At 60.1% G+C, this 112,488-nt stretch carries 105 protein-coding genes and 3 pseudogenes (1 of these 108 only partly in view); 48 read left to right on the top strand and 60 right to left on the bottom strand.

Annotated features, from left to right (window positions below):
- On the top strand, positions 1-161 hold the final stretch of the coding sequence (locus CWI66_RS02775; protein ID WP_016914692.1) for a glutamine amidotransferase. Its footprint begins 550 nt before the window's first position; only the last 161 of its 711 coding nucleotides appear in the window; the start codon falls outside the window, past its left edge; its stop codon occupies positions 159-161.
- Here CWI66_RS02775 and nfi read toward each other — a convergent pair.
- The 11 genes from nfi to CWI66_RS02720 form a co-directional block, all read right to left on the bottom strand.
- The gene (gene nfi, locus CWI66_RS02770) at positions 145-867 is read right to left on the bottom strand and encodes a deoxyribonuclease V (protein ID WP_100730873.1); all 723 of its coding nucleotides are present in this window, start codon (positions 865-867) and stop codon (positions 145-147) included. The genes CWI66_RS02775 and nfi overlap by 17 nt on opposite strands.
- A gap of 444 nt (positions 868-1,311) precedes the next feature.
- A complete protein-coding gene (locus tag CWI66_RS02765; RefSeq protein ID WP_100730872.1) occupies positions 1,312-2,169 on the bottom strand; it encodes a helix-turn-helix transcriptional regulator in 858 nt (285 codons plus the stop codon).
- Positions 2,170-2,274: 105 nt separating this feature from the next.
- On the bottom strand, positions 2,275-2,871 hold the full coding sequence (locus CWI66_RS02760; protein WP_100730871.1) for a nucleotidyltransferase family protein: 597 nt from the start codon (positions 2,869-2,871) through the stop codon (positions 2,275-2,277).
- Positions 2,861-3,835, bottom strand: coding sequence for an XdhC family protein (locus CWI66_RS02755; RefSeq protein WP_100730870.1), 975 nt, complete (start codon positions 3,833-3,835; stop codon positions 2,861-2,863). The genes CWI66_RS02760 and CWI66_RS02755 overlap by 11 nt, the downstream gene beginning before the upstream one ends.
- A gap of 39 nt (positions 3,836-3,874) precedes the next feature.
- On the bottom strand, positions 3,875-5,152 hold the full coding sequence (locus tag CWI66_RS02750) for a benzoate/H(+) symporter BenE family transporter (RefSeq protein WP_100730869.1): 1,278 nt from the start codon (positions 5,150-5,152) through the stop codon (positions 3,875-3,877).
- Between the two features lie 42 nt (positions 5,153-5,194).
- On the bottom strand, positions 5,195-5,998 hold the full coding sequence (locus tag CWI66_RS02745; RefSeq protein WP_100730868.1) for an enoyl-CoA hydratase/isomerase family protein: 804 nt from the start codon (positions 5,996-5,998) through the stop codon (positions 5,195-5,197).
- Between the two features lie 35 nt (positions 5,999-6,033).
- Positions 6,034-7,563 carry an AMP-binding protein gene (locus CWI66_RS02740; RefSeq protein WP_100730867.1) on the bottom strand — a complete coding sequence of 510 codons (1,530 nt, stop codon included), beginning with the start codon at positions 7,561-7,563 and terminating at the stop codon, positions 6,034-6,036.
- Positions 7,556-8,086: a (2Fe-2S)-binding protein gene (locus tag CWI66_RS02735; RefSeq protein ID WP_100730866.1), complete on the bottom strand. Its 531-nt coding sequence runs from the start codon at positions 8,084-8,086 to the stop codon at positions 7,556-7,558. Before CWI66_RS02735 ends, CWI66_RS02740 begins: the two co-directional genes overlap by 8 nt.
- Complete coding sequence (locus CWI66_RS02730) at positions 8,076-8,915, bottom strand: FAD binding domain-containing protein (RefSeq protein ID WP_100730865.1); 840 nt, start codon at positions 8,913-8,915, stop codon at positions 8,076-8,078. The genes CWI66_RS02735 and CWI66_RS02730 overlap by 11 nt, the downstream gene beginning before the upstream one ends.
- Complete coding sequence (locus CWI66_RS02725) at positions 8,912-11,902, bottom strand: xanthine dehydrogenase family protein molybdopterin-binding subunit (protein ID WP_100730897.1); 2,991 nt, start codon at positions 11,900-11,902, stop codon at positions 8,912-8,914. Before CWI66_RS02725 ends, CWI66_RS02730 begins: the two co-directional genes overlap by 4 nt.
- Positions 11,903-12,358: 456 nt before the next feature.
- A complete protein-coding gene (locus CWI66_RS02720) occupies positions 12,359-14,071 on the bottom strand; it encodes a DEAD/DEAH box helicase (protein WP_016914693.1) in 1,713 nt (570 codons plus the stop codon).
- Between the two features lie 507 nt (positions 14,072-14,578).
- Between CWI66_RS02720 and CWI66_RS02710 the strand changes: the two genes are divergently transcribed.
- Positions 14,579-14,776, top strand: a complete 198-nt coding sequence (locus tag CWI66_RS02710; RefSeq protein ID WP_016914694.1) for a CsbD family protein — start codon at positions 14,579-14,581, stop codon at positions 14,774-14,776.
- A 96-nt stretch (positions 14,777-14,872) separates the two neighbouring features.
- A complete protein-coding gene (locus tag CWI66_RS02705; protein WP_016914695.1) occupies positions 14,873-15,352 on the top strand; it encodes a PRC-barrel domain-containing protein in 480 nt (159 codons plus the stop codon).
- A 79-nt stretch (positions 15,353-15,431) separates the two neighbouring features.
- Here CWI66_RS02705 and CWI66_RS02700 read toward each other — a convergent pair whose 3' ends face one another.
- Positions 15,432-16,442: a glutathione S-transferase family protein gene (locus tag CWI66_RS02700; RefSeq protein WP_100730864.1), complete on the bottom strand. Its 1,011-nt coding sequence runs from the start codon at positions 16,440-16,442 to the stop codon at positions 15,432-15,434.
- Positions 16,443-16,520: 78 nt separating this feature from the next.
- Positions 16,521-17,441 (bottom strand): LysR family transcriptional regulator, encoded by a 921-nt coding sequence (locus CWI66_RS02695; protein ID WP_100730863.1) that lies wholly within the window; start codon positions 17,439-17,441, stop codon positions 16,521-16,523.
- Positions 17,442-18,052: 611 nt separating this feature from the next.
- On the opposite strand from CWI66_RS02695, the gene CWI66_RS02690 reads away from it, so the two are divergent.
- Positions 18,053-19,714 (top strand): peptidoglycan DD-metalloendopeptidase family protein, encoded by a 1,662-nt coding sequence (locus tag CWI66_RS02690; RefSeq protein ID WP_100730862.1) that lies wholly within the window; start codon positions 18,053-18,055, stop codon positions 19,712-19,714.
- Positions 19,715-19,790: 76 nt separating this feature from the next.
- Here CWI66_RS02690 and CWI66_RS02685 read toward each other — a convergent pair whose 3' ends face one another.
- Complete coding sequence (locus CWI66_RS02685) at positions 19,791-21,428, bottom strand: L,D-transpeptidase family protein (protein WP_100730861.1); 1,638 nt, start codon at positions 21,426-21,428, stop codon at positions 19,791-19,793.
- A 170-nt stretch (positions 21,429-21,598) separates the two neighbouring features.
- Here CWI66_RS02685 and CWI66_RS02680 point away from each other — a divergent pair, with 170 nt between their 5' ends.
- The 5 genes from CWI66_RS02680 (at position 21,599) to CWI66_RS02660 (ending at position 27,625) form a co-directional block, all read left to right on the top strand.
- The gene (locus CWI66_RS02680; protein WP_100730860.1) at positions 21,599-22,354 is read left to right on the top strand and encodes a murein L,D-transpeptidase catalytic domain family protein; all 756 of its coding nucleotides are present in this window, start codon (positions 21,599-21,601) and stop codon (positions 22,352-22,354) included.
- A 108-nt stretch (positions 22,355-22,462) separates the two neighbouring features.
- Positions 22,463-23,482 (top strand): patatin-like phospholipase family protein, encoded by a 1,020-nt coding sequence (locus tag CWI66_RS02675; RefSeq protein WP_100730859.1) that lies wholly within the window; start codon positions 22,463-22,465, stop codon positions 23,480-23,482.
- 333 nt (positions 23,483-23,815) lie between these two features.
- Positions 23,816-25,168, top strand: coding sequence for a NarK family nitrate/nitrite MFS transporter (locus tag CWI66_RS02670; protein ID WP_016914702.1), 1,353 nt, complete (start codon positions 23,816-23,818; stop codon positions 25,166-25,168).
- Between the two features lie 73 nt (positions 25,169-25,241).
- A complete protein-coding gene (locus CWI66_RS02665; protein ID WP_100730858.1) occupies positions 25,242-26,516 on the top strand; it encodes a nitrate regulatory protein in 1,275 nt (424 codons plus the stop codon).
- A gap of 110 nt (positions 26,517-26,626) precedes the next feature.
- A complete protein-coding gene (locus CWI66_RS02660) occupies positions 26,627-27,625 on the top strand; it encodes an LLM class flavin-dependent oxidoreductase (RefSeq protein ID WP_100730857.1) in 999 nt (332 codons plus the stop codon).
- Positions 27,626-27,644: 19 nt separating this feature from the next.
- Here CWI66_RS02660 and CWI66_RS02655 read toward each other — a convergent pair whose 3' ends face one another.
- A complete protein-coding gene (locus CWI66_RS02655) occupies positions 27,645-28,277 on the bottom strand; it encodes a LysE family translocator (protein ID WP_081195457.1) in 633 nt (210 codons plus the stop codon).
- An 83-nt stretch (positions 28,278-28,360) separates the two neighbouring features.
- On the opposite strand from CWI66_RS02655, the gene CWI66_RS02650 reads away from it, so the two are divergent.
- Together CWI66_RS02650 and CWI66_RS02645 are read left to right on the top strand one after the other, a co-directional pair.
- Positions 28,361-28,861: a GNAT family N-acetyltransferase gene (locus CWI66_RS02650; protein WP_081137752.1), complete on the top strand. Its 501-nt coding sequence runs from the start codon at positions 28,361-28,363 to the stop codon at positions 28,859-28,861.
- Positions 28,862-28,895: 34 nt separating this feature from the next.
- Complete coding sequence (locus CWI66_RS02645; RefSeq protein ID WP_232710711.1) at positions 28,896-29,291, top strand: GGDEF domain-containing protein; 396 nt, start codon at positions 28,896-28,898, stop codon at positions 29,289-29,291.
- Here CWI66_RS02645 and CWI66_RS02640 read toward each other — a convergent pair.
- Both CWI66_RS02640 and CWI66_RS02635 read right to left on the bottom strand, forming a co-directional pair.
- Entirely contained in the window at positions 29,221-29,808 is a 588-nt protein-coding gene (locus tag CWI66_RS02640) for a DUF1415 domain-containing protein (RefSeq protein ID WP_100730856.1), read from the bottom strand. The genes CWI66_RS02645 and CWI66_RS02640 overlap by 71 nt on opposite strands.
- 61 nt (positions 29,809-29,869) lie before the next feature.
- On the bottom strand, positions 29,870-30,538 hold the full coding sequence (locus CWI66_RS02635; protein WP_081195451.1) for a GntR family transcriptional regulator: 669 nt from the start codon (positions 30,536-30,538) through the stop codon (positions 29,870-29,872).
- Between the two features lie 215 nt (positions 30,539-30,753).
- Here CWI66_RS02635 and CWI66_RS02630 point away from each other — a divergent pair, with 215 nt between their 5' ends.
- The 6 genes from CWI66_RS02630 to CWI66_RS02605 all read left to right on the top strand — a co-directional run bounded on the left by CWI66_RS02630 (position 30,754) and on the right by CWI66_RS02605 (position 36,682).
- The gene (locus CWI66_RS02630) at positions 30,754-31,311 is read left to right on the top strand and encodes a chromate transporter (protein ID WP_081137758.1); all 558 of its coding nucleotides are present in this window, start codon (positions 30,754-30,756) and stop codon (positions 31,309-31,311) included.
- Positions 31,308-31,838 (top strand): chromate transporter, encoded by a 531-nt coding sequence (locus CWI66_RS02625; protein ID WP_039176834.1) that lies wholly within the window; start codon positions 31,308-31,310, stop codon positions 31,836-31,838. Before CWI66_RS02630 ends, CWI66_RS02625 begins: the two co-directional genes overlap by 4 nt.
- A 113-nt stretch (positions 31,839-31,951) precedes the next feature.
- Positions 31,952-32,932 carry a Bug family tripartite tricarboxylate transporter substrate binding protein gene (locus tag CWI66_RS02620; RefSeq protein ID WP_232710709.1) on the top strand — a complete coding sequence of 327 codons (981 nt, stop codon included), beginning with the start codon at positions 31,952-31,954 and terminating at the stop codon, positions 32,930-32,932.
- A 104-nt stretch (positions 32,933-33,036) separates the two neighbouring features.
- A complete protein-coding gene (locus CWI66_RS02615; RefSeq protein ID WP_039176840.1) occupies positions 33,037-33,507 on the top strand; it encodes a tripartite tricarboxylate transporter TctB family protein in 471 nt (156 codons plus the stop codon).
- Between the two features lie 15 nt (positions 33,508-33,522).
- Entirely contained in the window at positions 33,523-35,031 is a 1,509-nt protein-coding gene (locus CWI66_RS02610) for a tripartite tricarboxylate transporter permease (RefSeq protein ID WP_100730855.1), read from the top strand.
- Positions 35,032-35,074: 43 nt separating this feature from the next.
- Complete coding sequence (locus CWI66_RS02605; RefSeq protein WP_100730854.1) at positions 35,075-36,682, top strand: gamma-glutamyltransferase family protein; 1,608 nt, start codon at positions 35,075-35,077, stop codon at positions 36,680-36,682.
- A gap of 210 nt (positions 36,683-36,892) precedes the next feature.
- On the opposite strand, the pseudogene CWI66_RS18280 reads toward CWI66_RS02605, so the two are convergent.
- The 4 genes and pseudogenes from CWI66_RS18280 to CWI66_RS02585 form a co-directional block, all read right to left on the bottom strand.
- Positions 36,893-37,021: pseudogene (locus tag CWI66_RS18280) on the bottom strand (RNA-guided endonuclease TnpB family protein); the annotation flags it as partial.
- Between the two features lie 165 nt (positions 37,022-37,186).
- Positions 37,187-37,354 (bottom strand): alternative ribosome rescue factor ArfA, encoded by a 168-nt coding sequence (gene arfA, locus CWI66_RS02595; protein WP_081195449.1) that lies wholly within the window; start codon positions 37,352-37,354, stop codon positions 37,187-37,189.
- 124 nt (positions 37,355-37,478) lie between these two features.
- A complete protein-coding gene (gene cobA, locus CWI66_RS02590; RefSeq protein WP_100730853.1) occupies positions 37,479-38,339 on the bottom strand; it encodes a uroporphyrinogen-III C-methyltransferase in 861 nt (286 codons plus the stop codon).
- The gene (locus CWI66_RS02585; RefSeq protein ID WP_100730852.1) at positions 38,299-41,013 is read right to left on the bottom strand and encodes a nitrate reductase; all 2,715 of its coding nucleotides are present in this window, start codon (positions 41,011-41,013) and stop codon (positions 38,299-38,301) included. Before CWI66_RS02585 ends, cobA begins: the two co-directional genes overlap by 41 nt.
- Between CWI66_RS02585 and CWI66_RS17940 the strand changes: the two genes are divergently transcribed.
- The 4 genes from CWI66_RS17940 (at position 41,012) to nirD (ending at position 45,886) form a co-directional block, all read left to right on the top strand.
- Positions 41,012-41,491, top strand: a complete 480-nt coding sequence (locus tag CWI66_RS17940; protein ID WP_139788524.1) for a hypothetical protein — start codon at positions 41,012-41,014, stop codon at positions 41,489-41,491. The genes CWI66_RS02585 and CWI66_RS17940 overlap by 2 nt on opposite strands.
- A gap of 124 nt (positions 41,492-41,615) precedes the next feature.
- Positions 41,616-42,911 (top strand): NAD(P)/FAD-dependent oxidoreductase, encoded by a 1,296-nt coding sequence (locus tag CWI66_RS02575; RefSeq protein ID WP_100730851.1) that lies wholly within the window; start codon positions 41,616-41,618, stop codon positions 42,909-42,911.
- Positions 42,912-42,913: 2 nt separating this feature from the next.
- Entirely contained in the window at positions 42,914-45,430 is a 2,517-nt protein-coding gene (gene nirB / locus CWI66_RS02570) for a nitrite reductase large subunit NirB (protein ID WP_100730850.1), read from the top strand.
- 69 nt (positions 45,431-45,499) lie between these two features.
- Positions 45,500-45,886 (top strand): nitrite reductase small subunit NirD, encoded by a 387-nt coding sequence (nirD, locus tag CWI66_RS02565; protein ID WP_100730895.1) that lies wholly within the window; start codon positions 45,500-45,502, stop codon positions 45,884-45,886.
- A 15-nt stretch (positions 45,887-45,901) separates the two neighbouring features.
- Here nirD and CWI66_RS02560 read toward each other — a convergent pair whose 3' ends face one another.
- Positions 45,902-46,417 (bottom strand): GNAT family N-acetyltransferase, encoded by a 516-nt coding sequence (locus tag CWI66_RS02560; RefSeq protein ID WP_100730849.1) that lies wholly within the window; start codon positions 46,415-46,417, stop codon positions 45,902-45,904.
- A gap of 120 nt (positions 46,418-46,537) precedes the next feature.
- Here CWI66_RS02560 and CWI66_RS02555 point away from each other — a divergent pair, with 120 nt between their 5' ends.
- A complete protein-coding gene (locus CWI66_RS02555) occupies positions 46,538-47,473 on the top strand; it encodes a cation diffusion facilitator family transporter (protein ID WP_100730848.1) in 936 nt (311 codons plus the stop codon).
- A 75-nt stretch (positions 47,474-47,548) separates the two neighbouring features.
- Here CWI66_RS02555 and CWI66_RS02550 read toward each other — a convergent pair whose 3' ends face one another.
- The 4 genes from CWI66_RS02550 to CWI66_RS02535 form a co-directional block, all read right to left on the bottom strand.
- Entirely contained in the window at positions 47,549-48,799 is a 1,251-nt protein-coding gene (locus tag CWI66_RS02550) for a PQQ-dependent sugar dehydrogenase (RefSeq protein ID WP_100730847.1), read from the bottom strand.
- A gap of 103 nt (positions 48,800-48,902) precedes the next feature.
- A complete protein-coding gene (locus CWI66_RS02545) occupies positions 48,903-49,679 on the bottom strand; it encodes a metallophosphoesterase family protein (RefSeq protein WP_100730846.1) in 777 nt (258 codons plus the stop codon).
- A 27-nt stretch (positions 49,680-49,706) separates the two neighbouring features.
- Positions 49,707-50,534 carry an alpha/beta fold hydrolase gene (locus CWI66_RS02540; RefSeq protein WP_100730845.1) on the bottom strand — a complete coding sequence of 276 codons (828 nt, stop codon included), beginning with the start codon at positions 50,532-50,534 and terminating at the stop codon, positions 49,707-49,709.
- Between the two features lie 64 nt (positions 50,535-50,598).
- The gene (locus CWI66_RS02535) at positions 50,599-52,311 is read right to left on the bottom strand and encodes a thiamine pyrophosphate-dependent enzyme (RefSeq protein WP_081137788.1); all 1,713 of its coding nucleotides are present in this window, start codon (positions 52,309-52,311) and stop codon (positions 50,599-50,601) included.
- Positions 52,312-52,463: 152 nt separating this feature from the next.
- Between CWI66_RS02535 and CWI66_RS18545 the strand changes: the two genes are divergently transcribed.
- Positions 52,464-52,595 (top strand): hypothetical protein, encoded by a 132-nt coding sequence (locus CWI66_RS18545; RefSeq protein ID WP_016914735.1) that lies wholly within the window; start codon positions 52,464-52,466, stop codon positions 52,593-52,595.
- Between the two features lie 726 nt (positions 52,596-53,321).
- Positions 53,322-53,942 (top strand): M48 family metalloprotease, encoded by a 621-nt coding sequence (locus CWI66_RS02530; protein ID WP_081137790.1) that lies wholly within the window; start codon positions 53,322-53,324, stop codon positions 53,940-53,942.
- Positions 53,943-54,041: 99 nt separating this feature from the next.
- Here the strand turns inward: CWI66_RS02530 and speG are convergent, their stop codons facing one another.
- Both speG and CWI66_RS02520 read right to left on the bottom strand, forming a co-directional pair.
- Positions 54,042-54,581, bottom strand: coding sequence for a spermidine N1-acetyltransferase (gene speG, locus CWI66_RS02525; RefSeq protein ID WP_100730844.1), 540 nt, complete (start codon positions 54,579-54,581; stop codon positions 54,042-54,044).
- Positions 54,582-54,844: 263 nt separating this feature from the next.
- Entirely contained in the window at positions 54,845-55,873 is a 1,029-nt protein-coding gene (locus CWI66_RS02520) for an NAD(P)/FAD-dependent oxidoreductase (RefSeq protein WP_232710707.1), read from the bottom strand.
- 93 nt (positions 55,874-55,966) lie between these two features.
- Here CWI66_RS02520 and ltaE point away from each other — a divergent pair, with 93 nt between their 5' ends.
- Positions 55,967-56,983: a low-specificity L-threonine aldolase gene (gene ltaE, locus CWI66_RS02515; RefSeq protein ID WP_100730843.1), complete on the top strand. Its 1,017-nt coding sequence runs from the start codon at positions 55,967-55,969 to the stop codon at positions 56,981-56,983.
- Here ltaE and CWI66_RS02510 read toward each other — a convergent pair.
- The 3 genes from CWI66_RS02510 to fhuB form a co-directional block, all read right to left on the bottom strand.
- Positions 56,975-57,589, bottom strand: a complete 615-nt coding sequence (locus CWI66_RS02510; protein WP_039176900.1) for a LysE/ArgO family amino acid transporter — start codon at positions 57,587-57,589, stop codon at positions 56,975-56,977. The two genes, ltaE and CWI66_RS02510, sit on opposite strands and share 9 nt — an antisense overlap.
- Before the next feature lie 232 nt (positions 57,590-57,821).
- Positions 57,822-59,480: a multidrug ABC transporter permease/ATP-binding protein gene (locus tag CWI66_RS02505; RefSeq protein WP_100730842.1), complete on the bottom strand. Its 1,659-nt coding sequence runs from the start codon at positions 59,478-59,480 to the stop codon at positions 57,822-57,824.
- Between the two features lie 49 nt (positions 59,481-59,529).
- Positions 59,530-61,521 carry a Fe(3+)-hydroxamate ABC transporter permease FhuB gene (gene fhuB / locus CWI66_RS02500; RefSeq protein WP_100730841.1) on the bottom strand — a complete coding sequence of 664 codons (1,992 nt, stop codon included), beginning with the start codon at positions 61,519-61,521 and terminating at the stop codon, positions 59,530-59,532.
- Between the two features lie 186 nt (positions 61,522-61,707).
- On the opposite strand from fhuB, the gene CWI66_RS02495 reads away from it, so the two are divergent.
- The 5 genes from CWI66_RS02495 (at position 61,708) to CWI66_RS02475 (ending at position 67,187) form a co-directional block, all read left to right on the top strand.
- Entirely contained in the window at positions 61,708-62,640 is a 933-nt protein-coding gene (locus tag CWI66_RS02495) for a siderophore-interacting protein (protein WP_100730840.1), read from the top strand.
- Positions 62,641-62,644: 4 nt separating this feature from the next.
- Positions 62,645-63,256 carry a cytochrome b gene (locus tag CWI66_RS02490; RefSeq protein ID WP_232710706.1) on the top strand — a complete coding sequence of 204 codons (612 nt, stop codon included), beginning with the start codon at positions 62,645-62,647 and terminating at the stop codon, positions 63,254-63,256.
- 157 nt (positions 63,257-63,413) lie between these two features.
- Entirely contained in the window at positions 63,414-64,181 is a 768-nt protein-coding gene (locus CWI66_RS02485; RefSeq protein ID WP_081195429.1) for an ATP-binding cassette domain-containing protein, read from the top strand.
- Positions 64,182-64,276: 95 nt separating this feature from the next.
- Complete coding sequence (locus CWI66_RS02480) at positions 64,277-65,143, top strand: LysR family transcriptional regulator ArgP (protein WP_100730838.1); 867 nt, start codon at positions 64,277-64,279, stop codon at positions 65,141-65,143.
- 229 nt (positions 65,144-65,372) lie between these two features.
- The gene (locus CWI66_RS02475; protein ID WP_081137808.1) at positions 65,373-67,187 is read left to right on the top strand and encodes a diguanylate cyclase; all 1,815 of its coding nucleotides are present in this window, start codon (positions 65,373-65,375) and stop codon (positions 67,185-67,187) included.
- A 6-nt stretch (positions 67,188-67,193) separates the two neighbouring features.
- On the opposite strand, the gene CWI66_RS02470 is transcribed toward CWI66_RS02475, so the two are convergent.
- A complete protein-coding gene (locus CWI66_RS02470; RefSeq protein ID WP_016914749.1) occupies positions 67,194-67,916 on the bottom strand; it encodes a membrane protein in 723 nt (240 codons plus the stop codon).
- A gap of 36 nt (positions 67,917-67,952) precedes the next feature.
- Complete coding sequence (locus CWI66_RS02465) at positions 67,953-68,510, bottom strand: cytochrome b (RefSeq protein ID WP_081137810.1); 558 nt, start codon at positions 68,508-68,510, stop codon at positions 67,953-67,955.
- 247 nt (positions 68,511-68,757) lie between these two features.
- Between CWI66_RS02465 and CWI66_RS02460 the strand changes: the two are divergent.
- A pseudogene (locus CWI66_RS02460) lies at positions 68,758-69,465 on the top strand (DMT family transporter); the annotation flags it as partial.
- A 6-nt stretch (positions 69,466-69,471) separates the two neighbouring features.
- Here the strand turns inward: CWI66_RS02460 and CWI66_RS02455 are convergent.
- Complete coding sequence (locus tag CWI66_RS02455) at positions 69,472-70,260, bottom strand: RsiV family protein (RefSeq protein ID WP_232710705.1); 789 nt, start codon at positions 70,258-70,260, stop codon at positions 69,472-69,474.
- Positions 70,261-70,355: 95 nt separating this feature from the next.
- A complete protein-coding gene (locus tag CWI66_RS02450; protein ID WP_100730837.1) occupies positions 70,356-71,795 on the bottom strand; it encodes a hypothetical protein in 1,440 nt (479 codons plus the stop codon).
- A gap of 313 nt (positions 71,796-72,108) precedes the next feature.
- On the opposite strand from CWI66_RS02450, the gene CWI66_RS02445 reads away from it, so the two are divergent.
- Positions 72,109-72,501 carry a septal ring lytic transglycosylase RlpA family protein gene (locus CWI66_RS02445; protein ID WP_081137818.1) on the top strand — a complete coding sequence of 131 codons (393 nt, stop codon included), beginning with the start codon at positions 72,109-72,111 and terminating at the stop codon, positions 72,499-72,501.
- A gap of 161 nt (positions 72,502-72,662) precedes the next feature.
- Entirely contained in the window at positions 72,663-73,661 is a 999-nt protein-coding gene (locus CWI66_RS02440; protein WP_016914756.1) for an NADP-dependent oxidoreductase, read from the top strand.
- Between the two features lie 75 nt (positions 73,662-73,736).
- On the opposite strand, the gene CWI66_RS02435 is transcribed toward CWI66_RS02440, so the two are convergent.
- Positions 73,737-75,734, bottom strand: a complete 1,998-nt coding sequence (locus CWI66_RS02435) for a TonB-dependent receptor (protein WP_198517429.1) — start codon at positions 75,732-75,734, stop codon at positions 73,737-73,739.
- 157 nt (positions 75,735-75,891) lie between these two features.
- Between CWI66_RS02435 and CWI66_RS02430 the strand changes: the two genes are divergently transcribed.
- The 3 genes from CWI66_RS02430 (at position 75,892) to CWI66_RS02420 (ending at position 76,888) form a co-directional block, all read left to right on the top strand.
- A complete protein-coding gene (locus tag CWI66_RS02430; protein WP_016914759.1) occupies positions 75,892-76,065 on the top strand; it encodes a YqaE/Pmp3 family membrane protein in 174 nt (57 codons plus the stop codon).
- A gap of 178 nt (positions 76,066-76,243) precedes the next feature.
- Positions 76,244-76,459 carry a TIGR02450 family Trp-rich protein gene (locus CWI66_RS02425; protein WP_081195417.1) on the top strand — a complete coding sequence of 72 codons (216 nt, stop codon included), beginning with the start codon at positions 76,244-76,246 and terminating at the stop codon, positions 76,457-76,459.
- Between the two features lie 222 nt (positions 76,460-76,681).
- Positions 76,682-76,888 (top strand): cold-shock protein, encoded by a 207-nt coding sequence (locus CWI66_RS02420; protein WP_009095703.1) that lies wholly within the window; start codon positions 76,682-76,684, stop codon positions 76,886-76,888.
- Between the two features lie 104 nt (positions 76,889-76,992).
- Here the strand turns inward: CWI66_RS02420 and CWI66_RS02415 are convergent, their stop codons facing one another.
- Positions 76,993-77,838, bottom strand: coding sequence for a putative RNA methyltransferase (locus CWI66_RS02415; protein WP_100730835.1), 846 nt, complete (start codon positions 77,836-77,838; stop codon positions 76,993-76,995).
- 34 nt (positions 77,839-77,872) lie between these two features.
- Between CWI66_RS02415 and CWI66_RS02410 the strand changes: the two are divergent.
- Positions 77,873-81,220, top strand: a pseudogene (locus tag CWI66_RS02410) (acyl-[ACP]--phospholipid O-acyltransferase).
- A gap of 84 nt (positions 81,221-81,304) precedes the next feature.
- Here CWI66_RS02410 and CWI66_RS02405 read toward each other — a convergent pair.
- Both CWI66_RS02405 and CWI66_RS02400 read right to left on the bottom strand, forming a co-directional pair.
- Positions 81,305-83,125: a mechanosensitive ion channel family protein gene (locus CWI66_RS02405; protein ID WP_100730834.1), complete on the bottom strand. Its 1,821-nt coding sequence runs from the start codon at positions 83,123-83,125 to the stop codon at positions 81,305-81,307.
- 80 nt (positions 83,126-83,205) lie between these two features.
- Positions 83,206-83,892 carry a hypothetical protein gene (locus tag CWI66_RS02400; protein ID WP_157808942.1) on the bottom strand — a complete coding sequence of 229 codons (687 nt, stop codon included), beginning with the start codon at positions 83,890-83,892 and terminating at the stop codon, positions 83,206-83,208.
- Positions 83,893-84,069: 177 nt separating this feature from the next.
- Between CWI66_RS02400 and msrP the strand changes: the two genes are divergently transcribed.
- Together msrP and msrQ are read left to right on the top strand one after the other, a co-directional pair.
- Positions 84,070-85,086 (top strand): protein-methionine-sulfoxide reductase catalytic subunit MsrP, encoded by a 1,017-nt coding sequence (msrP, locus tag CWI66_RS02395; protein WP_100730832.1) that lies wholly within the window; start codon positions 84,070-84,072, stop codon positions 85,084-85,086.
- Positions 85,086-85,709, top strand: a complete 624-nt coding sequence (gene msrQ / locus CWI66_RS02390) for a protein-methionine-sulfoxide reductase heme-binding subunit MsrQ (RefSeq protein ID WP_100730831.1) — start codon at positions 85,086-85,088, stop codon at positions 85,707-85,709. Before msrP ends, msrQ begins: the two co-directional genes overlap by 1 nt.
- Before the next feature lie 2 nt (positions 85,710-85,711).
- Here the strand turns inward: msrQ and CWI66_RS02385 are convergent, their stop codons facing one another.
- Positions 85,712-86,290, bottom strand: a complete 579-nt coding sequence (locus CWI66_RS02385; RefSeq protein WP_016914767.1) for an NAD(P)H-dependent oxidoreductase — start codon at positions 86,288-86,290, stop codon at positions 85,712-85,714.
- A 165-nt stretch (positions 86,291-86,455) separates the two neighbouring features.
- On the opposite strand from CWI66_RS02385, the gene CWI66_RS02380 reads away from it, so the two are divergent.
- Positions 86,456-87,358, top strand: coding sequence for a LysR substrate-binding domain-containing protein (locus CWI66_RS02380; RefSeq protein WP_100730830.1), 903 nt, complete (start codon positions 86,456-86,458; stop codon positions 87,356-87,358).
- Positions 87,359-87,434: 76 nt separating this feature from the next.
- Here the strand turns inward: CWI66_RS02380 and CWI66_RS02375 are convergent, their stop codons facing one another.
- Positions 87,435-87,689 (bottom strand): hypothetical protein, encoded by a 255-nt coding sequence (locus CWI66_RS02375; protein WP_232710704.1) that lies wholly within the window; start codon positions 87,687-87,689, stop codon positions 87,435-87,437.
- Between the two features lie 216 nt (positions 87,690-87,905).
- Between CWI66_RS02375 and CWI66_RS02370 the strand changes: the two genes are divergently transcribed.
- Both CWI66_RS02370 and CWI66_RS02365 read left to right on the top strand, forming a co-directional pair.
- Positions 87,906-88,439, top strand: a complete 534-nt coding sequence (locus tag CWI66_RS02370) for a hypothetical protein (RefSeq protein ID WP_100730829.1) — start codon at positions 87,906-87,908, stop codon at positions 88,437-88,439.
- A gap of 22 nt (positions 88,440-88,461) precedes the next feature.
- Complete coding sequence (locus CWI66_RS02365; protein ID WP_100730828.1) at positions 88,462-88,758, top strand: DUF1330 domain-containing protein; 297 nt, start codon at positions 88,462-88,464, stop codon at positions 88,756-88,758.
- A gap of 275 nt (positions 88,759-89,033) precedes the next feature.
- Here the strand turns inward: CWI66_RS02365 and CWI66_RS02360 are convergent, their stop codons facing one another.
- The 3 genes from CWI66_RS02360 to CWI66_RS02350 all read right to left on the bottom strand — a co-directional run bounded on the left by CWI66_RS02360 (position 89,034) and on the right by CWI66_RS02350 (position 90,586).
- Positions 89,034-89,645 (bottom strand): Fic/DOC family protein, encoded by a 612-nt coding sequence (locus tag CWI66_RS02360; RefSeq protein ID WP_100730827.1) that lies wholly within the window; start codon positions 89,643-89,645, stop codon positions 89,034-89,036.
- 137 nt (positions 89,646-89,782) lie between these two features.
- A complete protein-coding gene (locus CWI66_RS02355) occupies positions 89,783-90,259 on the bottom strand; it encodes a LabA-like NYN domain-containing protein (RefSeq protein WP_100730826.1) in 477 nt (158 codons plus the stop codon).
- Positions 90,260-90,391: 132 nt separating this feature from the next.
- Positions 90,392-90,586 carry a TSUP family transporter gene (locus CWI66_RS02350; protein WP_232710702.1) on the bottom strand — a complete coding sequence of 65 codons (195 nt, stop codon included), beginning with the start codon at positions 90,584-90,586 and terminating at the stop codon, positions 90,392-90,394.
- A gap of 69 nt (positions 90,587-90,655) precedes the next feature.
- Between CWI66_RS02350 and CWI66_RS02345 the strand changes: the two genes are divergently transcribed.
- From CWI66_RS02345 to CWI66_RS18645, 3 genes are all read left to right on the top strand, one after another.
- Positions 90,656-90,904, top strand: coding sequence for a type II toxin-antitoxin system ParD family antitoxin (locus CWI66_RS02345; protein WP_100730825.1), 249 nt, complete (start codon positions 90,656-90,658; stop codon positions 90,902-90,904).
- Positions 90,904-91,203: a type II toxin-antitoxin system RelE/ParE family toxin gene (locus CWI66_RS02340; RefSeq protein ID WP_100730824.1), complete on the top strand. Its 300-nt coding sequence runs from the start codon at positions 90,904-90,906 to the stop codon at positions 91,201-91,203. The genes CWI66_RS02345 and CWI66_RS02340 overlap by 1 nt, the downstream gene beginning before the upstream one ends.
- A gap of 127 nt (positions 91,204-91,330) precedes the next feature.
- Positions 91,331-91,477, top strand: a complete 147-nt coding sequence (locus tag CWI66_RS18645; protein WP_446718675.1) for a hypothetical protein — start codon at positions 91,331-91,333, stop codon at positions 91,475-91,477.
- Between the two features lie 34 nt (positions 91,478-91,511).
- Here the strand turns inward: CWI66_RS18645 and CWI66_RS02330 are convergent, their stop codons facing one another.
- From CWI66_RS02330 to CWI66_RS02320, 3 genes are all read right to left on the bottom strand, one after another.
- Positions 91,512-92,093 (bottom strand): DedA family protein, encoded by a 582-nt coding sequence (locus tag CWI66_RS02330; RefSeq protein ID WP_157808941.1) that lies wholly within the window; start codon positions 92,091-92,093, stop codon positions 91,512-91,514.
- A 278-nt stretch (positions 92,094-92,371) separates the two neighbouring features.
- On the bottom strand, positions 92,372-93,514 hold the full coding sequence (locus CWI66_RS02325) for a Fic family protein (protein ID WP_100730823.1): 1,143 nt from the start codon (positions 93,512-93,514) through the stop codon (positions 92,372-92,374).
- Between the two features lie 186 nt (positions 93,515-93,700).
- Positions 93,701-94,612, bottom strand: a complete 912-nt coding sequence (locus CWI66_RS02320) for a LysR family transcriptional regulator (RefSeq protein ID WP_100730822.1) — start codon at positions 94,610-94,612, stop codon at positions 93,701-93,703.
- Positions 94,613-94,712: 100 nt separating this feature from the next.
- On the opposite strand from CWI66_RS02320, the gene CWI66_RS02315 reads away from it, so the two are divergent.
- Positions 94,713-95,552: a DMT family transporter gene (locus tag CWI66_RS02315; protein ID WP_100730821.1), complete on the top strand. Its 840-nt coding sequence runs from the start codon at positions 94,713-94,715 to the stop codon at positions 95,550-95,552.
- 117 nt (positions 95,553-95,669) lie between these two features.
- Entirely contained in the window at positions 95,670-96,023 is a 354-nt protein-coding gene (locus CWI66_RS02310) for a DUF952 domain-containing protein (protein ID WP_100730820.1), read from the top strand.
- 901 nt (positions 96,024-96,924) lie between these two features.
- Here the strand turns inward: CWI66_RS02310 and CWI66_RS02300 are convergent.
- From CWI66_RS02300 to CWI66_RS02260, 12 genes are all read right to left on the bottom strand, one after another.
- Entirely contained in the window at positions 96,925-97,737 is an 813-nt protein-coding gene (locus tag CWI66_RS02300; protein WP_232710699.1) for a GIY-YIG nuclease family protein, read from the bottom strand.
- Between the two features lie 128 nt (positions 97,738-97,865).
- Positions 97,866-98,096 (bottom strand): hypothetical protein, encoded by a 231-nt coding sequence (locus tag CWI66_RS18150; protein WP_198517427.1) that lies wholly within the window; start codon positions 98,094-98,096, stop codon positions 97,866-97,868.
- A 111-nt stretch (positions 98,097-98,207) separates the two neighbouring features.
- Complete coding sequence (locus tag CWI66_RS02295; protein WP_198517425.1) at positions 98,208-100,964, bottom strand: type I restriction endonuclease subunit R; 2,757 nt, start codon at positions 100,962-100,964, stop codon at positions 98,208-98,210.
- Between the two features lie 9 nt (positions 100,965-100,973).
- Positions 100,974-102,209: a restriction endonuclease subunit S gene (locus tag CWI66_RS02290; RefSeq protein ID WP_100730817.1), complete on the bottom strand. Its 1,236-nt coding sequence runs from the start codon at positions 102,207-102,209 to the stop codon at positions 100,974-100,976.
- Positions 102,206-103,693 carry an HsdM family class I SAM-dependent methyltransferase gene (locus tag CWI66_RS18540; RefSeq protein ID WP_269799667.1) on the bottom strand — a complete coding sequence of 496 codons (1,488 nt, stop codon included), beginning with the start codon at positions 103,691-103,693 and terminating at the stop codon, positions 102,206-102,208. The genes CWI66_RS02290 and CWI66_RS18540 overlap by 4 nt, the downstream gene beginning before the upstream one ends.
- Complete coding sequence (locus CWI66_RS18535) at positions 103,647-104,600, bottom strand: HsdM family class I SAM-dependent methyltransferase (RefSeq protein WP_269799666.1); 954 nt, start codon at positions 104,598-104,600, stop codon at positions 103,647-103,649. The genes CWI66_RS18540 and CWI66_RS18535 overlap by 47 nt, the downstream gene beginning before the upstream one ends.
- 144 nt (positions 104,601-104,744) lie before the next feature.
- Positions 104,745-104,897, bottom strand: coding sequence for a hypothetical protein (locus CWI66_RS18145; protein ID WP_016914799.1), 153 nt, complete (start codon positions 104,895-104,897; stop codon positions 104,745-104,747).
- Positions 104,894-105,154 (bottom strand): hypothetical protein, encoded by a 261-nt coding sequence (locus CWI66_RS02280; RefSeq protein WP_100730816.1) that lies wholly within the window; start codon positions 105,152-105,154, stop codon positions 104,894-104,896. The genes CWI66_RS18145 and CWI66_RS02280 overlap by 4 nt, the downstream gene beginning before the upstream one ends.
- A gap of 64 nt (positions 105,155-105,218) precedes the next feature.
- Complete coding sequence (gene guaA, locus CWI66_RS02275; RefSeq protein ID WP_081137365.1) at positions 105,219-106,796, bottom strand: glutamine-hydrolyzing GMP synthase; 1,578 nt, start codon at positions 106,794-106,796, stop codon at positions 105,219-105,221.
- 88 nt (positions 106,797-106,884) lie between these two features.
- Positions 106,885-108,354 carry an IMP dehydrogenase gene (gene guaB, locus CWI66_RS02270; protein WP_016914802.1) on the bottom strand — a complete coding sequence of 490 codons (1,470 nt, stop codon included), beginning with the start codon at positions 108,352-108,354 and terminating at the stop codon, positions 106,885-106,887.
- Between the two features lie 162 nt (positions 108,355-108,516).
- On the bottom strand, positions 108,517-109,203 hold the full coding sequence (locus tag CWI66_RS02265; protein WP_016914803.1) for a phosphate signaling complex PhoU family protein: 687 nt from the start codon (positions 109,201-109,203) through the stop codon (positions 108,517-108,519).
- A 25-nt stretch (positions 109,204-109,228) separates the two neighbouring features.
- Positions 109,229-110,428: a Na/Pi cotransporter family protein gene (locus tag CWI66_RS02260; protein WP_232710697.1), complete on the bottom strand. Its 1,200-nt coding sequence runs from the start codon at positions 110,426-110,428 to the stop codon at positions 109,229-109,231.
- Positions 110,429-110,656: 228 nt separating this feature from the next.
- Here CWI66_RS02260 and xseA point away from each other — a divergent pair, with 228 nt between their 5' ends.
- On the top strand, positions 110,657-112,000 hold the full coding sequence (xseA, locus tag CWI66_RS02255; protein WP_100730815.1) for an exodeoxyribonuclease VII large subunit: 1,344 nt from the start codon (positions 110,657-110,659) through the stop codon (positions 111,998-112,000).
- A 14-nt stretch (positions 112,001-112,014) separates the two neighbouring features.
- Here the strand turns inward: xseA and CWI66_RS18530 are convergent, their stop codons facing one another.
- The gene (locus CWI66_RS18530) at positions 112,015-112,149 is read right to left on the bottom strand and encodes a hypothetical protein (RefSeq protein ID WP_254893829.1); all 135 of its coding nucleotides are present in this window, start codon (positions 112,147-112,149) and stop codon (positions 112,015-112,017) included.
- Between the last annotated feature and the right edge of the window lie 339 nt (positions 112,150-112,488).

Genomic DNA, 112,488 nt, shown 5'->3' with positions numbered 1-112,488 from the left:
AATTCCATCCCGAGTTTTCACCGCCGGTGATGCGCGCTTATATCGAACGCCAGCGCGCTGCCTTGCGCGACCAGGGTGAAGACCCGGATCAACTGCTGCAAGACGTCGCGGAGACCCCCGACGCCACGCGCCTGCTGACCCGGTTCATCGCGATGCTGTAGTGCGCGTTTGCGATGCTGTAGCGCGCTTTTGGTCGCGCCGCGATGCCAGTCGGTCGGCCAGGCGGGTTGGCTCTGGCAGCTTGGTCTTGCCCAGGCAGCGCATGACCCAGTCCAGCGAAGTCGCCAGCGACAGTCGATGCCCCGGAGACACGAACACTGGCTTGACCTGAGCACGGGAGCGCAGCACGGCACCGATCACTTCCTGCCCGGCCATGAGCGGCACCCAATCGCCTCGGGCCTCTCCCACGTCGGCATGGCGCCCAGTGAGTCGCGACTTGGCAATCCCGATGGTCGGCAGGTCCAGCCACAGCCCCAAATGCGCTGCCACGCCCAGCCGCCGAGGGTGGGCGATGCCCTGCCCATCCACCATGACCAGCTGCGGGCGTGTTTTCAACTGGGCAAAGGCTCCCAGCGCCGCCGGAATTTCCCGGAACGACAGCAGGCCCGGGATGTAGGGCATGCGCGTGGGTTCCCGGTGAACCACCTGCTCCACCACAGTCAGCTGCGGCGCCTGCTCCGGCGACCACGCCAGCACGACCACCGCCGCCCGGGTAATGCTTCCTTCTTCTTCGAAACCGATGTCGACCCCCGCGATGTGCGTCACGGGGTCGATACGGTCGTCGGCTTCCAATTGCTTGGCAAGCTGGGACTGGAGTGCAATGGCCTGCTTGGGAGTCAGGTTCCAATCGTGTAATGCGGCGTCCATGCGGCCTCCTTGCGGGTGGCTCGAGGTTGGCGCCCAGCAGACGCTGAGCCACCAGGATGACTTTCAGGATAGCCAAAAAAGGTTCTTCGCAGATCAGCGTGAAACAGGCAGGGCTTGAGGCAAAGACAGGGTAGAGAAACGGCGGTAAATCCGAGTAAGCTGATATTCGCCAAAACGTCAGCCTACGGACACCGATGAGGCGCCGTGCAACCTCGATGCCGAGCTGGGTGTGCCCAGCATGAGTGAGATGAACGACGTCAGGTTGCTGACATGGCCAGCGCTAACACGAAAATTGAGAGAAGTGGGTGTCGTTACTGTGAGCGACACCCATAACCCGACAGACTGCTAGATGTACGCTTTCGGGCAGTGCAAACCGACGGGCCATCATGGATGCAAGTCATCGAACTGGTGCCACTCGGTTGACAAACTATAGGTGGATAGGACTCACGAGAGGAGCCTGTAGCTGTCGGTCACCTTCTGGTACTGGCTAGGCGAGGCGCCGATATGGCGACGGAAGAAGCGTGTGAAGTGCCCCTGCTCGGAGAAGCCTAGTGATTCGGACAGGTTCCCCAGGGTGCCAGTGCGACTGTCGGACAGACAGCGAAACGCCATCTGCATCTTGCCGATATTGGCGAGCATCTGAGGTGTCATACCGGTGTTCTTTTTAAACAAGGTAAAGAAGTGCGCCCGGGACAACCCACACAGACGGGCGATGCCCTCTATGTCCAATTCCCCTTGCGGATGGTCGAGGATAAACCGGCTTGCCTGGCGGATACGCGCATCGTAGAAGTCGCTGGCGACACCGACACGCAGCCTGGATAAGTGGTGCCAGTCGGAATACTTCTCGGTGATCCCGATCAGCAAATCAAAGAGCAGCTCTTCCAGTCTGTCCTGAGGCACCAGTCCGAAGGAGAACATGGCGGCGATCAGCAAGTCAGCATGATGCCGCATGCGGGGTGTGAGTTCGACGCAGGGGCTGGAGAAGAAGTCTGGCCGACCACTCAACACCAGACCACTCTGCTGGGCCGCAAGCCAGCTCGGCTCGATGTAGAGGGCCAGGATCAGTGTATCGGCGGCACCACTCTGGTGATCGTAGAAGTGCGGCTCCCAGGCATTGATAAGGACCGCCGTCCTGTCGGTCAGTGGCAGCCGGCGATCGCGCACAGAGAAGTAGGTATCCTCCCCGGAGACCTTTAACAGTACATGGCATTCGGAGTGGGCGTGGGGCACCAGCGACTCGTCCATGTCCAGCAGGGCCACGCGACCAAACCCGCCATGCAAGATGCGGTGGGCACTCGACATGACATCCTCGTCAATAGAAGTGTAAGGTATGTTGGTACAGGTCAGCGTACTATCTCTTACCCCGGGCACCGGCCACAGCCAGACCAAAGTCGCATGGTGAGTCTCTCAGCCGCCACTATGCCTTGCCCAGGCAAGATCCTCTGGCCGGTCCACATCCCGCACGACACCCGGATCCTGAACCTCGATCTCGATACAGGCATCCCGATGCCGCCGTACCACGCTGCGAGCTCCCTCGTCGTCGGTCAGCTGCTCGAGCGAGCCCCAGAAACACCGGCCGAACAGCACCGGGTGCCCCCCCTGCCCCCGATAGAAGGGCCGCACGATCGCCCGGTCACTAGCTCTTGAGCACAATAGTGCAAAGGTGGCCTCGCTCAACCAAGGCATATCTCCCAGCATCACCGCCACTGCCGCAGCCTGACTCTCGTCCCTAAGTATGCGGATACCGGCGGCGAGGCTAGCTCCCATGCCCTGTTCTGCCGTCTCGGCAACAATGGTGCCAATATCCTTGGCAATGCCCAGATCGGCGGGATCATCCTCGATGCCCACCACTACCCGAATCTCGCCGAAATGAGGCCGGAGGGTCGCCAGCGTGGCGGCCAGCAGCGGCCCACGCTGTGGTAGGTGCGCCAGGCGCTTATCGCAGCCGAAGCGGCGCGCCCGACCGGCCGCCAATACCAGGGCAGCGACGGTGTCAGAGGGCATCGCGGGCTTTCCCGTGGTAGACCCGTACGATATCGGCTACCACGGCCAAGGCGATCTCGGCTGGGGTCTTGCTGCCGAGATCGAGGCCGATCGGCATCTGGATGCGATCGACATCGGCCTGGGACAGTCCCCCGGAACGCAGAAGTCGTGTGGCGCGGGCATCCGAGGTCCGGCGCGAGCCCATCACGCCGATATAGAAGGCCTCGGTACGCACTGCCTCGATCATGGCCAGATCATCGATGCGCGGATCATGGGTCAAGGCCACCACCGCGGTTGCCGCATGGCAGCCCCCGGCGGCGATGAAGACTGACGGCAACTGCGGCACCACCGTCACCCCGTCGACACTGAACCCTTCGCACATCTCCGGACGAGGGTCACAGACGATCACTTCGTGGCCCAACGCCTGGGCGAAGCGAGCACAGGCTTCGGCCACCGGCGAGAGGCCGGCGAGCAGAAGGCGCAGCACGGGACCGATACGGATGTCGACGGACGCGGGACAGCGCACCACGCATGGCCCCTCGGCAACGTCATCCTCGCGAGCCTGAAAGGAGCCGGCTTCGACATCGACACACCGTACCAGGCGGCACTGCCCCTGCAAGGCCTGGTACAGCACCTCAAGGTGCACCAGCCAGGCGGCGTCGGGGGCACGGTGCTCGATCAATACTTCGAGCACGCCGCCACAGGGCAGGGCGAGACGCCGGCTCTCCTCACGACTTTCACCGTAGCGACGCAAGGTCACCATTCGGTCGAAGTCGCCAACGGTGAGTTCCTCGAGAAAGGCTTCTTCGACACAGCCACCGGATAGCGAGCCAACATACTGACCGTCGCGACGCGCCACCAGCATGGCGCCGGGACCACGGGGCGCCGAGCCATAGGTCGACAGCACGGTGCACAACCAGATGGGGTGGCCGTCGCGGCCCCAGGCCAGCGCCTGGGTGATTACCTGATGATCGAGGTCACGCATCGCTCCACCCTCTCATGGCCACCGATGGTGCAGCCGCGTTCAATCGGCCACTTTGGTCGTCTCGGTGTCGGGATCCAGCGTCTTCTCACCCAGCAGCAGGGAGGCCGCGATACCGCAGACCAGTGCCCAGAAAGGAGCGCTGATCCCCAGCAGGCTGATGTTGCTCATCGCCACCACTAGCGCCACGAAGGCACCGATCTGGTGGCCACGATGGCGGGAGAAGGCATGCTGGAAGGCTGCCAACAGCACGCCGATCATTGCCAGACCGGCCACGCTGCCGATCAGGGCGCTGGGCAACGCCAGGATGAAGGGCACCGCTGCACCGGCAAAGAGCCCGAAGGCACAGAACAGCACGCCATTCACCAGGGTGGCACCATAGCGGGTGCTCTTGTCGTCGCCTGCCTGCTCGGAGGAGCAGATGGCGGTCATCGGCCCGGCGATGTTGGCGTTGTGGCCGCCGAGGAGGCCAGCGAGCATGCCACCGATGCCGCTGATGATGGTCATGGCATTGACCGGGGGGCGGTACTCCTCGGCCAGCAGCACCCCGGTGGCCTGGGCATTCTCGGCCCCGATCACCAGTGCCGCCAGCGGCACGGAGATGGCCAGGAAGGCCCCCAGGGTGAAGCTCGGTACGGTGAACTGCGGTGCGACGAAGGCGATGTCCACCTCGGCGGGCTGAACGGCCCCCATGCCGAAGGCCACGATGAGCCCCACCAACGCGGCCACCAGTACCGGCGGCACCGTCTTGATGAAGCGTGAGCTGAGGAAGAAGGCCACCACTGCCGTGCCGGCGATCCAGGGTGCGGCCCCCACCGCGTTCACCGCACCGATGCCGAAGCGGATCAAGGCGCCGGCGATCATCGCCATAACGATCGGCATCGGTAGCCAACGCATGATACGCCCTACTACTCCGCTGACACCCAGCAGGAGAACGATAGCGCCGCTCATGATGAAGGCGCCGACCGCCTCGTTGAAGGGAATGGTCGACAGGGCGGCGATCATGATTGCCGCCCCCGGGATCGAGTAGGCCCCGGTGATCGGCATACGGTAGCGCAAGGCCATGATCAGACTGATCAGACCGCCCAGGAAATAGATGGCAAACAGCCAGGCCACGGTCTGGCCATTGGACAGATTGCCTGCCTCGGCGGCACTGATCACGATCAGCGCCGGCCCCGAGCAACCGAACAGTGCGGCGACGGTGCCTGCACTGATCGACTTGGCCGTGAAGACCCGGGGCAGGTCTTTGAGCAGCGGACGCTTGGCGTCCACTACCGCAGCTGGCGTGGGGCTGACCCCGTTATTGTCGTGCGCTTGCATGGTATCTCTCCGGGGGTTGTTGTTATGTCATTGGGGTACGGGTCATTCACCGGTGAAGACGGCTCGACGTTTGCCATGGAAGGCCTCGACACCCTCGCGGAAGTCGCTGGAGGTTCGCAGCCGGCTGTAGCAGTGGCCTTCCATTTCGATGGCCACCGACAGCGGAGCATCCTCGTTGTCGTTGATCAGGCGCTTGGCGGTGCGCTGAGCGAGCGGTGAAAAGCCGCGCAGTTCGTCTACCAAGGCCTGGGTAGCGCTCTCCAGCTGGTCATCGGGCACGCACTCGGTAGCGATACCCCACGCCAGCGCCTGGGCACCGCCGATGCGCTTGGCACGCATCACCATGTGCTTGGTCCTGGCGATCCCGATGATCTTCTGCAGGCGAGCAGAGCCTCCGGACCCCGGAATTTGCCCCAATTTCTGCTCCGGCAGGGCATAGAGGGTCGTCTCGGAGGCGATGCGGAAATCGCAGGCCAATGACAGCTCGAAGCCGACGCCGAAGGTGTAGCCACGGTTGGCAGCGATCACCGGCTTCGAGCAGCGCGCCGGGGCGGCCACGTTGTCGGCGAGTTTCGAGACATGTTCGGGTGAGGCCTCGAGGAACCCCTTGATGTCGCCACCACTGGAGAAATGTTCGCCCTCGGCGCGCAGCACGATGACGCGCACGTCGTCATGGGCATCCAGTGCCTCGAACATGCGACGCAGCTCGTCGCGCTGAGGCATCGAGATCACGTTGAGCGGTGGACGGGCGAGGATGATGTCGGCGCGTTCGGCCTCGGCATCGACCTGGACCCTGAAGCCGTCGAAGTCGCTGCCCAGAGTGGTATTCACGTTGGCGGTAGTCATGTCTTGGTTCCTTTATCGGCTCGGTTGTTCGGTTGTCAGTGAGGTCGTGTGCTGGGGCTGTCCTGCTCGCGCAGCACGCGGCGCAGGATCTTGCCCACGGGGGACTTGGGAATTTCGTCGACGAAGACGTAGCGCCGCGGGCGTTTGAAGCGGGCCAGGCCGGAGTCGACGCAGTGCCGGTCGAGTTCGCCCTCGTCGATGGCCTGTCGGGCCTTGATGAAGGCGGTGACCACCTCGCCCCACTGTACGTCGGCCAGCCCCACCACCACGACCTCTTCCACCTGGGGATGTACCGAAAGCACATTCTCGATCTCCACCGGGCTGACGTTCTCGCCACCGGTGATGATCAGGTCGTCGACCCGGCCGGTGACGAATAGGTCGCCGTCGGCGTCGAAATAGCCGGTATCGCTGGTGAAATACCAGCCCTCCTTGAGCGCCTTGCGGTCGGCATCGGGTCGGTGCCAGTAGCCCTGGAAGGCCTCGTCGCCGGCCATGTCGGCGATGATCTCGCCCTCCTCCCCCACGCCCAGGATCTCGTCCGGCGACTCGGCGCCCACCCTGACCACCCGGATGCGTTGGTTGAGCGCAGGCCGACCCGATGAGCCAGGCTTGTCACTGGCTCGTTGGTCGATGGTGAAGGTATAGATCTCGGAGCTGCCGTAGTGGTTGACGAACAGGCTGGGCTGGAAGGTCTCCTGAACCCGGGCCATCAGCCCCGCACTCATCGGCGCGCCGGCGAAGCCCAGCTTGTCGACGCCGGCTACCCGTGACGGTGAGAACTCGGGGTGCTCAATGAGCATGTGGTAGAGGGTCGGCACCAGATAGAGGTTGGTGACGCCCTCACGCTCAATGGCGTCCAGCGTCGCCGCGGGATCGAACTTCGGCATGCAGACGAAGTGGCCGTCGATCAGTGCCATCGACAGCAGCGAGCGCACGCCCATGGTGTGATAGAGCGGCATCACGCCGAGGGTGCACTCGTCGTGGCGATAGAGGTTCTGTGCCACATGGGCCAGCGCTGCGGTACGCTCGGCGCGATGCAGGCGTGGCACACCCTTGGGCTTGCCGCTGGTCCCCGAAGTGTAGAGCATCAACGAGACATCCTCGGCATCGGCACGCAATACCAGCTCACCGTCTACACCTAGCAGGGCGTCGAAGTCATGGGCACCGATGTCCTCGACCCCTCCGGCAGTGATGCGTGGTAGCCGCTGTGCCTCGGGACAGCCGTTCACCGCTTCGGCCACCGAAGCGTCATAGGCGAGCGCCTTGACCTCGGCATCCTCGATGCAGTAACTCAGATCCCGGGCTGTGGATCGCCAGTTGAGGGGGGTGACCACGATCCCGGCGAATTGGCAGGCCCAGTGCAGGGTCGCCATCTGCCAGCGGTTCTGCATCACCACCAGCAAACGGTCCCCCTTGGCTAGGCCCATCGCTTCGAGGCTCCTGGCCACGCTCTGGATATCGGCGAACCATTCGGCATAGGTCTTGCGTAGCTCGCCATCGGAAATGGCGATCGCCCGGGGGCGACGTTCCACCGAGGCAAGAAAACTGCGACCAAGATCAAACATCGTTGTTCTCCTGTTGTTGACTGTAAGCCACGGTCGCCTCGCGGCGCGTCCGGGCCACGTCAAGTACCGCCTGAACCATGCCGGTATAGCCGGTGCAACGGCATAGATGACCCGACAGCATGTCGCGTACCTGGGCCTCGCTGGGGTCGGCCACACGGTCCAGGAACTCCTCGCAGGACATCAGAATGCCTGCGGTGCAGAAGCCGCACTGCAGGGCGTGATGACGCCGGAAAGCCTGTTGCAGATCGGAAAGGCCCACCTCTCCTGCCAGCGACTCGACGGTGTCGAGCCGCCGACCCTCGGCCTGTACCGCGAGCATCAGGCAGCTACGGCTGGCACGACCGTCGACGCGCACCGTGCAGGCACCGCACACGCCATGCTCACAGCCCACGTGCGTGCCGGTGGCCCCCAGCTCGTGGCGCAGGAAGTCACACAGTTGGGTGCGGGGCTCGGCGTAGCCGCTGCGCTCGCGGCCATTGAGGGTCAGGGTCACGCGAATGCGCTGGTCAGCCCTAGCGTGCATGGGCGTTCTCCTCGTCACTTGGCCCGCCGGCGATCAACTCCCGGCCGAGCTCGCGGATCAACTGGCGGCGATAGGCCGCCGTGGCATGGGCATCGTCCTCGGCGCCCAAGGACCAGGCGAGGGCGTTGAGGGCCTCGCTCGGGTCATCGTGGCGGGCGAGCTCGCGACTCACTGGACGGTCGGCGACGCCACCCACGCCGAGGGTGACGCGGTTGCTGTCGATCACCGCCGCCAGCGCGACAATGGCGAAGTCACCGTGGCGCATGGCCACTTCGTGGAAGCGGTACTCCGCGCCCGGCCTCGCCAGGGGAAAGCGCACTTCGGTGATCAGCTCATCGGGGTGGCGATCGGTGGTCAGTACGCCCCGGAAGAAGTCGCGTGCCACCACCCGCCGCACCTTGCCGCGCCGGTTCTCGAGCACCACCTCACCTCCAAGGGTGGCCAGACACAGCGGTAGCTCGGCGCTGGGATCGGCATGCGCGATCGAACCGCATACCGTGCCGCGGTTACGGGTCTGCCAATGGCCGATCCAGGGCATCGCCAGGGCCAGCAACGGAACCGCCTCGGCGAGACCGGGAGACTGCAGCAATTCCGCTTGGGTCACCCCGGCACCCACCGCTAGGTGATCGTCACGCCGCTCGATGTAGTGCAGATCCTCGATACCCGCGATATCGACCAGGTGCTTGGGCTGGGCCAGGCGCATGTTGAGCACCGCCATCAGCGACTGCCCACCCGCGATCAGTCGCGCCTCATCCCCATGTTCGTGAAGCAACTCACAGGCCTCGCGACGGCTGCTCGGCCGCCAGTAATCGAATGCAGCAGGTTTCATGAGCGACCTCCCCGGCCGGCGAACAGGCCCTTGAGGCGCTGCCACAGCGACAGCCGTGGTGCGGCGCCGCCCATGCGCTGGGCCAGGCGCGCAAAAATCTGGCCGATGATCATCCGCGAGGCGCTTTGCAGCATGCGCCCGCCCACCGAGGCGACCTTGCCGCCCACGGCGGCGTCGTAGTCGTAGTCGAGTCGCGTCTGGCCGCCCTCGACCTCGGTCAGCCGAATTTGCGCACTGCCCTCCGCCGAGCCCATGGCACTGGTGCCGGCCCCGGAGAGCCGCAGACCGTGCGGGGGGGCGAGGTCGGAGAGTGCCACCTGCGCATCGAAGCGCGCGCGGATCATCCCCACGCCGACGGTGACATCGGCTCGGTAGGAGTTCTCGCCGGTAAGCTCCAGGGCATGGCAGCCAGGGATGATCGCCTGCAGGGTCTCGGGATCGAGCAGGGTATCGAAGACCGCCTGGGGGCTGCCCGGCAGCGTCACCGAGTCGCTGGCAGTGAGCCGCGAGCCGCCACCTGCTGCGGGAGCCGTCTGATCCTCGCCCACTCCTTGGGGCCGCGCAGGTTCCTCGATGCCGATCAGCGTGCGCACCTTGGACGGCGTCAGCGGCAACTCGATGTCCGCGATGCCCAAGGCGTCGGCCACGGCATTGGCGATGCACACCGGGGTACTCATGTTGTTGCCCTCACCCACTCCCTTGGCACCCAGCGGGGTGAACGGCGACGGCGTCTCCCTGTGCAGGATCAGTGGTTCAGGCACCTCGACGCTGGTCGGTACCAGATAGTCGGCGAAGGTGCCGGACTGGAAGCTGCCATCGTCGCCATAGGTAAATTCCTCCATCAGTGCCGCACCGAGCCCCTGGGCGAAGGCCCCGCGCACCTGGCCATCGACTAGGTCCGGGTTGAGCAGGCGGCCGGCATCATGAAGGGTGACATAGCGGTCGAGTCTCACCTGGCCGGTGATGCGGTCGACCTCCACCCCGCAGTAGTCGAAGATGAAGCCGTAGCAAAGCGAGCTGTTGATCAGATCGTTGTCGTCCGGCGCCTCAAGTTGTGGCGGTGACCAGAAGGCCGTCTCGCGCAGGCCGCCCGGCTCGCCCTCGGGCAGTGTGCCCGGCGCCCAGTGGGTGGCGCCGGCCAGGCGACCAAAGGGCATCGACAGCTCACTGTCGTCCACTATCACCTGCCCCTCGGCGAAGCGGATGCGAGTGGCCTCCACCTGCCACTGAGCGGCGGCGATACCGGCCAGGCGATCGCGCACCTTCACCGCCGCCTGGTAGACCGCCCCAGCCACGGCGCCTGAGAAGCGGCTGGAGTAGTTGCCCGAGGCGATCGACCAAGCGTCCTTACCGGTATCGAGCTCGACATTGACGCTGATCGACTCAAGCGGCACCCCGAGCACCTCGGCGATCACCTGGGCGACCACGGTGCGGTGCCCCTGCCCCTGGGGCGTGGAGGAGACATGGGCGCTGACATCCCCCAAGGGGCCGACGCTGATCGTGGCGGTGCTCACCGCCCCGTTCTTGGGACCAGCCTTACGCCGCTCCTCGGGCATCATGGCGGTGGTGATATAGCCCATGTTGGAGATCGAGGGTTCCACCGCCACGGTGTAGCCGATGCCGTAGAGCCGTCCCTCTCGGCGGGCTGTCTCTCGATGCGCCAGCAGTTCCTCCAACCCACCTTCGTGAATGCCCTGTTCCACAGCGGCGGGATAGTCACCGGAGTCGAGCAATGCTCCGGCGGCGGCCCGATAGGGAAAGCTGCCGGACGGCACCAGGTTGCGACGGATCACCTCGAGAGGATCGAGGTCGAGTTCCACGGCGATGCGCTGCATCAACCGCTCGAGGGCGAAATAGATTTGAGGCCCGCCGAAGCCACGGTTGAGTCCGGTGGGCGTCTTGTTGGTCAGCGCGACGCGGTTGCGCACGACAAGATGCCGGATCGCATAAGCACCGGTCAGGTTGCCGTGCATGCGGTAGAAAGTGGCCGGTTCCGGCGCACGCAGGTAAGCGCCGCAGTCGTCGACCTGATCCCAGCGCAGGGCGGTGACACGCCCATCGCGGGTCACTGCAGCCTCTATCTCGGTCATCCGATTCGTAGCCGAGGAAGCCCCCTGCAGGTGCTCGAGGCGATCCTCCACCCACTTCACCGGGGCGCCGGCCTTGCGGGCGGCCAACCCCATCATCACCACATAGGGAAAGACCCCCTGCTTGATGCCGAAGCTGCCACCGGAATCCGGCGGGGTACGCAGCCGAAAACGGTTGCCGGGTATGTTGAGGGCACGAGCCATCACCGTATGCAGCGCATAGGGGCCCTGGAAGTTGGCCAGCACATCGTAGCTGGCACTGGCTGGGTCATATTCGGCGAGCACCACGTAGCACTCCATCGGCGTACAGGAGCTGCGCGGCACGCGCACCTTGAGCGCGACGCGATGCTCGGCCTCGGCGAAGGCCTGCTCGGGGTCGCCATAGCGAAAGTGGCGCTCGCTGACCACATTGCTGCCGACTGCCTCATGGAGCAGCGGGGCGTCGGCTGCGATGGCCGCCTCGGTATCCACCGCGACGGGCAGCGTCTGGTAGTCGACGCGGATGGCGTCGAGGGCGTCCTCGGCGAGGTAGCGACTCTCGGCCATCACCACGGCGAGCGGTTCGCCGACGTAGCGCACCTTGTCGACGGCCAGACACCAGTGCTCCATGGGCTGGCGCACGCCGACCGGAAAGGGCCGCGCCCAGCGCTTGACGTCCTCGCCGGTCAGGACGGCATGCACGCCAGGCATGGCCAGCGCCGGCGAGGCGTCCAGGCCGACCAGCCGGGCATGGGCATGGGGTGAACGCAGCACGGCGGCATGCAGGGTGCCTGGCGCCACCGCCAAGTCGTCTGCATAGCGGCCATGGCCTCGCAGCAAGGCGTCGTCCTCGATGCGTTGCTCTCGTCGGCCAATCCGGCCCGACTTGCCCTCCTGAATCGTTGGCTTAAAAGCGTTCATTGACTTCTCCAGGGTGGCCTTGTCGGAATCGGTTGCCATCTGAAAAGTGTATAGTTGGCTCGAAAGCTTTCATTTACCTCTCCACGATGGCCGTGTCGAAATCGGTTGCCATCTGGAGAGGAGTCTATGGAGCCGCCTAGCGCTCGTCCTTGCCCGGCGGGATGGAGTTTGGCCCGAGCATCGGATGATTTACCCGAGAGTCTGAATTGCGACCAAAGGATAAGGAGCTGTCGCCAGTGCAGACACACCATTTTCGAAACGCAGGAAGGCGGCCCTTGGGCCGCCTCAGACTGCTGACGAACCCACCTGTTTTGGTGGATTCGTTGCTTTTAGGGAAACGCTGCATAAATCCCGTCGGAGCTGCCTCATAGCCATCGACGAGGTAAAAAAAAATCCCCCCATGCCCTTGGCATGGGGGGATGGTAGCCAGGGCGACATCAGTCGCCCGGCAGGCGTTTACGCACGTTCGCGACGGCGAACCGGCGCATCGCCATCGTCACGACGACGGCGCGGTGCACGCTCGGGCGCACGGTCTTCGCTGATTTCCAGCGGGCGACCGGCCACACGGGCACGTGCCATCTTGGCCAGAATGGTAGACGGCAGGCCGCTGGGCAGCTCGACCACCGAGAAGGCGTTGCGAATATCGATGCGGCCAATACGGGCACCTTCGATACCGCCTTCATTGGCCAACGCGCCGACCAATTGACCAGGCTTGACGCCATCCTTATGGCCTACCGACACACGGTAGCGGGTCATGCCTTCGCTGGGCGCGCTGGAGCGCTCGCGACGAGCACCAGCTGGCTTGCCGGGCGCACCCTCACGCGGAGCACGCTCTTTGCGCGGTGCTTGCAGACGGCCAATCGGCGCTTCGTCAGCACGGGCCATGGCAGCAAAGGCACAGGCCAGCTCGACGGCGTCGTGACCTTCTTCCACCAGACGCTCGACCAGCGCGCGCTGCTCTTCGGCACCCTTGGTCAGGGCTGCCACGACGCGATGGTGGAATACTTCATCACGGTGCGCACGGATAGCGGCTTCGTCAGGCAGCGGCATTTCGGTCATTTTCTGACCCGTTGCCTGCTCCATCCAGCCTACCTTGCGGCCTTCACGGAAGCCCGCGAAGGTGATCGCGATACCGCTGCGGCCCGCACGGCCAGTACGACCGATACGGTGCGTATAGGCTTCGGCGTCCTGGGGAAGGTCGTAGTTCACCACGTGGGTGATACGCGGAACGTCCAGACCACGAGCGGCGACGTCGGTCGCGATCAGGACATCGACCTTGCCACGCTTCAAGCGGGTGATGGTGCGCTCACGCAGGCTCTGGTCCAGGTCACCCGACAGGCCAGCCGCGTTGACACCGCGCGCCGTCAGCTGCTCTACCAGCGTGGTACAGGCAGCACGTGTACGTACGAACACGATGGCCGCATCCACCGGCTCCACTTCCAGAATACGCGCCAGCGCTTCCAGCTTGGCACCACCGTCCACACGCACCAGGCGCTGTTCGATGTTTTCTCCCGTCGTGGTGCGCGATTCGATCGCCACCTTGACCGGGTTGACCAGATAGCGATTGACGATACGCTCGATTTCAGACGGCAGCGTGGCCGAGAAGAACACGCGCTGGGCATCTTTCGGGGTATCGGCAACCACGCGTTTTACGTCGTCGATAAAGCCCATGCGCAGCATTTCGTCGGCTTCGTCCAGCACCAGCGCAGACAAACCGTCCAGCTTCAGGCTGCCGCGATCCAGGTGGTCGATGATACGACCGGGCGTACCGACCACGACCTGAGCGCCGCGCTTCAAGGCGCCCAGCTGCTCACGGTACTCTTGACCACCACACAGGGTAGCCACTTCGAGCCCCTGCAGGTTTTGACCATACTTGCTAAAGGAAACCGCAACCTGCTGAGCCAGTTCGCGGGTAGGCGCCAGCACCAGTACCTGGGGCTCGCGACGCTGCATGTCGAGACGCGACAGCAGCGGCAGTGCAAAGGCAGCCGTTTTACCGGTACCCGTTTGTGCCTGACCCAGCATATCGCGGCCTTCCAGCAATGCTGGAATGGTCTGCGCCTGGATGGGCGAAGGAGTTTCGTAGCCCTGCGCTTCTACAGCAGACAGAACGGCAGGCAAAAGAGCCAGATCACCGAAGCTCGGCGAGGTGACAGAAATCGAGGTCATTAATCACACCTTGGTAGGCCGGTATCACCGGCAAAAAACATCGTAAGCGTCTCTGACTCTGTCATATGCCGCACATCACGGTGCGCAGCAAAAAACAAGGCTCCGCATAGCGGATATCGTCATCAGTGGAGTCGGAGACGCCGGTCGCACCTGGCATTCGGCTGGCAGTACCGCACGCTGCGGGCCAACCGCTGTGGCGACCTTACTGCGCCGATTTCACCCGTCTGGTGAAATGCTGGAGGCGCGCCATCTTCACAGCAATGAACATCCAGTCGAGGGGATGTTCCTGCAAACGTTTCGGCTTGGTGCCATGAGGCGACCGAATCAACGCTTGCCGTCGTGATGGAGGGGTCAACACATGCGAGGAGCGCGCATCCTACCACCCCACTGGTGAGCTGACCAGCTTTTTTACTTTAACCGATATCATCCTGAAACTTGCACTTGTTCACTATTGGTCTAACCTGAGAGGTGCCTCACGTTGTTCACGAACTTCAAGGAGTGATGCCTATGAACTGGGATCAGATCGAAGGCAAATGGACCGAAGTAAAAGGCAAGGCGCGTTCCAGCTGGGGCGAATTGACCGACGATGAGTTGACGCAAATCGGCGGCAAGAAAGACCAGCTCGTGGGCAAGCTTCAGCAGAAATACGGGCTGGCCCGTGAAGAAGCCGAGCGCCGTGCAGACGAGTGGGCCAACGGCCTCTGATCGTTTCGGCATTGGCGCTGTACAGGCAGGCCAATGCGTATCCATTTTCCAATAGATGCCTATTTGGCTGATTCAATAGCAACATGGAGAGAAGCTATGCGTAAATCACTACTGACAACGGCTATCGGCACGGTACTTCTGGGCAGCATGGCAATGGGCGCCCACGCACAGACCGAGCCACAGGGTATGTATTCAGCCGAAGACATTCTGGATGCTGATGTCTACTTCGCGGGCGGTTCCGGCGAAGAGATCGGTGAGGTGGAAAACATTCTCTTCGATGAGGAGATGCGCATTACTGCACTGGTCATAGAGAGCGGCTCTGTACTGGGGCTGGGCGGACGTGAAATCGTTGTCGGCACCGACCACTTCACGCTGGAAACCCACACCGAAGCGGATGGCGATACCGAGCACCGGATCATGCTCCAAGCCACGTCCGAAGAAGTGGAAGCCTTTCCTACTTACAACCACGACTGGTGGGAACAAACCAAGGCAGGCGCACGCGATGCCTGGGAAACCACGCGTGATGGCGCGCAAAGTGCCTGGCAGTCCGCCCGTGACGCCGTCAGCTCCGACTGATACGTTTGCTGTTTAGCGACACACAGGTACGCAATGGCCACCCAACCGGGTGGCCATTTTCATGGATGGCCGCATTGATTCAGCGACGGCGCACTCCTTGCCCCGGTAGACGTTCACGGTCATGGGGGCGCTGAAAGTCCAACGCTGGCCCGGCGGGGACGATACGGGTCGGGTTGATGGTGTCGTGACTGTAATAGTAGTGGCGCTTGATGTGGTCCAGGTTGACGGTGTCGGCAATGCCCGGCCACTGATAGAGCTCACGCACGTAGTTGGACAGGTTGGGATAATCCTCGATGCGTTTGAAATTGCACTTGAAGTGGCCATAGTAGACCGCGTCGAAACGCACCAGCGTGGTAAACAGACGAATATCGGCTTCGGTCAGCCATTCTCCCGCCAGGTAACGCTGCTCTCCCAGGCGCTTCTCCATGCGCTCCAGCGCGTCGAACAGCGCAGTGACATGCTTCTCGTACACCTTCTGCTCAGTGGCAAAGCCCGACTTGTAAACCCCGTTGTTGATGTGGTCGTACACATCGGCGTTGACCTCATCGATGACATCACGCAGGTCGGAGGGATAGAAATCCAGCGTATTGCCGGTCAGCTCGTCAAAGGCATGGTTGAAGATGCGCAGGAGTTCAGCCGACTCATTGTTGACGATGGCATTACGCTGCTTGTCCCACAGCACCGGCACCGTCACGCGCCCCGTGTACTGCGGGTCGGTCATGGTATAGAGCTGGTGGTGAAACTCGACGTGGTTGATCGGGTCGCCGCTGGAACCCTCGTCCTGGTGATAGGTCCAGCCCTTGTCCAGCATGAGCGGGCTGACATGGGAGACGCCGATCAAGGGCTCCAGGCCTTTCAGTTGACGCATGATCAACACGCGGTGCGCCCAGGGGCATGCCAGGGAGATATAAAGGTGGTAACGATCTGCCTCGGCAGGATAGCGTTGGGCCTCGCCCTCCAACACGCTTCCGCTGTCGGCAGGCTCCCCTACCCAATCACGCAGCTGTGCCGACTCACGGACAAACTCCCCACCGTGCTTTTTGGTGTCGTACCACTGATCGACCCACTCGCCGTTGACCAATAACCCCATGGTGCTTCTCCCGTTGCGAACGTGTGAAATAGCCTGTTTACAGGATACGCTCGCCGAGAGAGGGCTCAAGCGGATGTTTTACCGACTTTCATTCGAGGGAATCGAATGTTGGCTGCACGTCTCCTTGACGGACTGCCGCAACGCAGCGGCCATGGCATGAGCCGCAGGCCCTGCGCGGTCACGATCACGGAAGATAAGCTGCACCGGCACTTCCCGCACGGCTCCTGCACTCAGCGGCAGCGGCTTCAGCGCACCACTGGTCAGCTCTTCGAGGATACGCGTTTCGGGTATCCAGGCGAAGCCCAGCCCTCGCTTGAGCATGTCCAATGAGGTGCCCACATGGCTGACCGTCCAGCGCTGCTCAGCCTTTAGCCAGCCTGCATTGGTCGATTGGCGCAACGCCGAGTCACGCACCACCAGTTGGCGATGCTGGGCCAGGTCACGCAGATCCAACGCGCGCCCTAATTGATGCAGCGGGTGGCGTGGATGAGCGACCGCCACAAAGTGCACATTGACCAGCGGCTCACCAAGAAACCCTTGGGCCTCAATGGCCGTGACCACCAGGTCGGCACGCCCGTCATAAAGCATTTCGGTGCCGCCATTAAGCACACTCTCATGCAGCTGTACGCGCACCTGGGGATAGGTTTCCGAAAAGCGCTCCAGCGCCCTGGCCTGAGCCGCCGCAGGAAAGATTTGATCGATAGCGACGACGATTTCAGCCTCCAGGCCCGCTGCCAAGCGCGAGGCCACGTCCTCCAGCGACGCCGCACTCTCGATCAGCTGACGCGCACGGCGCAGCAACAGCTCACCGGCTTCCGTCAGCCGCACTTGCCGCCCCACGGGCTCCAGCACCTGGATACCCAGCTGCTCTTCCAATTTGTGTACCGCATGGTTGAGCGTAGAGGGGCTTTTATGGATCGCCTCTGCCGCCCTTGCAAAGCCACCGTGGTCGACCACGGCGGCAAGCATCTGCCACTGTGCAAGTGTTACCCGAGACATTTCGATTTCCTCGACGCTAAACAGCGAAACAAACCGCTTCACCTTCGAAAAAACAACCCATAGGATGCCAGTAAAACGTCGAGAGTACGTGGCCTGACAGCAAATTTTGCACCAAGGGCTAATACGCGGGCTCACAGGAACATCGCCTTGTTTCAAAAAAAGAACATACAGAAACAAAAAAACACATTTTAAATATTAGCGATTACCCGCAAAAAGCCACGTTTGCGAGGTCGGAGGGCGTTTTGGGCGATGCGCTTTTCTAGCCCGTGAAAAACGTCCGTTTCAAGCGCTCATTTTGGTCGATAAGTGCTTAAAATGCCGTTTTAATTAGACACAACTTACGCACATCTTTAATAACCCTTCATTTGCGTCTATGGTTAAGAAGATGATCGCGCCATGCGGCGGTCATCAAAGGCAGTTTACGCCGTTACTTTTGTTAGCGAACGGCGTTCGAGAGCGGTTCTCATTGTCGAATATTTGCATATTTCGACGGAAGTATGTTTTGTGTATGGATATACAGTCTATTCACCCCTGCCTCCTTGGGGTATGGTTCCCGAGTTTGCTCACTTTCTTGTTACGTTTACTTCACAAATTCGGCGGTCTATTTACCCATGTTGCGAATCCTCCATTCGCTGCCCCGCACGCATAAATTGTTACTATTACCAGTGGCCACCATGGTCACTGTGCTGGGCGCACAAAAGCTGGTGACGACGTATAACAACCTGAATCAACCACACACACCGCTGGAGAGCGTACTTGTTCCTCTCCCCAGCGACTCTGCTCCTGGTGTCCCCTCGCTGCGGCAAGAGCGAACGCCTGTTGCAGAAGCGATCGATCGCGCCTCCCGCGCCCTCGACGCCACCCGTGACCATATTCCCCTCAGCGAATTGGCAGCAACCGAGATCGTCGACCTCGACGTGATCACCAGCGCCGAAGCCTCCATGGCCAGCGTGCCTCCCCTGGCCGTTGCGCTCGATGACGGCGCGCTGCACATGGCCGTGATCGTGGGCACTCTTGCAAGCGGCATGCTCAATACCGACCCGACCGTCGACATTGCTGATGCTACTTCCTACGAAGATTACGATATCGAGCTGTTCGACGATATTTCCTTTCTCGAGCTCGAGCTGGCCGCTGAAGAGCCCTTCGTGCCCGAGTGGCAGACGCATATCGTCGAGTCTGGTGAAACCTTTGCCGTGGTTGCTCAGAACGAGCTGGGGCTAGGCTACAGCGAAGTACTGGCGCTGCTGGAAGACATGCCCGACCAGCGCCTGCTGACCAACTGGCGCGCCGGCAACAGCTTCGATTACCAGCTGGATGAAGAAGGCCGACTGCTGTCGCTGCGCATGATGCGCAACACCCGCGACGGCATTTTGCTGGAACGAGACAGCGAACACTTTGCCATCACCACCATCGAACGCCAGGGCGAGCCGGTACAGCGGCTTTACGCAGGCAGCGTGAGCGGCAGCTTTGCACGCTCTGCCCAGGCTACCGGCCTGAGCAGCAGCTCGGTCACCGAGCTGACCCGCCTGTTGGAGAAGAAACTCGATTTCCGTCGCGACAGCCGCCGGGGGGATCAGTTTCAGGTGTTGGTCGAGTCTGACATGATCGATGGCGAAACGCTGGATTCACGGGTGCTGGCGGTCAAATATGACGGCGAGCGCATGGATTTGACCGTGGTGCGCAACCCCTCTGACGACAACTTCTATACCCCGGAAGGCAACAGCCTGGACCCGGCCTTTGCCCGCCGTCCGTTCGAAGGCAACTATCGCCTGAGCTCTAATTTCAACCCGCGCCGCCTTCACCCGGTGACAGGGCGGGTCAGCCCGCATAACGGCACCGACTTTGCGATGCCGATCGGCACCCCTATCATCGCGCCGGCCAATGGACGTGTGGAGCGCGTGGGCAATCACCACGCGGCAGGACGCTATATCGTGATTCGCCATGATAACGGCTACCGCACGCGCTACCTGCACCTTTCGCAGCCGATGGTGAGCCAGGGCCAGCGTGTCGACATGGGTGAGCGCATTGCCCTTTCCGGCAATACGGGCCGCAGTACCGGCCCTCACCTGCATTATGAGGTCATCGTCAACAATTCGCCGGTCAACGCCATGACCGTCGAGCTGCCTGAAAACACCAGCCTGAGTGGCGATACTCTGATCGCCTTCCAACGTCAGGCCGAACCGGTCCTGGCGGTACTGGAGAGTGGCGAGACAGGCATCATCAGCGTGGCTAGCAACCAGAGCAGTGGCGACGATAGCGACACCGTTCAGTAGCTCATCGTGATACGTCGTTCGACAGGCCGCCCCAAGGGGCGGCCTGTCGCATAGGTAGCATACGTGGAAGAGGGAATCAGGCGTCGCGTGCGGATAGCGCCGATAGCAGTGCCGGGTCTCGGCGGTAGATATCATCTCGAAACTCTACCTCCCCCTGGGCATTGGGCCACGCGGTGAGGTAGTGCAGTGCTACGGGAATGCGCTGGGGCAGGTTGACGTTCTGATCGCTGCGCCCACTGTTCATCAGCGCATTGAGCTGATGACGACTGCCACTATCCTGTAGCAGCATCTGAGCGAACTCCGCCACGCCTTCCACCCTGACGCAGCCGGAGCTCAAGGCCCGTTGCTCCCGCTGAAATAATCCGCGCGCCGGGGTGTCGTGCAAGTAAATCATGTCATTATTGGGAAAGCGTACCACGACCCTCCCGAGAGGGTTACGGCTCCCCGCCACCTGACGCAGCATAACGCCTCCAGGGCGCTGCCAATCGATGCTCTGCGCATCCAGCGCTTCCCCTGAGGGGCTCAACACCTGAATGTTCTGCTGGGCCAGATAACCGATATCCTCACGTACCCGTGGCAACACGTCTTCCCGCATGATGGTAGGCGGTATGGTCCAGCTGGGGTTGATGGTCAGGTGGCTGATCGTGGAGTGAATGACCGGCGTTTCACGCCGCGGCGTGCCAACGACCACTCGTGCATCCCACTGCTGGCCATCAGGACGCAAGTAATGCAGCCGGTAGTCCGCAATATCGACCCACACCCGAGGCTCACGCTGCAAGGCGGGGCGTATCCAGCGCGCACGCTCCAGGTTGACCCGCAGCTGGTCGACCCGTGAAGCCACCGGCATGTTCAGCGCCAGCCGGGTGCGCTCCCCGACGATGCCATCTTCCTGCAACTGGTGGCGGCGTTGAAAATGCTTCACTGCTTGTACCAGGGTGTCATCGAACAGCTGCTGGTCGCGCGGCGCCCCCTGTACGCCAATCATTGGATAGGCGCTACTGTCGGCACCCAACAGCCCCGAGGCGCCCCACAGGGTCAGCCGTTGGCGCAGCGTGACCACATCAGCGTCGCGGTCGCCAGGCCGCAGCGAGGCTTCTCTACCGGACAGGTAAGGAACGCTGCCTTGCTCGGCCAATTGACGGTAGGCACTCAATGCCTGGCGTAACTGGGCATACTCGGGTGAGCTGGGCCGGGCCATGGCCAGCGCCGATTCCACATCGTGACGCTCCACGGCGCTCAGCACACGAGGCAGCGCGTAACTGCGCTCTGGGCGTGAAGCGTCCCAGCCAGGTTCCACCTGACGAGGATTGACCTTGCCTGACGATAGATGCTCCAGCGCCAGCAGCAGAGCCCGAGTGGCATCGACATCGAAGCGTGCCTGGGCGGCAGCGTCCCATTCGCGGCTGGCACGGAACTCCTCCAGCAGCGTCGTCGCGCGGTAATCTTCGGGGCTCAGGCCATCATCCAGCAGGCCGTTCAACCCCTCCACCAGAGCTTTCACACGGGCTTCATCCTGCCAAACCGGTTGCCCGCCATTGAGCTGATAAAACGCTGCCACCGGCAGCGACTCCCCTGCCCGCTCAACCTGCTGTGACAAGGCTTGTTGCATGCCAGGAGGAGCAGGCTCCGTAGCCACCGCCAGCAAGGGGCCAGACAGGACAAGTCCAACCAGGGCGCCTATCGCCCATTGTCTTAGTCGCAGATGATCGTTCATCGCCTCTCCTTGCGTTATGATGCAGCGCTGTACGGCGCTGATGCCCAATGATATCGGCAGTTCCCGTTACCGGCCGAATAGCCTGACACTTTACTTCAGCATAGCTGCTTGCGCCTGTTCATGGTCATTTCTAGTGGGGACTTATCGCACCTTTGGCAGGATGACACTCGATGCTCTCACCCTTGTATACTCGTTTTCGCTCCGATATCCCCCGATTATTGACCCTGATGACCGCCACGAGCCTGTGGCTTGGCGCCTCTCCACTCCAGGCTGCCAGCTTTTATGCCCAGGTCTCTTCCCTGCCCCCCATCGGTGTGTCGCCCCTTCATCATCAGTTACAACAACTGGCGCCTGGCGCCTCCGGTGAGGCGCTCCGTCTGGCCGCGCAGGCCATCGCTTGTGCCGACCCCTACGCCGAGCGCCTGGCGGTCATCGACTACTCGCTGCCCTCCACAGAGCCTCGCCTGTGGGTCTTCGACCTGCACCAGCACGCGTTGCTGTTCGAAGAGCTGGTGTCCCATGGCCGAGGGTCGGGTGATGCCGTCGCAGAAGTGTTTTCGAACGTCCCCGAAAGTTTTCAATCCAGCATTGGACTGTTTCGCACCATGAACAGCTATTACGGGCGCAATGGCTACTCACTGCGTCTGGAGGGTCTGGAGCCAGAGGTGAACGACCTCGCTTTTCAACGCGCCATCGTGATTCATGGGGCGGAGTATGTAAGCGAAGAGTTCATCGCCCAGACGGGGCGACTGGGGCGAAGCCATGGCTGCCCTGCCGTTCGCGAAGACATCACTTACCCGCTTATCGACAGCCTCAAGGAAGAGCAGTACGTGTTTGCCTACTACCCCGATGAAGAGTGGCTAGCGACCTCTTCCTTCCTGCGCTGTGGCCAGGATGAGCATCTGCAGCTCGCGCAGATGAGATAATGGCGTGATAGTGATCACCGCCAGCACCGCCACCATACCCGTGTTACCGAACGTGCTCATTTATGCCATGCTTAAGGGCACGTTATTAGCCACTTTGGGAAGGATCACATGGCATCAGCAAAAAAACTCGACCTGGCGCTTCAGGGCGGCGGAGCCCACGGCGCTTACACATGGGGCGTGCTGGACCGCCTGCTGGAAGATGACCGAATCGACATCGAGGGCATCAGCGGCACCAGCGCGGGGGCCATGAATGGCGTCGTCATGGCCGACGCGCTGACTCGCGGCGGCAAGGAGACGGCTCGGCAAGCGTTGCGGGATTTCTGGAAAGCCGTCAGCCGGGCGGGCATGGCGAGCCCCATCCGCCGCTCCCCCATGGACGTACTGACCGGCAACTGGAGCCTGGATCATTCACCGGGCTATGTCGCCATGGACCTGATGACTCGCCTGGTCTCCCCTTATCAGCTCAACCCACTGAACCTGAACCCCTTGCGAGACATCGTGGCGTCGCATATCGACTTCGACCGCGTGCGCCAGTGCGACCAGCTGAAACTCTTCGTCGCGGCGACCAACGTCCGTACCGGCAAGCAACGCGTGTTTCGTCGTGAAGAGATGAGCGTCGATGCCGTCATGGCGTCGGCATGCCTGCCGTTCATGTTTCAGGCCGTCGAAATAGACGGCGAAGCCTTTTGGGATGGCGGCTACATGGGTAACCCCGCACTGTTTCCCTTGATGGAAGAGTGCAGCGCGCGCGACATACTGCTGGTACAAATCAACCCCATCCGCCGCGATGAGCTGCCCACCACGGCCTCGGCCATCATGAACCGGCTGAACGAGATCACCTTCAACGCTGCGCTGATCAAGGAAGTCCGCATGATTGCCTTGCTCAAGCATGCACTGGAGGAGCAAGGCATCGAAAACTGCTACCAGCAGGCTCTGTTTCATCGCATCAGTGGCGACAAGGCACTGGAGAGCCTGTCGGTATCCAGTAAGCTCAATGCCGAATGGCCGTTCCTGTGCCACCTGTTCGACCAGGGCAAAGCGGCTGCAGAGCTGTGGCTCAACGAGCACTTCGAGGCGATTGGTGAGCGCTCGACGCTGGATATCGATGCCGTGTACCTGCATGGCTAACCCCTCAATACCCAGCACCCTCTGATATTGCGCCAACTTGGCGCACTCGACTCGGCGCTACTGCCCCAATCGAGTGCGCCCCTGCTCCCTCCCCTTGGCACCACACCCCCAGCGCCCCCATCGTTATTCATTAAATCAATGTTTTATATTTAAAAAATGGCTAGTGGCGAATTATTTGCTTGGTGATTTCCAGTGTTATAGGCGTGGACCAGGCCCAGCCGGGTACGAGTGCGTCGAACCTGACCTTCAACGATGAAGGCGTGTTCCCGTCTCTGTGCAGTGCCCTTGGCGTTGTGCGTTGACGAACTCGTTCCATGCTACCCGAGGCCACCCATGAACATCCGCCACAAAGCCAATCGTATTCGGCTGCTCGATTTCTCCACGCCACAGATGCGGGCATTCCACATGTCCTGGTTTGCCTTTCATATCTGTTTTTTTGGCTGGTTCGGCATCGCCCCGCTGATGGCTGTCGTACGTGAAGACCTGTCTCTGACGCAAACCCAAATCGGCAACACCATCATTGCTTCCGTGGCGATCACCGTGGTGGTCAGGCTACTGATCGGGGTGCTCTGCGACCGCATCGGGCCGCGCAAGACCTATACGGGACTGCTGCTGTTGGGCTCCATTCCCGTCATGGGGATCAGCCTGGCCAACAGCTTTGAAACCTTTCTGCTGGCTCGTCTGGCCATTGGCGCCATTGGCGCCTCGTTCGTCATTACCCAGTACCACACCACCATGATGTTCGCCCCCAATGTGGTGGGCACCGCCAACGCCACCAGCGCCGGATGGGGTAACCTGGGGGGCGGTACGACGCAAATCCTGATGCCGCTCATCTTCTCCGGAATACTCATGCTGGGCGTCAACGAAGCGCTGGGCTGGCGGCTTGCCATGCTGGTGCCAGGGGTCGTGCTGTTTTTGACGGGTATCGCTTATTGGTACTTTACCCAGGATGCCCCGGATGGCAATTTCAGCGAGCTGCGCGCCCGCGGCGAGCTACCGGAAGCCAGCGGCGAGTATGGCGCCGCGCAGAGCTTCATGGCTGCCGCCAAGGATATTCGTGTCTGGGCGCTGTTTGTAGTGTACGGGCTCTGCTTCGGGGTAGAGCTGACCATCAACAACATCGCCGCCATCTATTTTTTCGATACCTTTGATCTCACTCTGGCCACGGCAGGGCTCATTGCGGGCCTGTTCGGGCTGATGAATATCTTTGCCCGCACCCTGGGCGGCGTCTTTTCCGATCTGTTCGCCAAACAGGCGGGCCTCAAGGGGCGTGTGCGCTGGCTCTTCATTGCTCTGATCTGCGAAGGCATCGCGCTGATTGCGTTTTCGCAGATGCACGTGCTCAGCATGGCGATTGGCATCATGCTGGTGTTCAGCCTGTTCGTGCAGATGGCGGAAGGTGCCACTTACGGGGTCGTCCCCTTCATCAACAAGAAAGCGCTGGGAGCCGTGGCCGGTATCGTTGGCGCTGGGGGCAACATTGGTGCCGTCTCCGCCGCGTTCTTGTTTCGTAATGAAAGCCTCAGCTACCAGCAAGGGCTCTTTTATCTAGGCATTACCGTACTGCTGCTGGCTTCTTGCGTGTTGGTGGTACGCTTCAGCGATGCCACCGAGGCCGAGGAAGCCAAGGCCTACCGTGAGGCCGCCGGTGATCGTCATGAACAGGGCGCTCTCTCTTTACGCTAGCAGTTAAGCAGGCGCGTCTCTGGTCATCCAGTGAGGCGCCGTCTTTTCAGGCGGCGAGTAACAAGGAACTACTATGTCTTCTGCCCAACAGCTACTCTTGACCGCGCTGCGCTGTGATATCGACAACCTTCATCATTTGGCCACCACCGCCGATATCGTCAGCGATATCAGTCAGTTCATTCACGTTCTGCAGCGCGAACGGGGCGCTTCGACCATTTATCTGGCTTCCCAGGGGAAGCGCTTCAAGGCACGCCGCGCCACCTACCTCGAACATAGCCAAAGTGCCGAGGCGGCCATGCGCCAGCGGCTGGAAACGTTGGGCCAGGAAGTTCGCTCACAGGCAGCCGCCAGGCTGCTTCGCCGCATAGCGGGTGTGTGGCAAGCCCTGGATGAACTTCCGGCGCTGCGCCGCGCCATCGATCAGTTCACGATTTCGCCTGATGCGGCCACGCAGGCGTTCAACCACTTGATCAGCGGGTTGCTGGCCATCGTTTTCGAAGCCGCCGACACCGCCATAGACCCCGATATTACGCGGGCACTGGTAGCTATCTTCCACCTGATGCAGGGCAAGGAGCTGGCCGGGCAAGAGCGCGCCTGCGGCGCCTTTGGGTTTACGCTGGGGCACTTCGATGACGCGCACCGTGAACTGCTCAACCAGCTGATGGCCGCGCAGCAGCGCTGTTTCGACACCTTTGCCGAATTTGCCGCCGCCGAGGCGCTGGCCGCCTGGCAGCAGGCGCTTTCGCCCAGGACCTTGGCGGGCATCCGCGAGCTTCGCGATATCGCCTGCCAGCGTGCCAACGCGCCCATGGGCGTCAGCGACTCGCTGGGCGAAACCTGGTACGAACTCACCACGCTGCGGCTGGATACCATCAAGGCGGTGGAAGATACGCTCAACACGCAGCTGACCGCCCTGTGCCATCTCAAAATCGCCGAGGCCCGCAGGGCCCTGGAACACGCCACCAGCACCCCGGGCCATCCGCTGCCTGCCCCCTGCGAACAGCTGCTCATGCTGGCACCTTCGCACCCCTTGGGCGACCTGACGGCCAGCGCGCTTCACTCGCCGCTCAGCCGGTCGCTGATCGAGCTGGCGCAAGCTCAGTCCAGCCGACTGCAGGGCTTGAGCGACGAGCTGGAAAATACCCGCAAGGCCCTGCGAGAACGAAAGCTGATCGAGCGTGCCAAGGGGCTGATCATGGCCCACCAGGGCATGAGCGAAGAGGAGGCGTACCGCTTTCTCCGCAAGACCTCCATGGACCAGAGCCGTAGCATGGCCGACATGGCCCAGTCGATTCTCGACCTTTCCGCGATGCTGCAGCGTAAAGATGACAAGCGCCAGCGCCATTGATGGCCCTCTGGCACCTTGCAATTTGCCAGGGGCACCCGCATAAACGGTGTATTCGAAAGCGTGCTAATAAATCAAGCCGCTTGACCATGACCGTTTAAGCAGGTGTCACCATGAGCCAACTTGCCAACACTGCGCTGTCTGTTCTGGACCTGGCGCCCATTCGTCAAGGCGGCAGTGTCGCCGAGACCTTTCAAGACAGCGTGGCCCTGGCCCAGCACACGGAGCGGCTGGGCTACCAGCGCTACTGGCTGGCCGAGCATCACAATATTGCGGGTATCGCCAGCGCCGCCACGGCCGTGCTGATTGGCCACGTGGCAGGGCAAACGTCCACCATTCGCGTTGGCAGCGGCGGCATCATGCTGCCCAACCACCCCCCACTGGTGGTGGCCGAGCAGTTCGGCACCCTGGAGACGCTCTACCCCGGCCGGATCGACCTGGGGCTGGGCCGTGCCCCTGGCTCGGATGGCGCGACCATGCGTGCCCTGCGGCGGCACGCCCAGTCGGGTGTCGATGACTTTCCAGAACAGCTGGAAGAGCTGCGCCGCTACCTGGGCGAAGCCCAGCCCCAGCAAACCGTCAAGGCCGTGCCGGGCCAGGGCACCCATGTGCCCATCTGGCTGCTCGGGTCCAGTGGCTACAGCGCCCAATTGGCCGCCAGGCTAGGGCTCCCCTTCGCCTTTGCTGCGCAGTTTGCGCCGGGCTATCTCTTCGAAGCGCTGCGCCTGTACCGCGACCAATTCCAGCCCTCCGAGCATCTGGCGGAACCCTATGCCATGGTAGGATTACCCGTGATAGCGGCCGACAGCGACGACCTGGCCCTCTATCTGGCCACGACTGCCCAGCAGAAGTTTCTCAATTTGATTCGCGGCCGTCCGACGCAGTCACAACCCCCGGTCGATCATCTGGACTGGAGCCCCATGGAGCGCGCCCAGGTCGCCCAGTTTCTTGGCGCGGCCATCATCGGTGGCCCTGAAACGGTCAAGGAGCAGCTGGCCGACTTCCAGGCACGTACCGAGGCCAACGAGCTGATGATCAACAGTGACTTCTATCAGCACGCGGACCGCCTGCGCAGTTATGAGATCGTCGCGTCAGTCGTCAAGGACGCCTGACACGTTCACCTGGTGACCTTCAGCCTTTGGCAATCAAGAAAGCACCTGCCGCCAGCATCAAGGAACCTGCTGTGCGGTTGGTGCCCTTCTGGGCGCGTTCGGACTGGAAAAAGCGCCGTGCCGACGAGGCAAACGACGCCACCAGCATCAGCCCCATCATCAAGCCCACTAGGGTAAGCCCAACCACCAGCAGCATGTCGCCATGGTTCAGCGTGGTCAGGTCAATGAAGGTGGGTAGAAACGCGACATAAAACAGGATGACCTTCGGGTTGGAGGCCGAGATCAGGACCCCTTGGGTAAGCCCCTTGAGGGCCTCACGAGCGGATGTGGCCGCCACGGGCGTACCGCCTTCCAGGCGCGGGGGCGTGACGCTGGCCGTCCACATTTTCCAGCCCAGATAAAACAGGTAAGCCGCGCCCACATAGCGCAACACGGTGAAGGCTTCACCCCAGTTTTCTGCCAAGGCAGCCAGCCCATAGAAGGCCAGCATCAGATAGATGACATCACTCACGGTCATGCCCACAGCCAGCGGCCAGCAGGCGCGCACGCCTTGGGACATCCCCTTGGCCAGCAGCGCAAAGATACCGGGGCCAGGAGTAATGGCGAAGACGAAGATCGCCACGAAATAGGTCAGGGCACTCTCGAGGGTCATGTGACGGCTCCCCATCTTTCGGTTGACGCTTTCAGGCATCCGCTTATGCTAGCGTATGCCATGTCTTGTATGCAGGAATACTCATGCAGCGTTTTGCATTTACCCCGATGACCCGCGACGATTTCGCCCTGTTCTGGCCAACGTTCCAGAGTATTGTAGCGGCACAGGAAACGTACGCGATAGACCCCGACATCACCTTTGATGATGCCTACCATCTATGGTGTACGCTGCCGCTGCACAGCCTGGCCGTCAAGGACGAGCAAGGTCAACTGCTGGGGGCTTATTACCTCAAGGCCAATGCCGCAGGCCCCGGCAAGCATGTCTGCAACTGCGGCTATATGGTGACACCCCATGCACGCGGCAAAGGCGTGGCCCGCGCCATGTGCGAACACTCTCAGGTACTGGCCGGTGACGCTGGCTTCGAGGCGATGCAGTTCAATGCCGTCGTGGCCAGCAATCACGTTGCGGTCACCCTGTGGCAGCGGCTGGGATTTGCCATTGTCGGCACCGTACCCCAGGCGTTTCGCCATCCGTCGCTGGGACTGGTGGACACCTACGTCATGCACAAATCTCTCAACAAGTGACTCGTAGTGAATGCTTACATAGCGCATTGAGGCCATGACCGGCAGACATCACTACTCACGGCTGATTACCGATACGTTTCGTAATGCTCTCGCTGTGGTCGCCAGGCTGGGCGGCGATGAGTTCCTCATGGTTATCAAGAGCACGCCAGAAAATAGTCACTCTCTAGCCGAGGAAGTAAGCCAGCGCTTACTCACTCAAATCGCACTGCCTATCGAATTGCCCGGCAACATGACCGCCCAAGTCGGTTGCAGCCTTGGCGCTGCGGTGTGGCCCGAGCATGGCATGGACATTCAACAGGTCATACGCCATGCCGACAGCGCGCTGTATCAGGCCAAGCATCAGGGCAAACATCGCCTGGTCATTTATCGACCTGACCAGCAAAACAGCGCTGCCACTGCCGCTCCAGCGCATCCTGGCCCATCTCGGTGAGGTAAGTGATGTTGCGCTCAGGAATGATCGAGGTGTCGCCGTAGAACTCGATGGCTTTTTCCACACTGGCTTCGCGTAATACGTGGATCATCGGGTGCGGCGAACGGTTGGAGTAGTTGGCGGCCTCGTCAGGGTCAGCATCGGCGAAGCAGTAATCGGGGTGAAACGTCGCCAATTGATACACGCCCTCATAGCCCAGCTGTTCCAATAGCTGTTCCGCCAGTTCCACGAAGTCCAGATAGTGGTCGAAGCTTTTGAACAACGTGGGAAACACCAGCAGGCTGGTTTCTGCCTCTGGATGGGCATCCAGCCACTCGAACTCGGCGACCAGCTCCTCCAGCGCAATATCCACCTTTTTGGAGCGCACGACTTCCACACGCACCGCCTCGCGCTCCAATTCACGCTTGGCAAAGGGGCAGATATTGTGCCCGACGATGAAGTTGGCCACCCAAGTGAGCGTCTGGGCAACGACCAGGGCATCGTCAGCGTGATGCGAAGCAGAGGAAGCGGTATCCATAAAGCTATTCCTAAAAACGATTACTAAAAACGATCCTTAACACTCTTTTGGAACCCAGCCATCAGGCATGCTGGTGGTACCGCGCCAGCGCGACTTCGTAGGATTTTTGGATATGGTCGTCCATTAATGCCCGCGCAGCAACCGCATCTCGTTTCAGGGCAAGCTCTACCAGCTGATGGTGCTGATCGTCCAGTTCCTGACGAACGGTGGGCATTTTCGGGCCTAGCCGACGGTAGCGATCGAACTGGTCGTGCAACTGCTCGATGAAGCGCAGCAGCCACACCGAACCGCAGGGCGCCACCAGCGTACGATGAAACTGGGTGTGCAGCCGTTCCCACTCTTCTACCTTGTCCAGTGTAAGGTCGGCCCGCTTGAGGCGGTGTGCCGCCGCCAGTAGATCGGCTTCCCATACCGCATCTCCGTGGGCAATGGCACGCTCCAGCGCCATGCCTTCGAGCTCGGTGCGCATCCGAGCAATGTCGTCCAGCTCTTCTCGGGAGAGCTTGGGCACTCTGAAACCACGCTGATTCTCCTGAATCAGCAGGCCATAGGCTGCCAGCTTGTTCAAGGCTTCACGTAGTGGGCTCAGCCCCACCTGATACTGCTCCTTGAGCGCATTGATGGCCAGCTTCTCCCCTGCCGCAAAACGCCCCGCGACCAAATCACGGCGCAAAACGTCGTAAATGGAGCCAGGCACTTTCTCTGCGGAGAGCTGAATATGTTTGTTCATTACCGAGTCCTCAGGCAGGTTTTTCTCTGCATCGGTTGGCGGAGATGAAGAGACCAAGTGTTGACGCCCCTCGACAGGCTCGCCTATATTCTATTTTAGACAAGATAATCGATTTTTTAACCCATAAACGATCAAAGAGTCATCCGCATGCCATTCACCCCCGCTTCGGCCTTTGCCACGCCGTCCTCGAAGACGTTTACACAGGCGTTCGACACATGAAACAAACCGCGCTCTTCTGGGCTTTTTTCAGGGTGGGCATTTTTGGCTTTGGCGGTGGCCCTGCCATGATACCGCTGGTGCATGCAGAAGTCGTGACACGCCATCAGTGGCTCACCGACGAGGAGTTTGCCGATGTGCTGGCGATTGGCAATACCCTGCCGGGGCCCATCGCCACCAAAATGCCAGGCTACATTGGCTACCGCGTGGCGGGTATCAGTGGGTGCGTGCTCTCCGTGCTGGCGGTGGTGTTGCCCATGCTGATCGCCATGGTCGTGATGCTGGGTGCTTTCAGTCGCTATCGCGACATTGGCTGGATACAGGGCATGGGGCAGGCCGTGATCCCGGTGGTGATGGTCATGATGGGCCAGCTCACCTGGGATTTCTTCGATAAATCACGCGCCGCGCTGGGCTGGCTGGTCAGTATTGTCATGGCCGTTGTCGCGGGTGGCGTCATCTACTGGCTTGGCGTTCACCCAGGCTTTGTCATCGGCGCCATTCTGCTGGCAGCGCTGCTGCGGCCAAACCGTCAAGCGCGCTCGAAGGAGGCCGCATGATCTACTGGGAGCTGTTTCTGGCGTTCTTTATTCCCAACATCGTGGGTTACGGTGGCGGGCCAGCCATCATCCCGCTCATCGAGGCAGAAGTGGTTGGCCGCTACGGCTGGATGAGTTCGCAGGGGTTTGCCGAAACCCTGGCCCTGGGGAACGCGCTTCCCAGCCCTATCGCCACCAAGATGGCGGGCTATATCGGCTATGAAGTCGCCGGCTTGGGAGGCGCCGCCGTGGCCGTGGCCGCGACAGTGGTTCCTTCCCTGCTGCTGATGATCGGAGCACTGGGGCTGCTCTACCGCCACCGTGAATCGCCCAGGGTCAAGCGCATGAGCCAGTGGGTACGCCCGGTCATTGCCATCATGATGGCGTGGCTCACGCTCAGTTTCCTGCTGGAAAGCACCGCCAGCAGCGGCATCGTTCACACCCTGATCATCGGTATCGTCGCGGCCATCGCCCTCGTGCGATTCAACACCCACCCCGCGTTCGTTGTCATCGGCGCACTGGTTTATGGAGGGCTCTTTCTGGGCTGATCTTGACGTTTCACTGCATACAACAAGAACCCGAAATGGGACCACGCGCTCACCCAGTCACTGCTGAAAAGCAGTGGCCCACCGCACCAACTCAATCAAAAAAGGTGTATCACATGACGCATTCGACACTTACTCTCAGCACTACCCTGGCAGCCATTGGCCTCAGCGCCAGCATGGCGTTCACTTCCAATGCCTTCGCCGACTACCCGGAGCAGGACATCCGGTTGGTCATCCCCTATGGCCCTGGCGGCGCCACGGACATCATTTTCCGGTTGATTTCCCAGGAGGCTGAACAGCACCTGGGCACATCCATAGTCCCCATGAACATGGCTGGCGCAGGCGCGACGCTGGGTTCGCGTAACGTCAAGGATGCCACGCCTAACGGCTATACCCTGCTGGGTAGCCATGACGCCATTGCCCTTTCCAAGCTGGCAGGAATGGTCGACTACTCTTACGATGCCTTCGAACCGATTGCCCTGCTGACGCAAACCATCAACATCCCCACGACCTATGCCGGGCACCCGGTGGAAAGCGCTGCCGATATCGCCGAATACGTGCGTGAGAATCCGGGCCAGGTGCGCTTCAGCATGATCCCCAGCTCGACGGACCACTTTTTCTGGGCACAATTTTTCCAGGAGGCCGGGATCGATATGGCCGATATCCGCCTGGTGGGCTACCCGGATACCGGCGAGCAGGTTTCTGCGCTGATGGCCCAGGAGATCGACTTCGCCATGTTCAATCTTCCGTCCGGGGGCGCCTTCTACCAGGACGGCACCTTTGTGCCGCTAGGCATCGCTCACCCCGAGCGGCTGGACAGCTTGCCTGACGTCGCCACCCTGCGAGAACAGGGCATCGACATGGACCACTCCACCAGCCGCGGCATTTTTGCGCCCAAAGGCACCCCACAGGAAATCCTCGACACGGTGGCTGCCGCATACGGCCAAGCGCTAGAAAACGAACAAGTGCAGAGTCGTATCGAGAATGAATTCGGGTCTGTGGTTCGCTTCCTGGCAGGAGACGACTATCAAGCGTTTTTGACGGAAAACGAGGCAGCGCTATCTGCGGCAGCTGAAAACATCGATTTTCAGAACTGATCGATTCGCAGAGAGCTGCTTCATCACGTACTGACGCTTTATTGGTCTCACTCTGTCATTGGCCCCTGCGGCAAGCACCCCAGGGGCCTGTGGAGGCATCGCTAATGTTAACGCTTACCAAAGACCGCGCACTGGCGCTGGCGCTGCTCTTGATCGTGGCTGTCATGTGGGTGGAGTCAAGTTCCATCAGGCCCCCCACCAGTTGGCAGCCCTATGGCTCAGCGCTCTTTCCGCGCATATTGCTGGTCACCATTGCCCTGCTGTCACTGGTGCTTCTGGTGCGCACCTTCTTTTCCCCTGCCACGCCGCCCCCTTCGTGGTCGGCAGCGGTCTCTCACTGGTTCAACCGGCGGAAATCGGTACTGGCACTTTTTGGGATCTTCGGGCTGTACGCCGCCCTGCTTCCCGTACTTGGGTACATCGTTGCCACGATGGGGTTCATGGTGGCCTCGCTGGCGCTGCTGCTAGGTATGGACTCGCGACGCAAGTGGCTGATCAATCTGGGGATCAGCGGCACGCTGGTACCGTTGGTCTATATCATTTTCCGCTATGGCCTCAAGGTCTGGCTCCCCTAACGGCGAGGCGTTCACATGAGTCACTTTTTTCTTCAGGCACTCGCCGAAGTCAGCAGCCCTTCCGTATTGGGGCTCATCGTACTTGGCGTTCTGTTTGGTATCGTCGGGGGAAGCATTCCCGGCTTTACAGTTACCATGGCCATCCTGGTGGTCTTTCCCTTCACGTTCGCCATGGACCCGGTCAGCGGGGTGTCATTGATGGTGGGCGTCTTCGTGGGTGGTTACTCAGGCGGCATCGTCTCGGGCGTCATGCTGGGCATTCCCGGTACGCCCTCCTCCATTACCACGGTTTACGATGGCTACCCCATGGCTCAGAAGGGGGAGCCTGGGCGGGCGCTGGGCATCGGGGTCATGGCCTCGTTTCTGGGTACCTTGATCAGTGTTGCCGTGCTGGTGTTCTTTGGCCCCTTGATTGCCAGCTACAGCATGAATTTCCGCCCCTGGGAGATCACGGCACTGATCGTGTTCGCCCTGACGCTGGTGGCAGGGCTCTCCAACGGCGCGCTATTGAAAGGCTTGCTGGCCGCGGCCATCGGGCTCTTGATCACGACCGTGGGCTATGACCGCAACAGCAATCTGCGTTTTGACTTCGGCATACCCGCCCTGGGGTCTGGCTTTGAAATGCTGCCGGTGATGATTGGCATCTTTGCCTTTTCTCAGTTGCTCGGCAATATCGAAAAAATGCGTGACTCTGGCAGCAGCGGGAAAAGCGTCGATACCAACGTCGCCATCCCCTATGGTCAGATCATGCGTGACATGGCGGGCCAGAAACTGAACACACTACGCTCGTCACTGATCGGCAGCCTGATTGGCGCGCTGCCGGGAACCGGTGGCACCGTGGCAAACTTCGTCAGCTATGATCAGGCCAAGAAATTTTCCCGCCAACCCGAAACCTTCGGCACCGGCACGCCTAGCGGAATTGTCGCGTCCGAAGCCTCCAACAGCGCCGTCGCTGGAGGCGCTTTCGTGCCTACCCTGGCGTTAGGCATTCCAGGCGACCTGCCCATGGCCATCATGATGGGAGTGCTCATTTTGCATGGCATAACGCCCGGCCCCATGATGTTCGAACAGAACCCGGTATTGGTCGGCGCCATTTACGCGGGGCTGTTGATCAGCGCCGTCGTCATGGTGCTGTGCAACCTGCTGCTGGTGCGCTGGTTCGCCAAGATTTCACTGATTCCCCAGCAAATTTTGGTGCCCGTCGTACTGATGCTATGCGCCATTGGCGCTTATGCCCTCAATAACAATCTGTTCGATATCTGGGTGCTGTTCATCTTTGGCGTGATTGGCTATCTGCTATGGAAGGCCGAGGTGCCGCTGACGCCCTTGATCCTCGGTGTCGTGCTGGGCAACAACCTGGAACGACAGCTGTTCAGAGCGCTGGAACTCGACCCTAACTGGCTGACGTTTTTGACACGCCCACTGTCGGCGCTGTTTCTTGCGCTAGCCGTCGCATCGGTGGTGTTTTCGCTCTACCAGGACCGCAAGGCCAAGCGCCTGAAACAGGCACCTGCATCTCATTGACTCTGATCTCGATAACCCTTGTTCACTGCACAGGAAACCAACAATGCATAACGATGCTCTTTACTACCCGAGCGCCTCGCGCCGCATGACCACCTATGGTAAACGTGGCATGGTCGCCACGTCTCAACCCCTGGCTGCCCAGGTCGGGGCCACCATCTTGCAGCAGGGTGGCAATGCCATCGATGCTGCCATTGCAACGGCAGCAGCGCTCACCGTAGTGGAGCCGACCTCTAACGGCATCGGTGGTGATGCCTTTGCCATCGTATGGGTCGATGGCAAACTGCACGGCCTGAATGCCAGTGGCCCCGCCCCTCAGGCGGCCACCATCGATGCCCTGAAAGCGCTGGGCCACGATGTCATGCCCAACCATGGCTTGCTACCGGTCACAGTGCCCGGTACGCCAGCCGCCTGGGCGGCGCTCTCGGAACGCTTTGGCAAACTGCCTTTTGCCGACCTGCTCGCCCCTGCCATCGCCTTGGCAGAAGAGGGCTTTGCGGTCACCCCCATCATTCATCAGATGTGGCAAGAGGCCTTCAACACCTACGCCGTTTACCCCGATGCCGCCTTCAAACCGTGGTTTGACACCTTCGCTCCCAAAGGGCGGGCACCTCGTCCTGGCGAGCTATGGGCGTCTCCAGACCACGCCAGAAGCCTTACCGCCATTGCCAACACCCATGCCAAAGCATTTTACGAAGGCGAATTGGCCGATGCCATCGATGCCTTCTCGCGGGAGCACGGGGGCCTGCTGCGCAAGGAGGACCTGGCGGCTTACCAGCCCGAGTGGGTAGACCCGATCAGCGTCCGCTACCAAGGGCATGATATCTGGGAGATTCCACCCAATGGCAGCGGCTTGATCGTGCTCCAGGCCCTCGGCATGCTGGAGCACCTGGGCGCGGCTGCCCATGATCCTGTGGAAACCCTGCACCGTCGCATCGAGGCCACCAAACTGGCTTATGTAGATGGCTTCAAGCACATCACCGAAGGTGAAGCCATGCAGCCATCGGTCGCACAGATGCTCGACGATGGCTACTTGAAGGCTCGTGCCGCTCTCATCAACGAGCAAGCCCTGGACCCTCAGCATGGCAACCCGTTGCAAGGCGGCACCGTCTACCTGGCAACAGCCGATGGCGAAGGCAACATGGTGTCGTTCATCCAGAGCAACTTCAAAGGCTTCGGGTCTGGCATCGTCGTGCCGGGTACGGGGATCAGCCTGCAGAACCGCGGCTGGTCCTTCTCGCTGGACCCCGAGCATGCCAACGCACTGGCGCCGGGCAAGCGCACCTATCACACCATCATTCCCGGGTTCATCACCAAGGGTGATCAGGCGGTAGGACCGTTTGGCGTGATGGGTGGCTACATGCAGCCTCAGGGCCATGTTCAGGTCGTCACGGCCATGCTGGAAGACCACTTGAACCCGCAGGCAGCGCTGGATATGCCGCGCTGGAAATGGACCTCCGGCAAGACCGTCGAAGTCGAAGCCGACTTCCCCAACCACCTGGCCCTGGCGCTGGCACGACGAGGGCACCACATCGTCAAGGTCGCTGATTCACTCAGCTTTGGCCGTGGCCAGATCATCCTGCGCAACCCAGGCACTGGGGTGCTTCAAGGGGGCACAGAGCCTCGTACCGACGGCGCCGTGCTGCCGCTCTAACGCATTTCCGCATTGGCGCTGCTTGCCCACCCGCCCTTCCCAGGGCGGGCTGGCTCTTGCAGGCAATTGACCTCCTCCCCTCCCTCAGCTTGCGCTGCCGTCTGACAACGGAAAGGAAGGGGACTCCCTGGTTGCTGCCTTCCAGGTTCCTGCTTCGCAGCCCGTTGCCTTTGGTGATAGCACCTCAGGTCTTACACAAGCTCCACAGGCTTAACCTCCCGTGAGCCCCACGGTAGTTTTCTCATGCTGGCGAAGCTTGTCAGCCCCGGCCAGAATGGCTTTGCCCGATTGCAGTATGTTGCGGGCAGCGTTTACGTCGCGGTCAATGCCTTGCGTGCCCGCGTGGGCGTCATTTTCCAGGACTTCGTGCGCTATCAGCTCTCGGTAGGCGAAAAAGCCGACCGACACCCCAAGGTGCCTGGGTCGGCGAAGCTGATGAGAGTCTGCAATCACGCGTCAGCGTGTGCAGTGATGCCTGGGGAAAGCATCGCAAAACTGCCTGCGTCAAGCGGCTTGGCGATGCCCTCTGTCGGCTGATCGAGTCAACCTCCCCCGTCCTTTGCGCGAGTAGCTGCCCTTGCCCTTCCTGGGCGTTTGCTGCTGCAGTTTGAACATGGGTGTTCGCAGCTGTGCTTTCAAGGCATTGTCCTTGATACCGTGCCGCTTTTTCATACGTTTACCTATGTAAATTCCTTCGGACTTTCAAATGAGCATTGGCCCGCTTCTGGACAGAGAATCGGCAGGTTGGTTCCCTGGAGCGGCAATCGCTACTGGAAATGGCTGCTGGAAATGGCCGCTAAAGATGCGCCCCCACCACCATGCTGACCACGCTGCCGACCATGATCAAGCAAGGCGATGGTAGCGGCTGGTCCCTCAATTGGTCTGGCATGCTCGCCAGGGTGCCGGTCAGCGATTGCTGGTCGGGCTGGCTGGCATTGGCGACCAACATGATGGGCCAGGAGTCTGGCAGTCCTGCCTGGCGCAAGCCGTGGCAAATGGTCTCCACCTTGGATAACCCCATATAGAACACCAGTGTTTCATCCTGTCGGGCCAGCGCTGCCCAGTCCGGGGTGCCACCTTCTCGGCACAGCTGCGCGGTAATGAAGCGCAGTTGCTGGGCATGACTGCGGTCGGTCAAAGGAATTCCCATCCCCGCTGCGGCTGCCGACGCGGCGGTAATGCCCGGTACGATGTGTGCCGGTAACGCGGCTTGCGCCAGCGCTGCCAGCTCTTCGCCCATGCGCCCGAACACGCCCGGGTCACCGCCTTTCAGGCGCACCACCGACTTGCCCGCCAAGGCCAGTGACACCAGCAAATGACCGATGTCGGCCTGTGGCACGCTGTGGTGGCCTCGGGCTTTCCCGACGTAGTAGCGCTCGGTGCCGGGGGGAATCAGCGCCAGCACGTCATCCCCGACCAGACGGTCGTAGACCACGGCATCGGCCTGCATCAATAACCGTGCCGCCTTCAGCGTCAACAGCTCGACGTCCCCGCTGCCAGCGCCCACCAGGTAGACCGTACCTGCCCGGCACTCGCCGCTGAGCGACAAGCGAACGTTCGTCATCGCGTCGTCTTGCAGCGGCGCCAAGGCCCGCAGGCCAAAACGCATGAGGGCCTCAGGCCATTTCTGGGTTAACTGCTTGGCGAGTGTGCGCATTCGGCCGCTCCTGTTCGAGTAACGCGTTTAATTCAGGGATACAGCTCCCGCACTGGGTGCCGCAGGCCAGCCGTGCGCCCAGCGCCTCGAGGCTGGTATCCCCTTGATGAATAGCCTTGACGATGCTGGCCTGCCCCACCTGATGGCAACTGCACACCACCGGGCCAGCATCCGCTGCGCCATCGTCACAGCCGGCCAGCAGGCGTCGCCGCTGAGCGTTGGAGAGGGCCGCATCGGTGAACCGTTCAGCCAACCAGGCAAGCCCTGGCAGCTCGTCAGGCGGCCCGACCATCAGCCACCAGCGCAGCTGCCCATTGATCACGCTGGCTGCTCGCAAGCGCCCCGTGGCGGCGTCTTCACACCATAGCGAGGCCGGGGTTCCACACCAGTGGGCGAGCGTGGCCAGCCAATCCTCCCTCGGCTGGCAGCCCGCCAGTTGCCAGCGCGTACAGCCTGGCAAGGGAATACGCGCCCAGTAATCGCTGTCGCACCACGCGGGCGACTCGTCTGCCTGGGCCACCAGTAAGGTGGCCTGCCAGGCGATGGGTAACCGACGCAGGGCCACGGCGCCCTGCTTGGATTCTGGCTGGCCCGAGACCGGGTCGGTGATGCCTTGCAGCAAGGCGCCACTGCGCCCCTGGCCCGTAAAGCAGTCGGTCCAGTGCATGGGCACGAACACTTCCCCACGGCGCTGCCCGTGGGCAAGGCGCACACGCCCCCGATACTCCCCCGTGGCCGCGCTCAATTGAGCCAGCGACTGCGCTTCGAGCCCATGCTCGGCGGCGTCCTCGGGATGCAGCTCGATGAAGGGTTCGGCGCGATGGTTCATCAAGCGAGGCGCACGGGCCGTGCGGGTCATGGTGTGCCACTGGTCGCGCACGCGGCCAGTGTTGAGGCGCAGCGGGTAGCGCTCGCAAAGCGCCTGCTGGGGCAAACGCGGATCGATCGGCAGCAGCCGTGCACGACCGTTGGGCGTGGCAAACTGGCCATCCACGAACAGCCGCGGCGTGCCGTGGGGCGCTTGCCGAGTGACCGGCCACTGAATGGGGGCCAGCGCATCATACGCCGCCTGGCCCAGGCCGCTCAGGCCTGAGATGTCGAACAACCGCGCAGAGGCACCGCTATTTTCATAGCCGGAAAGCCGCGCATGCTCATCGAAGATTTCCCAGGGGTGGGCATAATCGAACGCTTCTGCGAACCCCAACCGCTTGGCCACCTCGCAGATGATCCACCAGTCGTGTTGAGCCTCGCCCGGCGGAGGCAGCATTCCCCGCTGGCGGGAAATGCGCCGCTCGGAGTTGGTGACCGTGCCATCCTTTTCCGACCAACCCGACGCGGGCAGCACGATATCGGCAAAGGGCAGCAGGTCGGTATGGGCCACACACTCCGAAACGATGACCAGCGGGCACTTGGCCAGGGCGCGACGCACCTGTTCGCCATTCGGCAGGCTCACTGCCGGGTTGGTGGCCATGACCCACAGCGCCGTGACTTCGCCACGCTCGATGGCCTCGAACAGCTCCACCGCCTTGTGGCCCGGCCCGTCAGGCAACGAGGCTGACAGGTGCTCCGTCGACCAGAAGCGGCTGACACGCTGGCGTGCCCCGGGCGTGTGGTAATCCATATGCGCCGCCAGCTGGTTTGCCAACCCGCCCACTTCGCGACCTCCCATGGCATTGGGCTGGCCGGTGATCGAAAAGGGCCCGGCCCCCGGCAGGCCAATCTTGCCGCCCGCCAAGTGGCAATTGATGATCGCATTGCACTTGTCGGTACCACTGGAGGATTGGTTGACGCCCTGAGAGTACAGAGTGACCACATGCAGCTGGCTGGCAAACCAGTAGTAGAAGGTCTCCAGCCGCTCTTCGTCGACGTCGCAGGCCTTCGCGACCGCTTGCAGGCTACCGGCGCTCTGCTGGGCGGCGGCCAGCGCCTGCTCGATCCCTTCGGTGTGCCGCTGCAAATAGACATCGTCCAGCTTCTGCTGGGCCGCCATCCAGGCCAGCAGCCCGTTGAACAGAAAGGCGTCGCTGCCTGGCGCGATGCCCAGGTACAGATCGGCGATATCACAGGTATCCGTGACGCGCGGGTCCACCACCACCACGCGCATCAGTGGATTACGCTCCTTGGCGACTTTCAGACGCTGATACAGCACAGGATGATTCCAGGCCAGATTGGAGCCCACCAGCACCACCAGCTCGGCCTCTTCCAGGTCTTCATACTGGCAGGGCACGGCATCCGCCCCGAAGGCACGCTTGTAGCCCGCTACGGCCGACGCCATGCATAGCCGTGAGTTGGTATCCAGATGCGGGGTGCCGAGGAAGCCTTTGAACAGCTTGTTGGCGACATAGTAGTCTTCGGTCAGCAGCTGTCCTGACAGGTAGGCCGCCACGCAGCCATTGCCATGGGCACTGCGCTGGGCCTGCAGCCGCTCGGCCGTGGCGGTCAATGCCTGCTCCCAACTCACCTCACGGCCATCGACCCGAGGGCGCAGCAGTCGCCCATGGTGGCCCAGGGTTTCATGCAGCGCCGTGCCCTTGACGCATAACCGGCCATGGTTGGCAGGGTGCCCGCGATCCCCTTCTACCGCCGCAACGCGGCCGTTTTCCAGAGTAGCCGTCACTCCGCAGCCCACGCCACAGTAGGGGCAGGTGGTGTTGACCTGAGCGGTCGTTGGCATGGCATTTCCTCCCGCGCTAAAAAGCAAAAAGCGCCCAAGCCAGCCTCTCTCAAGAGGCTTGCCTGGACGCCGTTGTCACAGGGGCACGTCACGTGCCGTACTCATCAGTGGTTTGCTGCGTTTAGCGTTATTCGACGCGATTAGTCATTGTGCTGATTATGGGCAAATGTGCTGCAATGAGCCGTTGTTGGTTGTTACCTGGAGTACTGCAAGTATTGGCCCTATATTCCAAAAAACTCATAAATATCAGCAAAAACATAAACCTAAAGAAACCGCCTCTCACATTCAGTGCCTCCACAACACGCCAGCGAGCCTTTCGCTGGTGCAGAACCACTCCACAAGGCACCAAACCAGTGCAGCCATGGCCCATATCACGGTTAATGGGGCCGCTATTGATGACGTCAAGCAGTTGATTTTAAAAAAACTATACTGCTCCAGCCATCGGCTGGCCGATTTTTTGCTGCTGCTAGTCATATGAGTTTACATCGCGCAGCCAATGGCGGTTGCGACATGTAACTGAATCTGCCCATGGGCAACGACGCCCCTGACACCCTTCCTCGTGAAGGTCGTGTCAGGGGCGTTTTTTATTCACAGGAGCCACCATGGAAACGGTCTCTCGATGCACACCCAACGCGCATCTGGTGGTCATTGGCAACGGCATGGCCAGCCATCGACTGGTCGAAACGCTGCTGCGTCACCCGGCGCGCCCGGCACGCATCACCGTGATCGGCGAGGAGCCGGTGCCTGCCTACAACCGCATCCTGCTGTCACCTCGGTTAGCCGGTGAACTGGAGCAGCAGGCCCTGACCCTGCAAGACCCAGAGGCCCTTGCCCGGCAAGGCGTGACCCTGCGCCTTGGCCAGCGCGTCGCGCAGATCGACCGTCAACGTCAGCGGGTCATCACTCACTCGGGCGATGCACTCTCCTATGACCGCCTGGTGATAGCCACCGGCTCCCGCTCGGCCATGCCCGACCTGCCGGGGGTCGCCCTGCGCGGCGTACACGGTTTTCGCACCCTCGAGGATGTCGCCACCCTGGAAGCCATTGCCCAGCGCGGTGGCCACGTGGTGGTGGTGGGCGGCGGCCTGCTGGGCCTGGAAGCCGCCGACGGCCTGCGCAAGCGCGGCGGCCCGGCACTGCGTGTCAGCCTGCTGCAGCGCAGTGAACGGCTGATGAACCGCCAACTGGATACCACCGCCGCCAAATTGCTGGAAACCACCTTGCAGGAACGGGGCATGACCTTTTATACCGGCGTGACGCTGACCGGCCTGCAAGATGACGGCCAGGGCCAGGTCTGTGCCGTAACGCTGGCCAACGGGCGCCAGCTGCCCGCCGATCACGTCATCATGGCAGCGGGGGTTTGCCCCAACAGCGCCCTTGGCCAGCAGGCGGGGCTGGCCTGCGAGCGGGCCATCCTCGTCGATGGCCATTTGACCACTTCCGACCCGCACATCTTTGCGCTGGGCGAGTGCTGCCAGTTCGAACAGCACACGTACGGCCTGGTGGAACCGATCTGGCGGCAGGTCGAGGTTCTGGCCGCCGTACTGTGCGGCGAAACGCCAGCCCATTATGCAGAAGCCCCCACGGCCACCAAGCTGAAGATCAGCGGCGTGCAGCTCTACGCGTTCGGGCCCACAGAGGCGGAACCACACCACGACACGCTGCACTACCTGGATCCTGAAAACGGCGACTACTGCCGCCTGCTGATGCATCAGGGACGCCTGGAGGGCGCCATTCTATACGGTGATACCCGGCACGGACCCTGGTACTTCGAACAGGCGCTGGCCGCCACCGATCTCACTGCGTGCCGCCATCTGCTGCTGTTTGGCGCAGCCGATGCCCAGGCCGTGCTGGCATCCCACGCATCTTCCCCATTCTCACACCGCGAGGCGGCTTAGCCATGTCTACTCAACATCCCCCACAGAAACTGATCATCGTCGGTAATGGCATGGTCGGTCACCATGTCGTCGAGCAGCTCGTCGACAGCGGTGCGCTGGCCACCTTCGAGGTGACGATCTTTGGCGAAGAGCGCCACCGAGCCTACGACCGGGTTCACCTTTCCGAATACTTCAGCGGCCGAGATGCGCAGTCCCTCGCCCTGTGCGACGCCGATTATTACGCCACTAATGGCATTACCTTGCGCAGCGGCGAAGCCGTCACCGCCATTGATCGCGAGCAGAAAACGGTGCGCACTGCCCAAGGCGCCTACCCTTATGACCAGCTGATCCTGGCCACCGGCTCGTTTCCCTTCGTCCCCCCCATTCCCGGCAACGATCAGCCCGGCTGCCTGGTCTACCGTACCCTGGATGATCTGGACGCCATTCGCGCCGCCGCCCAGGATGCCACCAATGGCGTGGTGGTGGGCGGTGGCCTGCTGGGCCTGGAGGCCGCCAACGCGCTGCGCGGCCTGAATCTGGACACCGCCGTGGTGGAGTTTGCGCCCCGCCTGATGCCCATGCAGGTCGATAGCGAAGGCGGCGAGCTGCTGCGTGAAAAAATCGAGGCACTGGGGGTTCAGGTACTTACCGAACGGGCCACGCAGCGCATCGAGCCCGGCGACACCAGCCGCCTGCGCATGGTGTTTCAGGATGACAAGGTGCTGGAAACCGACCTCATCGTCTTCTCGGCCGGTATTCGCCCCCAGGATACGCTGGCCCGTGAGTGCGGCCTGCGTATCGGGGAGCGCGGCGGCGTGGTGATCGATGACCAGTGCCGCACCAGCGACCCCAACATTCTCGCCGTTGGTGAGGTGGCGCTGTGGAACCAGAGTATTTTTGGCCTCGTGGCGCCGGGCTACCAAATGGCCAAAACGGCGGTCTCGACGCTGACAGGCGGAGACGCCTGCTTTGGTGGCGCCGACATGAGCACCAAGCTCAAGCTATTGGGTGTGGATGTCGGCTCTATCGGCGATGCCCACGGCACCCAGAATCCGGGAGCCCGCATGTTCCGCTATCTGGACCCCCTCACCCAGGTCTACCGCAAGCTGGTGGTCAGCAGCGATGGCAAGAAGCTGCTGGGGGCGATGCTGGTAGGCGATAACAGCGTGTACGACACCCTGCTGCAGTATTACGCCAACGGCATCCCGCTGCCCAAAGAGCCCGCTGCGCTGATTCTTCCTCAGCAAAGCGGCGCTGCCCCGGTACTTGGCCCGGATGCGCTGCCGGAAACGGCGATGATCTGCTCTTGCCATAACGTCACCAAAGGCCGTATTTGCAGCGCCATCGACGAGGGTGCCAGCGACCTGGCCAGCGTGAAAGGGGCCACCAAGGCCAGCACGGGCTGTGGCGGCTGCACTTCCCTGCTGAAAAGTGTCGTGGACCACGAGCTGACCGCCCGCGGTGTCGAGGTAGACACCTCGATCTGCGAACACTTCGCCCACACGCGCCAGGAGCTTTACGACCTCGTGCGCGTGGAAGGCATCAAGACGTTCAGCGAGCTGATGGCAAGGCACGGTAACGCCGATACCCACGGGTTGGGCTGCGACATATGCAAACCCGCCGTGGCGTCGATCCTCGCGTCCTGCTTCAACGAACCGATTACCGACGCTGCCCACGTGCCGCTGCAAGATACCAACGACACTTTCATGGCCAATATGCAGAAAAACGGTACCTATTCGGTGGTGCCGCGCATTGCGGGCGGTGAAATCACCCCGGATAAGCTGGTGGTGCTGGGGCAAGTGGCCCAGAAATACCAGCTCTACACCAAGATTACCGGCGGCCAGCGCATCGACCTGTTCGGCGCACGGCTGGAAGACCTGCCGGCCATTTGGGGCGAACTGATCGAGGCGGGCTTCGAGACGGGCCACGCTTACGGCAAGTCGCTGCGCACCGTGAAATCTTGCGTCGGCAGTACCTGGTGCCGCTACGGCGTACAGGACAGCGTGGGCATGGCGATTCAGTTAGAGAACCGTTACAAGGGCCTGCGCGCACCGCACAAGATCAAGTTCGGAGTTTCCGGCTGTACCCGCGAGTGCGCCGAAGCGCAGAGCAAAGACATTGGCATTATCGCCACCGAAAACGGCTGGAACCTCTACGTGTGCGGCAACGGCGGCATGCGCCCCCGCCATGCAGAACTCTTCGCCACCGATTTAGATGACGAGCAGCTCTACCGCACCATTGACCGTTTTCTGATGTTCTATGTGCGCACCGCCGACCGTTTGCAGCGCACCTCGGTATGGCGGGAAAACTTGGAAGGCGGCCTGGACTACCTGAAGGAGGTGATTCTGGAAGACAGCCTGGGTATCAACGATGAGCTGGAGCGCCAAATGCAGCACGTGGTGGACAGCTACCAGTGTGAGTGGGCCAACGCCATCAGCGACCCGGAAAAGCTCAAGCGCTTCCGCAGTTTCGTCAACGACCAGCGTCCCGACCCGTCGATCATCATGACTTCCGAACGTGGCCAGCTGCGCCCCGTATAACTTCGCCCATCCGCCACGAGAATCGCCATGACCGCGACTGCACAGCACACAATGCCGAGTTCAGACTCCATGTCGAGTACAGACACCCGCACTGATATAAGCACCACTGCCAGCGAGAATACCTGGCAGCCATTGTGCACCAGGGCCGACCTGGTCGCTTTTTCAGGCGTGGCCGCCTGGCTGGACACGCCGAAAGGCCCCGCCCAGGTGGCGCTCTTCTACGTACCCGGCCACGGACACGAACTCTACGCCCTGGACCACCGCGACCCCTTCTCAGGCGCCTATGTCATCGCCCGAGGTATCGTCGGCGACCTGCAGGGCAAGCCCGTCGTGGCCTCCCCGCTGTATAAACAGCACTTTCGCCTGGAGGATGGCCTGTGCGTGGAAGATGACACCATCAGGCTGCGTACCTGGCAGGTACGCTTCCAGGGGGAGGAGGTGTGGATAAAGGGGTAAGGTGAGCCACACGCTTCACCAACGGCGGCAAAACACCTGGCAATCCCGAGGGCTGCCCAATACGGTCGAGTAAGCCGTCAAACGCTGTTCCGCACGGAAACCCGCCTTCTCCAGCACCCGCCTGGAGGCCGCGTTCTCCTCCGCCACGATGGCCTCCAGGCGGGTGATGCCATACAGGCAGCGGGCATCCTCGATCAGGCGGTGGAGCGCTTTATGGGCCAGCCCCTGACCGCAGGCCGCTTGCGCAATGCGATACCCGACGCGGGCTTGGCCGTTGTCGATATCACGCAGATTGGCCCGGCCTACGATCCTGCCGCGCCAACGGACGATCAAGGGGCTCATCCGCCGCTGAGCATGGAGCGCCAGACACTCGACGATGTGCTGAGCCACGCCTTGCGGCGTGTAAAAGCGCTCTGGACGCGCTTCGATGTGCTGCTCGAACCAGACGCGCTCGGCTAGCTCGAAGTGCAGCAGGTCAACGCTGTCTTCAGGGCACATCAAATCAAAGGCCAAATCCTTGGCATGCTGCATGGGTATCACCTTCCTTGGGGCCTCTGAGGGCAATTCCAAAAGAAATCGCTGACATTGCCTGCCATCCTGTTGCTATGCTTGCCAGCCTCTTGATTAGGTAGGCATGGGAGCCATCAGTTCATGAAAACAGAAGCCTCGACCCTGGCTTTTTCCGCCTTCATGGCCCTCTTGATCGGCTGTGCGGGCATCATCGCCACGCTGGCCTCGAATTCTCAAGCCATTCTGTTGGACGGCCTGTTCAACCTTATCTACTTTAGCGTAGCGCTGGTGACCATCAAGGTCAGCAAACTCGCCAGCCGTCCGGACAGCGAGTCGTACCCGTTCGGCTACAGCTACTTCGAGTCATTGGTTAATCTATGCAAAGGTTTGCTGATTCTGGGCGTTTCCATCTTTGCCCTGGTCGATGCGGTGGCAGCACTGCTGACCGGGGGACGCGCCATTTCAGCAGGGCTGGCGGTTCTGTATGCCCTGTTTGCCACCGCGGCGTGCTCTTTGACGGCCTGGGTCATGCACCGCAGTCAAAGGCGTGTCAGCAGCCCGCTGGTGGCCGCCGACAAGCTCAACTGGGTGGTCAACAGCGTGATTTCAGGCGCCGTATTGGCTGCCTTTTGCCTGGTTCTGGTATTTGACACCCTGGGTTGGCAAACCCTGCTCCCGTATGTGGATTCGGTGCTGGTCATTGCCGTTGTGGTGCTTTGCCTGGGCGTGCCGGTACGCATGGCCTCACAAGCGCTGGCCGAGCTACTGAACAAGACACCCGAGGAAAGCGTTGCCGCCCCCGTGCGCCAGGCGGTGGCCCGTGGCCTGGCAGACGTGGATACCGAGGAGGTTCGCGTGCGGATGGTCCGCCCAGGTCGATTGCTGTACGTGATCGTGCACGTGGTGCTGCCAGAGCACCTGCCCAACCTGTCCTTGAAAGCGCAGGATTCCCTGCGCCAGCGCATCGACCAGGAGGTGCGTCAGCACTACTCCCCGGTGGTCTGCGATGTGGTCTTTACTTCCGATCACCGCTGGGCGGCGCCCTCCTGCGGCATGCTGATAGAAAAAGCGCGTTGAAGCACTCGTTCCATACCATGAAAGGCAACCGAGGGTGCCTTTCATGTGCTTCTTCACTGTTTTAGCTTATCCGTATCAGGATTCGGGTTCGATGCGATACAGGCCGCCATCTTCCTCGTCGGTCAGCACGTAGAGGTAGCCGTCCGGCCCCTGACGCACATCGCGAATACGGCCCAGGGTATCCGCCAGCAATACTTCTTCATGGGTGACTTCGTTGTTGTCGTCCAGCACCAGCCGGTGCAGCTGCTCACGCTTGAGCGACCCTACGAACAGGCTGTTCTGCCACTCGCTGACGCCATCGGCGGTATAGAACACCATGCCGGAAGGCGCCATCGACTCTTCCCACACGTGGGTGGGCGCGGTCACACCGGGCGCTTCGGTGCCCAGGCCGATATGGGCATCGGTCGTATATTCGGTGCCGAAGGCCACCATGGGCCAGCCGTAGTTGGCGCCCGCTTCGACACGATAGAGCAAATCGCCACCGTTCGGCCCATGGTCTACCGCCCATAGCTCGCCCGTCTCAGGGTGCAGCGTGAGCCCCTGATTGTTGCGGTGGCCATAGGAGTAGATTTCAGGACGCAGGTTGCCGGGCTCGACCCCGATGAAGGGGTTGTCCGGGTGGGCGCCACCCTCTTCAAGCAGGCGGATCATCTTGCCGCCCGGGTTGGTCAGGTCTTGCGGCAGGTTCTGCACGTTGCGGTCGCCGATGGGGAAGATGATCTCGCCGTTGCCCGGAAACGCGATGCGCGAACCATAGTGAGCGCCCGGATGGGTGCGCGGCACTTGGGTATAGAGGGTTTCGAGATCGACCAGCTCGGCGCTGTCCGCATCGATACGCGCTCGGGCCACCGCCAAGCCGGTGCCGTAATCCGGCTCGTAGGTACTGAAGGCGCGGGGGTCACCAGGGCTGGAGAAGGTAAAATAGACCCAGCCATTCTCGTCATAATCAGGATGCACGGCCACGTCCAGCAAGCCGCCTTGATTGCCACCCTCCGTGGCAGACTCCTCATCCTCGTCGATGTCCGTTTTGGGCAAGTTACCCAGCTCGGTCACGCTGTCGCCATCGACCAGGTGCAGACGCCCGGGACGTTCCGTCACCAGCATCCGTCCATCCGGCAGCCATGCCACCGCCCAAGGATGCTCCAGCCCACTCAACACCTGCGTGATGGTGAAGCGGGTCTCTTCACTTTCTACGCCACTGGCAACTTCTTCATTGACCACGCGGACATCAGCGTGCAGGGCGCTCGCGCTGCCCAGCAGCGCAAATGCGGCCGTCCAATGGGGTAGTTTGCCAACGGAAAGCGGAAATCGTCCCTGAGTCTTCATGCGGTGCTCCTTGCTTGAACCCAAAAAAGTTAAACATTAGCGTTATCACCGGTTCAGCCTAGAAGACCCTGGTAGAGGCAGCAACAATAGTTAGCAAGCGAATCTAAGAAGCACTATCCGCTATCGTGACCACCCACGCTGGCCGAAAAAGCGCCGGCAAAAACTCGTCGGGGTAACCGCCCGGATTGGCGATCACCCGCGTACCGGCGCACATCGTGTCTACTGGCTCATGCACATGCCCATGAATCCACAGATCCATCTTTCCCATCAAATGGGGAAGGTGGGAGGCAAAGGCAGGAGATAGCGCATCCCCGAGATAGCGCTCTGGAATGCAGCAATGCAGAGGCGCGTGATGGCTAATGACTACGCGGCGCCCTTCAAAGGGTATGGCAAGCTCTTTCTCCAACCATGCCACAGCAGCAGCGTGCAACCGCTGACTGGCCTGGGGGGTGAACACCTCATCTTCATCAAGCGTGATCACGCTAAAATCTGGCATATAGCGCTGAGCCTTGGTGTACGTCTCATGGGGGTCACGGGTAGGGTCATCGGCGTAAAGCGCAAAATCTGTCCATAATGTCGTGCCGTAAAAACGTACGCCGCCCAAGTCGACACTGCGGTTATCCAGCAGCTCGATACCCTGGTTAGCTGCCTCCACCACAAGCGCTTCTCTCAACGTCGGCATGCAGGTGCCATAAAATTCATGGTTACCCGGTACGTACAAAATGGGGAGGTCAGGAAACTGACTTCTGGCCCATGCAAGCCCTTCGGTATGACGATGAATATCGCCCGCCAACACCACTATGTCGGCCGCTACCTCCGGCAGTTCGCGCTGCCCTGCAAAGTGCTCCAGGTGTAAATCTGACAAGACTCTCAAGCGCATCCGTCTGCTCCTTTGTTGAATGCTCGCTCACGCATTCGTAACGCTTACTTCAAGCGTCAGGCGGGCGACAAACTCCTCGATCAAGGCCACTACCGTGGATTCTGCTTCACGATGGGGAACGTGGCCGACGCCTGGCAGGATGTCACAGTGGGCTGGGCCGTGGGTGTAGCGCGCAATGCGCTCTGGCTGGCGGTGGGAACCATATTCGTCTCGCTCGCCGTGCAGTACCAGGGTCGGGCACTGCACGCGCTCGAGTGCGGGTACCAGCGTCCACTCTGCAAAGTCGGGGTGCAGCCATGTGTCGATCCAGGCATCGAGCACCCAGCGCGCGTTGTCGCCATGGTACTTGGCTAGCTTGGCAAACTGGTCGGGCTGTTGAAACGCTTCCTTGGCCGCTTCGATACCCTGACGAGTGCGCGGTTCGTTGAACGCCTGCGCGGCGATCGTGATCAAGCCTCGGCAACGCTCCGGCTGTTGGCCTGCACAGTGAACGGCCATGCAGCCTCCTACGCTGTGCCCTAGGGCGATGAAGTGGGTAATTGCCAGCGCCTCCAGCAGTGCTGCAACCGCTTGCCGGTATTCGTCCTCGATGAAGGTATGGGGCGGTTTCGCCAATCGAGCGTCAGAACGCCCGAAACCCGCACGGTCGTAGGCAACGACTGGGTGCTGCGTGGCCTGGCAAAGGGCGGCGGGAAAGCTGCGCCATAGTTCCACACAGCCAAGCGAGTCGTGAAACAGCAGAATCGGCACCGCCGAGCGTGCATGGCGCGGCTGCCAGGTGCGGGTAAACAGACGACCGCTGGGGGTATCTACCCAGCGGTCATGAACGGTCACTGCATCCGAGTGTGAGGTCATGGCATGGCTCTTTGTGTTGTCAGTGTTGTGTGAGCTGCTGACAACATAGCATGCCACTGCCGTGCTAGCGCTTCAGGAAATTGCTTTTGACCAGATGCACCACATCATCCATCCGTCCGCTCAACACCGCCTTGGCCGAGTACAGCGCGGTCGAGGCGACCTGCCCTGCTTCTACCTTGGGCGGCATGACCAGCTCCATGGGGTTGACCACTACGTCCAGCAGCGCGGGGCCAGGTTGAGCCAGCCACTGGCTGATGGCCACGTCCAGCTCCGACTGCTGCTCTACCCGGCGCCCCCACAGCCCCATGGCCTTGGCTACTTCTCCAAAGTCGGGGTTCTGCAGCTCTGTGTAGCTATCCAACAGCCCCTCCACTTTCTGCTCCAGCTCCACGAAGCTCAGGGAGCTGTTGTTGTACACCACGATCTTGAGCGGGATTCGTTGCTGGACCAGGGTGAGTAAATCGCCCATGAGCATCGTCAGGCCACCATCGCCACACATGGCAATCACCTGGCGATGGGGGTAGGCCAACTGAATCCCCAAGGCCTGCGGGTAAGCGTTCGCCATGGTGCCATGCTGAAGGCTGGAGTGGGTGCGGCGGCCCTCCAGGGCACGGATATGGCGCAGCATCCACACGTTGACACTGCCGGTGTCTGCGGTCAGCACGGCGTTGTCGGCCGCGTGCCGGTCGATGGCCAGGGTCAGCTCTTGTGGGTGGATCGTATCGTTATCCCTGGTTTGATGAGCCGACTTTTCCAGCGACTTGGCATAACGCTTGCGGCATTTTTCCAGCCACCGGGTGTGCGTATTGGGTTGCACCACCTGGCACAGCGCTTCACAGGTGTCCCGAGTGCTGCCGACGATGCCCACATCCACCGGGTAACGTTTGCCTATCTGGGCGGGGTCCACATCTACCTGAAGAATACAGGCGCGCTCCGGGTAGAACTGGCTGAAGGCAAAATTGCATCCCAGCAGCAACAGCGTGTCGCACTCCGCGACGGCATGGTAGCCACCTTCCAGACCATATACGCCGGTCATGCCTACCTGATGAGGGTTATCGTACTCCATGAAGTCCTTGGCACGGGAGGTCCAGGCAATCGGCGCCTGGAGCTTTTCTGCCAGCGCCATGACCTGCTCGCGGGCGTCTTCACAGCCTGCGCCTGCAAAGATGGTGATATTGCCCCCCTTGTTGAGCTGCTCGACGGCGGGCACCAGCGCCTCGGCACTGGGGCGCACGGAGTAGCTGAAGCGGTGGGTACGGTAGCCCAGGGTGCTGTCGGGCGTTTGCGTCATGATATCGCCGGGCACGATCAACACCGCCACGCCGCGCTTGGTAAGAGCGGCCTGGGCCGCCAAGGCAGCCATGCGGCGCGCCTGCTCCGGCGATACCACGGTTTCACAAAACACGCTGTACTGCTGAAAAATGGCGCTCTGATCGACTTCCTGAGGAAACTGGCTGCCGGTTTCACCCAGTGATATCTGCGAGGCAATCAATACCACGGGGGAGCCATTACGGTGGGCATCGAACAGGCCATTGACAAAGTGCAGGCTGCCAGGCCCACAGGAACCGGCACATAGCGCCAGCTCCTGAGTGATATAAGCCTCTCCTCCTGCTGCAAAGCCGCCCGTTTCCTCATGGCGAACGCCTATCCATTCGATATCGCTCTGCCGGAGGGCATCGGTAAAGTGATTCAGCGTATCCCCTACCACGCCATAACAACGTTTGGCACCGGCGTCTTGCAGTGTTTCGACAATGATTTCAGCTACATTTGCGCTCATTTGCGACTCCTTTCGCGACGATGACATTTAGGCACTCCTTTCAGCCTAGCTGCTGTGACGTGGCTTTGCCGAATGGATGAACGCAAAGCAAATGCTGCATTGCAGCAAAAGCCGTCTATAATGAATAGGCGGTATCCCAAGAGGAGTACGCAATGACACTATCAACGGATCTAACGAACGAGGATACGGAAGTAGTCAACTTCTGGTGCCAATACGCACAGTGGCAGCAGGCCGCCAATGAAGCCGTCAGTGCTTATGTCGATCAGCGTCAGTCCGATCAGTAGCACGCGGCCTCCCGGCTTTTCTGTATTTCTCTCCCTCCCTTAGACGAAAAGATAACACCCCAAGCCGACATGACCTGTCGGCTTCTTTTTCTATGAAAACCTTTTCCATTCAGTAAAATAGGAGCATTTCAGACTGACATGTAAGCAATCGCTTACGGGCTATGGCAAAACACCTACACCCTTTGGACTAGCCAGCTCGTTCAAAAGCGAATAATATTCATATCACAGCTAACTTGCTGCAACGCACAACGTAGGCTGTGTATAACAAAAACGACTCATTAACCTCTGCTCCAGGAGTAAGTGCCATGCCGACTACCCGTAGCCAAGCCAACCCCGATGTCATGGAAGTATGGGCAACCCGCGCACTGCAACAGCGTGCCGCCTTCGATGCCCTGGCCGACTATATGCGCCAGCAATAACCCTTGCCATACGGCTACCCAAAACGCTCCGCCAGTGCGTATATATAGATACGTCGCACGGGAGCGTTTTCTTTTTATCGAACACTCCTTTTTCTTATCATCAGCACGTTGCTCGTGACACCTCTTTATTCATTGTGAACGTTTGATCGTCAGGTTCATTGACCTGTTATGAATTCGCACAGAGCAAAATAAAGATGGCTTTGGGTAGAGACACATCAAAAATTCATTTAACATTACCTCGCTTTAAACAGCAGTAAGCATTATGCAAACTGGAATAGTCATATAAAAGAAGGAACGACAGGCCACCATGTCGGATCAGCAAATGCAGCAAATCGGCGATCAAACGATTGCGCAATTGGATGCTGAAAACCAGGTGGCTCCTGGCGATAGTGAGTACGCGCAGCGTTTGGCTAATCTCACTCAAGGTTGGGAAACCGTCGATGGCAGCACGCTGGAATATGACGTTTACTTGCGTGATGAAATCAACGCCTTTGCGGTGCCCAACGGCGCTATCCGGCTTTACAGCGGTTTGATGGATGAAATGAGCGACGAAGAAGTACAGTACGTGATTGCTCATGAAATTGGCCATGTGGTGCTCGGCCACTCCAGGCGCGCCTTTCAAGTCGCCTATGCCGCCTCAGCCGCGCGTGAAGCAGCTGCCGCAAGCGGCAGCACCACCGCAGCGGCACTCTCCAGTTCCGAGCTGGGTGCGCTGGGTGAGAAACTCGTCAATGCTCAGTTCTCCCAGCGCCAGGAAAACGAAGCCGATGACTTCGCCCTGGAACTCATGCGCCGCCACGACCTGAATACAGAAGCCTCCGTTTCAGCGCTGCGCAAGCTCGAGGCCAAGTATGGCAATAGCCGTAGCGTCTTCTCCAGCCACCCCGCTGCCGGTGATCGCGCCGACCGCCTGGAAGCCCAGCTCTAATGTAGCTTGGCCACGAGACGCGGCAAATTTGATCGTTACTGGTTTGATCGTTACTGGGCAGCCTATGCCTGGTAACGATCATGGAGGCCGAGTTCTGGCTCAATCCTTCGGTTGTTGCGCTTCGAGTTCGGCCAGATAGCGCTCTTGCAAGATATACATACGCTTTACATCGCGATATTTGCCATTGATGAAAAACTCCTGCACCAAATACCCCTCTTCTATAAAACCGCTTTCCTCGTATAAGTGAATGGCCTTGACATTCTCTACCGCGACGATCAGATAGACCTTGTGCAAGTTCAATATGGTGAAAGAGTAGTGTAGCGCTTGCCGTATCAGCGAACGTGCGAACCCTTTGCCCTGATGCTCTGGCGTAATGATGATCTGAAACTCGGCGCTACGGTGGATGTAATCGATTTCGATCAACTCCACCAGGCCAATCGCACTACCACTACTGTCTTCGGCAACGAAACGGCGCTCTGCGTTATCGTGAATATGCTTGTTATAGAGCTCTTCCAGCTCATCGAAGGACTCGTAGGGCTCTTCGAACCAGTACGACATGATGCTCTGGTTATTATTCAACTCATGCACGAAACGCAGGTCGTTGCGCTCCAGCGCCCTTAGATACAGTACGGGGCTCATGATAAGTGTCTCATTCAATCGCATTGACTCAGTGGGTTACCGGGCTTTGTCTGGTGGGTGAGCGATAAGTTCAGCGTGCCCGCTGGCGCCGTTCGAAAGAAAACAGGTCGCTCAGCGGATGCCGCTTGCCTTCGAGATGGGCTCTCAAGAGATGTGCACCTATCATGCTGTACGTAATACCATTTCCGCCATAGGCCATGGCAAAGTGCACGTTCGGCCCCAGCGCCTCATGGGTCCCGAAATAAGGCAGCCCGTCCTCGGTTTCAGCAAAGGTACCCCCCCCAACTGAAGGCAGGCGTCATACGCAGAGAAGGCCATAGCGAAGATACCCTTTCAGCCAGCGATGCCGCTTTTTCAAGCACCCGCGCGTCCCTGCGCTCAGGAAGATCCTCCTCGTCATCTTCACCGCCCACCAGCAAACGCCCATCATGGGTGGAGCGCAAATAGAGGTAGGGGCGCGCTGATTCCCAGACCATGGTATCGCGAAGCTTGCCGAGCATGCCGACTGGCAAAGGGTCGGTGACGAACGCGTAACTGCTGCGGTTGCTGGCGACCGACTCTGGCAGCCATGTCTGGCTTTCATAACCGGCCGCAATGATCACCTGCTGACAGCGTACCAGGGCGCCGTTGCGCAAACGAACCCCCATGGTCGCCCCGTCTGCCTCCAACGACTCTACCGCGGTTCGATCGTATACGTGCCCACCTCTGGCAACGACCTCATCAAGCAGTTGGTAAGCCATGCGGTAAGGGTCCACGGTAGCCGCCAGATGCGAGAGGATACCGCCGGATGCGCTAAAGCCATACGCTTCCTGCAACTGCTCGGGCGAACACCACTGCACATCGAACCCCCACCGCTTGCGAATGGCAAACTCGTCCCGAAGAGAAGAGAGATGGCCCGCTTCACTGGCAAAATAAAGGCTCTGTTGGCGACGAAAGGCGATATCGCCCAGCTCTGCCGCACGGGCGGCCAATGCATGAACCGCCTCGGCACACCCTTGATAGGCCATGACGGCACTCGCTTCACCGTATTGCTGCGCCAGGTGGTACAAGTGTGTATCGATTTCGTACTGCAACAGCGCCGTACTGGCCGCCGTGCTGCCCCACCCCACGTCACGACGCTCGAGGACGGCCACGTCATGCCCATGGCGTGTCAGCTCGTCGGCGATCAACGCCCCGGTGATACCGCCGCCGATGATGGCTATGTTTACCTGAAGATCATGGGTAAGCTGAGGATAACGGGTCAACAAGCCATTGCTGACCGTCCAGAAGGGGTAGCCACTTTTAAGATCCATTTTTTCGCCTATGCTGGGTGATCCTGTCACCCATTAACCATAGTGGTTTATCGGTGATCTGCCCGACAGCCACGCTGTGAACAAGGAGTCACGATGATCGATTTACGTAGCGATACGGTCACTCGCCCCACCTCCGCGATGCGGGCAGCCATGCTGGCAGCGCCTCTGGGCGACGATGTCTGGGGCGACGACCCGACGGTCAACGCCTTTCAAGCGACCCTTGCCGAGCGCACGGGCAAGGAGGCTGCCCTGCTGTTCTCCAGTGGCACCCAAAGCAATCTGGTGGCGCTCATGGCGCACTGCGAACGCGGCGATGAGTACATCGTGGGCCAGAATGCTCATACTTACCGCTACGAAGGCGGCGGCGCCGCCGTGTTGGGCAGCATCCAGCCACAGCCAATAGAACACGCCGCAGACGGCAGCCTGCCACTCGACAAAATCGCTGCCGCCGTCAAAGCCGACGACGTTCACTTTGCCCGTACGCGGCTCCTGGCGCTGGAAAACACCATCGGTGGAAAAGTGCTGCCCGCCGAGTACGTTCAGCAGGCCACCGAGCTGGCGCGCGCTCACGGGCTGGCAACGCACCTGGACGGTGCTCGGCTCTTCAATGCCGCCGTCGCCACGGATACCTCGCTGAAGCAGCTGTGCCAGCCGTTCGACAGCGTGTCACTCTGCTTTTCGAAAGGGCTGGGCACGCCCATGGGTTCGGCGCTGGTAGGGTCGCACGCGTTGATCGAGCGCGCACGGCGCTGGCGCAAGATGGTAGGGGGCGGCATGCGCCAGGCGGGCATCATCGCCGCGGCCTGCCAGCATGCCCTCGACCATCACGTGGCCGACCTGGCCCATGATCATCGCCGCGCGGCGCGTTTGGCAGAAGGGTTGGCAGCGCTGCCCGGGCTCGAGGTCACCTCTCACGCCACCAACATGGTGTTCTTGCGCGTCGATCAGGCCCACGTGGCCCCGCTAGCTGCCTGGCTGAAAGAGCACGACATTCTGATCCAACTGCTTTACGCCACGCGACTGGTGATCCATCGCGATATCGATGACGCCGCTGTCGAGCGTGTGCTGGAGGTCATGGGGCGCTACTTCGACGCGGCGGCATCACGATAGCAGTGTCGACCCCAAGGCCAGGTGCACAGCAATCACCAGCATCATCACGCCAATGGCGCCATCGATGACGCGCCAGGCGCCGGGGCGAGAGAGCCAGGGGGAAAGCGCCGAGCCACCCCAGGCCAGCAAGCTGAACCAGAGAACCGAGGCCGTCGCGGCGCCCGCTACGAACACCCCGGCGCTCTCCTGCTGGGCCCCGACGGCAGGAATCAACAGCAGCGTATCCAGATACACTTGTGGATTGAGCACCGTGACAGCCAGGGTCGCCAACAGCACGCCGCGTAAACTGCGTGTGCGTGCGTGGTTGGCGGTCAGCCCCTCTCGGCCACTACCTGCACGCCACAAGGCCTGGGCGGCCAACCAGCCCAGAAACAGCACCCCTACCCAGCGCAGGGCCTCCATGGCATTGGGCATGGTCAGCAGGAACGCACTCACGCCAAACATGCCAGCGGTCAACAGCACTATGTCCGCACTCATGCACACACCCGCCGACCACCAGTGGTACTCCCGACGAATGGCCAACCCCAGCACATAGGCGTTCTGTGCACCAATGGCCATGATGATCCCGCCGCATACCACGAGCCCCGTTATATAGCTCTGCCACATGACCTATCCCTATCGCTGCTGCAAGAAGTGAAGCGCTACGATAGGCGGCAACGTCAATAAATAAAAATCATACTGTGAATAGGCCATTAGCTTTTCTTATAGGTGTGATGTCTCGCTTGCCACGCAGGAGCAACACCACACTGCTGATCAAGGCACCTCATGCGTGCCGGGGTCTCAAGAAAAGAGGCGACAAACCGAGTGCCCGACGGCGGGAGAGACCGTCATGGTGCTTTCATCCGCTCACTCGGGCCACCGCGTCGCGGCTGGCCGCTGCGCGCTGCTCACCGGAGAGCTCGACGAGCTGCCCGCCGCGCATTTCCAGCAGTCGGTCGGCCTGGTCGAAATAGTGGTCATCGTGGCTGATCACGACCAGCGTTTTGCCCAGCGCCCTGAGCTGCGGCAGTAGCTCGCGGTAGAAGACGCGCCGGAACTGAGGGTCCTGATCGGCGGCCCACTCATCCAACAACAATAGGTCGCGCTGCTCCGCAACGGCTAACAGCATCGCTAGGCGTTTGCGCTGACCCTGGGAGAGGTTGGCATTAGTGACGCGGTCGCCGTCGAAATCGAGCTTGTTCTGCATGGCCAAGGCGGCCAGCCACTGTTCCACCAAGGCCGGGTCGGGTGCCTCGCCCCTTGGCCCCATCAACCGGCCAAACAAGTGCAGGTCCGTGTAAATGGCCGAAAAGTGCTGTCGATAGCGTGTCCAGTCTTGGTCGCGCAGCGGCTTGCCATCGACGCGGACACAGCCACGCTGAGGGTGGTAAAGCCCGGTCAGTAGCCTCGCCAGGGTCGATTTTCCGCTGCCGTTTCCGCCAATCAGAAAGACCACTTCGCCACGCTTCAAGGTCAAATCGATAGGACCAATGGCAAAGCCCGAGCGCGATTTCTCATCCGGATAGCGATAGCAGACCTGCTCCAGGGTCAGTTCCTGCCAATCGTGGCGCAGGGCCGCGTGGCCGAAGGTCTCACTGTGCTCGGCCAGCTCCAGACTACGAATCTTTTCAAACGCGACTCGGGCGTTGATCAGCGTCGGGAAAGCGCCTATCGCCTGTATCAGCGGCGCGCGCAGAAACAGCAGCGTCAGCGAAAAGGTGGTGGCCACCTGCACCGATGCCCAGCCAAGGCCATTGGCCAAAAAAAAGGTGATGCCAATCGCCCCTAGCATCATGATGTTGAACCAGTTCACGGCGCTGAGATGATAGGTATCGCCCAGAATGTAATGACGGCGACAATCCTTGGCGTTGGGCGTATAGACATCGCGGTACAGCCATTCGGCGCGGTCGCGGTTGAGCGCCAGCTCTTTGCGCCCCTCGATCACGGCCTGGTAATCCGCGTAGAGACGATCCTGTATCTCGCGCAGCTTGGCCATGTGCCCATAGACTCGCGCCACCAGACGCATACCGATGACCACCGTCACGATCACCCACAATGCGGAGATCCCCAGCATGGCAGGCGAAAGCCACCACAGGTAAAGCGTGGCACCCACCGTCAGCACCCCGCCTTGCACCAGCTCCGGCAAACGTATGAAGGCAACGGTGACCGAGTTCACATCGGTGGAGAGGCTCGCCAGCAGGCGCGCACTGCCGATTTGCTCGGCACGCTCGAGATGGGTATCCAGAATACGCTTGATCAACTGCCCCCGCAGCCGATAAACGAACTGGTGGCCCAGTGTGGTCAGCGCCAATTGCGATGCCAGGGTAATCACCAGCAGCAGCGCGATAAGCCCCAGAAACTCGGGCAGAATACGCCAGGGATCAACGAAGGAACCCAGCAGCCGCTGATTGATAAACGCGATGACGCCAATGCCCAGGCCTGCACTGGCCAGACTCAGTAGCAATACGGCGACGAACGGCCAGCGATAATCACGCCATACGATCTTCAACAGCTCCATCACCACGACTCCTGGGCTTTTTTTATATCACCACCAATAGAGAGGGCAATCACAACCGCCGCAGCCCCCACATGAAATAGGCGCCGCCGATCAAGGACGCCACCAGGCCCGCCGGTATCTCATAGGGAAAAATAATCTGGCGCCCTACCCAGTCCGCCAGCACCATCAGCAGCATGCCGATCAATGCCGCGCCCAGCAGATGCTGCCCTGCCCGAGAGAAGCCGACCAGGCGCGCCATATGCGGTGCCAACAAACCAATGAACGACAGCGGCCCAACCACCAGGGTGGCGCAGGCAGTGAGTAGCGCCACCAGCAGTAGCAGCGCCAGGCGGGCACGGTTAAGCGTTACTCCCAGCGCTCTGGCCGTCGCTGCGCCTAATGGCAAGATATCCAACCAGCGGGTAAAGGGTCGCGTGACCAGCGCCAGTGCCGAGGCAATCCCCCCGACCACCACCGCATGGGTGACATCTACGTAGTAGGTAGAGCCCGCCAGCCAGGCGATCACCTGCTGACCACGCGGGTCGCCGCCTGCCAGCATCACGCTGCGCACGGCGTCAAACAGCGCACTCACCGCCACCCCGGTGAGCAGCAAACGTTCAGGGAGATAGCCGCTATTACGGTTGATGCCCACCAACACCACCAGCGTTGCGAAAGCGCCCAGGGTACCCACGCCAATCAGCATCATATTGGTGGGTGCGGGCAGCAGGAAAATCCCCAGAATCAGCGCAATGGCACAGCCACCGCTAATGCCTAGCACTTCGGGGCTGGCCATGGGGTTGGCGGAAAGGCGTTGGAGAATCGTCCCGGCAATGGCCAGCATCAACCCGCTGGCAGCGGCCGCCATCGCCCGCGGCAAGCGCCACTGCATCACGTTCCAGCTCTCTGGCGAGAGCAGGTACCAGCCATCGACCCCCTGACCTACGAGCAGCCCCAGCAACGTGGCCGCCAAGAGTGCGAAGATCAATCCGGTGACCAAGCGTGACGGCGCAGCATGGCGGCGGGCAACGACACTCGCCCCTCTGGGCGGCTGATCGCCCTGAAGTTTCAGGCGCGGAATCAGCCACATCAGTAGCGGTGCCCCCAGGGCACCGGTAACCGCCCCGGTGGGAATGAAGGCTGCCCCCATACCACCGAACTGCTGCAGCAGCAGGTCCGTGGTCGCCAGCAGCACCGCGCCCAGTAGCGTGGACCATATTAGTCGTGGACCTAACCGACGTGCCCCGGCCATGCGCACGATATTGGGTGCCGCCAGGCCGATAAAGCCAATGATGCCCACCACGCTGACGATACTGCCGGTAATGAATACCGCCAATCCCATCCCCGCAAAGCGTAGATAGGCAAGCGACACCCCTAGGCTCTTGGCGCTGGCATCGTCCAGTTCCAGCACTGCTAGCGGGCGCAGCAAGAACCAGGCAGCAACGCAGCTAATCGCCAACCGAGGCCAGAGCACGGCCACGCCGTCCCAGCCATTTTGCGCCAGCGACCCCGCCCCCCAGATCAGCAGCCCCGACAGCGCCTCGTGGTTAAACAGCAGCAACGCTGTCGAGAGCGCGCCCAGGTACAAATTGACGACCAGGCCCGCCAACACCACCACGATAGGCGCCAAACCGCGTCGCCAGGAGAGCAGAAAAACCAGCCCCACGGCCAGCGCGCCGCCCAGCAGAGCCACCCATTCGCGCCCCACCACTAATAAGCCAGGAGCCATTAACGTGGCGGTCATCAACGCCAAATTAGCACCCGACGCCACGCCCAACGTTGTCGGCGACGCCAGAGGGTTGCGCAGCACCTGCTGCATGAGCACGCCTGCCAACCCCAAACCGGCCCCGGCAAGCAGCGCAATCGATAAACGCGGCCACCAGGCGTAGTGCAGCAGCAGCTCATCGACGGTGTCGAAAGAGGGGGCTACCAACGCTTTCCAGCCCAGCGCAATTCCCCCCTGACTCTCCAGGCCTACCCAAAACAGCACCATCATGGGCAGGCTAAGCAATAGGCAGGCCTTGGCAGGTGACACTCCGCCCAGGCGCCCCGCGGTACTTAACATGGCGAGGCCTCTTTGGCGGGACTCATGCCGCTCGCAACACTGGACGTGATAGCCAACACCCTCATGGTCTTACCCTTACCTGCATGAAAACGCGTGGACGGAAATTGCTGCATAGATCATTAACAGCGATTCTAAATGATAATAATTAGCACTACAATTGACCTTTCATACACAGGAGACCTTCCGATGGCGGCTAAACCAAATTACCGGCTTTTCGATATCACCCTCGCCCGGCGCACCCATGTCAGTGCCTCGTTAGTCCGATTCACTTTTACCGGCCCAGAGGTTGGCCACATGGCAACCTACGCTCCTGACCAACGCGTCAAACTGTTCTTCCCCAAGGGGGGCGGCAGTCTCGACCCACTGTTCGAGATCGCCAAGCTGGAAGAGCACGACTGGTACGGCGCTTATCGCGCGCTGCCAGACGCCCAACGGCCCGCTGCACGCACCCACACCATCCGTGCCCTGCGCCCAGAACAAGCTGAAGTGGATGTAGAGTTCGTGCTGCATGGCGACAACGGCCCTGCCTCACGCTGGGCCATGCATGCCCAGCCAGGCGACCGGCTTGCCATGACCGCCCCCGACGCCAATGCAGAAGGCCCAAAGCAGGGCTACGAGTGGAAGCCGCCTCAAGGCGTACGCCGTATTTTGATCATTGCCGACGAAACCGCTCTCCCCGCTGCCGCCGGTATTCTGGAAACCCTCGATGGCCTGCCGCTCAAACCCAGGGTCGAAGCGCTGCTCGAAGTGCCCCGCAGTGACGACGTTCAGCCGCTGCCTCAGGCCGCCAAACTGCACTGGCTGCCCCGCGATGCCGAACCCGACTACCAACACGGTGAACTACTGATGAGAGCGCTGCGCGATATCGATTTGCATAAGGAAATTCAAGCGCTGGGCGGCACTGGCATGCCCGGCGTTACCAACGACGAATACGACGATGAGGACGGTCCTCTCTGGGAACCCGCCACACTGGACGATAGCGCGCCCTTCTACGCCTGGATCGCTGCTGAAACCAAAGTCGCCATGCGGCTACGCCGCTATCTGGTGAACGAACTCGGGCTACCCAAACAGTATGTCACCAGCATGGGCTACTGGAGGCAGGGAAAGGCCAATGGTTAAAGGAATGGCTCACAACGAAGCACTGAATAACGGCGGCACGAGCGCGCCAGATCGAACACCCATTGGCTGGCGAGACAGCCCCAGCCGCTATGGGAGGGTCAGCCGTACACTTCACTGGCTGACCGCTGTGCTCGTCACGCTGCAATTTACCGTGCTGCTGGCCTGGCGGGGAACAGGCGAAAACGCTATCACGCTGTTGTTGGCGAGCATCGGGCCGCACGGCTCATTAGGCTTTATGCTGCTGATCGTCACGCTGATCCGCCTTGGCTGGGCATGGGTAAATCGCAAGCAGCGCCCTCCCTCCTCGGCGGGGCCAGGTGGGCGCCTGGCGCATATCGTGCATATTACCTTTTACGCGCTGCTGCTGTGGCTACCCGCCTTCGCCATGTTGCGCCAGTACGGGCGGGGCGGGGTGCTGCGCTTTTATGGCATGGAGCTACTACCTGCCGCCGAGCGCAACATTTCCTGGATGATTGCCCCTGCCGACCTTCTGCATGGTCCGCTTTCATGGCTATTATGCGGACTCGTCGTCGGCCATATCGCGATGGCACTGATCCACCGCTACTGGCTGAAAGACAACGTATTGGCGCGAATGGTGGAGGCAAGAGACCGGTAGCAGCTGTGTCCAAGCGTTCCATGTTGGCAACCATATACAGATCATGTGTACGAAGTGCATGGGCGTGATCGTAAAATCTTTTCACCCTCCCTATTAAAATGAGAACCATTAGCACTAGAATGGCACCTTCCGGTCTATTCATCGTCAGGAGTCATTCATGTTCGAGGTCAAAGGCGCCACCTTTGAAATCAATGGTAAGCGCATTCTTGCCCCCATTGAGCACACCTTTCATGAGGGCAAGGTATACGGTCTGATAGGCCACAACGGTTCGGGCAAGTCGACACTGATCAAACTGATGGCGCAGCAGCAGCCCATCACCGAAGGCGATATTTACTTCGACCAGCGCCCCTTGAGCGCTTGGGGTACCCGCGAATTTGCACGCCAGGTGGCCTACCTGCCGCAGCATTTGCCCAGCGCTGAAAACCTCACAGGCCGTGAGCTGGTGGCCTTTGGCCGCTACCCGTGGCACGGGCTGCTGGGGCGTCACAACCAGCAGGACAAGGAAGCCATCGAGCGTGCCATTGCCCTGACGCATACGGAAGCCTTTGCCGACCGCCTGGTAGACACGCTCTCCGGCGGCGAACGCCAGCGCGTATGGCTCGCCATGCTGATTGCCCAAGGCAGCCGCTTTTTATTACTGGACGAGCCACTGGCCGCCCTGGACATTGCCCACCAGGTGGAAGTGCTGGCACTGGTGCGCCAGCTGTGCGACGAACTGAACCTGGGCGTTATCATCGTGCTCCATGATATCAACATGGCCTCGCGTTACTGCGATGACCTCATGGCGCTGCACAGCGGGCGCCTGCTGGCCCATGGCGCCCCCGAAGCACTGATGCAAAATGCCACTCTGGAAGCTATTTACGGGCTCCCCATGCAGGTGATGCCCCACCCCAATGGGGAGCACCGGATTGCCGTCGCCCAGTAGGGGCGGCCAAGCCAGTCAGCCACATTGAGTGCTGGCAAGTCCGCCGTACGTTGAGGGAAGATAGGCTGGTTACCTTACCCCCGAATAGAGCGGCCATGGTGGACTACAAATCTCTTCAAGCGCTGGCAGCGGTCGTGGAAGGCGGCGGGTTCGAGCGCGCAGGCGATCTTCTCGGCCTGTCCCAATCTGCCGTTTCACAACGCATCAAGGCACTGGAAACGCGCCTGGGTCAACCGGTACTGATACGCCACCCTGAGCTGGCCCCTACCCCCGCAGGGCAGCGCCTGCTGACCCACTATCAGCAGGTACGGCTGCTCGAACGCGACCTCCGACAAACCCTCCCGACACTGGATCAACAAGCCTCCCGATTGAGAATCGCCGTCAATGCCGACAGCGTCGGCACCTGGTGGGCCGATGCCGTCGCTCCCATCTGCCTTGCCGAAGGTATACTGCTGGATCTGGTGATCGAAGATCAGGAAATCGGCTTGAAACGCCTGAAGGATGGCGATGTGGCGGCCTGCCTGTGTTCAACGCCCACGCCCATGGCAGGTGCGCGCTGCATCAAGGTCGGCGAGATGGTGTACCTACCGCTGGCCTCCCCGGGCTATATGGCACGTTTCTTCCCGGATGGCCCAACGGCCACGGCCTTTCAACACGCACCGGCCATCGTGTTTGGCCCACACGACCAGCTGCAGCATCGCTTTCTGGCGCAGTGTGGCTACCATGGGCATTTTCCCTATCACTTGTGCCCTTCTTCCGAAGGTTTCGTGCAGCTGGCCACGGCAGGCATGGGGTATGGCATGGTGCCCCAGTTACAGGCCGCTGCTCAGCTGAACAGTGGGCAACTGGTGAGTATTGCACCAGACAGTTCGCTCTCGGTACCGCTTTACTGGCACTTCTGGCGGCACAGTGGCGACCTGCTGCATCGACTAACCGAAAGACTGAACCATTTCACGCTTTAGCACCAATCTGGCTTTACCTTCATGCCTGCAGCTTCAAAGCTGGCTACACTCACGTGTGTATCGTTGGATGATCAAACGTAGCCAACGGGGCAAAGCACTGGTCGCGACGTGACTAATTTGCTACTACTGTCATCGACACACCCAGTGACAACGTATAGCGCTCGCCCGGGCCAAGGGAACCCTACAGAGGCCTGTCGAGAAAAGAAGAAAAATCAAAAAAGCGATGCTTATGGGTCCTCTCTGTTGGGTAAAGCGCCTGCTGGCCGTCCTGCTGCTGTGCCTCCTGAGCACAAGCTCGTGGGCGGTCACGGCACCGGCACTGTCTGTTTCACCGGACCAGCCGTTTTACTCGCTCAATAGCAACACTCGCTACTGGCACACACCGGAGTCGTTGACGCTGCGCGAGCTGCTGGCACTTGACCCGGCCTTCACGCCGGTATCGCAAACGTCTGACCTGCATTTTGGCTATACCGCCGAAGAGACCTGGCTAACCACTCGCCTACATAACGCCTCACCGCATCCGGTCCAATGGCTACTCAAATTCGAGTATCCGTTCATCGACAGGATTACGCTCTATACGCTGCGCGACCAGTTCAGCGAAGTACAGCTTGGGGGCAGCACTCTGCCCGTGGATGAGCGTGCCCTGGCCCATCGGCAGATCGTCTTTCCCATCCAGCTGGAAGGAGGAGAAAGCGTCACGCTGTACCTGCAAGCCAATACCTCCGGCAGCAAGTTCTTGAGCTACAGCCTGATGACCCCTGATGCGTTCCATGCGCAGAACGATCGTTACAACTTCTGGCTGGCCACCTACTTTGGCATGCTGCTCGCCTTGGGGCTTTACAACTTTTTGCTGTTCTTTGGCCTGAAGGAACGGGTCTTTTTACACTACGCCCTGTTTGCATTCGGCTTCACGCTGGCCATTCTGACCTTCAACGGCCTTGGCACACTGATGTTCTGGAGTTTTCTGGCCGAACAGACACCGCGACTGGTGGCCATTGGTTTTACCTTCGCGTCCGCCATGGCGACCCTGTTCGCCCAGAGCTTCTTGAACACGGCGCACTATACCCCTCGATGGCATCGCGTCATTTCACTGTTTCGGGTCTACTGCTGGTTGGCCTTGGCAGCGTCACTGGTGTTACCCATCCCACTGGCTTTGGTATTGACTGATGTCACGGGCCTGAGCGCCTCGCTGTTGCTATTGGTATGCGGGCTGTACGGCAGTTGGCGGCGTGTGCCCAGTGCCCGTCTCTTCGTGTTGGCGTGGAGCATTTTTCTGCTGGGTGCGGCGGTGTTTGCACTACGCAACATGGGCGTTCTGCCCGCCAACTTCATTACTTTGCACGGCATTCAAATCGGCTCGGCACTGGAAATGCTGCTGCTATCGTTTGCCCTGGCCGCCCGCTTCAACAAGCTCAAACGCCAGAAGGAGCAGGCACAGGCCGATACGGTGGCCATGCTCAAAAAGCAGGAGGCCATCCTGGAAGCCAAAGTAGCCTTACGCACTCAGGCGCTGGAACAGCTTGCCAACCATGACATGCTGACGGGCCTATTGAACCGCAACGGACTGACACGCTGCGCAGCGGCTGCCTTTAATCAGAGCTATCGCACCCACGAGCCAGTGGCACTGATCATGTGCGATCTCGACCGGTTCAAGCCCATCAATGACCAGTACGGCCACGATGCCGGGGATTTCGTGCTGCAACAGGTGGCCAAGCGGCTCGCCCATGCAGCGCGACTGGGCGACCACTGCGCTCGGTTCGGGGGCGATGAGTTCATCGTCCTGCTGAAAAGTGTCCAGCAACCGGACATCCTGGACAGCGTATGCCAACGCATCGAGCACTCCATCCGCTCCCCCATCAAACTGCCTTGTGGGGTCAGCGTCTGCGTCGGCATCAGCCTTGGCGTTAGCGGGCTGCATTGCTATCAGCGCAGCGACGAACAGGGCCACGACGCGCTGCTGGAGCGCATGATTCACGAGGCCGACCAGCATATTGCCAAGGCACGCACTGACGCTGCCGCTTATCGCTACTCTGCCAGAGGTTAGCCACGCTCAGGCAAACATCAATAACCCCGCGCATACCGCCGCCCCACCGGCGAAGGGTAAAAAACGGCTGTGACGATCTTCCGGCAGCTCCTCTTTCAGCACATTCAACACCAGCCCCCCCGCCACGAAGGCGTACAGCAGGCTGATCAGGGCATCCGTGAGCTGAATGGCATGGCCAATCAGCCAACCCGCGAACACCGCCGCCGCCAATACCCACCGGCCCTTCATCAGGTAGCGCTGACGATGGTGCTGAACCAGCCCGTGGTCGTTGACCAGAAAGTGAAACCCCATGGCCAGGAAGAAGAACAGGGCTTCCGGCAGCTGGTTGTCGCGGTACACCAGCAGATAACCGATCAACAGGTTATAGAGCGCAAAGGAGCCAATATGGATCCAGAACACGCCCCGCAGCTTGCCCAGCGATACCCGTTTCTGAGGCATGTCTCGATGGGAGTAGACCTTGGCCAACTGTTCCAGCCCATAGAACACGCCCAGCCCCACCAGGGCCGTCAGGTAGGCATTGTGCTCGAGAATGAACAGCGGCCCATGCTCGGTGATGGTGTCGTGAGCGTCACTCAAGGCGGGAAAGATATGGATAAAGACATAGCCTACCGACACACCGCCCGCAAACGAGAGCCAGGCGCTGCGCGGCAGGGCATTGAGCCGCTGCAGCTTGCCAGCGTATAGATGGATGGCCGCCAATCCCAGGGCGAAAGCAAGCTGCTGGGCCATGGTGATCACACTCCTTGTGACGCGGTGAGAACTCGTTTAGTCGAATAGACTCATGCGCTTCATCACGTTGTCGCGCTTGATACGCCAGTGGAACAGCGCCCCGGCTACGTGCAGCGTAATCAGCACTACCAGCGCCCAGCCCACCCGCTCGTGCCACATGAACAGCGTTTGCGAGAGCGCTTCGTGGCGCCCCAGAAGGCCCGGCAAGTGCCAGTGGAAAAACTCCACAGGAAAGCCGCCCGTGGCCGTGGCAGCCCAGCCCAGCAGCGGCATGACGACCAGCGCCGCATACAGCAGATGATGTACGCTAGTACTCACTAAACGCTCGAAAGTCGTCAGCGGCGGGTCATGGTCGGGCACGACGAATGCCAGTCGCGTTACGATACGCAGTGTCATCAGCAGCAGGACGGCCACGCCTAGCGTCTTGTGGCTGGTATACAGCAGGTTGGTCAGCGTATTGCCCAGCAGGCCCAGCGTTCGCTCGTAGCCCAGAAAGCCCAGCGTCAGCCCGGTGGCCAGTCCCAGCAGAACGGCCCCCGCCACCAGCCAATGCAGCACTCGGTGGGGGTAGATATAGTGATCAAGCTCGTGCATTCATGACTCCCTGCCCCGTCTCATCGTTATCATCAGCCTGCCACCTTCGCGGCACGACGTTAAATTACTATAGTCATGGAATAGCGTACTGCATGAAATAGCCTGCCGCCTGTTTCTCACGTCAAATCAACCCTCACTGGGCACGGCCAGCTGTTCTCGAATCAGCCCAGCCATGGACTGGCTGGTATACGCCACACGCCAGTGGCGCCCTGCGGCCTGAAGCGCCTGTTCCGCCACTTCCCTGAACCCCTTGAGCCGTAAGGTGACGCTGAGCCACTGCACGTGGCGCTGGCAGGCCGGTATCTGGCTGGGCGTTCCGCTGCTGATCGTCGGGGCGGTAAGCAGTTACTTCATCGGCATGCGTTGGGCACCAGCGGCAGAAGCCGCCTTGATTACCTATACTTGGCCGGTGCTGTTCGTCCTTTTGAGCCAGTGGTACCGCACGGGCCGCTTGACGTTGGCCAGCGTATCGGGAGCGCTGATCGCCTTCATGGGGGCCGCGCTACTGCTGGTGCCACAAGCGCTGGGTAGCGGTGTTGGCGGGGCCGCATCGGGCTACGCCCTGGCCCTACTGGCTGCCTGCTGCTGGGCACTCTACTCCTGGACAGGCCAGGCAGCGCCGGTCTCGCTGACGCCGCTACTGCCCCGCCTGCTGTTGATTGCCTGCGCCATGACCTTCACCGCCAGCATGCTGCTGGAAGGCAGCACGGCGCTGCCCCAGCAAGAAGCGCTGTTTGCGGGTATTGCCCTGGGCCTCGGGCCTTACGGCATCGCCATGGTGGCCTGGGATAGAGCGCTGCGCTTCGGCCATGCCAGCCTGGTGGGCAGCCTGGCCTATGGAGTACCCATTCTGGCGGCCCTGTTACTGGTCATGGCTGGCGTCAGCGTGTTGGACTGGCGGCTGCCCAGCGCCGCCCTACTGGTGGTGGTCGGCTGTTTGAAAGCAGGCCGCTAGCAGCCCTTACTCTGCGCCGATAAAACGCGGCTTGGCCACGCCGTCGAGGGCTTCAACGGGGATCGTCAAGGTGGGCTGACCTACGGCGTAGGGTGCGATGTCGTATACGTTGTACTTGACCTCCCATGCCTCCTCCAGCGGGGCAATGTTGCGACTGGGGGATAGCGGCCAGTTCGCCAGGAACTGTTCATCCTGCCCCATCTCGCTTGCCCAGCGCTGGTGAGCCTCCGTCAGCAACGTATCGAAGGCAGCCTCCTGCCCATCCAGCAGCATATCCTCGGCTTCGACCACTGCTCGGCGGCGCTCATCGATCACCATGAACGCCGTCATGGGCAATCCATGGGCTTGCCCGGCATGGTAGACATAGCTGTTCAGCTCCAACACCAGCAGGTCGTCGTGATGGGCATGAACCGTGGCTTCGAGCATGGCCTCACTGGTCATTTCCGGGGGCGTCAAGCGGTTGCCCTCTTCGGCCAGTTCGAAAAAGTGCTGGGCATACGCCTCCCAGGAAGCGGCAGGCTCGGCCTGCTCTTCGGTGATCCCCATGCCCAGGGTCAGCAGACGCTCCTGCAACTGCTGCGTCAGTGCTTCATCCTGGGGGAACTCCAGTGCTGAAATACGCACCGTCGAGCAGCGCTCTCCGTCACAGCCGGGCGCCACGAACTGCTGCTCTACGGCCAGCGTGGCCAATGCCAGCGGCTCCTCCTGAGGTTGCTGCGAAGTGTGGCAACCGGTTAGCCATACACTGCTGGCCATCAACGCGCCCACGCTCATGACCGATGTCAGACGTACCATATCAACCTCCTTGTGAATGCGATGCTGGCCATACCAGCATAAAAATGCCCCTGCACAGAGCAGAGGCATGATCACCGCGTTACCTACTGGCCCACTCAAGTGTCAGGCTGCATTTCCGTAGGCTCTGCGCTTATCTCCAGCTCGAACATGCCGCTGCCGCTAGCGCTGAAACCACGCGCGCTCACGGTGTAAGTACCCGGTAGCAGCGCCTGCTCCAGCAGGGCGTTGGTTCCCTGACCGCCGTCGTCGTCACTGTAGGAGACACCTTCGCCATACAGTTCGAGATAGGTATCGAAGTCAGTGGAGTTCATCGCCAGCGTTACCCGCGAACTCTCCGTCAAGGTTAGCTGATAGGTCAACGGTTCGCCGCTGTACCAGCCATTGATGGTTTCATTGGGGGTCAGTTCGCCTTCGTTGCGCAGCTCTACGTCTTCTGGCAACTCACGTGTTGCCACTGACAGGGTAAACAGGCCGCTGTCGGTACCGTACGCCGTGCGGGCCGTGATCTGGTAGTTGCCGGGCGCAAGGAAATCGGCAATACGGGCGTCCAGATTACCGGCACTGTCGTCGTCTTCACGGTAATAGCCGTTGGCACCTTCCAGCACGAGATAAGCATCCACATCGCTGGAATTCATCTCGATCTGGTACATGCCGGCTTCTTCGATCTCGAGCTCGTAGCTCAAGGGCTGCCCGCTGAACCAGCCATTCAGCGACTCACCCGACTGAATGGCACCGTCATTGCGCAGCTCGCCCTCGCCTGGCAGCTCACGCGGTTCTGCGACCAGCGTGAACAGGCCACTGCCATCACCAAAGGCGCTTCTTGCGGTCACGGTGTAATCACCCGGCTCCAGAAAATCGGCAATGCGGGCATTCAGGTTACCGGCGCTGTCATCGTCTTCCCGGTAATAGCCGTTGGGGCCGCGTAGCTCCAGGTAAGCATCGAACTCATCGGCACGCATCTCGATCTGGTACATGCCTGCTTCTTCGATGGTCAAGGTTACTTCGCGGGGGGTGCTTTCCAGCCAGCTATCCATGGGCGTACCCACGGCCAGCGTGTCAGAATCGCTCAGCTCGATGGTGCGGGCCTCGACGCTGTAAGGGCCATAGCTCTGGGCATCGGCACCGCTAACCACCACCATGTAGTCGCCGCTCTCTTTCACCCGATAGCGTACGGTATCGGCACTGGACAGCAGCTCCAACTGATCATCGTACAGCGCCACGATGCCCTGCAAAGCGCCGCGCAGCGACACTTCCACCAAGGCATCTTCATCCAGTTGGATGACGTAGCGGGCAAAGCGGCTACCGTCATTGCCATTCAGCTCATTGGCGGAGGTAATTTCGCCTCGGCCACGCTCGCCAAGCGTCAGGGTCTCCAGCCCATCGAAGATGCTGCCTGAACTATTGGCAGCTTCATCCGACACTTCCACTGTGTCCGGCGTGGCGGGCGCTTGAGAAAAAGATTGTGCTGCGAAGTACCCCACGGCAACGCCGCCGACAGCAACCAGCAGCAGGGTAAGAGAAGGGGACTTGGCCATAGGTGCATCCTTGATCGTAGGCAAAAACGCCGATATAGCGAAACCAGATTATAAGGCGGTTCATCGATATAAAGGGAACTTTTCCACAAAAATAACGCGCTTTCCCGGGCGGTGCTCCATGGCACACCACCCCGGTTAACTTACTGAAACACAAAGGCATAATGATTCGTTACAAAAAGCGCAATTATGGAGCTATCTGCGTCGATCTTCTTAAAGCTTGCCGACGCTCCATGCGCGGGCTACTATCAGCAGGCCAATTTGGCGCCTCATCGATAAAAGCGGAGTCCGCGACACGAACCTCTGAGGTACTCCAATGGGAGCCCTAAAACACCTGGTACGAACGACTTGCCTGGCCACACTGCTGGTATTTTCTACCGCTCACCAAGCAGTTGCCAGTCAATCAGCAGTAAACCCGAAGCTCGAAGAAGGCGTTGCCTCTTTCTATAGTGATCGCTTTCAGGGTGCCATCACCGCTAGCGGTGAAACCTTTGATCAGCAAGCTCTCACGGCGGCTCACCCAAGCCTCCCGTTTGGCACCAAAGTGCTGGTCACTCGCCCCGACACAGGGCAGGAAGTAGAAGTGATGATCAATGATCGTGGTCCCTTCGTTCAAGGGCGTGTCATCGATCTTTCAAAGCGAGCGGCGCGCGCACTAGGCATGGTACGCCGAGGCACCGCCCCAGTGATGATCACTCTGGTAGATTAACGGATAACACACCCGCGAGCGTGTGCTACCCCTTAAGCGATCCTGCTAACTAAAAGCGGCCCTCTCGGGGGCCGCTTTTTTATAGCGTAATGAACCTGAAAGCAGGCTAATGGTCTTTATGAGGCAAGGATTACCGCGTTCCCTGACAGCAGGAGGCTATGATGATTTCTCGTTTCTATACGCTCACGACCTACCCCGAAGGTTTACCCGACCTCTCTACGTTCGCGCTGGAAAGTGCCGAGCTGCCGGAACTGGAAGAGGGCGAGGTTCGCATCCAGAATCGCTGGCTCTCGGTAGACCCTTACATGCGCGGCAGAATGACGGGCATGCGCACTTACATTGCCCCTTTCGAGCTGGGCAAGCCCATGGAAGGCGGCGCCATTGGTGACGTCATCGCGTCAAGGCATCCCGATATCAAGGAAGGCCAGCGCGTCAGCCACATGGGCGGCTGGCGAGACATTGCCCAACTGCCGGGCGAAAGCGTCACCCCGCTGCCGGAAGGCGACGCCCCCGAGCAGGCTTACCTCGGCGTGCTGGGCATGCCGGGCATGACCGCCTGGACAGGCCTGAACCTGATTGCCGAATGCAAACCCAGCGATAACGTGCTGGTCAGTGCCGCCAGCGGTGCCGTGGGGTCACTGGCGGTACAGCTGGCCAAGGCCAAAGGCTGCCATGTGGTGGGCATTGCCGGGGCAGCCCATAAGCTGGCCTGGCTGGAGTCGGTAGGCGTCGAGCCAGTCACCTACCAGGACCGCACTGCGCAGGAGCTCAGCGACGCCATCAAGCTTGCCAGCCCGAACGGCATCGACGTCTATTTCGAAAACGTGGGGGGCATCTGCCTGGAAGCCGCGTTGGCTCAGCTCAACGAAGGGGCGCGTATCGCCGTTTGCGGCATGATCGAAGGCTACAATGCCGAGACACCTGCGCCAGGCCCCCGCAACCTGTCACAACTGGTGGTCCGCAAGGCCAGGATGCAGGGCTTCATCGTGGCAGATCACTGGGCCAGCTATCGCTACTTCCTGAATGAAGTGACGCCCCAGGTGGCCGATGGTCGCATCGTCTATCAGGAGACCATCAAGGAAGGCCTGGAAAGCACCCCGGAGGCGTTTCTGGCACTGTTCTCAGGCGCCAATACGGGCAAGATGCTGGTGAAGCTGTAACTCACCAGGCATTCTCTACCACCCCCTCTTATGCTCAAGGGGCAGCTCAGGCTGCCCTTTGCCGTTTCCAAGGCTTTAAAAGCTCAGCTCGACGCCCCCATAAACACTGCGCCCGGGCGCAGGCTCGTAAAAACGCCCAAAGGTGCCGTTGATGCGCACGTTGTCGTTATACTCCTCGTCGAACAGGTTACGCAGCCCCAGATAAGCGCTCAGCCGCGTATCACCACTGAGCGGCCACTCATCGCCTACACGCAGGTTGACCAGCCAATAGCTGTCGACCTTGGTGGCGTTGGCGTTGTCGGCCATCAGGCTGCCGATATATTCGGTTTCCAGCGTGGCAAAACGTTCCTGTTGCTGCCAGGTCAACTGGTTGATCCAGGTCTGCTCGGGCAAGCCGGGGAGCCGATTGCCATCAAAATTCGCCACTGAGTCGTCAAAGTTATCGAACTCGTAGCGCGCCAGCGTCAAGGCACTGTTCACTCGCCATGCATCGGCCAGCTGCCAGCCCAGCGCCAACTCGATCCCATCACGCCGGGTATCGCTGGCGTTCTCGTAGAAGGTGCGCCCGCCTTCATCGAAAGGCACCAGCTCATCGCGCACCCGCACGGAAAACAGCGCCAGATCATAATCCATGGCCAGCGGCTCGACATACCCACGCAGCCCGACTTCCCGATTCCAGGCTTTTTGCGGTTCGATGGCCGGATTGAAGCCCCCGCCCGCTGGGTTGGCGAATTCGGCAAAGGTCGGGGTCTCGAACGCGGTGCCGGTATTCAAATAGAGCTGATGCTGAGGCAGGTAACGGTAGCTCAACCCCGCCGAGCCGCTCCATTCGCTGAAAGAGCGACGGCCACTCTGGTCGCCATCTGCCAGAAAGTCATCGTCTACCCTGAGCGCCACGCGGTCGAAGCGCGCGCCCAGCGAAAACGTCACTTGCTCGGAAAGCGCCAGGTCCCCCTGAGCAAAGACGCCGCTGGAGGTGGCGCGCTGGGTTTCGTCAGCCGAGGTCTCCCCCACTGCGCCCAGGGCATTGACCCGATTGCGGTAGCGGTCATCCTGCTGGCGGGCAAGGTCGACGCCGACCACGTAATCAAGGGGCAGCTCGCCCAGCATGGCCGCCTGGTGATACTCGGCACTGGCCCCCATGTAATCACGGCGATAGCCCAAACGGCTGTCACCGACAAACGGCAGCTGCTGTTCGAAATCACGACGAGCCACAAAGCCGCGCAGGTACAAGGCGCCGTCCCCCAGCGCCAGGTCTTCGTATTGCAGCCCCAGCACCTGCTGTTCGGCCTGCTGCCGGGCATCCAGCGCCAAGGCGTTGGGCGCAGCCTGATCGCGCCCCTGCGCAACCTCAGTGGCCGTCAGGGCACCGGGGTCTTCCGAGCGCGGGTTATCCAGCACGTTGATAATGGCCGTCAGTGCCCGTTCACTGCCCAATTCACGGCGCAGCTTGGCATTCAGCAGGTACTTTTCCGTGGCGCTCTGCTCGCGATAACCATCCACGTTGAGGGCCGTCAAGCTGACATGATGCGACCAATCCCCCTGCGCGCCACCGTGCTGCAGCGCTACTTTCTGATAGCCATGGCTGCCCGCCCCCAGGCGGATGCGTGTGCCAGGGTTGTCGCGCCCATCGGCCGTGGTCACGTCGATCACGCCCCCGGCAGCATTACCGTAGAGCACCGATGAGGGGCCGCGAATCACCTCGATCCGTTCGGCGCTGTCCAGATCGATGGCATCCAGCTGCGCTTGACCATCCGGCAAGGTATACGGAATGCCATCCACCATCACCGTAATCCCCCGTACGCCAAACGGCGCCCGGGCACCAAAACCACGAATGGCGATACGCTGGCCCTGGGCAAAATTATCGCGGTTCTGCAGCGATACCCCGGGCACCCTGTTCAGCGACTCATCCAGCCGCACCCGCTGCTGCCCCTGCTGGATCTCCTGGGCGTCGAGGGTCGAAACAGCCGCCGGGGTCGCATAGAGTTCACGGGCCAAACGGGGAGCGCTGACCTCCACGGCAGGCAGCACGGTACTGGCCTCGGGCGCAGTTTGCGCCGACGCCGGGGTCATCACCACCGACCCTAACAACAGCGCCAGCGGTGTACGTGAAAACGGTAATTGAAAACGATGCATGGATTCCCTTCCCAATGATTGGCGCCCAGCCTAAGCTGAACGATAGTGTAAGTGGTTGGTCTTATAGGGTAGCTAAAAAAGCAAAGGAGGCTTTATGGCGTTGACAGCGACAGACCCGATCAAGATGATTTTTGCGGTGATCTTCCCCCCTCTTGGGGTGTTTCTCGAAGTCGGGCTAAAAGGACATTTCTGGCTCAATATCCTGCTGACCCTGTTTGGTTTCATACCGGGCATCCTTCATGCGTTCTATGTCATCTTGAAACACTAGGGTCATCTTGAAGCACTAGGGTCATTTTGAAGCACTAGGCCTCTCGTATCCACTCGGTTTAGCAAACGCCGTTTTGCCTCGCGCACAGCGGCGTTTCTCCACCCGCCCTATCCCTGCCGGGCTGTGTACCTATCAGAGTACCCTCATCCTCCTGACATGCGCACTTGCCGGAGCATCAATGAACCGTATCAACCCCAACAAGCTACACCACAGCAAATGGACAGCCGCCACGCCCCGCAACAAGGAGAAACATTTCATCGTGACCCAGCTGCTGCGCGACGAGGAAGAGCAGGTCGTCGATATTGTGCTGGAAGCCGTGCACTCCCACCGTGAAACCACGCTGCCCTGGCAGGCGCTCAAGGATGGCCAGACGTGGAAAATGGGCTGGAAATAACGCTTCCCATGGCAAGACTCAAAAAATAATCACGAAAGGCTTTGACCCAGCCGCGTAAGCATGACACTGTAGCGTCAGTTGGTTAGTAAGCAAGCAGCATGGTTTCAGTTGCATACGATCTTTTTCGTCAGCCTGAATATTGTATTCCTTGTTTCACCCGCTACTTCATCTGGGTAATACCAGGAATTTTATTAAGGCGCATCAGCGCAAAGGATCTACACAATGGCAACTGGCACAGTTAAATGGTTTAACGACACCAAAGGCTTCGGTTTCATCGCTCCTTCTGACGGTGGCGACGATCTGTTTGCACACTTCTCCGAAATCCAGTCTGACGGCTTCAAAACCCTGCAAGAAGGCGCTAACGTCTCTTTCGACGTTACCCAGGGTAAAAAAGGCCTGCAGGCTTCTAACATCAAGCAAATCTCCTAAGTCCTCGGACTTGAGCATTTGCTGGAACCCACGCCTCGTGTGATGGGTTCCACCAGAAAGGCCCGCTTCGGCGGGCCTTTTTGCGTTTGAGCGTCATCAGCAAACTACACTCGCTCCCAGACGATGAGCCGTGCATCCACGGTCAACGACAGCGCCTCCAGATTCGCCGCTCGCTCACGGCCTTCGGCACTGGCGCGGTAAAGGTGAGGCGTCATGGCCAGCAAATCGCCAATCGGCTCGGCCCCCTTCAAAGTGACCGCATAGCGCAGCTCATGCGCTGAATGCGCCACAAAGCCTGCGGGCACCTCGGGAGACTTTTCACGGGCGGGCTTCAGGGTCGGGTAGATGACCTCACGCAGCTCTCGCAAATGTTCAGGCCCCGCTTCCACCTGCAGCAGCTGCCCACCCGGCTTGAGTACCCGCGCAAACTCCGCATGCACCGGAAAGCCGAACAGGCACAGCACGCTGTCCAGCGTGGCCGACTGTACCGGCAGCTGCGCATTGCTGCCCACCACCCAGCGGCACGTCTCGGCCCCCTGTTTGGCAGCCGCCAGCACCGCCCACTTGGAAATATCCAACCCCATCAGCGCCAGCGACTGTTCGGCTGGCCACCGCCCCGCCAGCTCACGCAGGTAGTACCCCTCGCCACACCCCGCATCCAGGCAGTGATACGCCTCCTGCCCATGGGCATGGCGCTGGAGGATCTCGCTCACCGACTCGGCAATCGGCCGATAATGCCCCGCCGCCAGAAAACGCTGGCGGGCAGCCACCATGGGCTTGCTATCGCCAGGGTCCGTCGAGCGCTTCTGCTGCACCGGCAGCAGGTTCACATAGCCCTGCCTGGCCACATCGAAAGCGTGACGAGCGGCACATCGCCACGTATTGCCTTCCAGATAGAGCGGTTCGCCATCGAGCGGGCAGGCCAACGCCTGAAAGGGGGTGCTATTCATCAATGGGGATTCTCTTGGCAGCCTTGTCGAGCGTATGCGCAAGCACGCTATACTGCATCACCCTGCAAGACGATCAGTTTCAAAACCGACCACGATACCGGAAAGCCCGCACAACACAATGCGCGCAGGTGTATCAAGCATCCGGCAAACAAGGCGAGACACCATGCAAGCATTGCTGCGCAGCGCGGGCGCCTGGCCCTACCTGATGGCCATTTTCCTCAATGCGTTTGTGGATCTAGGGCACAAGATCGTTATCCAGAACACGATTTTCAAAAGCTACGACGGTACGCAACAGGTGGTGCTGACGGCGCTGGTGAATGGCCTGATTCTGCTGCCGTTCATTCTGCTGTTCAGCCCTGCGGGCCATCTTTCCGACCGGATCCCCCGCGTCAGCGTGCTGCGCGTCTCGGCCTGGGCGGCCGTGGCGGTGTCGCTCGGTATCACGGCGGCTTACTACCAGGGCTGGTTCTGGCTGGCGTTTGCCATGACGCTGCTGCTGGCCATTCAGTCGGCCTTCTACTCCCCTGCCAAGTACGGGTTGGTGAAAGGGCTGTTTGGCAAGCCACGCTTGGCCGAGGCCAATGGGCTGGTGCAAGCCGTCACCATCGCCGCGATACTGGCAGGCACCGTGGCCTTTACCGCGCTGTTCGAATACTGGGTGCCTGCGGGCGGCGGCTCCCCTGCCGAACTGCTGCGCCACATTGCCCCGTTGGGTTGGCTGCTGGTCCTCAACAGCGTCCTGCAGGTGGTCGCTCTGTACCGCTTGCCGCTGGACCCACCGCGCCCCGCGCCTACCCCCTTGACCTGGGCGCGCTACCGCAGCGGCACCGCCCTCAGGGAAAACCTGCGACTGATTGCCCAACAGCCCGTACTGCGGTTGTCGATCATCGGCCTGGCCACGTTCTGGTCGGTGGGCCAGGTGCTGCTGGCCGCCTTTCCGTCCTATGCCAAGGATGCGCTTTCCATCGATAACACGCTGGTGCTGCAAGCCATCCTGGCCGCCAGCGGGATCGGGATTGCGCTGGGGTCGCTGCTGGCCAGCTCACTGTCCCGCAACCGCATCGAAACCGGGCTGATTCCGGTGGGAGCCGTTGGGGTCGCCATCGGCCTGTGGTGCCTTCCCCTGTTCACGACGCCCGCCAGCCAGGCGTTGAACTTCGTGTTCATCGGCACCATGGGCGGGCTGTTCATCGTGCCGCTGAACGCACTGATTCAGTTCCATGCGGCCGACCACCAGTTGGGCACCGTGATGGCCGCCAATAACTGGATCCAGAACCTGGCCATGCTGGGCTTTCTGGCGCTTACCGCGCTGTTCGCTCTGGCAGGGGTCGATAGCCACTATCTGCTGCTGTTGATTGCCAGCGTTGCCATGGCGGGCGGCGCTTACACTATCTTGAAGCTGCCGCAGAGCCTGGTGCGCTTCGTATTGGGGTTTCTACTCACCCGCCGCTACCGAGTAGAAGTGCATGGCCTGGAGAACCTGCCTGCCCAGGGGGGCGTGCTGCTGCTGGGCAACCATATCAGTTGGATCGACTGGGCCATGGTGCAGATCGCCAGCCCACGCCCCGTGCGCTTCGTGATGCTGCGCTCCATTTATCAACGCTGGTACCTGCGCTGGTTTTTCAAGGCCCTGGGCTGCATCCCCATCGAACGCGGCGAGCAGGCCGACATTGCGCTGGACAAAGTGGCCAACATGCTCAATGCAGGCGAGGTCGTGTGCCTGTTTCCAGAGGGTGCCATCAGCTATAACGGCCAACTGGGCGAGCTGCGCCGAGGCTACCAGCGCGCCTGCCAGCAGGCCGACCCGAGTGTGTGCATCGTGCCCTTCTATCTGCGCGGGCTGTGGGGCAGTCAGTTCTCCCGCTCCTCCAGCAAGCTGAAGGAGCTGCGCAACGCGCCGCTGCACCGCGCCGTGGTGGTCGCCTTTGGCAAGCCGCTGCCGAAAGACACCTCCGCCGATGTGATCAAGCGGCGCATTTTCGAACAGGCCACCCACTCCTGGCTGCACGCCATGGATACCTTGCCCAGCCTGCCCTGCGCCTGGATCAAAAGCGTCAAACGCCGCCCCGGCGCGCCTGCCGTGGCAGATACGTTGGGTAGCGCATTGAGTGCCGGCCAGGCGCTCACGGGCAGCCTGTTGATCGCTAAACGTCTGATGCGCCACAGTGCCCAGGAGCCCGTCGTCGGGGCGTTGCTGCCCACCAGCTCGGCGGGGGTATTGGCCAATATGGCGACGCTGTTGGCGGGTAAAACGCTGGTCAACCTGAACTATACGGCCAGCCAGGAAGCCCTGGCCTTTGCACTTCAGCAGGCAGAGGTACGCACGCTGCTCACCTCCCGACGCTTTGTCACCAGGCTGGAGCAGCGCGGCCTCGACGTCACACCGCTGTTGGCCAGCCTTCGCGTTCTTTACCTGGAAGACCTGCAGGCCAGCATGACGCGCCGGGAGCGGCTGATGACCTGGCTAGCCGTTCGCAGCCTCCCCGGTTGGCTGCTGCAAACGCTCTTCTGCCGCGCACAGGATGCCCGCGCTACGGCGGCCATCCTGTTCTCCAGCGGCAGCGAAGGGATGCCCAAGGGCGTCATGCTCAGCCACCGCAACCTGATGGCCAATATCAAGCAAACCTCCGACGTACTGAACACCCAGCACGACGATGTGGTGATGGCCTCGCTGCCGACATTTCATGCATTTGGGTTCACGGTGACTCAGCTGCTGCCACTGGTGGAAGGGCTGCCCCTGGTCTGACACGCCGACCCGACCGACGTATCCGGGGTTGCCAAGACCGTCAGCCAGCACCAGGCCACCATCATGTTCAGCACCTCCAGCCTGCTGCGGCTGTTCAACCGTCATCCCAAAGTGCAAGCCGAGCAGTTGCACAGCCTACGCATCGTGGTCGCCGGTGCCGAGAAGCTGGATGAGCGCGTACGAGAAGGCTTCATGGCCAAGTTCGGCAAGCCCATTTATGAAGGTTACGGGGCCACCGAAACCGCTCCGGTGGTCTCGGTCAACTTGCCCGACACGCTGGGCTCCCGTTCGCAGCCGCTGCAAAAGGGGCATCAGCCGGGCACGGTGGGCATGCCGCTGCCGGGCACCAGCGTGAAAGTGGTCGACCCGGAAAGCCTGGATGAACTGCCCACCGGGCAAGCCGGTATGGTGATCGTCAGTGGCCCTCAGGTCATGCAAGGCTACCTTAATGACCCCGAACGCACTGCCTCGGCACTCAAGACACTGGATGGGCAACGGTGGTACATCACGGGCGATAAAGGATACATGGACGAAGACGGCTTCTTGACCCTCATCGACCGCTACACGCGCTTTGCCAAGAAAGCCGACTTCGCGGGCGCCAAGCGGTTGGCAGAGCAGCAGCTCAGGGAGCCTTGATACTCAGTAGCGCGGCCGACAGAGGGCAAACGGCAAGGACTTTCACAGGCACGGACACAGACACAAACACAGGCAAATGCGCCCCTAGTCGGGGGCGCTGTTGCCTCCGGTTTCTGCGCTGCTTTCGCTGCTGGCGTCTCCGCGGTTGTCGCTGCTGCCTTCACCGGGCCCGCGGGGGGTGCGTTCATGGGTTTCCTGGCGGGCGCTCGACGTGGTTCCCGAGCGCTGGCCGTGGCCCTTGGCAACGTCGTGGTGGCTAATGACCATGACCTCGCGGGGCCACCATTCGGGGTGCTCATCGCGGATGTAGGCCATGAGCTGCTCGCGGATGTTCATTTCGGCGGTCCAGCCCGATAGCGGGTCGGAGGTCATCAGGTAGCAGGTGACGGTCTGCGCATGTGCCGTTTGCCCTGTGACGTAACACAGCAGCTTGTGGTGCTCGACCACGGACTCTTCGGCCTCGGCAAACTCGATAAACTTTTCACGAATTTTGGAGATGTCGGCACTCAAGTGCAGCGTCAGCTCCAGAAAGCGATACATCTTGGCACTTTTGACCGACAGGTTTTCGAAGGGCTTCGAGATGAAGTAGGTCACCGGTACGATCAAGCGACGCTCATCCCAGGAGCGCAGGCGGATAAAGGTATAGAAGATACCCTCTACGTAGCACCATTGGCCCTCGAAGATCACCAGGTCACCGATGCGCACCGGCTTGGCCAGGGAGAGCTGAAAAGAGGAAAGAATGTTGCCCAGCACCGCCTGGCCCGCAATGCCCACCAGCACGGCCAGCACGCTGGCCGAGGCCAACAGCGAAAGGCCCAGGGATTCGAACAGCTTGATCTGCCCCAGCATGTACACCGATACCGACACCAGCGTGACCAGGATGATGCCGCGCCGCAGGGCATACAGGCTAGTCAGCAGACGGCGCTTGTCGCGGGGTTTGGTATCGTCGATTTCCCCCACCAGACGACGCGTCATGCGCAGCATGATGGTATCCACCAGGCGTAGCGCGATGGTGCCCCCGCCCCAGGCCATCACGGCAATCAGCAATACCCGGAAGGTGGTAGTGGCCACGGCGGAAAACGACACCACGTAATCCAGCAGTGCCTGAGTGAACAGCGCCATCACGATCAGCGCAACGGGCACCCCGATCTGGTCGGCGAAGATGGTCGATACGCCGGAGGGCAACAGGCGCGCCACGAGCCTCACGGCATAGTAGGCCACGACGCCCACTCCGCTCACCGTCAGCAGAAACAGCGGAATGGCCAGCCACTCCCAGACCTTCAGCATGCCGAACGAGGTCTTGAACCGCTCGGGGATATACTGCTCGATCACCGAAGGCCCGTACTCTTCATACAGCTCGGGAATCGCTGACACACTCTCCGGCATCACCAGCCACACGGGGTCTTCATCAGGGATGCGGTAACGGCCCAGGCGTACATCGTACGCATCGCCATTGATCTGCAACGAGGCCAGCTCGATATTACGTCGGGGTTGGCCGGTCATCGGGTTCTGGCCGGACGGGTCTTCAATGGCCGCATCCTGGCGCCCGGACAAGTTGGAGGCGTTGAGCCACTCGCCGCGCCGCAATACTTCGGCCAGCTGCTCGGCCAGTTCGGCCCCCCGGCCGGGCTGCTCACCCGAGTCGATATCTGCCAGGTTGAGCAGATGCGCGGCGGCCGCGTAGTCCCCCTCCTCGGTGAGCGTCAGGAAGCTGCGAATCGCTTCCCTGGGCGTTAGCCGCTTGACCTCTTCCGGCACTTCGCCCAGTCCGGCATTCAGCGTGTCTGCGGTGAACCAGCGTTCATCTTCGCTTTCGTCGCCCTGGCTCTGCGCCAGGCCCATGTGCGAGAAACATAGCGCTACCAGCAGTACTAGCCAGTATCGCCATCCGTGTACTTTCGTCATTCTCGCCTCTATCCGTGCTTATGGTTGGACCAAGTACAGACCACGATAGCCCGTGAGGCAAGTCACGCCCCGGCGGGCGATCACGGTGCCAACCCTCCCAGGCGCTGCAACGCCTCATCATAAAGCCCCGTCAGCAGTAGCGCCCCCAACACCGTGATTCCCAGTAACAGCAGCAGCCCGGATTTGGCCAGTAGCGAAAGGTCCAGCCAGTAGTAATAGCGCCCCAGTGCCACCAGCCACAGCACCACGCCTGCGCCCAACACCAGCCACTGGCCAAGGGCGTATCCGAGCAACAGCAGCGCCAGCCAGGCGCCATATACGGCTACAGGCAGAAAAGCGTGGGTCAACGCGCCCGACAGCCAGTGCATCATCAGCAGGGTCACCGGCACCCCGCTGCCCAACGCCAGCACGCGCAGCGCCCAGCCCGCTGACCAGCCCCGCCGCTGCACACCCCACTCCCAACCGGCCAGCGCCACGCTATTGACTACCGCCAGTCCCCACAGGCCCGCCACCTGAAGCCATCCCAACGCACCCCATAACCCCCAAACGCTGGCATAGAGCCAGATGGCCATGTTCACCAGCCCCCACCACAGCAGCCACAGCTCGCTCAGGCGGGCCATGACGACCCAGTGGTAGGCCACGAAAAACAGCAGCGCACCGGCAAGGGCCAGGCAGCCCAGCCAAGGCAGCAGCCGCATGAACAGCTGGTGCCAGTCCGCGCTCGTTGGGTAGCTCAGGGGGTTCTGCTCATCAACTCTTGAAGGCATACGCATGGAGTCCACAGGGGCCAAGGCCTTGGCCAGTAAGACATGACGCCTGACAGCGCCAAAGCGATATAAAGGTTATACACTGACAAAGAAGTGGAGAACTTCTCCTCTCCTCCATCGTCAAAGGTGACGCTCTTCCTGCACCTTGGACATGTTCTTCTACGCAGAGGCTCCCCCATGCTGATAAAAATTGCCAAGCCCAGTGATTTGAAAGAATCGGATGTCACCCCGGAATCCATCTATCTGTCGCGCCGACAATTCATGGGCGGCATGGCGGGGCTGGGGGCTGGGCTTGCGCTGTCGGGGCACGCCCGCGCCAATGCGGACTATTCGGATGTGCCAGCAGGCAGCGGCCCAGAGTGGCTGCAGCAAAAGATCGGCGATACCCAATGGGGAGCCGTGACTCCCAGCGACCCCGATACAGACACCCTCACCCCCTTCGACGATGCCAGCGGCTATAACAACTTTTATGAGTTCGGCACCGGAAAAACCGACCCCGCCCGCCGGGCTGGCAGTTTAAAAACCGAGCCCTGGAGCGTGGTGGTCGATGGCGAAGTGAACAACGGCGGTCGCTTCGCGCTGGAAGACCTCGTCAGCCCTACCCGGTTCGAAGAGCGCATCTACCGCTTGCGCTGCGTGGAGGCGTGGTCGATGGTCATTCCCTGGCTGGGCATTCCGCTGGCCGATATCATCACCCGCGCCGAGCCCACCAGCAAAGCCAAGTACGTGCGCTTCGAAACCCTGGTGGACCCAGAGCAGATGCCTGGCCAGCGCTCGTCGTTTTCGCTGATCGACTGGCCTTACGTGGAGGGCCTGCGCATGGATGAAGCCATGCACCCGCTGACCCTGATGGCGCAGGGCATGTATGGCCGCGAACTGCCCAACCAGAACGGCGCACCGCTGCGCCTGGTGGTGCCCTGGAAGTACGGGTTCAAGAGCATCAAGTCGATCGTGCGCATTTCGCTGGTCGAAGAGCAGCCGATGAACTCCTGGCAGCTGATTGCCCCCAACGAGTACGGCTTCTATGCCAACGTCAACCCGGAAGTGGATCACCCCCGCTGGAGCCAGGCCACCGAACGCCGCCTGCCCAACAGCCTGTTCAGCCCCAATACCATGGACACCCTGATGTTCAACGGCTACGCCGACGAAGTGGCCGAGCTGTATGCCGGCCTGGACTTGAGAGCCAACTACTGATGGCCACACCACGCACCTGGTGGCTATGGCGCGGCGGCGTGTTCCTGGCCGCGCTGGCCCCCCTGCTGTACTGGAGCGGTCAGGTGGCCAGCAACGCCGCAGGCCCCGAACCCGGGCGCTACCTGCTACTGAACCTGGGCATTGGCGCGCTTTGGCTATTGCTGATGACCCTGAGCCTGACCCCGCTGACCAAGCTCACCCGCTGGAAAGGCTTCAACCTGATCCGGCGGCAGTTGGGGCTGTGGACCCTCGCTTACGCGACCCTTCACCTGCTGAGCTATGCCCTGTTCATTCTGGGGCTGAACTGGGCCCTGCTGGGCAGTGAGCTGGTCAAACGGCCTTACATCGTGGTGGGCATGATCGCCCTGCTGGGGCTGGCCGTGCTGGGAGCGACCTCCAACCGCTGGTCGATGCAGCGGCTGGGCAAACGCTGGAAGCCCCTACACAAGTTTGCCTACGTCATCCTCGCCCTGGTACTGCTGCACTTCTTCTGGGTGGTACGCGCCGACCTGCGAGAATGGGCCGTGTATGCCGCCGTTTCCGCCCTGATCATGGCGACCCGCCTACCGCCGGTGGCACGCACGCTGCCCAAGCTGCGACAGCGTGCCAGTCAGCTCAGGTAGCACTAGCCGAACACGCGACGCAAATGGCGACGATACTCCGCCTTGTCGCGCTCCACGTCCGGTGCCTTGATGACATCGTTGGCGATGAACGTGGGCTGGGCGGCCAGCCCGACGAACTGCTGGGATTTGTGGAACGCAAAGTAGACGCCATCGACCCCACGCCCTTCAAAGAAGTTGCCCGGCTCATCGAAGGCTTCGGCAGGGGCATTCCAGGTCAGCGACAGCATGTAGTGGCGGCCCTGCAGCAGCCCGCCGCTGCCGTACTGCTTGGAAGGGTCCTGACGCGAACGGCCATCGCTTGCGTACAGCGCGCCATGCCCCTCGGTAAAGACTTCATCGATATAGCGCTTGACCGTCCAGGGCGCGCCCATCCACCAGCCGGGCATCTGGTACACGATGGTGTCGGCCCACAGGTAGTGCTGTACTTCGGCAGCAGTCTCGTAGCCTTGCTCGATGACCGTCTCGCGCACGTCATGCCCCAGTTCCAGCAGGGTTTCCTTTGCAACGGCATGCAGCGTATTGTTGAGTTCACCACCAGAGTGGGCAAACGCCTTACCGCCATTGATCAACAGTATCTTCATGACTGACACCTCACTTTGTGGTTGACTGGCCCGCCTAATGATAAACAGCGGAGCATTGAGTGGGCGCTATTGTGCAGTGAACAATGCCATGAAAACAGCGTACTTCCCGCAAGATACTCTTGCTCAAAAATCAACAATCACTTGCCACGACCAGGCCTGATATTCATGAAAAGTACTCTGGAAGAGCAGCAAGCCTTCATTACCGTCGTGGACTGTGGCTCGATCACCGCCGCCGCCGAGCAGTTGGCCATGACGGTCTCCGGCGTCAGCCGCGCCCTGCACCGGCTGGAACAGAAGCTGGGCACCACGCTCCTGCGCCGCACCACCCGGCGGCTGGAGCTGACGGAAGAAGGCGACACCTTTCTGACCCACTGCCGCAGCATCCTGACCGCCGTGGAAGCCGCCGAAGAGGCCGTGCAGGACCGCCATCAGCAGCCCAGCGGGCGGCTGCGCATCAATGCCGCGCCCAGCTTCATGCAGTTCGTGGTGGTGCCGCTGATCGAGGAGTTTCGCGCCCGCTACCCGCAAATCACCCTGGAGCTGGATACCCATGACCGCTTTGTAGACCTGCTGGAACAGCGGGTCGACCTGGCCATTCGCATTGGCGCGCTGGAAGATTCGTCGCTCCATGCGCGCCCCCTGGGCCACAGCGCCCTGCGCGTGCTGGCCAGCCCCGCCTACCTGGCGCGCCATGGCACCCCCTCTCAGGTAGCGGAACTGGCCCAACACACCCTGCTCGGTTTCAGCCAGCTGGACCACCTCAACTGCTGGCCGTTGCACGGAGCCGATGGCCAGCCGCTACACATCACGCCCACCCTGGCGGCGTCCAGCGGCACCACCCTGCTGGAGCTGGCAATCTCAGGCGTCGGTATCGTGTGCTTGGCCGATTTCATGACCCAAGCACCCCGCCAGCGTGGCGCGCTGGTAGAAGTGTTGCCCGACCACACCACGCTGATCACACAGCCCATCCATGCCGTCTACTACCGGCAGGCCACGCTTTCCCATCGCACGCGGCTGTTCATGGAGTTTCTGGCCGAGCGGTTGCCACCGCAGCTTGCGGTGCCGTGATGTCAGTACAGCCATCCACCGCCAGCCCTTGCATACGCACGCCTATCGACGTGATGCTGGTGGTAACCCGCCTGTTCTATTTCTCTGCCAGGTGGTCACGTTTCTGCTGAAACGCATCGCTGAATGCGGCCGCCAAGGCTGCCCACGCCTGGCTGAAGCGGCCCAGACGGGCAAGTCTCAGCATTCGCGCCAAGCGTAGAAGGCGCAACAGGAAAGCGTTGTTGTGGACCATGAAACCCAGACAGATAATACGGTTAGTGACCGACAAGCCCTGCTGAAGGCGAGCTTCAGGAGCTAACTGCCGATGTAGCGCGGCTCTGAATGAGGTCATGTGATAAAAGCGTTCAGCCAGTGAGGGGAAAGAGACGTCACTATAGCGCTAAAATCTGCCAAGCTGCTTACCCGCCAGTGGCTGCATGGCGGCAAAGCGATTAGCATTCTTTTTGGCCGAGCCGACTGGCCACGAGACAACGCCCAGCAGACAACGTGTCGCGAAAGCCAACATCGACTAAGGTGATGACACTCCATCGCCAAAAGGGATTGCGCAATGATCGAAACAAGGGAAGAACTCGACGCCATCAAGAAGTCCTGCCATGCCATGGTGACACGCAGCGCCAGCCTCTCCGCAGGTACGGCGATGATTCCTGTGCCGGGGTTGGACATTGGCTCGGACGTGGCGATCCTGATGCGCATCATCCCCAAGATCAACAGCCAGTTTGGGCTAACGCCGGAGCAGATCGACCGTCTGGATACCGAAAGCAAGCTGTTCGTCATGACCGCCATCTCCAATACCGGCAGCAAGATGGCGGGCAGGTACATCACCAAAAACCTGATCGTGACCCTGCTCGGCAAGATGGGCATCAAAGTCGCCGCCAAAGGCACCAGCAAATTCGTCCCGCTGATTGGCAGCGCCGTGGCGGGCGGCATCAGTTTTATCGCCATGAAATACATGGGCAACAGCCACATCGAAGACTGCTACAAGGTCGCGTTGGCCGCCCTGGAAAACCGTCAAATCGAACCGATGGCCGACGCCGACCCCGAGGCGCCAGCCGATGACTCCCACCCGACCGAGACGCCGTAGCGTCGACCAACAAGGAAACACAATGCCTGCTTATGTCGTTTTGACCCGTGAACACACCCACAACAGCGAAGAAATGCAGCGCTACAGCGAAAAGGCCAAAGCCGCTCGAGAAGGCCACGACCCGCAGCCGCTGGCCTTCTACGGAGACTTCGAAGTGCTGGAAGGCAGCGCCATGGAAGGCGCCGTGATCCTGCGCTTCCCCGACATGGCCGCCGCCCGCGCCTGGTACCAAAGCCCCGCCTACCAGGAAGCCCGCCAACACCGCTTCCTGGGCGCCGATTACCGCGTCTTTTTGATAGAGGGTATTGAAGAGGTGTGATGAGCAAACACTCTCCTGCTGTCATCAGCGGGGGAGTGTCATCAAGGGACAGCTGCTATAATGAGTTCAACAGAACGACTCAAGGAGCGCGATAATGGTTCGCAGGCCCCCCACAGATAAAGTCATCGTCTCTCGTGAGCGTATTGTGCGAGCCGTCGCCAGCTCGAGTGCGATCGAGACAGGCGAGCGTACAGAGGTGATTGAAAAACGCCTGATGTCTCGCCCAAGGCTTTTCAACAAGTTGACCTTATCTTCCTGAGGCGATGCCTTCGACGTTACTGCGCCGACAAAACATCACGAACTAAACGTTCGACAAATCGATAGTCGCCCTCCAGACCAGCCTGAATCGCTTTGAAATAGTAATCCTTGTGCTCATTCCATAAGCTATAGTCCAGTGGTTGAGCTCCCGCCTTGACAGCCATCATATCCAACAGCAAACGTGAGATCCGGCCATTTCCCTCACGGAATGGATGAATCAGTATGAACTCGACATGCATTTCAGCAAGAAAGCTGACCAGTTGCTCGTCCCCCATCTCAGGTAACGTAGCAAAACGAGCGAGATACTGGTTCTCGAACGCTTGAGCCAACCTATGAATTTGCAGAGGCGATGCAAACCGAATATCGGGCTTAGACATATCAACGGTTCGGTATTGGCCCGCCCAATCGTAAACATTACCTAGCCAAGCTCTATGCCAATGGCGAATTCTTTTGAAATCAACCGTTTCTGGGAAAGTATCAAACACTTGTATGTAGAGCGCTGCAAGCAGCTCCGTCTCTGCAATATTCATATCTGCCGGATCATCAATACCAGCAAGATTCTTCAGCACCTTATCTTCTGATCCCGGCTGATACTCACTTTCACTACCAGAAACTTCATAACGACTCATAGGAATAGCCTTGCTTCACTGCGCATGCAGCCCCAAGTGAGCACACGTTAGCAACCGATACACAACCAAGAGTACACGTTCCGCTGCGAGCGAACACCAAGCCTATGCAAACCAGCCCGTCAGCTCAGCATTCTGTATCACCCCAGCAACAAGTCACCCTCGATGGAGATGAACTGGCTGGCGGCGTTGATCAGGGAAGCAGCGGTGAGCTGGGGCACGCCGTAGACTTCCACCCGTTTGCCGTGGGCCTCACGGATCTTCTGCGCCAACAGGTCGAAGTCGCCATCGCCGGAGACCAGCACCACCACATCCGCCTTTTTGGCATATTCGATGGCATCGAGAGTGATGCCCACGTCCCAATCACCCTTGGCCGAACCATCCGCGCGCTGAATGAACGGCTTTAACCTGACCTCGAAGCCAATCGAACGGAGGATATTCTGGAACTCACGCTGTTTGGCATCGCCCTTGTCGATGGCATAGCAACGGGCGGCCAGCACCTCCCGGTTCGCCGTTGCCTTGGCCCAGAAACGACGGTAATCGAAGTGCCTGCCGTAGGCGTCGCGTACGGTGTAGTAAACGTTCTGAGTGTCTACGAAGATGGCAACGCGGGTCATGGAAAAAGCCTAGGCTGAGAGTGTGCCTCCATGGTACGCGATAAATGATTCCCCTTACGTTGCAAGGACGCACATCACTCCCTGACTGATGCAGAAAACCGGGCCGCAAAACGGCATTCGCAATCGTCAGGGCTAACTAACCAATCGCACCCACTCGCCGCTTAACGACACGGCCGCCGCTGCGCCCAGCACAGCGCCCACGGCGATATAGCCCACCAGCGGACGAACCAAGTGCCACTGCACGGTCTGCCGTGGGTGGTGGCGCCATGTGGACAGGGAAGCCGCAAACACCATCAATGCCGTCGTAGTGGCCACCGCGATATGCACGCCCACTTGTCTTGCTAGTCAGCCACGCATATATTCATATTTGTTACTTTTGAACATAGGAAGCACATCATGGCAACGACTAGCCTTAGCCTAGGAGAGCACTGGGAAGCCTTTATCAAAAACGAAGTCTCTAGCGGTCGCTACGGCTCCGCAAGTGAGGTCGTGCGGGATGCATTACGTGCCATGGAAGAACGCAAAAGCAAACTTGAGGCGCTACGTACGCACCTAGCCCAAGGTGCCGAGCAAGCGAGCGCTGGTGAATTCGTGGACGATTTCTCAATGGATGCATTAATCAACGATTTGGATAACGAATCGTAATGCCCACATTCCGTATCACACCGAGAGCAAGGGACGATTTAAAAGATATCGGCCACTATACGGAATGGCAGTGGGGCAAGAACCAACGGAATACCTATCTAAGGGATTTTGAAAAACGGTTTCACTGGCTCGCAGAAAATCCCCTGCTAGGAAGACATCGCCCAGATATCAAAGAAGGTTATTTTAGCTACCCTCAAGGCCAGCACGTTATTTTTTATCTGATTGGCCATGAATGCATTGAAATCATTGGCATTCCTCATAAAGAGATGGATATCGTTTCCTATTTTCTGACTGATTAACGACACTAGGAGCCCCCTACCGTGTGTATAGGGCGATGGCATCGTGTTGATCACCTCCGTGACCGCCAACGGCGCGCTGCACGCCTTCAACGACATGGCTGGCACCGCCGTGGCGCTGCACTTCTGAGTGCAGAGCCTGATCGTGGGTGGCGTAGGCACTGCGGTGGTGGTCATGCTGGATGGCAGCACGGCGTGGCCGCTGATCGCCTACACCGGCGGCATGGCAGCGCTCACGCTGGGGCTGCTCACCGGCTTAGCCTGGCGGAGGCGGTAACGATAGGGTAATGCGTGTGCAGGGGTGGCTGCGCTCAATCGCGCGTCGTCAAGCGCTGAGCCCTTCTCCGCCGAGTGGCCACCACGGCCGCGACCGCGACGCAAAGCACGGCGGCCACCCCTGCCAACACCACATGGGAAAGGCTGCTCAATCGCTCAAACAGTGGCGCGAGCGCCTGACCAAACAGATAACCGAGCGTGACCCAGGCGGCCGACCAGATCAGCGCCGACAGCGCATTGAGCACGATGAAACGGGGCCAGGGAAATTTGGTCGTGCCAATGGTCACCGCACCGGCCATGCGCAGCCCATAAAGGAACCGCAAGGAGAACGCGAACGTATTCGGGTGGGCGTTGAACGTCGTCAGTACCCGCTCACCCGCCACGCTACGCTGAACCGAGCGAACGATGGCGCTATTGCGCCACCCATGCCCGAGCAGGAAGAACACCTGGTCTGCCAGGAAAGCGCCCAAGGCAAGCGAGACCACCGCTTCACCAAACCCGATCAGGTGCCGATGCATCATGATGCCGCCCAGCATCGCGACGGCTTCACCCTCCAGGCTCGCCCCCACGAACAAGCCGAGGCTGCCATAGTTCGCCACGAAATAATCAAGCGTCATGTGCATTCATCCATCAAGTAACCCCGCCAGGTGGGTGCCACGTAAACGCAATCTCTATCACGATTCAGGATGATGCTGATATGCCCATCGCCACACGTATACCGGGACGCCACGTCAGCCAGATGAAAGCCGACATCTCGTCTTCAAAGCACGTCAACAAGGGCGATGGCGTGTGCAGCGATTATACGTCTGCCAGCGTCGAGCTGGGTCATTTTTACTATGACACTTCTATGGCTTTCTGGGTTCGGGGTGGCCCACCGGGCAGTGACTCCTGGCCATCAGTATTCACCGGGCAGCCCTTTGCCATGCTCCACCAAGGCATAACGTGTGCTCCGCCCGCCGCCAGGCAGCCTGAAAAGGCAGCCTTTCTCTACCAGTTCAGCCAAATCCCGCGTGGCGGTCGCTTTGCTCACGTTGGCCAACGATTGGTACTTGCGGGCATTAATGCCCTGCGCAAACTCCTCTCCTGCGGTATCCAACAAACGGTTCAGCACCTTGATTTGTCGTTCGTTCAGTACCGTAGTGGCATGGTGCTGCCAAAAGGAAGCCTTGACCAATACACGGTCGATTCTTAACAACGCCTGCTCAAGCGCCTCTTTCAGCGTATCGAGGAACCACAACAACCAAGGCGTAATATCGAGACTGCCCTTCTGGGTACTTTCGAGGTAGTCGTAGTAAGCGCTTCGCCGCGCCATGATTGCCGCACTCAGAGAGTAGAAGCGCACCGACTGCCGTTCTGCCTGCGCAAGCGCCCGGTCGGTAACGGCGCGTGTGACCCGCCCATTGCCATCATCAAAGGGGTGCAAGGTGATCAACCATAGATGTGCAATACCCGCCCGCACCAGCCCATCCAGTCCCTCTAGCGGTTGGTTGAACCACGTTAGAAACGCATCCAATTCGGCTTCCAGCTGTTCACGGGGAGGCGCTTCAAAATGAACGGTAGGTCGATCCAGCCGCCCCGACACCACCTGCATGGGGTGGTCACCGCGTAGCTCGCCCACACGCACTTGACCCATCAGGCCAGGGCCTTTCACAAACAGCATGGACTGCCACAGGCACAGCCGCCCATGGGTCAACGGCTCATCCAGCTGACGCGTGGATTGCAGCAATAGATCGACCAATGCCTCGGACTCAGGGGTTGTTCTACCAGATATACCAGCCCGCTCGATGCCCAGCTGGCGAGCCACGGAAGACCTCACGGAGCCAACATCCAGACGCTCGCCTTCGATTTCGCTAGTACGAATGGCGTTCTGTATCAGCGCATCCATCTCCACCTCCAGATCCAGATCCGCCTGCCCAGGCGCCGCCTCGGTTTTACCCAACACGCGCCCCTGAAGCAGCCGCACGGCATCCAGGGTAGGCCGCAGTGCGGACTCATCCCACTCAAAATGCGGCCAATGTGGCTGTTCCCAGATATACATGAGCCGATTGCCCCGCCTATTCGGATCAGATGATGAGCCAATTATGGTTGATATTCGGCTCATGGGCTAGTGGATGGGCTTGCCTCGGCGACATCCCCCACTCTTTTCTCTGATGGTCCAAGAGTGCATCGAGATAGTCGCTATTCATCACACGAAGATGGATCTGCTCGCCTATTGCTTGCCTGGTTAAGCACCGCACGCCTGCAGCAACTGCTGCCCGACGGGCCCAAGCGGCTTCTTTTTGGGCCAGAAGGCGATCAGTTGGCGAACGCCACAAGGCGACAACGAGCGTGTCACCAGGTCGGCGTTGAGCTTATTCACCAACGCCAGCGTGGGCACCAGGCTGACGCCCACACCGTTAGCCACCATCTGTAGCAACGTGCGTGTATCGCGCACCCAAAAATCGACCTGCACCACGCCTTCCGATGCTTCCAAGGAGTTTGCAAAAATTTGCTGAATCAACGCCTCACAGCCCCCGGATGACATGACCAACGGGTGCTCGGTCAGCGCTGAGACGCTTACGCTGGCGTGCTGGCTCAACGGATGGCTGCTGGGCAGCACAGCAACGATCTCGTCCTGTCTGATCAACTGCCAATCAAAGTGCTCACGCCAATAGCCTAGGTTGAGCCGCGTGGTATCCGTCGTGATGCCAACATCCACCACGCCGCTTTCTACCCACTCCTTGATTTCCTCCTCTACACCTTCCAGCACCAACCCCATGGCTTCTGGGTATCGGCTCGAAAAGACTGACAGCACCGAGGCTAACCAACCATGCAGCGCACTGGGTATCGCGGCAATCTTGAGCGTCGTATCGGTTTCATGATGGTGGTGCGATACCTGATGACTAAGCACCTGCAGCTCACCCATGATCTTTCTCGCGCTAGCGAGCACTAACTCACCCAGCGCCGTCGGCTCGACTCCCTGCGGCGTTTTCACCATCAAGGCACCACCGACACGCTGCTCCAATGACTGCATGGCATGGCTGACCCCTGATTGGCTAACACCCAAACGTTCAGCTGCACGGGTATACGACTGCGCTTCCTCAACGGCTAACAGTGCCCGTAACTGAGCAATGGTGATATCTGCGCCCCGAATCATGACCTCTCCTCATGGCTGGGATGAGCTAATCGAATTTCTCACCGCGCCCTTTCGCTTTTTAAGCTGGTGCCTCCATCGATCATCCTGACGGGGAGCCACCATGTCTATCGCCCTTGCCCTTTTTGCCATGTTGCTGCTTGGCAGTACGCACTTCATCAACGGCCTGCTTTCACGTCACTATCCAGCGCTGAATATTGGGTTATTCACACACCTGGGCGGCGCATTCGTTGCCCTTCCTGGTGCGATGATGCTCGCCACCTGGGCACCCGGCGTTTGGACATGGGGCGCCCTGGCGGGTATTGGCTCAGCATTAGGCGCGTTGCTGCTCTACCGGAGCCTTTCTCAGGCAGCCTTCGCCCTGGTGGTGCCAGTCAGCTCGGTGGCCATGGTAGTCATCGCACTGGCGCTTTCACTGCTGTTTCTGGATGAGCGCCCCGGCAAATGGGTATGGTTTGGCGTGATGGTGGCTCTACCCGCCATCTGGCTAACAGCCGGAGGGAGAACGCCCAAGGCCATGCACGGCACTTGCAAAAACCACAGCGGTTTATGGCTTGGTTTGGGCGCAGGGGCAGGCTTTGCCCTCCAGCTATTCGCACTCGCGCAAGTACCGGATCCAGCCGCCGAATACGGCATTGCCGTGTGTATGCTGGCAGGGGCTGCCCTTCTGCTTCCCTTCTATCGGCGCACCCAGCCAGCCAGTAGACAACACCCACTGTTCGCTACCGCTGCGGGCGGCATTAGCGCCCTTGGCCTAACGCTGTATGCGCTATCTCGGGAAGGGCAACTGGCCATGATCAGCATCCTGATAGTATCGCTCTACCCACTCATTCCCGTGATACTAGGCTCGATGGTGCGCCAGGAGCCAATCGGTGGCTACGCCAAGCTGGGGATCGCTTTATCCATGATGGCGATGATGCTGGTCACGGTGGGCAGTGACTGATTTTAGGGCAGCGCTAACACTGGTGTTATCCAGGTCGTGTCATGGACTAAGATACAAGTGGGTACGTTATGAGTGACATAATTCGTTGCCATGGCGGCATACAGTAAAGGGGCAGGCATGCAGTTATATCGAGTCATTACCGAAAAAAACTGGCAGGAGGCCTTACGATTAGGCTACGTGCCACGATGCGGAAACGATAAAAAGGAGGACGGCATTCATCTAAATTTGGCAGAGGCTGTCGAGTACACCGCTAACCGCTATTTCACCGCAGATGAAAAGCCACTGGTCCTGGTCGTTAATACCGAAAGTTTTTCTAAGCGAATAGAGTGGCGTGACGCAACCACGACCGAACCCTGGCAAAGGCCGCTAGCCAAAATCGACAACCTTCCGTTGAACGTCGTGCTGGATACTAACGCACTAGTGGCCATGGAAGATGGCAGTGGCATGATGTTCAAGTGGGATCAGCCTTAATGAAAACTCTTCACAATGTAGTTACCAAGTATAGTCTTTGACCTCTGAGCCGGTGAGGTCGTGCGCCCGAACAACTTCAACAACCGTAAAATTGCCTTTGAAGGTGCAAATGGATACGGCAGTTTTTCGCTTGGCAGTGCAGCATGTTACGGCAGATTCATTGCTCGTATCGCTCTCCTGACAGCTGCACTATAGCCTGCAGTATAGGCACAGGGATTTTATATCGACTATACTCTAGTCATGAATAATAAGCCCAAGAAGGAAACGGGCAACACAGCCAGGAACACACGATGCCTACAAACTCAGTCATTCTCAATCCAGCATGTATCAAAACGCTTGCGGCAGTTGAAGCCCGACCTGAACGATCGAACCAACACGAATTTAATGGAGTGACCGCACTAAAAAGTCTATTTGGTCACGAAAAGACAGATCTCCAGGCACTTTTTTCTGTACGAGGAGAGAGCGCTCATCATACAGCCAAGGTGACTTGGTACGACTCTCGAGAAAACCACCCTACTCGTTCAGAATACAGACTTTATTTCCAAAACAACCCTGTAATGGAAAGAGCCCAGGCAGGTGACAATATGCTAATTGGGTTCATTCAAGGCCAACTACACTGCATTCTGATTCCTAACGACCCAGCAAGCTACCCTGGCTGGACTCCAATAGCATAAAAGGCCCAATACTCATTACCCCCCCTGTAGGTCGCAACACAGGCTCAAACTAAAGCCAGCGTGATTGCACCCGGAGGAGCAAAAGCCGACTGCCCTGCCTATGCAGACCCTTTTGTGAGCCGATCATGTTGATATTCGGCTCATGGGCCAGTCAGGGAGTTGTTTCAGCTGAAATAAGGAATACAGAAGAGCACACCCGCAACCGGGGCAAGTTGAAAAACGTTTTGCTAAACATCCGATAACCTTTCGTCTTGAATGGCTTTCAGAGTTTTGCCATCAGCATCCTTCCAAGCCAAACGGCCATTGGCGCTACCGCCAACCAAAACGCCTGCCGCTGTTGAAGGAGAGGAAAATCGAAAATCCTGCGTGAATATCAACTTTCCATTTTGCGGTGCTAGTACGCCACGCGCTTGCAGAAGTTGCCGCTGCTCGCGCATGTAGTCATGGATGGAAAGCGTCTCCTCAACACGTGCCAATGAGCCTTTGAGTACCACAAAGCCATCGGCAACTTCTCTACCCGTGCCTTCGGCCCCACGCTCGTTGAGGTAAAGCGTCAGCGGTGGCTCGACTGGCTCTGAAGATGACGCGGCGGCTTGGCTGCTAGCTGCTTCAAACGCATCGATACCCAATAGCGGAAAAATCACCAGCATCTCGGCTAAAAACCACTCGGCATCGGCACGGTCGGCTTCATTGAGTGGTGGGGCGGAGGGATACGCCGTGTTATCCACCGCCCACTGATTGGCCGTCTTCGCCATGCTCAGCAGCCGCGACTCCAGGTAGCGCACGTTGGCCTTATTCAAACCTTCGTTGGTGCTGGTAAAGGCGATGGCCCGCGTCCAAAACTCCTTACCCGACACATGCTGCTTGATACGATCTCCGAGCGAATCGGCTTCGCCTACGTACAACTTGGCCGCCCCCTCTTCCGTTTGCCCCGTGAGCACATACACACCCGGCTGCGCCATTTCGCTGCGCTTCATCGCCCCTTCGAGCTGAGAGCGGTTGGCCACCACCGCCCGCCCCGTCCAGTTGGATTTTTCCACGATGCGCAGGCCCTCGGGCGTGCCGTCGGCGAGGAAGATGCGGATGGAGGTTGGGCGTGGGTGACTGGATGTCATTAGTCTCTCTCCTGATCGCGATACGGCGCGCGATTTTTTAGGCAAACTCGCTTTTATACATTGCTACCCAGCCCGGGGTTTTGCAGCGCATTCTTGAGGCTTTGATAAAACGCCGCCTTGAACGTCGGGTCCTGAGCGTGGAGCTTGTATAACTCCATCTCCTCCTTGCGCCGCTTCAACATCACTTCTTTCATGATTTTATCGAAGGCGATTTCACGCGAGTAGGGGTCCGGGTTATCGCTGAATTTCTGCTCGAAATCCGGGTGTGCTCTTACGCTATCCAAAATATTCAGGAACTTGACGCGCTGCTCATCCGGCGTAGCGCTCCAGCCTTGAAACCAGCGTTCGTTAAAGGTCTTGATGATTTCCTCGAGCGGGTCCTTCTGGCTCTCTTCTTAACGGTACCCACGCGGGTTGGGGTTTTGCGGATCGAGCGTGGCTTCTTCGGCATCCAGTGTAATCGCATGGTTGAGCTTCGTTCTGCCCAATCCGTAGGAGGAAAGGTCGACGGACTCGAGCAGCTCGTCGAGCTCATCCTGGTTCGGGTCCTGAATCTTCAGCTTCGGAATGAGAAACTTCATAAACCAGAACAGCTTTTCCCATGCCACGACTTCGAACGGCATGATCGACGCCATTTGACCGTAGATCTTGACGAACTGCTTGGCCTTGATCTTGAAGTCGATCTTGTCTTTATCCTCGAGCCCCAGCTCCGCGTTGAATCGCTCGGCGGCTGTATCGATGAGTGGGCTCAGCTTCTGGGCATCCTCCTGGTTGAAGAAACGCTGGCAGAACTCGTCAACTTCCTCCCACTCGTAAACACCGGTCTCATCGAGTGCATCTTTCAAGTCATGCAGAACGTTAACATCTGTCGCCTGCGACAGCGTCGTCACGGTGAAGAAGGGATCGAACGCCTTTTTGATATCGTCGACTTCGTTGAAAAAATCGAGCACGAACAGGTCTTCGGTCCGCTTACCCAGTTTGGGCGCCGAGCGATTCAAGCGGGATAGCGCCTGAACGGCCAGCACCGACTGCAGCTTTTTGTCTACATACATGGCGCAAAGCTTGGGTTGATCAAAGCCGGTCAGATACTTATTGGCCACCACCAGTAACCGAAAGGTGTTCTCGACGCTCTGGCCGTTCAGCAGCATCGGCTTGCCTTTATCGTCGTAGCCATCAAAATAGAAGCGCGTCTTCTCCTCGGGGAAACCGTTCATCTCGGCTTCCGTGTACTTGATGCCGTCGACCTCCTTATCACCCGAAAAGGCAATCAACGCCTTGAACGGATTGCCGCGCTTCTCCAGCTCTTTCTGTACCGCGCGATAGTAGCGAATGGCCATCTCGATATTCTGAGTGATGATCATTCCCCGCGCCTTGCCGCGCAGCTTTTTCTTGTTGACCACGTTATCGACGAAGTCATCCAGCATGACCTCGGCCTTGATGTCGATGGTTTGCTGGCGATGTTCGACAAAGGCGCGCAGCTTCTTCTGCGCCTTGGCGGTATCGAACAGAGGGTTGTCTTCGATGGACTTCTGAATCTCGTAATAGCCCTTGTAGGTGGTGTAATTGGCCAGCACATCGAGGATGAAACCCTCTTCGATCGCCTGTTTCATGCTGTAAAGATGAAATGGCTTGTAGCCGCCCTCAGGCTGCGCCACCCCGAACATCTCCAGCGTGCTGTTCTTGGGGGTCGCCGTGAATGCAAAGTAAGAAGCGTTGTCCCGCTGCTTGCGCGCCCGTATGGATGTGAGAATTTTGTCCTGGTTGTCCTCGTCGTCCGTCTCCGCACTTCCCCCCATGGCCTTGTTCATATTGCCTTGAGAGTGGCTGGTTTGGCCGCTGTGAGCTTCGTCGATGATCACGGCAAAACGCTTATCAGAGAGATCCGCGATGCCATCGATAATGAAGGGAAACTTCTGAATCGTGGTGATGATGATCTTCTTGCCGTTCTCCAGCGCCGCTCGGAGATCCGAAGAGCGCATCGCCGGGGCGACGATGTTCTTCACCTCGGAGAAATCCTTGATGTTCTCGCGTAGCTGCTTGTCCAGCAGGCGGCGGTCGGTCACCACGATCACACTATCGAACAGCGGCGCATCCAGCGCCTTCGCGCCGGGCAGGTCGGCCTGCTCGGGGTAGCTTTCGATCAGTTGGTAGGCGGCCCAGGTAATCGAATTGGATTTTCCCGATCCGGCGGAGTGCTGAATCAGGTAACTCTGGCCCACCCCATGCGCAGCGGTATGGGCCAGCAGCTTGCGTACCACGTTGAGCTGGTGGTAGCGCGGAAAGATCAGGTTTTTCTTCGCCAGCGGGTCGGTGCTTTTACCTTCCAGCAGCACGAAGTGCTGGATGATACCGACGAGACTGTCGGGCTTGAACACCTCTTCCCATAGATAAGCAGTACGGTGGCCGTTCGGGTTAGGCGGGTTGCCCGCACCTTCGTTATGCCCTTTGTTGAACGGCAGAAACCAGGTGGCATCCCCGGCGAGCTTGGTGGCCATCCAAACCTCGTCGGTATCGGCGGTCATATGCACCAGCACGCGGCCAAACTGCAGCAGTGGCTGGCTGGCATCCCGGTTGCGGTACTGCTTTTTCCCGTGATAGCTGGCGGTCTCGGTCCGAGCGTTTTTCAACTCTAGCGTGACGATGGGCAGGCCGTTAACGAACAACACCATATCGATGGACTCGTTCGAGTTCGCCAACGAGTGATGCACCTGGCGCGTCACGCTCCACACGTTAGCGGCAAAGTTGTCGTGCACCGTATGGGCGGAACTGGCCAGCGGCGCGGGGTACATCAGGATAAGGTGGGCATCCTCGACCGGCAGCCCTTTTTTCAACAGGTGCAACACACCCTTGCGCTTGATCACCTTGTCGTACTGGCCGAGAATGCGAGCCTGCCAATCGGCGGGGTGGCGGTTCTTGAGCTTGTCGAGCGCTTTCGCTTGGGTAGTTTCGAGAAACTCCCAGAACCGAGGGGTATCCAGCGCCAGCGTGGCATCGAAGTCGCTGGCATGGCCAAGGCGGTAAGCACCACTCACGCCGTAAGTCGCAGGCTCGGTAATGCCCTGCGCCTGTGCTTCGCTGGTAGTGCCGGTCAGGCTGCGTTCGATGGCCTGTTCCAGCGCTTTCTCCGTGGTGTCGCTTACCGCGTAACTCATGACTGCCCCTTAACTGACCTTGATTTTGCCCGTGACCGCCGCGTTGATCAGGGTGGTTTTGTATTCTTTAAGCTTAGCTATTTGGTTTTGCTTGATCTTTATGGCATCGTCGATTCTGTCACAGCTATGTTTAATATGATCTGCAATTTCAGCCTGCTCCTGATATGGCGGGACATAAAGATCCACGTCAGCGAAATTTTCAAATGTCAGATCTTGTCCATCGCGGATAAAATTTCCGGTAATCTGAAGCGCATGGATGTAGCGCGGGGTCTTCAGCAAATAGCCAAAGAAATCCGGGTTCACTTCCGGCGCAGGCCTAAGGATGACGTATGATGAGCGAATGCAGCCCGTTGAATAAGCCCTTTCAAGCCCCCCTTGGAAACTTCTCATGCTTATGACGAAATCGTTTAGTTCGACATGTTTTCGCTTATCGAGATTAGTTGAAATTTTAACGACCCTACGCCCTACTAAAGATTCGAACTTTTCCTGTGAGATAACCCCGAAAGACTGCGTAGCCGATAATTGAATATCGTTCTTGCGAGCTAACTCCTTACTTTGTTTAAAAAGGAATTTACTGCGCCAAACCTTCCAATGCGCAGGAATCTTACCAATCCAGTCGATGCCGCTGTCCTTCATGGGCGCATCAGGATTCAGGCCACGAGTGACGGCCTGCTGAATCAGGATCTGCCGACGCTCGCGCAGGAGCTTGATTTGCGCTTCCTTGATCCGTACTGCCTGGTCGATTTTGGCGCATTTGTTATCCAGAAATGCGGCGATGGCGCGTTGCTCTGGGAGCGGGGGGAATGGAAAGCGCTGGTTACCAATCACTTCGGTAGAGATACCTGGTTGAGCCGCAGATTGAGATAGCTGGTTGAAACCCGCACAACGTATGGCTTCTCCGAGCCAGATAGTTTCAATTGGTCTCTTGGGCGATACAACTATAGCGTGCTCCGTCGCAAAAAAATCATCATGCGCATAATTGACATTTCCACATAATGCGCCTTGCCTGCCAATCAACACAAATTTGCCAGTGTGTGTTTTTCTATCCGTAAAACCTCGAAATCCGTTTCCGCCGTAAACAGGGAACCCATCGCTTGTGAATTGCTCGGCTGTAATCGTGTCTCCGCTTTTCATTCTTGCCATAAACTTCAATGGCATAATACCCCAATGCTGAGGTATTTCAGGAGACCATTTGATACTCGTATCTTTGTAACTCTCATACTTAGGATAAGCCGCGATACTCATTCCGCCAACTCCAGCTTCGTCGCCACTTCGACACCCAGAATATCCGCAATCAGCCCATCGGCCTGCTTTTCCAGCGCCAAAATATCCCGCGTTACCTCGTCCAGACTTCGCAGCGGCTTGTGGCGGTAGAAGTATTTGTTGAAACTGATCTCGTAGCCGATCTTCACGGAGTCGAGGTTGATCCAAGCCTCCTCTACGTGAGGCTTTACCTCTGCCAGGAAATAATGGTGGATGCTGTCTTTCAGCGGCACGCTTTCGGCATCGCGCAGGTCGGTGGCGCTCTCATAGGTCAGATAGCTGCCGTCGTCTTGAAGGTAGTAGCCGAAGTCCGAAAGCGCTTCCTCGGTACAGCCGTAGCGCTCGATCAGACCTCTCACGCCCTCTTCCGAGAGCGGGTAGCGCTTGTCGATCACCTTGTGTGCGTGCTCGTCGTACCAGCTCACGGCGTTAAGCAGTGCGGTTTTCTCTCCGGCGGTTAGCTTGATCTTCTGCGCCTTGAGCGTTTTGGTGACAGTGTCTCGGAAGGCGTTGAAGTCATCGGTCTCTTGCGTGCCGATCTGCTTCATCAAGGCGGTGGCGGCATCATGCAGATCGCGCAGCTTGAGCCAGTAGCGGGTATCGGTCAGTTTGCCGCGCTGCTTGGCGTTCAGGGTCATGCCCTGCTCTTCGCACCAGGCGGCAATGGCTTTGGCTTCGCCTTTCAAAAAGCCTGGTTCGTAAACTTTGTCGCCGTGGGTTTCCCACAGCCACTCCATCGGCTCCCGCAATGCTTTATCGAAGCGTAGCGGTGCGATGCGCTCGGCGCTGAAACCGGCGCGTCGGCGGTCGGGGCGCTCGATAGTGACCTTGTAGTAACCGAAGTCGTCGTTATCGAACACCTGCACGGCGATGCCCTGCGGGTCGTTGTTGGCGTCGATTTCCCGCTCGATGGGGGCAAAGTCGAGGTAGGCGTTAGTGATCGTTTCTATATGCTCGGGCGCAAATTCGCAGTTCTTGTCGCCCAGGTTCTTGCGCAACTTGCGGTAGAGCAGGTTGGCGTCGATCAGTTGGACACGCCCTTTTCGGGCTTCCGGCTTGGCGTTGGTCAACAGCCAGATATAGGTGGTGATACCGGTGTTGTAAAACAGGTTGTTCGGCAGCTGGATGATGGTATCCAGCATGTCGTTTTCGATGATGTAGCGGCGGATGTTGGATTCGCCGCTGCCCGCGTCGCCGGTAAACAGGCTGGAGCCGTTGTGAACGGAGGCGATGCGCGAACCAAGCGGGCTGGTGCCCGCAGGCTTCATCTTGTTGACCATCTCCATCAGGAACAGCAACTGGCCATCCGAGGAGCGCGGGGTGGCGTCTACGGTCTCTTTATTTCCCCAATAATCCGCCAACTCCACCTGAAAGCGAGGATCGATGACATCCTTGCCCTCCTTGATGTACTTGACCTCGCTACTCCAGCTCTTGCCGTAGGGCGGGATTGGAGAGCATGAAATCAAAGCGTTCGGCGGAAAACTCATCGCTGGAGAGTGTGGAGCCAACGCGGATGTTCTCGGGATTGTTACCCTTGATCATCATGTCGGATTTGCAGATCGCGTAGGTCTCGTCGTTGATCTCCTTGCCATAGAGATATACGTCGCCGCCAGCCTTGATCAAGCCTTCCGGATCCTTGATGTAGTTCTGGGCCTCGGTCAGCATCCCACCCGAGCCACAGGCCGGGTCATAAATCGTCATGAGTGGGGGTAGCAGCCCCTTAATCGGGTCAAACATCAGGTGCGTCATGAGGTGAATCACCTCACGTGGCGTGAAGTGCTCCCCGGCTTCCTCGTTGTTCTCTTCGTTGAACTTGCGGATCAGCTCTTCAAACACGTAGCCCATGCCGAGATTCGAGAGCCCCGGCAGGGTGTTACCTTCGGGGTCTTCCTTGTCGTGGGGCGTCAGATTGATATAGGGCGAGACGAAGTTCTCGATGACCTCCAGCAGCACCTGCTTGTCGGCCATGTGGCGCATCTGATCGAAAAGCTTGAAGCGGCGGATGATCTCCTTGACGTTATCGGAGAAACCATCGAGGTAGTCCTCGATATTCGCCAACAGAATCTGCTGGTTGTTGGTGGCGGTGCCGTGCAGCTTCTTTAGCGTCCAATGGCTGGTGTTGTAAAACACGTAGCCGGAGGCTTCCTTCAAGGGCTCCTCATCCAGCTCTAGCGCGCCTTCGTCTTCTTTCTGGTAGCGAACCTCTTCGAGCACCGCGTCCTTGGTCGGCTCCAGCAGGGTGTCCAGGCGGCGCAACACCACCATGGGCAGGATGACATCACGGTATTTGCCGCGGACATAAATATCGCGCAGGCAGTCATCGGCAATTTTCCAAATAAAAGAGACAAGGCTGTTATGAGAAACCTGATTCATTGATGAAATGTAACCTTATGATATTTAACGCTAGCCCGATTTTTAGGGCGCATGAACTGCTGTTCGCAAGCCACTAAAAAACAGGCAGAAACAGAAAGCCCGCTCATCGGCGGGCCAAGGAAATGCGACTGCTCAACCGCTAAGCTAGCAATTCAGCTCTTTAGCCTGGTCGAGAACACGCTTCTGACGAGCGATGGCGTTATGGATGACCTTATTACGCACGGCTTGCTTCTGCTCAGCGCTCGCATGACGCGCAAAATGCGTCAGCGGGGTAGATTTCGACACTTTATCTTTCATGACTCATCCTCGCCTGATAATAGGCTTTTCAGCTGTTCATGAGTGTAGCGCTCGGGCAGGAATGGATCAATCGAATCGATATCCGATTCCCAGTGCTGATTTGTGTGGTCGGTGTCCTTGATGATGAGATCGAGACAGACCCTTGAGCCGAATTCTCGTTTTACTCGATTCACCACCTCTTGAACGCTGAGGAACTGCTCAATGAAGCTTTCGAGCGGAATATTCCGGCCCTTAGGTATATGCGAATCATACAACAAGGCCGCTCAATCGTTGAGCGGCCTTGTTGAGTCTAGCTAACCATTACCCTAATTGGACGTAGGATCACTCCCACTCAATCGTAGCAGGCGGCTTGCTGCTCACATCATAGGTCACCCGCGATACGCCTTCCAACTCATTGATAATGCGGTTGGAAACCTTCTCCAGCAGCTCGTAGGGCAGGTGGGCCCAGCGGGCGGTCATGAAGTCGATGGTTTCGACGGCGCGGAGCGCGATGACCCATTCGTAGCGGCGGCCGTCGCCGACCACGCCAACGGATTTCACCGGCAGGAACACGGCGAAGGCCTGGCTGGTTTTTTCGTACCAACCGGCGGCGCGCAGTTCTTCGATGTAGATGGCGTCGGCATCGCGCAGGATGTCGGCGTACTCTTTCTTCACTTCACCCAGAATGCGCACGCCCAGGCCGGGGCCGGGGAACGGGTGGCGGTAGACCATGTCGTAGGGCAGGCCGAGTTCCAGGCCGAGTTTGCGCACTTCGTCTTTAAACAGTTCGCGCAGCGGCTCCACCAGCTTGAGCTTCATGGTTTCCGGCAGGCCACCCACGTTGTGGTGGGATTTGATCACATGCGCCTTGCCGGTTTTGGAGGCGGCGGATTCGATCACGTCCGGGTAGATGGTGCCCTGGGCCAGGAATTCCACGCCTTCGATCTTGCTGGCTTCGTCATCGAACACGTCGATGAAAGTGTTGCCGATGATCTTGCGCTTGGCTTCCGGGTCTTTTTCGCCGTGCAGCTTCTCCAGGAACAGCGCTTCGGCGTCCACGCGGATCACTTTCACGCCCATGTGCTTGGCGAAGGTTTCCATGACCTGGTCGCCTTCGTTCTTGCGCAGCAGGCCGTTATCGACGAATACGCAGGTGAGCTGCTCGCCAATGGCCTTGTGCAGCAGTGCGGCTACTACGGAGGAGTCTACGCCACCAGAGAGGCCCAGCAGTACGTGGCGGTCGCCGACTTGCTCGCGTACGCGCTGTACCTGGTCTTCGATGATTTGGGCGGGGGTCCACAGTTTTTCGGCTTTACAGATATCCAACACGAAGTGCTCGAGAATCCGCTGGCCTTGCAGGGTGTGGGTCACTTCCGGGTGGAACTGTACGCCGTAGAACTGCTTCTCTTCCCAGGCCATGGCCGCAATCGGGCAGCTCGGGGTAGAGGCAGTCACGGTGAAGGTGTCCGGGGCCTTGGCGACCTTGTCACCGTGGCTCATCCACACGTCCAGCAGGGCGTTGCCGGTGGCGGGGTCTACGTGGTCCTTGATGTCCTTGAACAGGGCAGTTTCGGCGTCCAGACGGATCTGGGCGTAGCCGAACTCGCGCTGGTTGGAGCCTTCCACCTTGCCGCCCAGCTGCTCGGCCATGGTTTGCATGCCGTAGCAGATACCAAACACCGGCAGGCCCATTTCGAACACGCACTCGGGAGCGCGGGGGGAGTCCAGCTCGGTGACGGATTCCGGGCCACCGGCCAGGATGATGCCGTTGGGGTTGTATTCGCGGATCTCTTCTTCGGTGATGTCGAAGGCGCGGATTTCAGAGAATACGCCGATCTCGCGCACGCGGCGGGCAATCAGTTGGGTGTACTGGGAGCCGAAGTCGAGAATCAGAATCTTGTGGGCGTGAATGTCACTCATGGCGAAGCCTCTATAACGCGGAATACCCGCATTGGCTAAAAAGCAGACGGCGGGGCAATGCCCGCCGCCATGTCACTAACTGCGCTGGTTAGCTCACCCGGTAGTTGGGTGCTTCCTTGGTGATCTGCACGTCGTGAACGTGAGACTCGTTGAAGCCAGCGCCGGTAATCTGTACGAACTCGGGCTTGGTGCGCATTTCCTGAATGTCGCGGCAGCCGGTGTAACCCATGGAGGCGCGCAGGCCGCCCATCAGCTGGTGAACGATGGCGCTCATCATGCCCTTGTAGGGTACGCGGCCTTCGATGCCTTCCGGCACCAGCTTCTCGGCTCCGGCGTCCTTGTCCTGGAAGTAGCGGTCGGCGCTGCCCTGGCTCTGCGACATGGCACCCATGGAGCCCATGCCACGGTAGGCCTTGTAGGTACGGCCCTGGTACAGCTCCACTTCGCCCGGTGCTTCTTCGGTACCGGCCAGCAGGCCACCTACCATCACGGCGCTTGCGCCAGCGGCAATGGCCTTGGCCAAATCGCCGGAGAAGCGCACGCCGCCGTCGGCAATCAGCGGAATGTCGAAGGGCTTCAGCGCTTCGGCCACGTTGGAAACGGCGGTGATTTGCGGTACGCCCACGCCAGCCACGATACGCGTGGTGCAGATGGAGCCAGGACCAATGCCCACTTTCACCGCATCGGCACCCGCTTCGGCCAGCGCGGTAGCGGCGGCGGCGGTGGCGATGTTGCCGCCGATCACTTGAATCTGCGGGAAGTGTTCCTTGATCCAGCGGACGCGGTCGATGACGCCCTTGGAGTGGCCGTGGGCGGTGTCGACGATGACCACATCGACGCCTGCTTCGGCCAGGGCCGCCACGCGGTCAGGGGTTTCCGGGCCGGTGCCCACCGCAGCGCCTACCAGCAGGCGGCCGTCGCTGTCTTTGGCGGCCATGGGGTAGGTGCGGGCTTTTTCGATATCCTGGAAGGTCACCAGGCCGCGCAGGTGGAAGGCGTCATCGACGATGAGCATTTTTTCGATGCGGTGTTCGCGCATCTTGGCCTTGCTGACTTCAAGCTCGGTGCCTTCCGGTACGGTGACCAGGCGCTCGCGGGGCGTCATGATGTCGGCCACGCTGTCGCCCACGTTGGGCTGGAAGCGCATGTCACGCTCGGTGACGATGCCCACCAGGGTCTCGCCTTCCACCACTGGGAAGCCGGAGAAGCCATATTCGCGGGCCATGGCCAGCAGGTCTTCCAGCTTGGCCTTGGGGCTCACGGTGACCGGGTCTTTGACGATCACGCTTTCGTGCTTCTTCACCTTGCGCACTTCCGCGGCCTGCTGGGCCATGGTCATATTCTTGTGGATGATGCCGATGCCGCCTTCCTGGGCCATTGCAATTGCCAGACGCGCTTCGGTCACGGTGTCCATGGCGGCAGACAGCAGGGGAATATTCAGCGAGAGGTTACGAGTCAGGCGGGTTTTGAGGCTGACATCCTTGGGCAGAATGTCGGAGAAGCCAGGAACGAGAAGTACGTCATCGAACGTAAGCGCTTCTTGGGCCATACGTAGCATAGCGGCAACACCCAATGTAAAGTGGGAAGATGGGGCGTGAAAGGTTAATCGCCCATTATAACGTTTCGAGGGCCACCCCAGCAAACCATCCTGCGATGATCTGCTGAAGGTGGCCCTCTGCGTTGGCCTGGGCGAAGCCCACTGCGGTGTGGCGCGGGCGGTTTAGTCCAGCGCGCGGTCGTCGGCTTCGCTGGGGAAGTCCAGGTCTTCCAGGCGGCCCGTCACCGCCGTGGCGATGTTGGCCAGGTGCGAGGCCACACGCTTGTAGTGGCGCGCCAGCAGCGAGTAGGCCACGGCTTCGTGGAACTCGATGCTGTCCTCTTCCCGCAGCAGGGATTCGATCAGCTCGTCGCTGATGTGACGAATCTCCCGGGTGGCGGTGATGATGCCGTGGGCCTTTTGCTCATCGGAGTTGCGCGTGGCCGCAATCAGCTCGCTGAACAGCCCTCGCAAGCGCTCGGCGATGCTGTCCAGGGGCTTCTGGTAACGGTCTACATGGAAGCCTTCGGTGTAGAACGCGCCTACCTCGAAGACGTTCTTGCAGTAATCGCCGATACGCTCGGCGTCCTTGGCCACGCTCATCAGCGCCAGGCAAATGGCCACGTCGTGGCCGGGGTTGACGGTCAGGTGGCGCAGCACCTTGCGGCGAATCGAGCGTTCCAGCTCGTTGACCGCCACGTCGCGCTCGTACAGGGGCGTGCGTACGTCCTCGGCGGCCACGGTGCTGTACAGCACCTCGTTGGCTCGGGAGAACATCCAGGCGCCATGCTCCAGCATTTGGGTCAGGTCCGCGTAGGCCTGGTCGATGCTGGTTTCCGAGGTAAGCGCACTAAAAAGCTGTTTGAACATGGGGAAACCTCTCAACTGGCCGCGCTTAGCGCAGGCGGATAAAGAATTCGGTCAGCGTGATGCCCACCAGCGGCACGATCAGGAACACACCGATCAGGAACAGGAACGCATAGCGAATGTGCTGCCCTGCCAGGCGTCCATACCAGGTGGCAATACGCAGCGGAATGACCCGCAGCGGCCACCAGATCGCGGTGCCGGTAAGATTGAAGATAACGTGAAACAGCGCCACCGTCATCGCCGCCGCAATCGGGTTGGCGGTCGCCGCCAGTACGCTGGTCACGGTGGTGCCCAGGTTGGCCCCCATCATGAACGGCAGCACGCGGCGCAGGCGCACCACCCCGGCCCCCGCCAGCGGCACCATCAGGCTGCTGGTGATCGAGCTGGACTGCACGAGTACGGTCGAGACCACACCCACGCCGTAGGCCCGCGCATCGGTACGGAAGAAGTAGGTACGGAACAGGCCATCCATATGGCGCAGCAGCGCGCCGCGCAGGTTCTGCACCATGAACACCAGGGCAGTGAACATCAGCAGCAGGCCGATGCCTGCCACCATCAGCCCAGCGGCGGCGGTGGTGGGCATCAGCGCCGCGCCCAGCCAGTTGGCGGCATCTACCACCGGGGCGGTAATGATCTTGATAGGGCTGTTGGGGCGGGCGACTTCTTCCAGGCCAATCAGGTCCGCCAGCCAGGCGGCCAGGCGGGTGAAAATGCCGTAGCCACGCTCGTGGAACATGCCGGTCAGCCACTCCACCGGGAAGATCAGCAGTACCGTGAGGATGTTGAACAGGTCGTGCATCAGCGCCGCGGTGAACGAGCGGCGGAAGTTACGCTTGATACGCACGTTGGCCAGCGCCACGATGACGCCCGTGACGGCCGTGCCGATATTGGCCCCCATGATGGCGAACACCGCCGTGCCCAGGGTCATTTCGCCACTGGCCACCAGGGTCACGATCAGCGCCGAGGTGAACGAGGAGCTCTGCACGATCATGGTGACCAGCACGCCCGCCATCAAGGCAATGAAGGGGTTCTGGCCATAGGCGAAGGCGCGGGTCAAAAAGTCGCTGTCGCTGCCGAAGGTGCCTAACCCCGCACCCAGAACGTTCAGAGCAGCCAGGAACAGATACAAGCACAAGCCAGCGTAGATACCTCTTAGCCAGGCGGGCACTTCGTGAGGCGCTTGGCGAGCCAGCGCAGGACGATCTTGTGAAGGTCCGAGATTCGACATGAGCAATCTGCCCTGTTGGTGAACATCTAATGTGACGCTTTCGTGACACTTTTGTGTCGGCGGGCACCCTAGCATTGTTTTGTGACACTTTGATGACGTTTATCTTGCAGCGCCGCCTTCCGCGCGCATGGTACGCCAGAGAGCCCGTCAAGGCCATTGCTGTGCGCCCTGCACGTATTGTCTAATGAGCGGCCGCATCCCCGCTTTCACCCGCGACTGGAAACTCCCATGAGCGCTCCCAACGCCCCCCTGCTATCGGTCAGTCAACTCAATCTCAAGGCGCGCAAGGCGCTGGAGAACGACCTGGGCGATGTGTGGGTGGAAGGCGAGCTTTCCAACGTGTCGCGCCCGGCGTCCGGGCATATCTACTTCACGCTGAAAGATGACCGCGCCCAGGTGCGCTGCGCGCTGTTTCGCCAGCGGGCGCGGTTCGTATCGGCCCCCATGCGCGATGGCGACCAGGTCAAGCTGCGCGGCCGGGTCTCGCTGTTCGAACCCCGCGGCGATTACCAGCTGATCGCCGACGCCGTGCAGGCCGCGGGGCTGGGCGAACTGCTGGCAGCCTACGAGCGCCTGAAGGCGCAGCTGGAAGGCGAAGGGGTATTTGCCAACGCCCGCCCACTGCCCTTTCCGCCACGCAAGCTGCTGATTCTGAGCTCCGCCAGCGGCGCCGCCATCCGCGATGTGCTGGCGGTGTTGGCAGCGCGCTGGCCATTGGCCGACGTGACGCTGATCCCCGTGCCGGTACAGGGCGCAGAAGCGGCCCCGGCGATGATCTCTGCCCTGGCGCTGCTCAACCGCCAGACGCGGCTCGACCCCGCCCAGGATGCGGTGCTGATCACCCGAGGCGGCGGCAGCCTGGAAGACCTGTGGGCGTTCAACAACGAGCACTTGGCCCGGGCCATCTTCCACTCCCGGTTGCCGGTGATGTCTGCCGTGGGCCATGAAGTGGATGTCACCCTGGCGGATTTCGCCGCCGACATGCGCGCCCCCACCCCTTCCGCCGCCGCCGAGCGGCTGGTGCCCGACCAGTACGCCCTCAAGCGCCAGCTTCGGCAAGTCGAACAGCGCCTGCAGCGCGCCCTGCAAACCCGCCTGGAGCGCGATAGCCAGCGGCTGGACGCCCTGCACGCTCGGCTCCGCCACCCGGGAGAGCGGCTGGCCCACCAGCGCCAGCACCTGCAAGCCCTTACCCAGCGGCTAGGGCGCGCCATGCAGTTCACGCTAAGCCAACAGCAGCGCCAGCTTGGCCAGCTCGGCCGTCGGCTGGCCAGCCAGGACATGGCCCGGCTGCACCGGGCAGAAAGCGAGCGCATCGAACGCCTGCAACGCCGCTTGGCCAGCGCCATGCAGCGCCAGCTCGAAGCGCGCCAGGCACGCCTACACAGCGCCGCCCGGGCACTCAACGCGGTCAGCCCGCTGGCAGTACTAGGCCGTGGCTATGCCATCGCCCAGGACGAACAAGGCCAGATCGTGCGCCGCGCCCAGGATACTCAGCCAGGCCAGCTGCTCAAATTGAAGCTGGGTGAGGGGCGATTGAACGTGGAAGTAAAACGGCGCTATCAGAAATAGCGCCGCACTGGTGATTACTTTTTGTCCGATGACTCGTCCGGGGAAGGATTGACGTGATGGGTATCCGGCATCGGGTTGGCGTCGTCGTGATGATCGTCGCGCTGGTCTTTTTTCTGCTCTTGCTTCTGGTCGTGTTTATCCGGGGACATGCTACCTCCTGATCCTTGGTGGTGTGTGTTGCCTCCCTCACTATAGCCGCTCCCCACCCGCTTGCCATGAAGGCCGCACCGCAGGGCCATGTAATGCCCAGCCTGGTTTTCAGGCTTCTCTTTCCAAAGCAGCGAGTTACCCCCTTCCAGGCCCGTTTGGCATCCACTCATGCAGTGTTTAAATAGCATTTATTAATTGTCGCTATCGGAAGTGAATGGACTTCTTCGGCATTTGCCCCGGCCTGCGCCTTTGGTCTACGTTCTGACACTCCCCGCCCGCCGCGCTTCGCGCTTTGGGCGAGGGTTCTGAGATCACCCCCAGAACCTTCCTGCTTCCAC

The sequence above is a fragment of the Halomonas sp. 141 genome, assembly GCF_002810305.1.
Lineage (GTDB): Bacteria > Pseudomonadota > Gammaproteobacteria > Pseudomonadales > Halomonadaceae > Vreelandella > Vreelandella stevensii.
Note: the sequence above shows the minus strand (reverse complement) of the source record. Positions and strands in the feature narration are given on the sequence as shown.

Bases quoted from the DNA above. Each gene is read 5' to 3' on its own strand.
- msrP (WP_100730832.1), top strand. From the start codon at position 84,070: ATGCTGATAAAAATTGCCAAGCCCAGTGATTTGAAAGAATCGGATGTC.
- CWI66_RS18535 (WP_269799666.1), bottom strand. From the start codon at position 104,600: ATGAATCAGGTTTCTCATAACAGCCTTGTCTCTTTTATTTGGAAAATT.
- CWI66_RS02685 (WP_100730861.1), bottom strand. From the start codon at position 21,428: ATGAACGATCATCTGCGACTAAGACAATGGGCGATAGGCGCCCTGGTT.
- CWI66_RS02415 (WP_100730835.1), bottom strand. From the start codon at position 77,838: ATGAATAGCACCCCCTTTCAGGCGTTGGCCTGCCCGCTCGATGGCGAA.
- CWI66_RS02470 (WP_016914749.1), bottom strand. From the start codon at position 67,916: ATGGCCCAGCAGCTTGCTTTCGCCCTGGGATTGGCGGCCATCCATCTA.
- CWI66_RS02605 (WP_100730854.1), top strand. From the start codon at position 35,075: ATGCATAACGATGCTCTTTACTACCCGAGCGCCTCGCGCCGCATGACC.
- ltaE (WP_100730843.1), top strand. From the start codon at position 55,967: ATGATCGATTTACGTAGCGATACGGTCACTCGCCCCACCTCCGCGATG.
- CWI66_RS02585 (WP_100730852.1), bottom strand. From the start codon at position 41,013: ATGCCAACGACCGCTCAGGTCAACACCACCTGCCCCTACTGTGGCGTG.
- CWI66_RS02695 (WP_100730863.1), bottom strand. From the start codon at position 17,441: ATGTCTCGGGTAACACTTGCACAGTGGCAGATGCTTGCCGCCGTGGTC.
- CWI66_RS02545 (WP_100730846.1), bottom strand. From the start codon at position 49,679: ATGCGCTTGAGAGTCTTGTCAGATTTACACCTGGAGCACTTTGCAGGG.
- msrQ (WP_100730831.1), top strand. From the start codon at position 85,086: ATGGCCACACCACGCACCTGGTGGCTATGGCGCGGCGGCGTGTTCCTG.
- CWI66_RS02740 (WP_100730867.1), bottom strand. From the start codon at position 7,563: ATGTTTGATCTTGGTCGCAGTTTTCTTGCCTCGGTGGAACGTCGCCCC.
- CWI66_RS02655 (WP_081195457.1), bottom strand. From the start codon at position 28,277: ATGACCCTCGAGAGTGCCCTGACCTATTTCGTGGCGATCTTCGTCTTC.
- CWI66_RS02495 (WP_100730840.1), top strand. From the start codon at position 61,708: ATGGCGGCTAAACCAAATTACCGGCTTTTCGATATCACCCTCGCCCGG.
- fhuB (WP_100730841.1), bottom strand. From the start codon at position 61,521: ATGTTAAGTACCGCGGGGCGCCTGGGCGGAGTGTCACCTGCCAAGGCC.
- CWI66_RS02325 (WP_100730823.1), bottom strand. From the start codon at position 93,514: ATGTATATCTGGGAACAGCCACATTGGCCGCATTTTGAGTGGGATGAG.
- nirB (WP_100730850.1), top strand. From the start codon at position 42,914: ATGTCTACTCAACATCCCCCACAGAAACTGATCATCGTCGGTAATGGC.
- CWI66_RS02375 (WP_232710704.1), bottom strand. From the start codon at position 87,689: ATGACCTCATTCAGAGCCGCGCTACATCGGCAGTTAGCTCCTGAAGCT.
- CWI66_RS02295 (WP_198517425.1), bottom strand. From the start codon at position 100,964: ATGAGTTACGCGGTAAGCGACACCACGGAGAAAGCGCTGGAACAGGCC.
- CWI66_RS02320 (WP_100730822.1), bottom strand. From the start codon at position 94,612: ATGATTCGGGGCGCAGATATCACCATTGCTCAGTTACGGGCACTGTTA.
- CWI66_RS18545 (WP_016914735.1), top strand. From the start codon at position 52,464: ATGACACTATCAACGGATCTAACGAACGAGGATACGGAAGTAGTCAAC.
- CWI66_RS02690 (WP_100730862.1), top strand. From the start codon at position 18,053: ATGTTGCGAATCCTCCATTCGCTGCCCCGCACGCATAAATTGTTACTA.
- CWI66_RS02625 (WP_039176834.1), top strand. From the start codon at position 31,308: ATGATCTACTGGGAGCTGTTTCTGGCGTTCTTTATTCCCAACATCGTG.
- CWI66_RS02400 (WP_157808942.1), bottom strand. From the start codon at position 83,892: ATGCCTTCAAGAGTTGATGAGCAGAACCCCCTGAGCTACCCAACGAGC.
- CWI66_RS02450 (WP_100730837.1), bottom strand. From the start codon at position 71,795: ATGGCCAAGTCCCCTTCTCTTACCCTGCTGCTGGTTGCTGTCGGCGGC.
- CWI66_RS02560 (WP_100730849.1), bottom strand. From the start codon at position 46,417: ATGCAGCATGCCAAGGATTTGGCCTTTGATTTGATGTGCCCTGAAGAC.
- CWI66_RS02635 (WP_081195451.1), bottom strand. From the start codon at position 30,538: ATGAACAAACATATTCAGCTCTCCGCAGAGAAAGTGCCTGGCTCCATT.
- CWI66_RS18145 (WP_016914799.1), bottom strand. From the start codon at position 104,897: ATGAAAGATAAAGTGTCGAAATCTACCCCGCTGACGCATTTTGCGCGT.
- CWI66_RS02425 (WP_081195417.1), top strand. From the start codon at position 76,244: ATGAACCGTATCAACCCCAACAAGCTACACCACAGCAAATGGACAGCC.
- CWI66_RS02620 (WP_232710709.1), top strand. From the start codon at position 31,952: ATGACGCATTCGACACTTACTCTCAGCACTACCCTGGCAGCCATTGGC.
- CWI66_RS02745 (WP_100730868.1), bottom strand. From the start codon at position 5,998: ATGACTACCGCCAACGTGAATACCACTCTGGGCAGCGACTTCGACGGC.
- CWI66_RS02530 (WP_081137790.1), top strand. From the start codon at position 53,322: ATGTCGGATCAGCAAATGCAGCAAATCGGCGATCAAACGATTGCGCAA.
- CWI66_RS02540 (WP_100730845.1), bottom strand. From the start codon at position 50,534: ATGACCTCACACTCGGATGCAGTGACCGTTCATGACCGCTGGGTAGAT.
- CWI66_RS02725 (WP_100730897.1), bottom strand. From the start codon at position 11,902: ATGAACGCTTTTAAGCCAACGATTCAGGAGGGCAAGTCGGGCCGGATT.
- CWI66_RS02265 (WP_016914803.1), bottom strand. From the start codon at position 109,203: ATGTTCAAACAGCTTTTTAGTGCGCTTACCTCGGAAACCAGCATCGAC.
- nirD (WP_100730895.1), top strand. From the start codon at position 45,500: ATGTCGAGTACAGACACCCGCACTGATATAAGCACCACTGCCAGCGAG.
- CWI66_RS02535 (WP_081137788.1), bottom strand. From the start codon at position 52,311: ATGAGCGCAAATGTAGCTGAAATCATTGTCGAAACACTGCAAGACGCC.
- CWI66_RS02380 (WP_100730830.1), top strand. From the start codon at position 86,456: ATGAAAAGTACTCTGGAAGAGCAGCAAGCCTTCATTACCGTCGTGGAC.
- CWI66_RS02610 (WP_100730855.1), top strand. From the start codon at position 33,523: ATGAGTCACTTTTTTCTTCAGGCACTCGCCGAAGTCAGCAGCCCTTCC.
- CWI66_RS02660 (WP_100730857.1), top strand. From the start codon at position 26,627: ATGAGCCAACTTGCCAACACTGCGCTGTCTGTTCTGGACCTGGCGCCC.
- CWI66_RS02260 (WP_232710697.1), bottom strand. From the start codon at position 110,428: ATGTCGAATCTCGGACCTTCACAAGATCGTCCTGCGCTGGCTCGCCAA.
- CWI66_RS02555 (WP_100730848.1), top strand. From the start codon at position 46,538: ATGAAAACAGAAGCCTCGACCCTGGCTTTTTCCGCCTTCATGGCCCTC.
- CWI66_RS02465 (WP_081137810.1), bottom strand. From the start codon at position 68,510: ATGCACGAGCTTGATCACTATATCTACCCCCACCGAGTGCTGCATTGG.
- CWI66_RS02345 (WP_100730825.1), top strand. From the start codon at position 90,656: ATGGCAACGACTAGCCTTAGCCTAGGAGAGCACTGGGAAGCCTTTATC.
- CWI66_RS02485 (WP_081195429.1), top strand. From the start codon at position 63,414: ATGTTCGAGGTCAAAGGCGCCACCTTTGAAATCAATGGTAAGCGCATT.
- CWI66_RS02550 (WP_100730847.1), bottom strand. From the start codon at position 48,799: ATGAAGACTCAGGGACGATTTCCGCTTTCCGTTGGCAAACTACCCCAT.
- CWI66_RS02670 (WP_016914702.1), top strand. From the start codon at position 23,816: ATGAACATCCGCCACAAAGCCAATCGTATTCGGCTGCTCGATTTCTCC.
- CWI66_RS02645 (WP_232710711.1), top strand. From the start codon at position 28,896: ATGACCGGCAGACATCACTACTCACGGCTGATTACCGATACGTTTCGT.
- CWI66_RS02420 (WP_009095703.1), top strand. From the start codon at position 76,682: ATGGCAACTGGCACAGTTAAATGGTTTAACGACACCAAAGGCTTCGGT.
- CWI66_RS02640 (WP_100730856.1), bottom strand. From the start codon at position 29,808: ATGGATACCGCTTCCTCTGCTTCGCATCACGCTGACGATGCCCTGGTC.
- CWI66_RS02615 (WP_039176840.1), top strand. From the start codon at position 33,037: ATGTTAACGCTTACCAAAGACCGCGCACTGGCGCTGGCGCTGCTCTTG.
- CWI66_RS02490 (WP_232710706.1), top strand. From the start codon at position 62,645: ATGGCTCACAACGAAGCACTGAATAACGGCGGCACGAGCGCGCCAGAT.
- CWI66_RS02440 (WP_016914756.1), top strand. From the start codon at position 72,663: ATGATTTCTCGTTTCTATACGCTCACGACCTACCCCGAAGGTTTACCC.
- CWI66_RS02705 (WP_016914695.1), top strand. From the start codon at position 14,873: ATGCGTAAATCACTACTGACAACGGCTATCGGCACGGTACTTCTGGGC.
- CWI66_RS02755 (WP_100730870.1), bottom strand. From the start codon at position 3,835: ATGCGTGACCTCGATCATCAGGTAATCACCCAGGCGCTGGCCTGGGGC.
- CWI66_RS17940 (WP_139788524.1), top strand. From the start codon at position 41,012: ATGGCATTTCCTCCCGCGCTAAAAAGCAAAAAGCGCCCAAGCCAGCCT.
- CWI66_RS02760 (WP_100730871.1), bottom strand. From the start codon at position 2,871: ATGCCCTCTGACACCGTCGCTGCCCTGGTATTGGCGGCCGGTCGGGCG.
- guaB (WP_016914802.1), bottom strand. From the start codon at position 108,354: ATGCTACGTATGGCCCAAGAAGCGCTTACGTTCGATGACGTACTTCTC.
- CWI66_RS02700 (WP_100730864.1), bottom strand. From the start codon at position 16,442: ATGGGGTTATTGGTCAACGGCGAGTGGGTCGATCAGTGGTACGACACC.
- CWI66_RS02630 (WP_081137758.1), top strand. From the start codon at position 30,754: ATGAAACAAACCGCGCTCTTCTGGGCTTTTTTCAGGGTGGGCATTTTT.
- CWI66_RS02435 (WP_198517429.1), bottom strand. From the start codon at position 75,734: ATGACCCCGGCGTCGGCGCAAACTGCGCCCGAGGCCAGTACCGTGCTG.
- CWI66_RS02480 (WP_100730838.1), top strand. From the start codon at position 64,277: ATGGTGGACTACAAATCTCTTCAAGCGCTGGCAGCGGTCGTGGAAGGC.
- CWI66_RS18530 (WP_254893829.1), bottom strand. From the start codon at position 112,149: ATGTCCCCGGATAAACACGACCAGAAGCAAGAGCAGAAAAAAGACCAG.
- speG (WP_100730844.1), bottom strand. From the start codon at position 54,581: ATGAGCCCCGTACTGTATCTAAGGGCGCTGGAGCGCAACGACCTGCGT.
- CWI66_RS02405 (WP_100730834.1), bottom strand. From the start codon at position 83,125: ATGACGAAAGTACACGGATGGCGATACTGGCTAGTACTGCTGGTAGCG.
- CWI66_RS02650 (WP_081137752.1), top strand. From the start codon at position 28,361: ATGCAGCGTTTTGCATTTACCCCGATGACCCGCGACGATTTCGCCCTG.
- CWI66_RS02445 (WP_081137818.1), top strand. From the start codon at position 72,109: ATGGGAGCCCTAAAACACCTGGTACGAACGACTTGCCTGGCCACACTG.
- xseA (WP_100730815.1), top strand. From the start codon at position 110,657: ATGAGCGCTCCCAACGCCCCCCTGCTATCGGTCAGTCAACTCAATCTC.
- CWI66_RS02575 (WP_100730851.1), top strand. From the start codon at position 41,616: ATGGAAACGGTCTCTCGATGCACACCCAACGCGCATCTGGTGGTCATT.
- CWI66_RS02675 (WP_100730859.1), top strand. From the start codon at position 22,463: ATGGCATCAGCAAAAAAACTCGACCTGGCGCTTCAGGGCGGCGGAGCC.
- CWI66_RS02310 (WP_100730820.1), top strand. From the start codon at position 95,670: ATGCAGTTATATCGAGTCATTACCGAAAAAAACTGGCAGGAGGCCTTA.
- CWI66_RS02680 (WP_100730860.1), top strand. From the start codon at position 21,599: ATGCTCTCACCCTTGTATACTCGTTTTCGCTCCGATATCCCCCGATTA.
- CWI66_RS02750 (WP_100730869.1), bottom strand. From the start codon at position 5,152: ATGCAAGCGCACGACAATAACGGGGTCAGCCCCACGCCAGCTGCGGTA.
- CWI66_RS02510 (WP_039176900.1), bottom strand. From the start codon at position 57,589: ATGTGGCAGAGCTATATAACGGGGCTCGTGGTATGCGGCGGGATCATC.
- arfA (WP_081195449.1), bottom strand. From the start codon at position 37,354: ATGAAAAAGCGGCACGGTATCAAGGACAATGCCTTGAAAGCACAGCTG.
- CWI66_RS02765 (WP_100730872.1), bottom strand. From the start codon at position 2,169: ATGTCGAGTGCCCACCGCATCTTGCATGGCGGGTTTGGTCGCGTGGCC.
- CWI66_RS02505 (WP_100730842.1), bottom strand. From the start codon at position 59,480: ATGGAGCTGTTGAAGATCGTATGGCGTGATTATCGCTGGCCGTTCGTC.
- CWI66_RS02330 (WP_157808941.1), bottom strand. From the start codon at position 92,093: ATGACGCTTGATTATTTCGTGGCGAACTATGGCAGCCTCGGCTTGTTC.
- CWI66_RS02520 (WP_232710707.1), bottom strand. From the start codon at position 55,873: ATGGATCTTAAAAGTGGCTACCCCTTCTGGACGGTCAGCAATGGCTTG.
- CWI66_RS02290 (WP_100730817.1), bottom strand. From the start codon at position 102,209: ATGAGTATCGCGGCTTATCCTAAGTATGAGAGTTACAAAGATACGAGT.
- CWI66_RS02730 (WP_100730865.1), bottom strand. From the start codon at position 8,915: ATGAAACCTGCTGCATTCGATTACTGGCGGCCGAGCAGCCGTCGCGAG.
- CWI66_RS02315 (WP_100730821.1), top strand. From the start codon at position 94,713: ATGTCTATCGCCCTTGCCCTTTTTGCCATGTTGCTGCTTGGCAGTACG.
- CWI66_RS02340 (WP_100730824.1), top strand. From the start codon at position 90,904: ATGCCCACATTCCGTATCACACCGAGAGCAAGGGACGATTTAAAAGAT.
- CWI66_RS02360 (WP_100730827.1), bottom strand. From the start codon at position 89,645: ATGAGTCGTTATGAAGTTTCTGGTAGTGAAAGTGAGTATCAGCCGGGA.
- CWI66_RS02475 (WP_081137808.1), top strand. From the start codon at position 65,373: ATGGGTCCTCTCTGTTGGGTAAAGCGCCTGCTGGCCGTCCTGCTGCTG.
- guaA (WP_081137365.1), bottom strand. From the start codon at position 106,796: ATGAGTGACATTCACGCCCACAAGATTCTGATTCTCGACTTCGGCTCC.
- nfi (WP_100730873.1), bottom strand. From the start codon at position 867: ATGGACGCCGCATTACACGATTGGAACCTGACTCCCAAGCAGGCCATT.
- CWI66_RS02665 (WP_100730858.1), top strand. From the start codon at position 25,242: ATGTCTTCTGCCCAACAGCTACTCTTGACCGCGCTGCGCTGTGATATC.
- CWI66_RS02365 (WP_100730828.1), top strand. From the start codon at position 88,462: ATGCCTGCTTATGTCGTTTTGACCCGTGAACACACCCACAACAGCGAA.
- CWI66_RS02430 (WP_016914759.1), top strand. From the start codon at position 75,892: ATGGCGTTGACAGCGACAGACCCGATCAAGATGATTTTTGCGGTGATC.
- CWI66_RS02355 (WP_100730826.1), bottom strand. From the start codon at position 90,259: ATGACCCGCGTTGCCATCTTCGTAGACACTCAGAACGTTTACTACACC.
- CWI66_RS02735 (WP_100730866.1), bottom strand. From the start codon at position 8,086: ATGCACGCTAGGGCTGACCAGCGCATTCGCGTGACCCTGACCCTCAAT.
- CWI66_RS02455 (WP_232710705.1), bottom strand. From the start codon at position 70,260: ATGGTACGTCTGACATCGGTCATGAGCGTGGGCGCGTTGATGGCCAGC.
- CWI66_RS02720 (WP_016914693.1), bottom strand. From the start codon at position 14,071: ATGACCTCGATTTCTGTCACCTCGCCGAGCTTCGGTGATCTGGCTCTT.
- CWI66_RS02370 (WP_100730829.1), top strand. From the start codon at position 87,906: ATGATCGAAACAAGGGAAGAACTCGACGCCATCAAGAAGTCCTGCCAT.
- CWI66_RS02385 (WP_016914767.1), bottom strand. From the start codon at position 86,290: ATGAAGATACTGTTGATCAATGGCGGTAAGGCGTTTGCCCACTCTGGT.
- CWI66_RS02710 (WP_016914694.1), top strand. From the start codon at position 14,579: ATGAACTGGGATCAGATCGAAGGCAAATGGACCGAAGTAAAAGGCAAG.
- cobA (WP_100730853.1), bottom strand. From the start codon at position 38,339: ATGCGCACACTCGCCAAGCAGTTAACCCAGAAATGGCCTGAGGCCCTC.